97 protein-coding genes (2 of these 97 cut by a window edge) are annotated in these 115,111 nt (G+C 71.0%); 56 read left to right on the top strand and 41 right to left on the bottom strand.

What is annotated here, in order from left to right; genetic code table 11:
* The 3 genes in view from BLR68_RS13955 to BLR68_RS13945 are tightly spaced (each overlapping or abutting the next) and all read right to left on the bottom strand, a layout consistent with a single transcriptional unit that may run on beyond the window.
* On the bottom strand, positions 1-287 hold the 5' end (the start) of the coding sequence (locus BLR68_RS13955) for a glycosyltransferase (protein WP_018185686.1). Its footprint begins 703 nt before the window's first position; 287 of the gene's 990 nt are visible here — the first part of the coding sequence; the start codon lies at positions 285-287; its stop codon lies beyond the left edge, outside the window.
* Entirely contained in the window at positions 284-1,390 is a 1,107-nt protein-coding gene (locus tag BLR68_RS13950) for a glycosyltransferase (protein ID WP_018185685.1), read from the bottom strand. Before BLR68_RS13950 ends, BLR68_RS13955 begins: the two co-directional genes overlap by 4 nt.
* Positions 1,387-2,526, bottom strand: coding sequence for a glycosyltransferase family protein (locus BLR68_RS13945; protein WP_018185684.1), 1,140 nt, complete (start codon positions 2,524-2,526; stop codon positions 1,387-1,389). Before BLR68_RS13945 ends, BLR68_RS13950 begins: the two co-directional genes overlap by 4 nt.
* A 128-nt stretch (positions 2,527-2,654) precedes the next feature.
* Here BLR68_RS13945 and BLR68_RS13940 point away from each other — a divergent pair, with 128 nt between their 5' ends.
* The 4 genes from BLR68_RS13940 to BLR68_RS13920 all read left to right on the top strand — a co-directional run bounded on the left by BLR68_RS13940 (position 2,655) and on the right by BLR68_RS13920 (position 7,777).
* Positions 2,655-3,692, top strand: coding sequence for a hypothetical protein (locus BLR68_RS13940; protein ID WP_018185683.1), 1,038 nt, complete (start codon positions 2,655-2,657; stop codon positions 3,690-3,692).
* A complete protein-coding gene (locus BLR68_RS13935) occupies positions 3,689-4,945 on the top strand; it encodes a glycosyltransferase family 2 protein (protein WP_256335400.1) in 1,257 nt (418 codons plus the stop codon). Before BLR68_RS13940 ends, BLR68_RS13935 begins: the two co-directional genes overlap by 4 nt.
* Positions 4,946-5,470: 525 nt before the next feature.
* Positions 5,471-6,535 carry a Gfo/Idh/MocA family protein gene (locus tag BLR68_RS13925; protein WP_026302764.1) on the top strand — a complete coding sequence of 355 codons (1,065 nt, stop codon included), beginning with the start codon at positions 5,471-5,473 and terminating at the stop codon, positions 6,533-6,535.
* A 63-nt stretch (positions 6,536-6,598) separates the two neighbouring features.
* Positions 6,599-7,777 (top strand): DegT/DnrJ/EryC1/StrS family aminotransferase, encoded by a 1,179-nt coding sequence (locus tag BLR68_RS13920; RefSeq protein ID WP_018185680.1) that lies wholly within the window; start codon positions 6,599-6,601, stop codon positions 7,775-7,777.
* Between the two features lie 156 nt (positions 7,778-7,933).
* Here the strand turns inward: BLR68_RS13920 and BLR68_RS13915 are convergent, their stop codons facing one another.
* Positions 7,934-8,773, bottom strand: a complete 840-nt coding sequence (locus BLR68_RS13915; protein WP_040570450.1) for a WecB/TagA/CpsF family glycosyltransferase — start codon at positions 8,771-8,773, stop codon at positions 7,934-7,936.
* A 654-nt stretch (positions 8,774-9,427) separates the two neighbouring features.
* On the opposite strand from BLR68_RS13915, the gene BLR68_RS13910 reads away from it, so the two are divergent.
* The gene (locus BLR68_RS13910) at positions 9,428-10,162 is read left to right on the top strand and encodes an LPXTG cell wall anchor domain-containing protein (protein ID WP_018185678.1); all 735 of its coding nucleotides are present in this window, start codon (positions 9,428-9,430) and stop codon (positions 10,160-10,162) included.
* A complete protein-coding gene (locus BLR68_RS13905) occupies positions 10,159-11,907 on the top strand; it encodes a DUF4012 domain-containing protein (RefSeq protein WP_018185677.1) in 1,749 nt (582 codons plus the stop codon). The genes BLR68_RS13910 and BLR68_RS13905 overlap by 4 nt, the downstream gene beginning before the upstream one ends.
* A 230-nt stretch (positions 11,908-12,137) precedes the next feature.
* Here the strand turns inward: BLR68_RS13905 and BLR68_RS13900 are convergent, their stop codons facing one another.
* A complete protein-coding gene (locus BLR68_RS13900; RefSeq protein WP_018185676.1) occupies positions 12,138-14,600 on the bottom strand; it encodes a helix-turn-helix transcriptional regulator in 2,463 nt (820 codons plus the stop codon).
* 350 nt (positions 14,601-14,950) lie between these two features.
* Here BLR68_RS13900 and BLR68_RS13895 point away from each other — a divergent pair, with 350 nt between their 5' ends.
* Together BLR68_RS13895 and BLR68_RS13890 are read left to right on the top strand one after the other, a co-directional pair.
* Positions 14,951-15,253 carry a DUF1540 domain-containing protein gene (locus BLR68_RS13895; protein WP_018185675.1) on the top strand — a complete coding sequence of 101 codons (303 nt, stop codon included), beginning with the start codon at positions 14,951-14,953 and terminating at the stop codon, positions 15,251-15,253.
* A 122-nt stretch (positions 15,254-15,375) separates the two neighbouring features.
* On the top strand, positions 15,376-16,197 hold the full coding sequence (locus BLR68_RS13890; RefSeq protein WP_018185673.1) for a methyltransferase family protein: 822 nt from the start codon (positions 15,376-15,378) through the stop codon (positions 16,195-16,197).
* Here the strand turns inward: BLR68_RS13890 and BLR68_RS13885 are convergent.
* Together BLR68_RS13885 and BLR68_RS13880 are read right to left on the bottom strand one after the other, a co-directional pair.
* Complete coding sequence (locus BLR68_RS13885; RefSeq protein WP_026302763.1) at positions 16,158-16,976, bottom strand: hypothetical protein; 819 nt, start codon at positions 16,974-16,976, stop codon at positions 16,158-16,160. The genes BLR68_RS13890 and BLR68_RS13885 overlap by 40 nt on opposite strands.
* Entirely contained in the window at positions 16,976-17,347 is a 372-nt protein-coding gene (locus BLR68_RS13880) for a hypothetical protein (RefSeq protein ID WP_018185672.1), read from the bottom strand. The genes BLR68_RS13885 and BLR68_RS13880 overlap by 1 nt, the downstream gene beginning before the upstream one ends.
* An 86-nt stretch (positions 17,348-17,433) precedes the next feature.
* Between BLR68_RS13880 and BLR68_RS13875 the strand changes: the two genes are divergently transcribed.
* The 4 genes from BLR68_RS13875 (at position 17,434) to BLR68_RS13860 (ending at position 20,764) form a co-directional block, all read left to right on the top strand.
* On the top strand, positions 17,434-17,973 hold the full coding sequence (locus BLR68_RS13875; RefSeq protein WP_018185671.1) for a YaeQ family protein: 540 nt from the start codon (positions 17,434-17,436) through the stop codon (positions 17,971-17,973).
* A 73-nt stretch (positions 17,974-18,046) separates the two neighbouring features.
* A complete protein-coding gene (locus BLR68_RS13870; RefSeq protein ID WP_018185670.1) occupies positions 18,047-18,523 on the top strand; it encodes a transporter substrate-binding domain-containing protein in 477 nt (158 codons plus the stop codon).
* A complete protein-coding gene (locus BLR68_RS13865) occupies positions 18,520-19,500 on the top strand; it encodes a cation diffusion facilitator family transporter (protein ID WP_018185669.1) in 981 nt (326 codons plus the stop codon). Before BLR68_RS13870 ends, BLR68_RS13865 begins: the two co-directional genes overlap by 4 nt.
* Positions 19,501-19,561: 61 nt before the next feature.
* Positions 19,562-20,764, top strand: coding sequence for a fatty acid desaturase family protein (locus tag BLR68_RS13860; protein WP_018185668.1), 1,203 nt, complete (start codon positions 19,562-19,564; stop codon positions 20,762-20,764).
* A 3-nt stretch (positions 20,765-20,767) separates the two neighbouring features.
* Here the strand turns inward: BLR68_RS13860 and BLR68_RS13855 are convergent, their stop codons facing one another.
* A complete protein-coding gene (locus BLR68_RS13855) occupies positions 20,768-21,358 on the bottom strand; it encodes a nitroreductase family protein (protein WP_018185667.1) in 591 nt (196 codons plus the stop codon).
* Between the two features lie 58 nt (positions 21,359-21,416).
* On the opposite strand from BLR68_RS13855, the gene BLR68_RS13850 reads away from it, so the two are divergent.
* From BLR68_RS13850 to BLR68_RS13815, 8 genes are all read left to right on the top strand, one after another.
* A complete protein-coding gene (locus BLR68_RS13850; RefSeq protein WP_018185666.1) occupies positions 21,417-21,812 on the top strand; it encodes an SRPBCC family protein in 396 nt (131 codons plus the stop codon).
* Between the two features lie 90 nt (positions 21,813-21,902).
* Complete coding sequence (locus BLR68_RS13845) at positions 21,903-23,465, top strand: carboxyl transferase domain-containing protein (protein WP_018185665.1); 1,563 nt, start codon at positions 21,903-21,905, stop codon at positions 23,463-23,465.
* Entirely contained in the window at positions 23,465-25,429 is a 1,965-nt protein-coding gene (locus tag BLR68_RS13840) for an acetyl/propionyl/methylcrotonyl-CoA carboxylase subunit alpha (RefSeq protein ID WP_018185664.1), read from the top strand. Before BLR68_RS13845 ends, BLR68_RS13840 begins: the two co-directional genes overlap by 1 nt.
* Complete coding sequence (locus tag BLR68_RS13835; RefSeq protein WP_018185663.1) at positions 25,426-25,917, top strand: MaoC family dehydratase; 492 nt, start codon at positions 25,426-25,428, stop codon at positions 25,915-25,917. Before BLR68_RS13840 ends, BLR68_RS13835 begins: the two co-directional genes overlap by 4 nt.
* Entirely contained in the window at positions 25,914-26,705 is a 792-nt protein-coding gene (locus BLR68_RS13830; RefSeq protein ID WP_018185662.1) for an HpcH/HpaI aldolase/citrate lyase family protein, read from the top strand. The genes BLR68_RS13835 and BLR68_RS13830 overlap by 4 nt, the downstream gene beginning before the upstream one ends.
* Complete coding sequence (locus BLR68_RS13825; RefSeq protein ID WP_018185661.1) at positions 26,702-27,277, top strand: TetR/AcrR family transcriptional regulator; 576 nt, start codon at positions 26,702-26,704, stop codon at positions 27,275-27,277. The genes BLR68_RS13830 and BLR68_RS13825 overlap by 4 nt, the downstream gene beginning before the upstream one ends.
* A 27-nt stretch (positions 27,278-27,304) precedes the next feature.
* Positions 27,305-28,000, top strand: coding sequence for an SDR family oxidoreductase (locus tag BLR68_RS13820; protein ID WP_018185660.1), 696 nt, complete (start codon positions 27,305-27,307; stop codon positions 27,998-28,000).
* A gap of 2 nt (positions 28,001-28,002) precedes the next feature.
* The gene (locus BLR68_RS13815) at positions 28,003-28,449 is read left to right on the top strand and encodes a GNAT family N-acetyltransferase (RefSeq protein WP_018185659.1); all 447 of its coding nucleotides are present in this window, start codon (positions 28,003-28,005) and stop codon (positions 28,447-28,449) included.
* Between the two features lie 250 nt (positions 28,450-28,699).
* On the opposite strand, the gene BLR68_RS13810 is transcribed toward BLR68_RS13815, so the two are convergent.
* Positions 28,700-29,881: an ROK family transcriptional regulator gene (locus BLR68_RS13810; RefSeq protein ID WP_018185658.1), complete on the bottom strand. Its 1,182-nt coding sequence runs from the start codon at positions 29,879-29,881 to the stop codon at positions 28,700-28,702.
* 87 nt (positions 29,882-29,968) lie between these two features.
* On the opposite strand from BLR68_RS13810, the gene xylA reads away from it, so the two are divergent.
* The 7 genes from xylA to BLR68_RS13775 all read left to right on the top strand — a co-directional run bounded on the left by xylA (position 29,969) and on the right by BLR68_RS13775 (position 38,264).
* Complete coding sequence (xylA, locus tag BLR68_RS13805; RefSeq protein ID WP_018185657.1) at positions 29,969-31,156, top strand: xylose isomerase; 1,188 nt, start codon at positions 29,969-29,971, stop codon at positions 31,154-31,156.
* Position 31,157: 1 nt separating this feature from the next.
* Entirely contained in the window at positions 31,158-32,558 is a 1,401-nt protein-coding gene (locus tag BLR68_RS13800; RefSeq protein WP_026302761.1) for an FGGY family carbohydrate kinase, read from the top strand.
* Positions 32,555-33,253: a ThuA domain-containing protein gene (locus BLR68_RS13795; RefSeq protein ID WP_018185655.1), complete on the top strand. Its 699-nt coding sequence runs from the start codon at positions 32,555-32,557 to the stop codon at positions 33,251-33,253. The genes BLR68_RS13800 and BLR68_RS13795 overlap by 4 nt, the downstream gene beginning before the upstream one ends.
* Positions 33,232-34,335: a Gfo/Idh/MocA family protein gene (locus BLR68_RS13790; RefSeq protein ID WP_018185654.1), complete on the top strand. Its 1,104-nt coding sequence runs from the start codon at positions 33,232-33,234 to the stop codon at positions 34,333-34,335. The genes BLR68_RS13795 and BLR68_RS13790 overlap by 22 nt, the downstream gene beginning before the upstream one ends.
* Positions 34,336-34,538: 203 nt before the next feature.
* Positions 34,539-35,522, top strand: a complete 984-nt coding sequence (locus tag BLR68_RS13785) for an ABC transporter permease (RefSeq protein WP_018185653.1) — start codon at positions 34,539-34,541, stop codon at positions 35,520-35,522.
* A gap of 17 nt (positions 35,523-35,539) precedes the next feature.
* Positions 35,540-36,475: a carbohydrate ABC transporter permease gene (locus tag BLR68_RS13780; protein WP_018185652.1), complete on the top strand. Its 936-nt coding sequence runs from the start codon at positions 35,540-35,542 to the stop codon at positions 36,473-36,475.
* A 37-nt stretch (positions 36,476-36,512) separates the two neighbouring features.
* Positions 36,513-38,264: a type 2 periplasmic-binding domain-containing protein gene (locus BLR68_RS13775; RefSeq protein WP_018185651.1), complete on the top strand. Its 1,752-nt coding sequence runs from the start codon at positions 36,513-36,515 to the stop codon at positions 38,262-38,264.
* A gap of 58 nt (positions 38,265-38,322) precedes the next feature.
* Here the strand turns inward: BLR68_RS13775 and BLR68_RS13770 are convergent, their stop codons facing one another.
* Positions 38,323-38,937 (bottom strand): YesL family protein, encoded by a 615-nt coding sequence (locus tag BLR68_RS13770; RefSeq protein WP_018185650.1) that lies wholly within the window; start codon positions 38,935-38,937, stop codon positions 38,323-38,325.
* 2 nt (positions 38,938-38,939) lie between these two features.
* Positions 38,940-39,932 carry a LacI family DNA-binding transcriptional regulator gene (locus BLR68_RS13765; protein ID WP_018185649.1) on the bottom strand — a complete coding sequence of 331 codons (993 nt, stop codon included), beginning with the start codon at positions 39,930-39,932 and terminating at the stop codon, positions 38,940-38,942.
* Between the two features lie 181 nt (positions 39,933-40,113).
* On the opposite strand from BLR68_RS13765, the gene BLR68_RS13760 reads away from it, so the two are divergent.
* From BLR68_RS13760 to BLR68_RS13750, 3 genes are read left to right on the top strand one after another with little or no spacing between them, the layout of a single operon-like run.
* Positions 40,114-42,123, top strand: coding sequence for a beta-galactosidase (locus tag BLR68_RS13760; protein ID WP_018185648.1), 2,010 nt, complete (start codon positions 40,114-40,116; stop codon positions 42,121-42,123).
* On the top strand, positions 42,120-44,408 hold the full coding sequence (yicI, locus tag BLR68_RS13755; protein ID WP_018185647.1) for an alpha-xylosidase: 2,289 nt from the start codon (positions 42,120-42,122) through the stop codon (positions 44,406-44,408). Before BLR68_RS13760 ends, yicI begins: the two co-directional genes overlap by 4 nt.
* Positions 44,405-46,858 carry a glycoside hydrolase family 3 C-terminal domain-containing protein gene (locus BLR68_RS13750; protein ID WP_018185646.1) on the top strand — a complete coding sequence of 818 codons (2,454 nt, stop codon included), beginning with the start codon at positions 44,405-44,407 and terminating at the stop codon, positions 46,856-46,858. The genes yicI and BLR68_RS13750 overlap by 4 nt, the downstream gene beginning before the upstream one ends.
* On the opposite strand, the gene BLR68_RS13745 is transcribed toward BLR68_RS13750, so the two are convergent.
* Genes BLR68_RS13745 through BLR68_RS13730 form a run of 4 tightly spaced genes read right to left on the bottom strand, consistent with a single transcriptional unit; the run spans position 46,842 to position 52,318 of the window.
* Positions 46,842-49,145, bottom strand: coding sequence for a beta-xylosidase/alpha-l-arabinosidase (locus BLR68_RS13745; protein ID WP_018185645.1), 2,304 nt, complete (start codon positions 49,143-49,145; stop codon positions 46,842-46,844). The two genes, BLR68_RS13750 and BLR68_RS13745, sit on opposite strands and share 17 nt — an antisense overlap.
* A 1-nt stretch (position 49,146) precedes the next feature.
* Positions 49,147-50,022, bottom strand: coding sequence for a carbohydrate ABC transporter permease (locus BLR68_RS13740; RefSeq protein ID WP_020097872.1), 876 nt, complete (start codon positions 50,020-50,022; stop codon positions 49,147-49,149).
* An 8-nt stretch (positions 50,023-50,030) separates the two neighbouring features.
* Positions 50,031-51,044 (bottom strand): carbohydrate ABC transporter permease, encoded by a 1,014-nt coding sequence (locus tag BLR68_RS13735; protein ID WP_020097873.1) that lies wholly within the window; start codon positions 51,042-51,044, stop codon positions 50,031-50,033.
* A 2-nt stretch (positions 51,045-51,046) separates the two neighbouring features.
* Positions 51,047-52,318, bottom strand: coding sequence for an ABC transporter substrate-binding protein (locus BLR68_RS13730; RefSeq protein WP_018185642.1), 1,272 nt, complete (start codon positions 52,316-52,318; stop codon positions 51,047-51,049).
* Positions 52,319-52,434: 116 nt separating this feature from the next.
* Between BLR68_RS13730 and BLR68_RS13725 the strand changes: the two genes are divergently transcribed.
* The 6 genes from BLR68_RS13725 (at position 52,435) to treZ (ending at position 61,046) form a co-directional block, all read left to right on the top strand.
* Complete coding sequence (locus tag BLR68_RS13725) at positions 52,435-53,496, top strand: LacI family DNA-binding transcriptional regulator (RefSeq protein ID WP_256335399.1); 1,062 nt, start codon at positions 52,435-52,437, stop codon at positions 53,494-53,496.
* Positions 53,497-53,543: 47 nt separating this feature from the next.
* Positions 53,544-54,227 (top strand): GTP pyrophosphokinase, encoded by a 684-nt coding sequence (locus tag BLR68_RS13720; protein WP_018185640.1) that lies wholly within the window; start codon positions 53,544-53,546, stop codon positions 54,225-54,227.
* Positions 54,228-54,229: 2 nt separating this feature from the next.
* Positions 54,230-54,703 carry a hypothetical protein gene (locus BLR68_RS13715; protein WP_018185639.1) on the top strand — a complete coding sequence of 158 codons (474 nt, stop codon included), beginning with the start codon at positions 54,230-54,232 and terminating at the stop codon, positions 54,701-54,703.
* Between the two features lie 69 nt (positions 54,704-54,772).
* A complete protein-coding gene (glgX, locus tag BLR68_RS13710; RefSeq protein ID WP_018185638.1) occupies positions 54,773-56,983 on the top strand; it encodes a glycogen debranching protein GlgX in 2,211 nt (736 codons plus the stop codon).
* Positions 56,983-59,331 (top strand): malto-oligosyltrehalose synthase, encoded by a 2,349-nt coding sequence (gene treY, locus BLR68_RS13705; protein WP_018185637.1) that lies wholly within the window; start codon positions 56,983-56,985, stop codon positions 59,329-59,331. Before glgX ends, treY begins: the two co-directional genes overlap by 1 nt.
* Positions 59,328-61,046: a malto-oligosyltrehalose trehalohydrolase gene (gene treZ, locus BLR68_RS13700; protein WP_018185636.1), complete on the top strand. Its 1,719-nt coding sequence runs from the start codon at positions 59,328-59,330 to the stop codon at positions 61,044-61,046. The genes treY and treZ overlap by 4 nt, the downstream gene beginning before the upstream one ends.
* A 171-nt stretch (positions 61,047-61,217) precedes the next feature.
* Here treZ and BLR68_RS13695 read toward each other — a convergent pair whose 3' ends face one another.
* The gene (locus BLR68_RS13695) at positions 61,218-62,534 is read right to left on the bottom strand and encodes an HNH endonuclease signature motif containing protein (RefSeq protein ID WP_091362307.1); all 1,317 of its coding nucleotides are present in this window, start codon (positions 62,532-62,534) and stop codon (positions 61,218-61,220) included.
* A 199-nt stretch (positions 62,535-62,733) separates the two neighbouring features.
* Between BLR68_RS13695 and BLR68_RS13690 the strand changes: the two genes are divergently transcribed.
* A complete protein-coding gene (locus BLR68_RS13690; RefSeq protein WP_040570460.1) occupies positions 62,734-63,552 on the top strand; it encodes a hypothetical protein in 819 nt (272 codons plus the stop codon).
* 4 nt (positions 63,553-63,556) lie between these two features.
* Here the strand turns inward: BLR68_RS13690 and BLR68_RS13685 are convergent, their stop codons facing one another.
* The 4 genes from BLR68_RS13685 to BLR68_RS13670 all read right to left on the bottom strand — a co-directional run bounded on the left by BLR68_RS13685 (position 63,557) and on the right by BLR68_RS13670 (position 66,117).
* Positions 63,557-64,282, bottom strand: a complete 726-nt coding sequence (locus BLR68_RS13685) for a glutamine amidotransferase-related protein (RefSeq protein ID WP_018185633.1) — start codon at positions 64,280-64,282, stop codon at positions 63,557-63,559.
* A gap of 42 nt (positions 64,283-64,324) precedes the next feature.
* Positions 64,325-65,059, bottom strand: a complete 735-nt coding sequence (locus tag BLR68_RS13680; RefSeq protein WP_018185632.1) for a LysR family substrate-binding domain-containing protein — start codon at positions 65,057-65,059, stop codon at positions 64,325-64,327.
* Positions 65,060-65,118: 59 nt separating this feature from the next.
* Positions 65,119-65,631: a thermonuclease family protein gene (locus tag BLR68_RS13675; protein WP_018185631.1), complete on the bottom strand. Its 513-nt coding sequence runs from the start codon at positions 65,629-65,631 to the stop codon at positions 65,119-65,121.
* A 78-nt stretch (positions 65,632-65,709) separates the two neighbouring features.
* Positions 65,710-66,117 carry a UDP-3-O-(3-hydroxymyristoyl)glucosamine N-acyltransferase gene (locus BLR68_RS13670; protein ID WP_018185630.1) on the bottom strand — a complete coding sequence of 136 codons (408 nt, stop codon included), beginning with the start codon at positions 66,115-66,117 and terminating at the stop codon, positions 65,710-65,712.
* Between the two features lie 114 nt (positions 66,118-66,231).
* Here BLR68_RS13670 and BLR68_RS13665 point away from each other — a divergent pair, with 114 nt between their 5' ends.
* Both BLR68_RS13665 and BLR68_RS13660 read left to right on the top strand, forming a co-directional pair.
* The gene (locus tag BLR68_RS13665) at positions 66,232-66,879 is read left to right on the top strand and encodes a YitT family protein (protein WP_018185629.1); all 648 of its coding nucleotides are present in this window, start codon (positions 66,232-66,234) and stop codon (positions 66,877-66,879) included.
* Entirely contained in the window at positions 66,879-67,178 is a 300-nt protein-coding gene (locus BLR68_RS13660) for a putative quinol monooxygenase (RefSeq protein ID WP_231370926.1), read from the top strand. The genes BLR68_RS13665 and BLR68_RS13660 overlap by 1 nt, the downstream gene beginning before the upstream one ends.
* Positions 67,179-67,190: 12 nt before the next feature.
* On the opposite strand, the gene BLR68_RS13655 is transcribed toward BLR68_RS13660, so the two are convergent.
* From BLR68_RS13655 to codB, 5 genes are all read right to left on the bottom strand, one after another.
* Positions 67,191-67,964, bottom strand: coding sequence for a DNA-formamidopyrimidine glycosylase family protein (locus BLR68_RS13655; RefSeq protein ID WP_018185627.1), 774 nt, complete (start codon positions 67,962-67,964; stop codon positions 67,191-67,193).
* On the bottom strand, positions 67,957-72,672 hold the full coding sequence (locus BLR68_RS13650) for an ATP-dependent helicase (protein WP_018185626.1): 4,716 nt from the start codon (positions 72,670-72,672) through the stop codon (positions 67,957-67,959). The genes BLR68_RS13655 and BLR68_RS13650 overlap by 8 nt, the downstream gene beginning before the upstream one ends.
* A 59-nt stretch (positions 72,673-72,731) precedes the next feature.
* Positions 72,732-74,408 (bottom strand): ABC-F family ATP-binding cassette domain-containing protein, encoded by a 1,677-nt coding sequence (locus tag BLR68_RS13645; RefSeq protein WP_018185625.1) that lies wholly within the window; start codon positions 74,406-74,408, stop codon positions 72,732-72,734.
* Between the two features lie 305 nt (positions 74,409-74,713).
* A complete protein-coding gene (locus BLR68_RS13640) occupies positions 74,714-76,249 on the bottom strand; it encodes an amidohydrolase family protein (RefSeq protein WP_018185624.1) in 1,536 nt (511 codons plus the stop codon).
* A complete protein-coding gene (gene codB, locus BLR68_RS13635; protein WP_040570459.1) occupies positions 76,246-77,589 on the bottom strand; it encodes a cytosine permease in 1,344 nt (447 codons plus the stop codon). The genes BLR68_RS13640 and codB overlap by 4 nt, the downstream gene beginning before the upstream one ends.
* Before the next feature lie 172 nt (positions 77,590-77,761).
* Here codB and BLR68_RS13630 point away from each other — a divergent pair, with 172 nt between their 5' ends.
* Entirely contained in the window at positions 77,762-78,847 is a 1,086-nt protein-coding gene (locus BLR68_RS13630; protein WP_018185622.1) for a PucR family transcriptional regulator, read from the top strand.
* A gap of 3 nt (positions 78,848-78,850) precedes the next feature.
* Here BLR68_RS13630 and BLR68_RS13625 read toward each other — a convergent pair whose 3' ends face one another.
* The gene (locus BLR68_RS13625; RefSeq protein WP_018185621.1) at positions 78,851-79,510 is read right to left on the bottom strand and encodes an alpha/beta hydrolase; all 660 of its coding nucleotides are present in this window, start codon (positions 79,508-79,510) and stop codon (positions 78,851-78,853) included.
* Positions 79,511-79,594: 84 nt separating this feature from the next.
* On the opposite strand from BLR68_RS13625, the gene BLR68_RS13620 reads away from it, so the two are divergent.
* Positions 79,595-80,221: an NUDIX hydrolase family protein gene (locus tag BLR68_RS13620; RefSeq protein WP_018185620.1), complete on the top strand. Its 627-nt coding sequence runs from the start codon at positions 79,595-79,597 to the stop codon at positions 80,219-80,221.
* Positions 80,222-80,239: 18 nt separating this feature from the next.
* On the opposite strand, the gene BLR68_RS13615 is transcribed toward BLR68_RS13620, so the two are convergent.
* The gene (locus BLR68_RS13615) at positions 80,240-81,307 is read right to left on the bottom strand and encodes a threonine aldolase family protein (RefSeq protein ID WP_018185619.1); all 1,068 of its coding nucleotides are present in this window, start codon (positions 81,305-81,307) and stop codon (positions 80,240-80,242) included.
* Positions 81,308-81,372: 65 nt separating this feature from the next.
* Here BLR68_RS13615 and BLR68_RS13610 point away from each other — a divergent pair, with 65 nt between their 5' ends.
* Positions 81,373-82,794: an MFS transporter gene (locus BLR68_RS13610; RefSeq protein WP_026302757.1), complete on the top strand. Its 1,422-nt coding sequence runs from the start codon at positions 81,373-81,375 to the stop codon at positions 82,792-82,794.
* A 68-nt stretch (positions 82,795-82,862) separates the two neighbouring features.
* Here the strand turns inward: BLR68_RS13610 and BLR68_RS13605 are convergent, their stop codons facing one another.
* Positions 82,863-84,275, bottom strand: a complete 1,413-nt coding sequence (locus tag BLR68_RS13605) for a DUF6421 family protein (protein ID WP_018185617.1) — start codon at positions 84,273-84,275, stop codon at positions 82,863-82,865.
* A 129-nt stretch (positions 84,276-84,404) separates the two neighbouring features.
* Here BLR68_RS13605 and BLR68_RS13600 point away from each other — a divergent pair, with 129 nt between their 5' ends.
* The 6 genes from BLR68_RS13600 to BLR68_RS13575 all read left to right on the top strand — a co-directional run bounded on the left by BLR68_RS13600 (position 84,405) and on the right by BLR68_RS13575 (position 90,101).
* A complete protein-coding gene (locus tag BLR68_RS13600) occupies positions 84,405-84,863 on the top strand; it encodes an Lrp/AsnC family transcriptional regulator (protein WP_018185616.1) in 459 nt (152 codons plus the stop codon).
* Between the two features lie 83 nt (positions 84,864-84,946).
* Complete coding sequence (locus BLR68_RS13595; RefSeq protein ID WP_018185615.1) at positions 84,947-85,888, top strand: diacylglycerol/lipid kinase family protein; 942 nt, start codon at positions 84,947-84,949, stop codon at positions 85,886-85,888.
* Positions 85,889-85,946: 58 nt separating this feature from the next.
* A complete protein-coding gene (locus tag BLR68_RS13590; protein WP_018185614.1) occupies positions 85,947-87,149 on the top strand; it encodes a sensor histidine kinase in 1,203 nt (400 codons plus the stop codon).
* Positions 87,146-87,787, top strand: coding sequence for a response regulator (locus tag BLR68_RS13585; protein ID WP_018185613.1), 642 nt, complete (start codon positions 87,146-87,148; stop codon positions 87,785-87,787). Before BLR68_RS13590 ends, BLR68_RS13585 begins: the two co-directional genes overlap by 4 nt.
* An 89-nt stretch (positions 87,788-87,876) precedes the next feature.
* Positions 87,877-88,638, top strand: a complete 762-nt coding sequence (locus tag BLR68_RS13580; RefSeq protein ID WP_018185612.1) for an ABC transporter ATP-binding protein — start codon at positions 87,877-87,879, stop codon at positions 88,636-88,638.
* Complete coding sequence (locus BLR68_RS13575) at positions 88,635-90,101, top strand: ABC transporter permease (RefSeq protein ID WP_018185611.1); 1,467 nt, start codon at positions 88,635-88,637, stop codon at positions 90,099-90,101. The genes BLR68_RS13580 and BLR68_RS13575 overlap by 4 nt, the downstream gene beginning before the upstream one ends.
* Positions 90,102-90,155: 54 nt before the next feature.
* Here BLR68_RS13575 and BLR68_RS13570 read toward each other — a convergent pair whose 3' ends face one another.
* Positions 90,156-90,662: a hypothetical protein gene (locus BLR68_RS13570; protein ID WP_018185610.1), complete on the bottom strand. Its 507-nt coding sequence runs from the start codon at positions 90,660-90,662 to the stop codon at positions 90,156-90,158.
* A gap of 91 nt (positions 90,663-90,753) precedes the next feature.
* Between BLR68_RS13570 and BLR68_RS13565 the strand changes: the two genes are divergently transcribed.
* Both BLR68_RS13565 and BLR68_RS13560 read left to right on the top strand, forming a co-directional pair.
* Positions 90,754-93,213 carry a glycoside hydrolase family 3 protein gene (locus BLR68_RS13565; RefSeq protein WP_018185609.1) on the top strand — a complete coding sequence of 820 codons (2,460 nt, stop codon included), beginning with the start codon at positions 90,754-90,756 and terminating at the stop codon, positions 93,211-93,213.
* On the top strand, positions 93,210-93,869 hold the full coding sequence (locus tag BLR68_RS13560) for a 2-phosphosulfolactate phosphatase (RefSeq protein WP_018185608.1): 660 nt from the start codon (positions 93,210-93,212) through the stop codon (positions 93,867-93,869). The genes BLR68_RS13565 and BLR68_RS13560 overlap by 4 nt, the downstream gene beginning before the upstream one ends.
* On the opposite strand, the gene BLR68_RS13555 is transcribed toward BLR68_RS13560, so the two are convergent.
* The 3 genes from BLR68_RS13555 to BLR68_RS13545 all read right to left on the bottom strand — a co-directional run bounded on the left by BLR68_RS13555 (position 93,856) and on the right by BLR68_RS13545 (position 95,867).
* On the bottom strand, positions 93,856-94,344 hold the full coding sequence (locus BLR68_RS13555; protein ID WP_018185607.1) for a SprT-like domain-containing protein: 489 nt from the start codon (positions 94,342-94,344) through the stop codon (positions 93,856-93,858). The genes BLR68_RS13560 and BLR68_RS13555 overlap by 14 nt on opposite strands.
* 43 nt (positions 94,345-94,387) lie before the next feature.
* Positions 94,388-94,915, bottom strand: a complete 528-nt coding sequence (locus BLR68_RS13550) for a hypothetical protein (RefSeq protein WP_018185606.1) — start codon at positions 94,913-94,915, stop codon at positions 94,388-94,390.
* 88 nt (positions 94,916-95,003) lie between these two features.
* On the bottom strand, positions 95,004-95,867 hold the full coding sequence (locus BLR68_RS13545) for a spermidine synthase (RefSeq protein ID WP_018185605.1): 864 nt from the start codon (positions 95,865-95,867) through the stop codon (positions 95,004-95,006).
* A 148-nt stretch (positions 95,868-96,015) separates the two neighbouring features.
* On the opposite strand from BLR68_RS13545, the gene BLR68_RS13540 reads away from it, so the two are divergent.
* The 3 genes from BLR68_RS13540 to BLR68_RS13530 all read left to right on the top strand — a co-directional run bounded on the left by BLR68_RS13540 (position 96,016) and on the right by BLR68_RS13530 (position 99,732).
* Complete coding sequence (locus BLR68_RS13540; protein WP_026302756.1) at positions 96,016-97,686, top strand: ABC transporter substrate-binding protein; 1,671 nt, start codon at positions 96,016-96,018, stop codon at positions 97,684-97,686.
* Positions 97,687-97,771: 85 nt separating this feature from the next.
* Positions 97,772-98,776 (top strand): ABC transporter permease, encoded by a 1,005-nt coding sequence (locus tag BLR68_RS13535; protein WP_018185603.1) that lies wholly within the window; start codon positions 97,772-97,774, stop codon positions 98,774-98,776.
* Positions 98,773-99,732 carry an ABC transporter permease gene (locus BLR68_RS13530; RefSeq protein ID WP_018185602.1) on the top strand — a complete coding sequence of 320 codons (960 nt, stop codon included), beginning with the start codon at positions 98,773-98,775 and terminating at the stop codon, positions 99,730-99,732. Before BLR68_RS13535 ends, BLR68_RS13530 begins: the two co-directional genes overlap by 4 nt.
* 251 nt (positions 99,733-99,983) lie before the next feature.
* Here BLR68_RS13530 and BLR68_RS13525 read toward each other — a convergent pair whose 3' ends face one another.
* From BLR68_RS13525 to galT, 3 genes are all read right to left on the bottom strand, one after another.
* Positions 99,984-101,645, bottom strand: coding sequence for an ABC transporter ATP-binding protein (locus tag BLR68_RS13525; protein WP_018185600.1), 1,662 nt, complete (start codon positions 101,643-101,645; stop codon positions 99,984-99,986).
* Positions 101,646-101,725: 80 nt separating this feature from the next.
* A complete protein-coding gene (galK, locus tag BLR68_RS13520) occupies positions 101,726-102,904 on the bottom strand; it encodes a galactokinase (RefSeq protein ID WP_018185599.1) in 1,179 nt (392 codons plus the stop codon).
* Complete coding sequence (gene galT, locus BLR68_RS13515) at positions 102,901-104,091, bottom strand: galactose-1-phosphate uridylyltransferase (RefSeq protein ID WP_018185598.1); 1,191 nt, start codon at positions 104,089-104,091, stop codon at positions 102,901-102,903. The genes galK and galT overlap by 4 nt, the downstream gene beginning before the upstream one ends.
* Before the next feature lie 121 nt (positions 104,092-104,212).
* On the opposite strand from galT, the gene BLR68_RS13510 reads away from it, so the two are divergent.
* On the top strand, positions 104,213-105,151 hold the full coding sequence (locus BLR68_RS13510; RefSeq protein WP_018185597.1) for a LacI family DNA-binding transcriptional regulator: 939 nt from the start codon (positions 104,213-104,215) through the stop codon (positions 105,149-105,151).
* A gap of 19 nt (positions 105,152-105,170) precedes the next feature.
* Here BLR68_RS13510 and galE read toward each other — a convergent pair whose 3' ends face one another.
* The 3 genes from galE to BLR68_RS13495 form a co-directional block, all read right to left on the bottom strand.
* Positions 105,171-106,148, bottom strand: a complete 978-nt coding sequence (gene galE / locus BLR68_RS13505) for a UDP-glucose 4-epimerase GalE (RefSeq protein WP_018185596.1) — start codon at positions 106,146-106,148, stop codon at positions 105,171-105,173.
* 62 nt (positions 106,149-106,210) lie between these two features.
* Complete coding sequence (gene pgm, locus BLR68_RS13500; protein ID WP_026302755.1) at positions 106,211-107,851, bottom strand: phosphoglucomutase (alpha-D-glucose-1,6-bisphosphate-dependent); 1,641 nt, start codon at positions 107,849-107,851, stop codon at positions 106,211-106,213.
* A gap of 62 nt (positions 107,852-107,913) precedes the next feature.
* Positions 107,914-108,849 (bottom strand): LysR family transcriptional regulator, encoded by a 936-nt coding sequence (locus BLR68_RS13495; RefSeq protein WP_018185594.1) that lies wholly within the window; start codon positions 108,847-108,849, stop codon positions 107,914-107,916.
* A 73-nt stretch (positions 108,850-108,922) separates the two neighbouring features.
* On the opposite strand from BLR68_RS13495, the gene BLR68_RS13490 reads away from it, so the two are divergent.
* Both BLR68_RS13490 and pheA read left to right on the top strand, forming a co-directional pair.
* On the top strand, positions 108,923-109,846 hold the full coding sequence (locus BLR68_RS13490) for an EamA family transporter (protein ID WP_018185593.1): 924 nt from the start codon (positions 108,923-108,925) through the stop codon (positions 109,844-109,846).
* Entirely contained in the window at positions 109,843-110,805 is a 963-nt protein-coding gene (gene pheA / locus BLR68_RS13485) for a prephenate dehydratase (protein WP_018185592.1), read from the top strand. Before BLR68_RS13490 ends, pheA begins: the two co-directional genes overlap by 4 nt.
* A 25-nt stretch (positions 110,806-110,830) precedes the next feature.
* Here the strand turns inward: pheA and BLR68_RS13480 are convergent, their stop codons facing one another.
* The 3 genes from BLR68_RS13480 to BLR68_RS13470 all read right to left on the bottom strand — a co-directional run.
* Positions 110,831-111,874, bottom strand: coding sequence for an LLM class flavin-dependent oxidoreductase (locus BLR68_RS13480; RefSeq protein WP_018185591.1), 1,044 nt, complete (start codon positions 111,872-111,874; stop codon positions 110,831-110,833).
* A 52-nt stretch (positions 111,875-111,926) separates the two neighbouring features.
* Positions 111,927-114,410, bottom strand: a complete 2,484-nt coding sequence (locus BLR68_RS13475) for an alpha/beta hydrolase-fold protein (protein WP_051082768.1) — start codon at positions 114,408-114,410, stop codon at positions 111,927-111,929.
* Between the two features lie 165 nt (positions 114,411-114,575).
* Positions 114,576-115,111, bottom strand: the 3' portion of a protein-coding gene (locus BLR68_RS13470) for a LacI family DNA-binding transcriptional regulator (protein WP_018185590.1). It continues 499 nt past the right edge of the window; 536 of the gene's 1,035 nt are visible here — the last part of the coding sequence; its start codon lies off the right edge, out of view; its stop codon occupies positions 114,576-114,578.

The raw sequence follows: 115,111 nt of genomic DNA, 5'->3' as shown, positions 1-115,111 counted from the left end.
CATCGGCGCTCCGCCGCGGTGGCCGCGATGGTCGCGAGCCGGCCGCGGTGGCCGACGTGCCCGATCGGAGCCCAGTGCAGCATCCCGCCGACGGTCGGGTCGACCGGTTCGCCGCCGTCGTCGTCGCGGTCGAGCACCGTCCAGGTCCAGCCGGAGGGCAGAGCGCGGGGAGCGGGGAGGCTGCTGACGCAATCGACCTCGGCCGTCAGATGGGGGGCGATCGCGAGCAGGCGCGTGACGTGCCCGCGTCCGTGGTGATGGACGTACCACCCGAGGCGGGGGATCACGCGGCGCTCTCCGTCTCGAGCAGTCGCGCGAAGCTCGCCTCGAGCGCGTCGATGCGGATGTCGAGCGAGAAGCGGCGCTCGGCGGTCTCGCGGACGACGGCGCGGAACGCGGCATCCTTCCCGCTTGGGAGCATCGCCGCGGCGCGTTCCGTCATCGCGTCGACGTCGTCGGCGGCGACCAGCTGCATGCCCATCGTCGCCGCGGCGATCTCGGGCACGCCGCCGACGGCGAACCCGACGACGGGCGTCCCGCACATGAGCGCCTCGGGGCCGACGAGCCCGAACGGTTCGGCCCACGCCGGCGTCGCGAGGGCGAGTCCGCTGCGACCCACGAGGTTCGCCAGCGGCTCAGGGGCGAGTTCGCCCGCATACTCGACACCGCCGCCCAGCCGGGGGAACATCACGTCGCGGGCGTACTCCTCGTCGCCGATCCGCCCCGCGATCACGAGGCGCCGACCGAGACGCCGGGCCACCTCGACGGCGACGTGGGGTGCCTTCTCGGGGACGATCCGCCCGAACCAGACGAGGTCGTCACCGCCGGGCCCGAGAGCCCACGCCCGGGGATCGACGCCGTTCGGCAGAAGCGTCGAGGGGACACCGGCGGCATCCCACTGCACCTTCGTGTGCGTGCTGACCGAGAGGAACTGCGACCCGTCGCCCGCCGCGGCGACGTGCGCCTCGACGGCGTCGAGGTCGACGGGCGTGTGGAGGGTCGTCACCATCGGGATCCCGAGCTGCGCGGCCCGTTGCAGCGGAAGGGGGTCGAGGCAGTGGTTCGAGACGACGTCGTAGCGCTCCGGGTGCGCCGCGACCGCGTCGAGGGCGAGGCCGAGGGCCGGCAGGCTCACGCGGCGGTAGCTCGAGGGCCAGGTCGTATCGGTCGGCTGCGCGCCCTCGGGCCACACCACCGGCGGTAGCCGGAACTCGTGCGCGTCGGGGAGGAAGTCCGAGCCCTCCGGCGCGATGAAGGTCACCTCGTGGCCGCGACGTCTGAGGGCGTCGACCTCTGCCCAGACGGCGGATTCGAGACCGCCCGCGTGCGGGCGCCGGATGGGGAACCGCAGCGGGGCGATCACGACGATGCGGAGCGGGCGGGCGCTCACGCGGTGCGGCCTTCGAGCGGGTGCGTGCCGTCGAGCAGGCGCTGGTAGAGCTCGGCGTGACGCTCGGCGATCGCGGCATCCATCACGGACCGCGTTCCGCGTCGCTGCTCGACGAGCGCGTCGCGCGCAGGACTCGCGGGGCGCGACGCGGGCGCACTCCACAGCGTCCCGAGCGCGGTGGCGAGCTCGTCGGGGTCCGTCCGTGAGAACGAGGCGACCGTACCGTCGTCGTGCTGCTCGGCGAAGAACCCCACCCGCGGGGCCGCGACCGGGACGCCCAGATCCCAGCACAGCTCGAGCCACCCCGAGTGCGTTCCGTGCCGGTACGGCAGGACGCACGCGTCGAGCCGCGCGAGCGCGGCGAAGAGCTCATCGTCCGCGAGGCGCTCGTGCTCGACGAGGTCGAGGGCATCGGATGCCGCGCACAGCTCGCGGACCTCGGCGGCGGCATCCGCGTCGCGCACCCGGTGGTGCAGGCGCACCTCGCCGCGGACGTCATGGCCCGCATCGCGCAGTGCCCGGAGCGCTGCGCCCATGACTCGGACGGTGCCCGGCCCATCGACACCCGGACGCAGGTCCTTCAGGTGCACGCCGACGACGCGTCCCGAGCCGAGGGCCGGTTCGATCGCGGCCGATCGGGGGAGCACGGACGTGTGCGGGATGACGGTGGCATGACGCCCCCAGCGCTCCCGCACCGTGCGGGCGGCGCCCACCGTCAGCGTCGTGACGGCGTCGGCGCCGACCATCAGCTCGTCGAGCTGAGCGAGATATGCGGAGCTGTCGCCGAGCTGGGGGTGCTCGAGGTCGTGGAGCGTGAAGACGACCGGCCAGCCGACGGCGTGGGCGGCGTCCAGGCATGCGGTGAGGTGCCCGGGTGGGAACGACTCCGTGCCGAAGTGGATGTGGAGGAGCGACGCCTCGTCCGCGTACGCGCGGATCCACGCCGGGTCGAGAGCCGCCGGCGGCCACCAGACGGCGGGATCCGTCCCCGGAGCGACGGGATCGGCGAGCACGGTGACGCGGGGATCGGCCGTCGCACGCTGCACGTACGGATGCCCCGCCGGGATCGACACGATCGTGATCGGGGCGGCGGACTCCGCATCCGTCGTGGTGCCGATGCGCATGGTCGTGTCCACAGATCTCCTTCTGACGCCGTCGCGCCGACCAGGGGAGTGGGTGCGTCTTGACGCCCCGACCGTACGCAACGAATCGTCCGAGGCGAGGGGGGCTTGACCCCGTGCTCACCGCCGGATAACCATGCGAGGTGATCTCCGCTCCTCCGCTCCTGCTCGTCCTCGGTCCCGAAGGGCACGGCGTCACCCGGTACGGCCGGGATGTCGCCGACGCGGTCCTCGCCCGCGACGCCGGTGCGAGGGTGGTGCAGGTCGCCGACGTCGCGGCCGGCGATCGGGTGCTCGCCGAGGTGGATGCCGGCGCGCGCGTCCACCTCCACACGACGGATCGGCTCTTCGGCGCCACGCCGGAGGACGCCGCCGACGTCGTCGAGCGCTGGGCGCGGCTCAGCCGTCTCACGCTGACGCTGCACGATGTGCCGCAGCCCTCCGACGGCACCATGTTCGAGCGTCGCCGCACCGCGTACGCCCGCATGATCACCGCCGCCGAGCGGGTCGCCGTCAACAGTCGCCACGAGCAGCAGCTCATGGCGGAGTTCCTTCCCGGCACGGCTCCGGCCCACGCCGTCGCCCTGGGCACGCGAACCGATGTCGCGCGCGTCTCGTCGGTCGGCGCCGACCGCGACCTCCGCGTCCTCATCGCCGGTTTCGTCTACCCCGGCAAGGGGCACCGACCCGCGGTGGTCGCCGCCGCACGCGCCGCCGAGACGCTGAGGTCCCGCGGCGAGGACGTGGGCGAGGTCGCCGTCCGCGCGATCGGCGCCCCCTCGCGCGGCCACGAGGACGACGTCCTCCGGCTCCGCGACGAAGCGGCCCGCCTCGGCGTCGCATTCGAGGTGACCGGGTTCCTGGACGACGCCGCGTTCGGCCGCGAACTGGTCGCCCCCGGCATCCCCCTCGCCGCGCATGAACACGTGTCGGCGTCCCGGTCGATGCTCGACTGGGTTGAGGCCGGTCGGCGCCCGCTCGTCGTCGACTCCCGCTACGCCGCCGAGATGGACGAGCTGCGTCCCGGGACCATCGCGCGCTACACCGCCGATGAGCTCGCGCCGCGGCTCGCCGACGCGTGGCTCGATCCGGCCTTCACCCGACTGGCTGAGGGGACGTCGCTCGCCCCGACGCTCGAGGACGTCGCGACGTCCTACCTCGCCTGGTGGGCGAGCGCGTGACGCCGCGGGGGATCGCCCTGCCCGGCAACCGCTGGGACCTCCTGGACGGACGTCGACCGGATGCCGCGCCCACCGTCTCGGTCGTCGTGGCGCACTACGAGCAGCCCGAGCAGCTCGCGCGCTGCCTCGCCGCTCTCGGCGGCCAGGATCACCCCCGCGACCGTCTCGAGGTGATCGTCGCCGACGACGGCTCCACCGAGCCGCCCCGGGTGCCCGAGGGCGTCCGGCTGGTGCGTCAGGCCGACGAGGGCTTCCGCCTTGCTGCCGCCCGGAACCTGGGGGCATCCCACGCGACCGGTGACGTCCTCGTCTTCCTCGACGCCGACACGGTCCCCGAACCCGGGTTCATCCGGGAGCTGACACGGATGCCGGGGCTCGCCCCAGACGTGGTCGTCGTCGGCAGGCGGCGCCACGCCGATCTCACCGGTGCCGCCGTCGTCGCCGACGTCCGTGCGGTCGTCGACGGGCGGGAGCTGCCCGAACCGGCGTGGCTGACCGACGCCTATCGGCGTTCGCGCAACCTGCTCGAGGCGGACGACCGCAGCTATCGGCACACGATCGGCGCCGTCCTCGCGTGTAGTCGCATCATCTTCGACGCGACCGGCGGCTTCGACGAATCCTTTCGCTCCTACGGCGGTGAGGACTGGGAGTGGACCTACCGGGCCTGGCTGAAGGGTGCGCTCCTGGCCCATGTTCCGCAGGCGGTCGCCTGGCACGACGGCCCGGATGCCGGGGCCCGAGACGAGCACGACCGCGTCCGTCGCAACGCCGAGGCCGTCCTCCTCGCCGATCTCATCCCCGTGCCCGGCTCGCGGCCGCACGGTCGGCCGACCGACCGCGTCGACATCGCGGTGACGGCACCGCCCGGAGCGTCCGAGGGCGCCGCCTTCGTGAGCGTCGACTCGGTCCTCGCGGCCATCCCGGGGTCGGAGTGGGTGGATGCCGCCGCCCTCGCCGAGGCCCGAGGGCGCCTGGACCGCGTGCGTGTGCACGTCGAGATCGTCCGGCCCGTGCGCGTCGATCGGATTCTCGGCGACCTCGTCGACAGCATCGCCCGAGACGGGCTGGGCGTCGTCACCGTTCGCGCCGACGACGGCGCTGTGCTCCTCCGCATCCGCTCGTCGCGTGCCGCCGCCCGGGAGGCGCGGTGGGGTCGGGATGACCTGTTCCCCCGCGCGTCGGAGCGCGTCGACGGGGTCCGGCTCCTGGGCGGCGAGCCCGACGTCGCCGCCTACCTCGGCGGGTGGGGCTGAGTCGCGGAGGTCCTTCCACATCGCGTGTCGACGGGGGGCTTCGGCATCCGTGTGACGGATCGTGTTGTGCCCACGGCCCGGGTCTGGTTTCATATCGACGGGGACACCGGTCGTGCCCGCCTGGGGAGGCGTGCACACCGGCGACGAATGGGATTGTCGCCGGGGCCGGTCTAACGCACACATCTCTCGCTCGGGGTGTGCGCGACTGGGGAAGAGCATGGGGACAGTGGGGACAGTCGTCGCATCGACGACGAGCCGTGGGCGCATCGACGCGCCGGCCGGCCGCGCCGTCGCGCGCGCCCTCGTTCCCATCCGATCGGCGGGCGGCTCCGAAAAGCCGCTGTCGGCGGCCGGACCTGATGCGACGCGCGCGCCGGCGCACGACTCCGCAGTGAGTGCCCGACGGCGCGCTGCGACACGACATCGAGACGGCACCGGCGACGGCGCCGTCCGGGCGGCGGCGTGAGTCGCCGCGGGACGCTCTTGGGGAGCGTGTACGACATGGGGAAATGTGGGGGGACACACGTGAGCAGAAGATTGAACATCGCCGTCATCGGCGCGGGGTACTGGGGGCCGCAGCTGGCGCGCAATCTGCGCGCGAGCCGGGAGTGGAACCTTGCGGCCATCTGCGACGTCGACATCGACCGCGCCCGCCGGGTGGCTGATGCGGTGGGAGGGGCGCCGGTCACGGCGGAGATCGAGTCGGTGCTCGCCGACCCGCTCATCGACGCGATCGCCATCGCGACGCCGGCCGCCACGCACCATGTCATCGCCATGGCGGCTCTCGACGCCGGCAAGCACGTCATGGTCGAGAAGCCCCTGGCAGACACGCAGAAACGCGGCACCGAGATGGTGCGCCGGGCATCCGAGCGAGGTCTCGTCCTCATGGTCGACCACACGCAGTGCTACACGCCGGCGGTGATGAAGATGCGTGAGCTGATCGCCGGAGGTGAGCTCGGCGACATCCTGTTCGTCGACAGCGTCCGCATCAACTTCGGCCTCACGCAGCCCGACGTCGACGTGTTCTGGGACCTCGCGCCTCACGAACTGTCGATCATGGACTTCATCCTGCCGGACGGCCTGCAGGCGACATCGGTGGCGGCGCACGGCTCCGACCCGATGAACACCGGCAAATCGTGCATCGGCCATCTCACGATGCCGCTCGACGGGGGAGCGATGGCGCACGTCCACGTCAACTGGCTGAGCCCCACCCGCACGCGTCGCATGGTGATCGGCGGAACGCGCCACACCCTCGTGTGGGACGACCTCGACCCGCAGCAGCGCCTCAGCGTCTACGACCCGGGTGTCGATGTCTCGTCGATCTCTCGAGCCACCGCGCAGGATCGTCGCGCCGCGACCAGCTTCCGCATCGGAGGCATCCGCGCACAGGCCGTCGAGGAGCGCGAGGCCCTCGGGACGGTGGTCTCGGAGTTCGCCGCCGCCATCCGCGAGAAGCGAACGCCGCGCACGAGCGGCGCGGCGGGGCTGCGGGTGCTGTCGATCCTCGACGCGGCCGCCGGCAGCCTCGCAGCGTACGGCGTCCCGCAGCCTCTGCGGCATGCGCGCCGCTCGGCCGGAGTCGCCGCGTGACGACCTCACCGGCGGCCGGCATCCCGCTCGCCGACCGGGCTCGGGGAATGAGTCCGGTGCGGGATGCGGCCGACCGTGGCTGAGTCCAGGATCGAGGTTCTGGTCCCCTGCCTCGGCCCGCAGGAGGCCGAGGCGGTGGCCCGCGTCGTCGCCGCAGGGTGGATCGCGGAGGGACGGGCGGTCGCCCGGTTCGAGGAGGAGTTCGCCCGCGTCATGCGGGCGCCCTACGCTGCGGCCGTCTCGAGCGGGAGCGCCGCGCTGCAGCTGGCGCTGGTCGTGGCCGGCGTGCGGCCCGGCGATGACGTGGTCGTCCCGTCGCTGGCGTTCATCGCCACGGTGAACGCCGTCCGGCACGTCGGAGCGACCCCCGTGTTCGCCGATGTCGACCCGTACACCGGCACTGTCACGGGGGCGACTGTCGACCGCGTGCTCACCCCGACGACGACGGCGGTGGTCGTCGTCGACCATGCGGGCGTACCCGTCGACCTGGACGACATCCGCTCCGTGACGGATCCCTTCGGAATCGTCGTGATCGAGGACGCCGCGTGCGCGGCGGGCTCGACGTACCGCGCGCAGCCGGTCGGCGCGACGGCAGAGCTCACGGCGTGGTCGTTCAGCGACCGATCCATCCTCACCACCGGCGAGGGCGGCATGCTCACGACCACGCACGCCCGGTGGGCCGCGCGGGCGAAGCGCCTCCGCGAACACGCCGCCGACGCGGCGTCCGGGGGCGACGGTCTGCTGCTGCCGCGGGCCGAGGAGTATGCGGAGGTGGGCTGGGACTTTCGGATGACCGATCTGCAGGCCGCCGTGGGTCTCGTACAGCTCGCCAGGCTGCCCGAGATCCTCCGCCGGCGGCGCGAGATCGCCGACCGTTACCGGCGGGAGCTCGCGGGCGTCGCCGGACTTCGCCTCGTCGCCGATCCTGCGTGGGGCGAAGGCAACGCGCATGACCTCTGGGTCGAGGTCGGAGGAGAGTACCCGCTTGACCGCGACCGGGTGATCGAGGCGCTCCGTAAGGCGGGGGTGTCCGCTCGACGCGGCACCCGGGCCGCGCACCGTCAGGCGCCGTACCGATCGCTGACTCCTCCGGAGGGCCTGCCCGGAACGGCTCGGCTGACCGACGGCACGCTCGTCCTCCCCGTCCATCACGCGCTCACGGATGCCGAGCAGGGCCGCATCATCGCGACCCTGGTCCAGGCTCAGCGTGCGGTCGTGACGGCGGCGGAGATCGGTCGCTGATCGGCGGCATCCTCCGCTGAGGAGTCGAGCCCCGGCGTCGCGTGATCGCGACCGGGGTGCCGGCTCACGCCCGAGTCGGACGTATCGTCATCGATCCATCAGGCGGGCACGGACGGACGGGGGGAGGTCCGGCCGTGCCCGCGTGCGGGTGACGGTTCATGCATCGTGGTGAGCCGAGGATCGGCGGTCGGCCAGAGAGGCCTGCGGTCCCTCGATGAGGTCTCGCGTCGCTGATCGCTTCGGCTCGAGCATGAGCCACCACATCTTTTCGAGTCCGGCTCGCCCGACCCACCGGGGGGCGTGCGCGGCTCGACCTGTCAGAAAATCCATCACGGTGTCGGCAGCCAGGAGCACACGCGCACCCGTGGCCTGCCCGTAGGTGTCGATCCACTCTGCCTGGGTGGCCCTGTCGACGCAGACGATCACGAGATCCGTGTCGGTGTACCGGAGCTGTTCCGCGATCTCCGCGGACGCGTCCGGTGACGAGACCTGTTCCCGCGTCGGCGTCCAGTGGCCGATGAGTGCGACGCCGGGCCATTCGGCCATCACTCGTCGGTGGAGCGTCTCGCGCTCGTCCGCCGACCCGCCCACCACTGCGACGCGCCACCGCTCGGCGCTCGCCCGGTTCAGGACGTCACCGATCAGATCACCGCCGGCCAGCCGCGGCCACTCCGCGCCGGTCACGCGCCTGGCCCGCGCGGCGACGCGTCCGTCCTCGATCAGGGTCAGATGTCGGATGCCGCCGGCGTCCGGCGCCTCGTGGTGCGGGTGGCCGAGCGTCGCCGGGACGACCGCGAGCGGCGAGAGCCGACGGTCATGGATGGTGTCGGCGATCACCTCGCACGCGCCCTGCGCATCGGTGAGGTGGACGTCGGTGCCCGCGATGCGGACGGTCGGCGGCCCCATCGGCGAGGGTCGCGGTACGACCTTCTGGGCGGCGAGCGACCCGCGCAGGCGAAGGGTGCGTATCGGCGACGTCACCGCGCGCATGGCCATCAGTCGGCCCGCCGCGTGCGCCGCGCCGACACGCGTGTCGAGCAGTGCTGTCCTGCATCGACGGCGCGACGCAGCCGGCGCGCAGTCGTGTTCCGTTCTGTCCCCATGAACGTTCCGTCCCCCCAAACATCGACCAGGTCCCAGACCTGTGCCCCCAATGCGGATCCGATCCGCTGTCCCCGTTACCGACGCCGGTCCCCGTCGGCGTCTGCGCGGTGAGCCGAACCCCTCGGTCACCGCACTCTCTCCCCCTGGTCGCTCAGCGACCGACCACGCGTCGCCCCTCACGACGCGTGGAATGTGGGCCCTTCGTACGTGTTCGTTGCGCGAACGAAGGCGTACGAAGAGCCCAGGCAGACATGGTTACGGCCCCCAAGCTCGCCCCCACTTCCTCTGCTGCCGCCTTGTGCCGTGTCAACTCCCCAAAGCCTCTACGGCGGCGATATCGGAACGCTACAGCCGAGTCGCCCGTCCACCAATAGGGGGACAAACCTAATCTGTTGTCCCCCAAACGGGGGACAACTAGGGGATCTGATTAGGGGTTCGTGGAGGCAAACACGGGAGGTCTGTCGACCGGATCGGAGATAACGTGACGGCTGTACATCGAGCGCGCCCACCTGAGGCGCGGGCTCGAATGCCTTTGGGGAGGCTGTTATGTGGGGGAACATCTGGCGTGCCACGATCGTGGTCGCCGTCATCGCAGGGTCCGGCTCGACGCCGGCGTTCGCCGCGGACGGATCGTACGTCCCGAGCAGTCCGCCGGACGGCGGGCTCGACGGATCGGTCGTGCAGGCGCTGTGCGTCGATGAGGCGCCCACGATCGACTACTCGATCGTGCGCGTCGCCGCGACGGCGAGTGCGCGCAGCCTCTCGACCGGGCCGGTGACGGTGTCGACCGCTCTGGCCGCGTCGTCGACGGTGCGGGTCGCCGTTGCGACGGCTGCGGCCTCGACACCGACCGCCGAGCTCGTGATCCGGGGGGATGGGCAGGAGATCGCCGTCCCGCTGCGGGTGGATGCCGCGGGTGAAGGCTCCGGCAGCATCCTGTGGCCCGGCGTCGAGGTCTCTGGCGACGGCACCGTCGAGGCTCTGCCCGGCTGGGTGCGTTCCGGCGACCAGTGGGAGCCCCGCAACGACGCCGCCGCGTGGACCACGGGCGACGTGACGGCTCAGCTGCGGGTCGGGGGCGAGCGTATCGATGTTCCGCTCGCCTACCCGGGCTACTCCGACGACTGCGCGACGCCGGTCGGCGTCGCGTCGGGAAGCGTCTCCCGCGGGTTGGCGCAGACGGGCGGACAGTGGCCCGTCGCCGCGGCCGTGGGCGGAGCCGCTGCCGTGGTCGCCGGTGTCCTCCTCGTCGCGCGTCGTCGCCGCCGGGTCGAGTCGTGAGAAGGCGCCGTCGACTGATCCTGGTCGCCGGCGCCCTCCTCCTCATCGGGACCGCTGCCGCGGCCGCGCACGTCGGTCGCTCGGCATGGGATCTCAAGGAGGCGCTCGATGTTGCGGGGGACGACGCGGCCATCGCGGTGAAGGCCGTCGGCTCGGGTGACATCGACGGCGCGAAGGCCGCGGCCGACCGACTCGTCGACGGTATCTCGCACGAGATCCCGGACGACCCGGTCTGGTACGCGGCGGAGGCACTCCCCGGAATCGGACCGAACCTCTCCGCGGCGCGACGCGCGGCCACCGCGGTCGTCGACGTGGCGGATGACGTCGCTCCCGCCGTCCTCGACACGGCACGCGGCCTCGAGGGCGCCGACGCCGCGGGAGCGGTCCGCGTCCTGCGACACGCAGCTCCGGCCCTCACCCGCGCGGCGGCGGCGCGCGACGACGTCGCGGAGGATCTCGCCGACATCGACCGGAACGCCCTCGTCCCGCAGCTGGCGAACGGTGTCGGCCGTGTCGTCGACGCCGTCGACGACATCCAGCCGCTGACGGACGGTGCGGCTCAGGCGGCCGACCTGGTGCCGACGATTCTCGGTGCCGAGGGCGACCGGCGCATCCTGGTCGTCCTGCAGAACACCGCGGAACTGCGTACCGGGGGCGGCATCACGGGGACATTCCTCGAGCTCCGGGCCCACGACGGCATCCTCACGCTCGGCGCGCAGCGCGATTCGTCGCAGTTCTCGCCGGCGGCATCCCCGCTGACGGCGGTGCCCGCCGCGGAGGTGCGATCCCTGGGTGACGGGATCGGCCGCTACGTGCAGAACACGTCGATGACCGCGGACTTCCGGGTGACGGCTCAGCTCGCGTCGGCGTGGTGGCAGAAGTCGGGCGAGACGGCACCGGACGTCGTCGTCTCGATGGACCCCGTCGTCCTCTCCGCGATCCTCGGCGCCATCGGTCCGGTCGAGACGTCTGCCGGCGTTCTCAACCAGAAGAACGTCATCGACAGACTGCTCGTCGAGCCCTACCGGACGCTCGACCAGGATGCCCAGGGGCGTCTGTTCTCGGATGCCGCGGCCGCCGTGTTCACGGCCCTCACCGAACGGGCCCGTCCCGCCGCGATGATCCCCGGCCTCGTGGGAGCGGTCGAGGAGGGGCGGATCTCGGTCTGGAGTCGTCACCCCGACGAGCAGAAGGTCCTCGCCCGAACCGCGCTGGCCGGCCCGCTCGCGAGGCAGGATGCCGCCGGCCCGAACGCCTTCGCCGCCTACTTCAACGACGCGACGGGCGGCAAGCTCACCCCGTACCTGACGGTGGGACTCGCGACGCGCTCGGGGGTGTGTCGCGCCGACGGTCTCCGCGAGGTGGAGGTGGAGGTGTCCCTCGGCAGCACGCTGACGAAACGGGATGCCGAGACGTTGCCCGTCAGCGTCACCGGAGGTGGGTTCTACGGTGCTGCGGCAGGCGACATCGCGCCGACGGTCACGGTCGTCACGCCGCCGGGATGGTTCGCGGGTGGGGTGACGCTCGACGGCGCAGCCGCGGCATCCGTCGATGCCGGGGAGGACGGCCGTGTCCTCGTCACCCGTCGGGTCGACCTCGCACCGGGGGGATCGCACGTCCTGACGTTCCGATTCATCGCCGGACCGGAGGTCCCGTCCGGCGCGGCGACACCCGAGCTCCTCCACACTCCGTTGCTGAAGCGGGTCGACGTCGCCTCGTCGGATATCGGGTGTCCCGCCGCTTGAGGTGAGGCCGCTCACCTCAAGATCTCGCGAATGTCTATTCGGGAAGAGAGCTTTCCTCTAGCATTGAAGCGCCATCCCCCTACGGTTGCCGGGCCGTTCCCCAAGCGGTCTTGACGCGCATTGTCCCCAAACGTGTCCGTCTCTGGCATCCCGGATGGCTTCGCGGACCCCCTCCCGCCGCAGTCCCCACTGAACTGGCCCGAGGGGGTCCGCCCTTTCATGGGCGTTCGTCAGCGGCTTTCAGCGTTGTCCGTGCCGCCGTCCTCGGCGCCGACGATCGCTTGGAGTTTGGCGATCAGGTCGGTACGCGAGGTGGCGCCGATCCGGCGCCGGATGCGTGCGATGTGGTGCTCGGCAGTGCGCGGCGAGATGAAGATGGCCTCGCCGATCTCGGCGTAGGTCATGCCGCGAAGGACGAGGCCCGCCACCTCGCGCTCGCGCGCGCTCAGCAGGCCGCTGTCGCCGAGAGCCACATCGTTGGTCGCGCTCCCTGGCGCCGCGCTCGGGTGGAGCGTCCGAGCGAACGCAGCGAGTCGGATCCCCGTCCGGCGATCGCGCGAGCGCTCCGAAAGGGTGATGGCCAGGCGCGCGCCCTCCCACCCGAGGCCCATCTCAGCCATGCGCGACGCGACCTCTTCGATGCGTTCCGCGGCGCCCTCGTCGACCCGGTTCCGCGACCACTCGGTGGCGGCGGCCGACAGGGCCCCCGCAAGTCGCGACCCGCGCGCGACGGCGGAGAGCGTCCGCACCGTCTGCGCCTGCCCGTGCGGGTCCCGCGCGAGCATCGCTCGCTGGAAAGAGGACCACGTCAGCGGAACCGACCACATCAGCGGGTCACCGAGGCCGTGGAGGATCCCGTTCAGCGCCTCGAGTGCGGGGGCCACCCGCTCGGAGTCGTCGAACACCGGAGCGGTCTCGATGAACTCGCGCAGGGGGTGGAGGAGGAAGAGGTCCGGTTCGACGTGACGGACATCGTCCCGCACCCGCATCCACAGGGCACGCAGCTCGTCGAGCGAACCGTACCGTCGTACGTGGGCGAGCATGACGGCGTCGCGGACGAGGATCTCGCGACTGCTCAAGGGGAGGAACGAGGCATCCACATCCGCCAACCGGGCGGCCGACTCCTCGGGATGCTGCCGGTGCACGGCGACCCACGCGGCCCAGAGCAGCAGCCGCGAGCGCGCCCACGGGCCGCCGTGGTCGTCCATGAGCGCATCGCCGAGGATGTTCGCGGCGGTCTGCAGTTCGCCGAGGTTGATGGCGCCGATCGCGGCGATGACCGCCGGCAGTTCGGGGACCGGACCGTTCTCACCGGAGTCCCCGTAGGTCTCGCTGGCGCGGACGAGTTCGTCGAACGCGCCGCCCGCAGGCCAAGTGAGCGAAGCCGCCAGGCCCCTCATCAGCTTGGCGTGGGCCACCCTCAGCGTCGTCGGGACTCCTCCGGTACCCGCGTTCAGTCGCTCGACCGCGTCGAGCAGAGGCGCGCGGTCTCCCGTGCCGAACGAGGCGAGGGCGCCCTGCGCGTAGAGGAGGAAGTCGTGATCGGGCTGCGCGCGGTAGGTCATGGCGCTCGCGCGGAGGAATCCGCGCGCACTCCACGCCGAGCCGAGGATGCGGAGCGCTTCGCTGTGATCGTCGCCCTCCGCCGACAGGGCGACGGCGTCGACGAGGGAGGCGGCCTCGTCGATGTCGCCTCGGTCCCACGCCATGCGCGCCTTCCTGAGCGCGATGCGGTTCGGATCCGCCCCGGCGGCGAGCGCCGCGTCGTAGAGTTCCGTGGCCCGGGCGAAGTCGTAGGTCGCGGACTGGTCCGCGTGAGCCTGGAGGACCCGGGCCAGACGCGCGTCGACGTGGCCGCCGAGCGACGATGCCACCTCGGCATCCAGCGACGGGATCGACGACGTGTCGAGCAGGTCGATCAGCTGGGCGACAGGCGTCGTCCGGGTGACGGTCGTCCGGACGATCGGCACGGGGCGACCTCCGCGAAGCAGGAGTCCTTCGGCATGCCCGACGGCGAGCGCGGCCGCCACTGCGTCGTCTGTCGCTGCCGGCAGATCTTCGTCGCCGCCGAGGCTCGCGCGGCGGACGACGGCGGCGACGGGGGGCTCGAGCGTGTCGAGGCGCAGCGCGATCACCTCTCCGACGGCACGGATGACGCGCTCGTGCGAAGGGTCGCGGCAGTAGCCGTCACCGTGCGCGGCGAGTGCCTGCTTGACGAGCCAGGTCACGGATGCCGCCATCCGGACGATCGCTCCGATGCACCCCGGGTCGATCGACCGACCGGCCTGCTCGACGGCGCGGACGACGTCTTCGGTGTCGACCTGCCCCACAGCCAGAGCCGGTCGGGACTGCTCTATGCGTCGGATCAATGCCGTCAGCGCCGGCGTCCACGGCCAGGGGCGGCAGCTGACGACGAGTCCCGCGCCCGGGTCGTCGAGGTGCCGGTCGAGGACGCGGATCTGGTCATCGGTCAGGAGGTGCGCATCGTCGACGAAGAGAGTGTCCTCAACGTGCGAGACCCGTCGGGATATCTCGTCGAGGAGGGGGCTCTTGTCGGAACCCGCGGGGCCGACCACCACGAGACGGGCCGGGCGGTTCTCCGAGCTCAGTTCCTCTTCGACGTGGGTCAAGGCGAGTTGCGGCCACAGGAGGAGAGAGGGCGGAAGACCGGCGGACATCGCAGCCAGTGCCATCGCGTTCCCCTTCCCCTGGACGGAACGAGCAGACACCCGTCGACGATGCTCCGGCGTCACACCGCTCACCTGCACCCGAGCCCAGATTCGGGTCCGACCCGGGGTTTCCCGCCTGCGGCGAGGTTGTGCGAAATCTACCACCGCCCCCACTCCGCGCGGGGCGGAATGTGAAAACAGTGGAGTGTGTGGTATCAGGGTCGCCGAGTGGAAGGCTCGCGGCGCCGTGTGTAGGTCAGGCTCACCTAACCCGATTTTCTTCACCTGACCGGGGAGAAAAGGCGGAACTTAGGCTGTCCGAACCGCGGGGGTCAGCGCGTACTCTCGAGCCACGACCACTGAAGGAGGCTCTCATGAGCACCACTCTCGACGACCTGCCCCGCGTGTCCGAGTGCAATGCCCTCGGCTGCTCGTACAACGACCACTCGCACTGCCACGCCGCCGCGGTGACCATCGGTGGGACGCCCGGTGACGCCGAGTGCGCCACGTTCATCCCCCTCGGCACGAAGGGCGGCCTCGACAAGGTCGTCAGTCACGTCGGCGCCTGCCAGCGCGCCGAGTGCGTCTTCAACTCGTCGCTCGAGTGCACCGCCGCGACGGTGCGCGTGGGACCCGGAGCGGAGTCGGCCGACTGCCTCACGTACCAGGCCGCCTGACACCCGCCCTCGCGCGCGCCTACTTCGCGGTCCAAGCGGCGGGCGGCGCGCTCTGGTGGGTCGCCGTCTTCACGGTCCCCGTCGTCCGTGAAGCCACGCTGGGGAGCATCGATCCCTTCGTGATGGCGAGCCTCGACATCCCTCTCTTCGTGATCGCCTCGGCGCTCGCGGCGACGGGGATCCGCGCCGCAGCCGTCATCGCCACGGGCTGGACGCTGCTCGTCACCGTCTTCCTCGCGCTCTTCGCGGTGGCGACGACGGAGGCGGGATGGGGTGCCGTCCTCATGACCGCGGCGGCCGCGGCATCCGTTCTCGCCGCCACCGTCATCGTGCACGGGTCCCTTCCCACGCACTGGCTCATGGTGGGGCCCTTCCGGATCCGCCCTGCGTCGCCGGGAGCGGCGGTGCGTAGCCATGTCGGAGCGACGGCTCTTCAGATCGTCGTGTTCTGGGGCCTGGCGCTCGGAGTCGTTCCTGCGGTCATCGTCTGGGTCGAGACGAGATGGATGCTGCACGTGCCGGTACCTGCCGGGGCGCGTGGCGCCGGTGTCGCCCTGTTCATCGTTGCGAGTGCCGTCGGGTTGTGGTCCGGCGCCGTGATGTCGACGCAGGGTGAGGGCACGCCGCTGCCGATCGCGACGGCGCGGCGCCTCGTGATCCGCGGCCCCTACCGTTTCGTCCGCAACCCGATGGCGGTCGCGGGCATCGCACAGGGCGTCGCGGTCGGGATGATGCTCTCGTCGTGGCTGGTGGTTCTCTACGCCGCCTGCGGCTCCGTCGTGTGGAACGCGGCGATCCGCCCGCACGAGGAGCGCGACCTCGAGGCGCGGTTCGGAGATGAGTTTCTGCGGTACCGGGAGCGGGTGCGGTGCTGGGTGCCGCGTCTGACGCCCGTCGCGGTCGATCAGCCCGCGGCTTCTCCGGCGGGAGCCTCGGCCGAGTAGACCTCGACGGCGTCGTCGGCCAGCACGAACTGCAGGCGGGTGCCGATGGCGAACTTCTCGCGCAGGGCGGCCGGCGTGGTGCTCGACACCACCAGGCTCGATGCCGGCGCGAAGGGCTCTGCTGCGCAGCTCGTGTACCAGGCTCCCGACCACCCGTCCTCGGGGGAGGCGCTCCAGGCTTCGTCCGGCAGGATCTGCAGGCACCGCGCCTTGACGCCGTCGCCGGTGTCGTAGTGGGCGACGATCGGTGTCATGCCCGCGAGTGCGCGGTAGATGCGGCCGTCCTCGGGTGGAGCGCTCAGGACCTCGGGCCAGGCCCGTTCCGCGTCGAGGGGGAGCGACGTGACGTGGGTGACCTCGACGTCGGCAGGGCTCGTGGCCCCCGCCGTCAGGGTGGGGGAGCTCGCCGCCGCGGTGATGCCGACCGAGAGGGTGGCGACCGCCGCGAGGGATCCCGCCCACGCGAGGCCCGCCAGCAGGCGTCGCCGACGCGCGTCGGCGCCGGTGGTCGCTCGTGCAGCGCGGAGGTCGGCGGCCACGGCGGCCGGTACCGTCGGCGCGGGAGGCGCCGGCGGTCGGGGTGTCTGCTGTTGGGGTGTCTGCTGTCGGGGCGCGTCTGGAACTCCGTCGACCACGGGCGGGCGGTGTCTCTCGTCGCGGGCGCGCGTCTCGAGCTCGGCGAGCCGGCGTCGCGCGGGGGGATCGTCGTCCAGGCCGCCGCCGGGCCCGTACGCTCTGGCCTGCAGCGCGCGCAGCTCTGCGCTCAGGCCGTCGTCCATCAGAGCCCGAGAGTCTCGGGGGCGATGGATCCCGCCTCGGCCTCGACCTCGGCCAGCGACTTGGTCTGCAGGAAGGTGCACAGCATCGACACCATCGCGAGCTCGCCCGAGAGCTCCAGTGTGCGACTGGCGTTGAGCTTGAGGTCCAGCTCGCGCGCCTCGAAGGTGATGCCCCAGTGGATCGAACCGAGAGGCTCGGGCTGGATGTAGGTGAGCGTCATCGAGTCGAGGAGGTTGAGCGCGATGAGGCCCGTGTCGAGCCCGTCGGTCCCGTCCTGCGGGATGACCTTGACCCGGTCGCTGATGGGATACCCCAGCGCGGCGAACTCCCCGAGCCAACGCTCGAGCATCTCCTTGCTGTGGAACGGCATGAGCAGTCTCCTGGAGGAACGCCGGATGGGACGCGACCATTATCACCCGTGCGACCTGCGAAGGGCATCCCGCCTAGGCTCGACGGATGGCCATCGGATCCACGATGCACACGTTCACCGTGCACCTCGCCGACGTCGATCGCGGCGTCTACGACGAACTGTCGCTGCGCATCGCGCGGCATCCGTCCGAGACGGCGGCGAACGTCCTCCTCCGCGTGCTCGCGTACGCCCTCGAGTATGAAGACGGGATCGCCTTCAGCGAGGGCATCTCGGCGACCGCCGAGCCGGCGGTCCTGATCCGCGATGCGACGGGTCGGATGACGGCCTGGATCGATGTCGGTGCTCCGGATGCCGCGCGTCTGCACTCGGCCAGTAAGGCGGCCGACCGGGTCGCGGTGTACACCCACCGCGAGCCGAACCGTCTGGCGCAGGCGTGGGCGGGCAAGACGATCCACCGCGCGGCCGACATCCCGGTCTACAGCTTCGATCGCGACTTCGTGGACGATGCCGCTTCCGCTCTGGAGCGGCGCAGCACACTCACCGTGTCGGTCACCGAGCGGCAGCTCTATCTCGACGTCAACGGCCGGTCCACCTCGTCGGCCATCGCGGAGCAGCGGGTCGGCTGACGCGACCGGCGCACGCTGTCAACCCCGATGGGGGAGGTTTCGCGCCGCTCGTAGTGTGCCGACGGAGGTTCCCATGCCACGTCGTGCGCGTGCGGCCGCGGCCGCATCTCTCATCGTCGGATTCGTTCTGGCCGGCTGCGGGGTCCGCCCCGCCGATGCCGACAGCACCCTCGAACGCATTTCGGAGGGCGGTGTCTTGCGGGCGGGAGTGACCGCGAATCCGCCCTGGACCGAGCTCGGAAACGAGCCGTCGGGCACGGAGGTCGCGCTGGTCGAGGCGTACGCGGCCGGGCACGGCGCCGAGGTCCGCTGGCGCGAGGGGGCGGAGGAGGTCCTCGTCGACGCGCTGCACGCGGGTGAGCTCGACATCGTCGTCGGCGGCCTCACCGACACGACCCCGTGGGCCGACGAGGCCGCCGTGACCGACGTGTACCGCGAAGAGACGAGCGCGTCGGGCGAGACCGAGAAGCACGTCATGCTCGCTCGTGCGGGCGAGAACGGGTTCCTCATGGATCTCGAGGTCTTCCTGCGCGAGGAGGGCCGGGAATGACGCAGACGGCTTTGCAACGGGGACTCGACGACGCCGGCCGGAAGGCGCTCCGCCGAGCCGTGCGGATGGAGTGGGCGACGATCGCCTTCCTCGCTGTCACCATCCCGGTCGTCGGCATCGTCACCGGCAGTTCGCAGGCGATGCGGGCGGCCTGGGTCGAGGACATGCTTTCGCTCGCACCGCCGATCGCGTTTCTCGTGGCGGTACGGGTGATGTCGCGCGCAGCGAATCCGAGGTACCCGTACGGCTATTTCCGGTCCGTCGGCATTGCGCACCTCGTGGCGGGTGTCGCTTTGTTCACCATGGGGGCCTTCCTGCTCGTCGAATCGGCGCTCACCCTCGTCCGCGGCGAGCGTCCGCCCATCGGCTCGGTCGAGGTCTTCGGGCAGTCGGTGTGGCTCGGGTGGTTCATGATGGCCGTCATGGCGGCGACTATTCCGTTGCCGATCTGGTTCGGGCGCGTGAAGATGCGTCTCGCCCGCCAGCTGCACAACAAGGTCCTCTACGCCGACGCGGACATGAACAAGGCCGACTGGATGACAGCGGTCGGCTCGATCGTGGGAGTCGGCGGCATCGGGCTCGGGCTCTGGTGGGCGGATGCCGCGGCGGCCGTCTTCATCGCCGGCAGCATCCTGTGGGACGGGGTGAAGAACACGAAGGCCGCGATCACGGACCTGATGGACACCCGGGCTACGACCTTCGACGACGCGAAGCCGCATCCCGACATCGATCGGATCCACGATCATCTCTCCTCGTTGCACTGGGTCGACGAGGTGCGCACCCGCACCCGTGACCAGGGCCAGTTCTTCCACGTCGAGGCTTTCGTCAAGCCGCGAAGGGGTCGCCTCCCACGCCTCGGCGAGCTCGAGCGCGCCCAGACGGAATGCCGGTCCTTGGACTGGAAGATGCACGACGTCGTCATCATCCCGGTGCAGGAGTTCCCCGAGACGGCGTCCGCGCGATCGGGCGAAAGCTAGGTCCGAGCCTGTGCAGCCCCTGGCAGTCCCGTGGGGATCGCCGATGCATGCCGCAACGGCGATGCGCCTCCCCGTAGCGTGGCCCTCACGTGGTCGGCATCCGCTGATCGTTTCTCCCTCCGCCCCGGCGGACACCCGATCTCGAGCAGGTGCTTTCATCGCTTCAACCGTCACCGAGTCGCGTCTCGGTCCCGTCCGCCAGACATACGCCGGAACAGCGGAGTTCCCCCCGATGGCGAAAGCGTTCACCGACGTCTCGCGCATCGTGCGCGAAACGGGGTTGCTGCACCGGACCCACGCCTTCTACGTCATGGTCGGCATCGCGCTGACGCTCGCCTTCGGCGGAGCAGTGACGGGATTCATCCTGCTCGGTGACAGCTGGTTCCAGCTGCTTATCGCCGGGGCCCTCGGCATCATCTTCACTCAGGTGGCCTTCCTCGCCCACGAGGCGGCGCACCGGCAGATCCTGAGCTCCGGTCCCGCCAACGATCGCCTCGCGCGCATCCTCGCGGCCGGTGTCGTCGGCATCAGCTACGCCTGGTGGACCGGCAAGCACACGCGTCACCACGCGAACCCGAACCGCGTCGGCAAGGACCCCGACATCGAGATCGACACGCTCTCGTTCATCGAGGCGGATGCCGCATCGGCTCGCGGCCTGCGCCGCGCGATCACGAAGCGTCAGGGCTGGCTGTTCTTCCCCCTCCTCACCCTCGAGGGCCTCAACCTGCACTTCCTCGGCCTGAAGTTCCTCTTCACCGAGAAGGACGTGAAGGCGCGCTGGCTGGAGATCGGCATGATCGTCCTGCGTCTGGCCGTCGTCCTCGTCCCGGTGTTCCTGCTCCTGCCCCTCGGCATGGCGTTCGCCTTCGTCGGTGTGCAGCTCGCCGTCTTCGGCGTGTACATGGGCGCGTCGTTCGCCCCGAACCACAAGGGGATGCCGGTCATCGCCCCCGACGCGAAGCTCGACTTCTTCAGCAAGCAGGTGCGCACCTCCCGCAACATCCGCGGCGGCTGGTGGGCCACCTGGCTCATGGGCGGTCTGAACTACCAGGTGGAGCACCACCTGTTCCCGAACATGCCCCGCCCGCACCTGTCGAAGGCTCGCGAGATCGTGCGCGAGCACTGCGCGACCCTCGGGGTTCCGTACACGGAGACGAGCCTCGGCCGGTCGTACGCGATCGTCATCGACTACCTGAACCGCGTGGGCCTCGCCGCCCGCGACCCGTTCGATTGCCCGATGACGGCGGAGTTCCGCCGGGGCTGAGCCTCAGACGGGACCCGCGTCAGCGGGAAGAGCGCCGAGGAACGGTTCGGGATCGAGCCGCTTCCTCGGCGCTTCGTCGATTCTGGCGCGGAGGTCGGCGTCGACACTCCCGACGTAGAGCCAGCCCATCAACAGTTCGTGGTCGGCGAGACCGTGGAGCGCGCGCACCTCGGGGGAGTTGACCGCGAGGCCCGTTCGCCACATGACGCCCCATCCGGCCCGCCAGAGCGCGAGCTCGAGCAGGTGCGCGGCGCCCGCGGCGGTGGCGTGCTGCTCCCAGACGGGCACGGCCGGGTGCGCCTTCGGGCTCGCGACGACCGCGATCAGCAGGTCGGCGCGGAACGGCTTCATGTTCCGATCCCCGGGCTCACGGGTGGTGCCGGCGGCGGCGTCGAGCGCGTCGCCGAGGCGGGCGCGGTCATCGCCGCGCAGCGCGAGCAGGCGCCAGGGGCGGAGGGCCTTGTGGTCCGCGACGGGGGTGACGGCGGCGAGCAGCTCGCGCAGCTCGTCGTCGGTCGGAGCACCCGGCCCCACTTTCGCGAGCGACCGCCGCGTCGCCATCGCCTCGAGGACCGGATCGTCGAACGTCGCCATCCCTCCATCCTCGTCGCTTCCGAGGCGGGTGTCGCCGAGGCGGGGTAGCGTCCCCGTCATGACCTGGCCCGCCCATCACCTCTCCCGCACGATCGAGCGCCCACCGCGCGAGGTGATCGCGTTCGCCGGTGACCCCGCGAACCTGCCGCGGTGGGCGGCGGGGCTGAGCTCCGGCATCCGGAACGATGGCGGCCACTGGCTCGCGGACTCGCCCCTGGGGGACATCGAGGTCGCGTTCGTCGGGCCGGTCGAGGCGGGCGTGCTCGATCACGACGTCCGTCTTCCGGACGGCACGGTCGTGCACAACCCGCTGCGGGTGCTGCGCAACGACGCCGGCAGCGAGGTGGTCTTCACGCTGTTCCGCCGTGACGGCGTCACGGATGCGGAGTTCGCTGAGGATGCCGCGGCGATCGAGGCCGACCTCGAGACGCTCCGGGCGGTGATGGAGAGCTGACCGGGCCTTCCCGTGCCGCGGCCTCGGTGGTAGCGTTCGACTGAGTTATCGATCGATAACTGAAGCACTCTCCCGGAGGAGCCGTCGACGATGACAGCCCCCACGACGTATCCCGACCTGGTCGCCGAGCTCGAGCGGCGTCGCGCCGAGGCCGCTCGCGGCGGTCCCGAGCGGGCGCGCGAGCGGCACACCGCCCGCGGCAAGCTGCTCGCCCGCGACCGCATCGACACCCTGCTCGACGTCGGCAGCCCCTTCCTGGAGGTCGGTGCGCTCGCCGGTCTCGACCTGTACGACGACGAATGCCCCTCCGGAGGCGTCGTCGCCGGCGTCGGACTGATCCACGGCCGGCACATCATGGTTGTCGCGAACGACGCGACGGTGAAGGGCGGCACGTACTACCCGATCACCGTCAAGAAGCACCTGCGAGCACAGGAGATCGCCGCCGAGAACCGCCTGCCGTGCGTCTACCTCGTCGACTCCGGTGGCGCGTTCCTGCCCATGCAGGACGAGGTGTTCCCCGACCGCGACCACTTCGGGCGCATCTTCTACAACCAGGCGCGGATGTCGCGGGACGGCATCCCGCAGATCGCGGCGGTCCTCGGGTCGTCCACCGCCGGCGGCGCCTACGTGCCGGCGATGAGCGACGAGACGGTCATCGTCCGGAACCAGGGGACGATCTTCCTCGGCGGACCGCCGCTCGTGAAGGCCGCAACCGGCGAGGTCGTGTCGGCGGAGGATCTCGGCGGCGGCGACCTCCACACGAAGGTCTCGGGCGTCACCGACCACCTCGCCGAGAACGATGAGCACGCGCTGCAGATCGTCCGTGACATCGTCGCGACGATCCCCGCCCCGGCACCGCTGCGCGAGCAGCCCGAGCCCGTGGTCCCTCCCGCCGCCGATCCAGCCACCCTCGTCGACGTCGTGCCGGTCGAACTCACCACGCCGTACGACGCCCACGAGATCGTCCACCGCCTCATCGACGGCGGTACGTGGCACGAGTTCAAGCGCGAGTACGGCGAAACCCTCGTCACCGGCTTCGCCCGCCTGCACGGACACCGTGTCGGCATCCTCGCGAACAACGGTGTCCTCTTCGGGGAGTCGGCGCTGAAGGGCGCCCACTTCATCGAGCTGTGCGACCAGCGCGGTATCCCGCTCGTGTTCCTGCAGAACATCACCGGGTTCATGGTCGGCCGCGAGTACGAATCGGCCGGCATCGCCAAGCACGGCGCGAAGATGGTGAACGCCGTCGCGTGCGCGTCGGTGCCCAAGCTCACCGTCGTCGTCGGCGGCTCGTTCGGCGCCGGCACCTATTCGATGTGCGGCCGCGCCTACTCGCCGCGGTTCCTGTGGCTCTGGCCCGGTGCGCGGGTGTCGGTCATGGGCGGGCCGCAGGCGGCATCCGTCCTCTCGACCGTCCGCCGCGAGCAGATCGAGGCGCGCGGCGAGGAGTGGTCGGCGGAGGACGAGGCGGCGTTCCAGGCGCCGATCCGTGCGCAGTACGAGGAGCAGGGGAGCCCGTACTACTCGACGGCCCGCCTGTGGGACGACGGCATCCTGGCCCCCGCCGAGACCCGCGACGCGCTCGGTCTCGCCCTCGACGTCTGCCTCCAAGCCCCCTTCGACGCGCCGGGCTACGGCGTCTTCCGGATGTGATGCGCATGTTCTCGACAGTCCTCATCGCGAACCGTGGCGAGATCGCGTGCCGCGTCATCCGCACGCTGCGGGAGCTCGGCGTCCGCTCGGTCGCGGTCTACAGCGACGCGGATGCCGGTGCCCGCCACGTCGCGCTCGCCGACGAGGCCGTGCGACTCGGGCCCGCGCCCGCCGCGCAGAGCTACCTCGACGTCGACGCGGTGATCGCCGCGGCCCGCGCCACGGGGGCGGAGGCGATCCACCCCGGGTACGGGTTCCTCTCCGAGAACACCGCGTTCGCCGCGGCGTGCGAGCAGGCGGGGATCGTCTTCATCGGGCCGAGCGCCGACGCCATCCGCACGATGGGCGACAAGATCGCCGCGAAGCACGCCGTCGACGCCCGCGGCGTGCCGACCGTTCCCGGTGTCGCTCGCGCCGGCATGACCGACGACGAGCTGATCGCGGCCGCTCCCGAGGTGGGCTATCCGCTGCTGATCAAGCCTTCCGCGGGCGGTGGCGGCAAGGGCATGCACGTCGTGACGGATGCCGGGGGCCTTCCCGCGGCGCTCGCCGCGGCGCGACGCGAGGCGGGCGCGAGCTTCGGCGACGACACGCTGTTCCTCGAGCGCTACGTCGACACCCCGCGGCACATCGAGGTGCAGGTCCTCGCCGACGCCCAGGGGACCGTCGTGCACCTGGGGGAGCGGGAGTGCTCGCTGCAGCGCCGCCACCAGAAGGTGATCGAGGAGGCGCCGTCGCCGCTTCTCGACGAGACGACTCGGGCCCGCATCGGGCAGGCGGCGTGCGAGACGGCGCGGAGTGTCGACTACCGGGGCGCGGGGACGGTCGAGTTCATCGTCGCCGCCGACCGCCCCGACGAGTTCTTCTTCATGGAGATGAACACCCGCCTGCAGGTGGAGCACCCCGTCACCGAGGAAATCACCGGTGTCGACCTCGTCGCCGCGCAGTTGCGGATCGCGGCGGGGGAGCCGCTCGGCTTCGGGCAGGACGACGTGACACTCACGGGTCACAGCATCGAGGCGCGCGTCTACGCCGAGGATCCGGCCGCCGGCTTCCTGCCGACGGGTGGGCAGGTGGTGGCCGTGCGACACCCGGCGGGCCCCGGCATCCGGGTCGACAGCGCGCTCGCCGACGGACTCGACGTCTCGGTCGACTACGACCCCATGCTCGCGAAGGTCATCGCGACGGGCGCCACCCGTGACGAGGCGCGGCGCCGGCTCGTCGCGGCGCTGGGCGACACGGCCGTGCTCGGCTTCGAGACGAACGTGCCGTTCCTCCGGGCGCTGCTCGAGCTGCCCGCCGTCGCCGCCGGCGACCTCGACACAGGGCTCATCGCGCGGGAGCTCGACGGGCTCCTCGCCTCGGACGATCCCGCCGACGTGCTCACCGAGGCGGCGCTGCTGATCGATGCCGCGGCGCCGCGCGCCGGCGATCCGTGGCGGCGCGCGGACGGCTGGCGCCTGGGCTCGCCCGCACCGCGACGGTACCGGCTCGCGTCCGGCGGCGAGGAGCGGATCGTGGAGCTGGTCGGCGACGGGGTGATCGTCGACGGCGCGGCGGTCGCGGCATCCGTCCATCCCATCGGCGACCGGGTCGTCGTGCGCATCGGGGATCGGAGCGTCTCGCTCGTCGCGGCGGTCGACGGCGACGTCGTCTGGCTCTCGGCGGGCGGACGCGCGCACGAGGTGCGGCGCGTGCGGCTCGACCATCGCCGCGACGCGGATGCGTCGGCCGTGCCCGAACTCGTCTCGCCCATGCCCGGGGTGGTCGTGATGACCTCGGTCGCCGACGGGGCAGAGGTCGCCGCCGGCGACGCGGTGGTGGTCGTCGAAGCGATGAAGATGGAACATGTGGTGAGAGCGGAGATCGCGGGCACCGTGGCGTTGCGCGTCTCGACCGGCGACAGCGTCGGCCGCGGGCAGACCCTGGCCGTCGTGACCCCGACCCCGGAGGAGGACGCATGAGCGAGGAGACCCCGCGGCGCATCGTGCAGCGCGGACTGTACTTCGACGAGCTCGAGGAGGGCGCCGTCTACGTCCACAGCCCCGGCCGCACCGTGACCGAGGCCGACAACGTGCTGTTCACGACCCTCACCATGAACACGCAGTCGCTGCACCTGGATGCCGCGTGGTCGGAGCAGACCGAGTTCGGCGACCGGCTGGTCAACAGCATGTTCACCCTCTCGACCCTCGTCGGGCTGTCGGTCGCGCAGCTCACGCAGGGGACGATCGTCGCGAACCTCGGGTTCTCGGAGGTGAACTTCCCGGCGCCCGTCCGCCACGGCGACACGCTCTACGCCGAGACCGTCGTCGCCTCGAAGCGGGAGTCGCGCTCGCGGCCGGGCCAGGGCGTCGTCGAGTTCGTGCACACGATGCGCAACCAGCACGACCAGGTCGTCGCGACCGCGCGTCGATCGACCCTGATGCGGATGTCGCCGGGGACGCCCGCATGAGCCTCGGTCCTGCGCTGCTGTTCTGTCCCGCCGACCGGCCCGAACGGTACGCGAAGGCGCTCGCCGCCGCCGATGCCGTGATCCTCGACCTCGAGGACGCCGTCGCGCCGGCCGATAAAGCCAGTGCCCGCGAGGCGCTCGTGGCGGTGGACGTCGACGCCGCGCGCGTGATCGTGCGCGTGAACCCTTCCCCGACCCCGGAGCTGGCGCACGACCTCGACGCGCTGCGCGGCACTCCGTTCCGGCGGCTGATGCTCGCGAAGGCCGAGGAGACCGCCGAGGTCGACGCGCTCGACGGGTACCGCGTCATCGCCCTGTGCGAGACGCCGCGCGGGGTCGAGAACGCGGGCGCGCTCGCGCGGCATCCGCTCGTCGACGGACTCATGTGGGGGGCTGAAGACCTCGTCGCGGGGATCGGCGGGCGCTCCAGCCGCACGGGCGACGGCCGGTACCGCGACGTCGCGCGGTACGCCCGTTCGCGCGTGCTGATCGCAGCGGCCGCCGCCGGGATCGATGCCATCGACGCGGTCCACCTCGACATCGCCGACACCGCCGGGCTCGAGGACGAGGCGCGGGATGCCGCGGCCTCGGGGTTCGCGGCGACCGCCTGCATCCATCCGTCCCAGGTCGAGGTCATCCGGCGTGCCTACGCGGCGACCCCCGACGAGCTCGAGTGGGCCGAGGCGGTGCTCGACGAGGCGACGCGGCAGCCCGGGGTGTTCCGGTTCCGCGGACGGATGATCGACGAGCCGGTGCTGCGGCAGGCGCGTCGGGCGCTGTCGCGATGACCACCTGGCGGGCCACGCAGAAGGCGAACCGCCGCGCGGAGCTCATGACCTCGGCCGCGCGGCTGTTCGCCGAGCGCGGGTTCGCGGCGGTGTCGACCGGCGACCTCGGCGACGCCGTCGGTATGAGCGGGCCGGCCCTCTACCGCCACTTCGCGAGCAAGGAGGCGCTCCTGTGCGACCTGCTGCTCGATGCGAGTGAACGACTGCTCGAGGGCGGTCGCGCGCTGACGGCCTCGGGAGGTGCGGCGCGCGAGGTCTTCGAGGCGCTCATCGCCTTCCACCTCGACTTCGCCACGAGCGACGCGGACGTCATCCGGGTCCAGGATCGCGAGCTCGCGAACCTGCCGGTGGACGTCAACCAGCGGGTGCGGCGGCTGCAGCGCGAGTATGTCCAGGAGTGGGATCGCCCGCTCGCCGCGCTCCGGCCGGACCTCGACGACGCCGAGCGCGAGACCAGGCTGCTCGCCGCGTTCGGGCTGTTGAACTCGACCCCGCACTCGGCCGCGCCGAGCGGTGAGCGGGCGGGCGGCATCCTGGCCGGAATGGCCCGTCGCGCGCTGCTCGACGACTGACGCGGGCGGCGATGACAGGATGAGGGGATGCCGCACACCATCGTCCTCACCGGTGCCGGATCGGGCATCGGACGGCTCCTCGCCGATCGTCTGACCGAGCGCGGAGACCGGCTCGTCCTCGTCGCGCGCGATGCCTCGCGGGCCGCCGACCTGCAGTCCCGGCACCCGGGCGCCGGCGCGATCGTCGTCGACCTCGCGCGGCCCGAATCGCTCGCGGCGGCGGTCGCGGCATCCGATCTCCCCGATCGGATCGACGCGATCGTGCACGCGGCGGGCATCGTCGACCTCGGGCACGTCGCCGACCTCACGGTGCAGTCGTGGCAGGACCAGCTCGCCGTCAACCTCGTCGCCCCCGCCGAACTCACGCGACTGCTGCTGCCGCGCGTGCGCGCGGCGCGCGGGCAGGTGCTGTTCGTGAACTCCGGCGCCGGGCTCGCGGCCCACCCGCAGTGGGCGGCATACGCCGCGTCCAAGCACGGGCTCAAGGCGCTCGCCGACGCGCTCCGCGGCGAAGAGGCGGAGCACGGCGTGCGCGTCACCACCGTCTACCCCGGTCGGACGGCTACGCCGATGCAGGCGCAGGTCCACGCGCAGGAGGGCAGGGATTACGACGCGGATGCCTGGATCCAGCCGGCATCCGTCGTCACCGCCGTCCTCACCGCCCTCGACCTGCCCCGCGACGCCGTCATCACCGACCTGTCGGTCAAGCCCGGCCCGCGCTGACGATGCTTCGGGCGGCGACCGTCGAGGATGCCGCGGCGATCGCCGCGATCCATGTCGCCTCGCGCGCCGCGTACTACGGCGAGCACCTCGATCCGGCGGACGCGGCGCGCGATCGCGAGCCGATGTGGCGCCGACTCGTCGCTGAGGACGGGCGGGTCACCGTCGTCGCCGAGGACGAAGGGCTGACGGGGTTCCTGCACGTGCGGCTCGGGGAGACCCTCGAACTGGTGAGCCTGTACGTCCTGCCGGAGCTGTTCGGTCGCGGGGTCGGGTCGGCCCTCCACGAGCGATTCGACGAGATCCGCGACGGTCGCCCGGCCGAGCTCGAGGTCTGGGACGGCAACGCGCGCGCCAAGGCCTTCTACGCCGCGCGCGGCTGGCGGGCGACCGACCGCACGCGCGACGGCGTCACTGGCATCCCGTTCGTCACCTGGCGGCTCGGCGGCTGACGCGCCGGCCCCGGAGACGAGACCCGGACGACGTTCCGTATTCAGTCCGAGACGCAAGCTGCGGGCGACCCCGCGCCGTCGTTCCGGGAGTCCGGAGCCCGCAGCACCACTCGGGACTGAGTATCGAACGGGCTCCGCCCGGCAGGCCGGTGATGTGCCGAGTGCAGGTCGAGTGCCCGATCCGGGTGGGGCGGTGACGCCTCCGCGGCCTCTCGTCCTGTGCTCGTCACGCGCGGCGAGAACCGGCGGGTCAGGAGACCGGCTGCGGGTTCGCCAGAACGCCTTCGAAGACGGCCTCGGCGGCGCCGATGAGCAGGCGGTGCTCGGCCAGGGCGGCCGGCAGGATCTGCAGATCCTCGCCGCAGGCCGGCATCGCCTGAGCGCGGACGGCGTGCAGGAGCGCATCGACGTCGAGGTCCGCGAGCACCGCGAGGAACCCGCCCAGCACGATCGCCGAGGGGTTCAGGACGTTGACCGCGTTCGCCAGCGCGGTGGCGAGGATGCGGCGCTGCCGATCGACCTCTCCCGCGACCGACGGGGTGTCGATCCGCGCCGCGAGAGCCTCGCCGAGGTCGCGGTCGTCGCCGCGGCCGAGGCCCACGACCGACAGGAGGCGTGCGCGGCTGACCTCGTCCTCAAGCACCCCGTCGCGGGCGCGGCGGTCGGCGAGGGTCGCGATGCCGGGGCGGTTCTGTCCGATCTCGCCGGCGTAGCCGCCGGCGCCGACCACCGGCATCCCGTTCACGATGATCCCGCCGCCGATGCCGCTCGCACCGCCGTTGAGGTAGAACGCGTGGTCGATGCCGCGCGCGGCGCCGAACAGATGCTCGGCGATGGTGCCGAGGGTCGCATCGTTGCCGACGACGACCGGGATGCCGGTGGCCGCCGCGACGAGGTCCCGGAGCGGCACGTCGACCCAGCCCAGGTGGGGTGCGTCGCGGACGAGCCCGTCCTCGATGCGGACGAGCCCCGGGACGGCGAGGCCGACGCCCAGGATGCGGGAGCCCGCGAGCTCGCCGCGGCGCCAGGTCGCGACCTGCTCCGCGACGAGGTCGGCGGTCGCCTGCGGGGTGAGGAGGTGGTCCTGCGGCAGGACGACGACGGCGCGGATGTCGCGGTCGAGGCCGACGGCGGCGATCTCGAGCGCATCGACCTCGGGGTTGACGGCGATCGCGACGACGGCGGGGTCCACCGCGACGACGGGGGAGGGCCGGCCGACCCGGCGCGACGGGTCGGGAGCGCGCTCGGCGACGAGGCCGAAGGACACGAGCGAGCCGACGAGATCGGCGACGGTCGACCGGTTGAGCCCGGTCGACTCGGTGAGGGCGGCGCGCGACTGCGGGCCCTCGCGGTGCACGATGCGGAGGATGCTGCCCAGGTTCGCGCGCCGCACGGATTCGACGGTTCGCCCCTGATCGGTCACGAACCCCACGATAGCCACCGGAAGGGGTTTGTCGCGGCGGCGCGCCTGGTATACGTTGCTGACAACAACATTTTGTCCGGCTCGCGAAGGAGCGTCATGGTCACCCCCACCCCCGCAGACAAGTTCAGCTTCGGCCTGTGGACCGTCGGCTACAACGGCACCGACCCGTTCGGCGGCCCGACCCGTCACCCGCTCGACGTCGTCCACGCGGTCGAGAAGCTCGCCGAGCTCGGCGCGTACGGTCTCACCTTCCACGACGACGACCTGTTCGCCTTCGGATCGAGCGACGCCGAGCGCCAGCGTGAGATCGACCGCCTCAAGGGCGCCCTCGACTCGACCGGCATGATCGTCCCGATGGTTACGACCAACCTCTTCAGCGCCCCGGTCTTCAAGGACGGCGGCTTCACCGCGAACGACCGCGACGTGCGCCGGTTCGCGCTGCGCAAGGTCTTCCGGCAGCTCGACCTCGGTGCCGAGCTCGGCGCCAAGACGTTCGTCATGTGGGGCGGCCGCGAGGGCGCGGAGTACGACTCCGCCAAGGACGTCCGTCAGGCGCTCGAGCGCTACCGCGAGGCCGTCAACCTCCTCGGCGACTACGTCACCGACAGGGGCTACGACATCCGCTTCGCGATCGAGCCGAAGCCGAACGAGCCGCGCGGCGACATCCTGCTGCCCACGCTCGGTCACGCGATCGCGTTCATCGACTCGCTCGAGCGTTCCGAGCTGTTCGGCGTGAACCCCGAGGTCGGCCACGAGCAGATGGCGGGGCTCAACTTCACCGCCGGCATCGCCCAGGCGCTGTACCACGGCAAGCTCTTCCACATCGACCTCAACGGCCAGCGCGGCATCAAGTACGACCAGGACCTCGTGTTCGGCCACGGCGACCTGCACAACGCGTTCTCGCTCGTCGACCTGCTCGAGAACGGCGGCCCCGGCGGCGTCCCGGCCTACGACGGCCCGCGTCACTTCGACTACAAGCCGAGCCGCACCGAGGACGAGACCGGCGTCTGGGAGTCGGCTGCCGCCAACATGCGCACCTACCTCCTCCTCAAGGAGCGCGCGCAGGCGTTCCGCGCCGACCCCGAGGTTCAGGAGGCGCTCGCCGCCGCGAAGGTCGACGACCTGTCGACCCCGACGCTGAACCCGGGCGAGAGCTACGACGACTTCCTCGCCGACCGCTCGGCCTACGAGGACTTCGACCCGAGCGTCTACCTCGGCGGCAAGGGCGCCGGCTTCGTCCGCCTGCAGCAGCTGGCGACCGAGCACCTGCTGGGCGCGCGCTGACGTGACCCTCGTGATGGGCGTCGACTCGTCGACGCAATCCTGCAAGGTCGTCATCGTCGACGTCACGACCGGAGCGATCGTCCGCTCCGGTCGTGCGTCGCACCCCGACGGCACCTCCGTCGATCCCGAGGCGTGGTGGTCGGCGCTGCAGAGCGCGATCGCGGATGCCGGGGGCCTCGACGACATCGCGGCGTGGTCGATCGGGGGCCAGCAGCACGGCATGGTCGCGCTCGACGCATCGGGCGCGGTGGTGCGCGACGCGCTGCTGTGGAACGACACGCGCTCGGGGCAGGCGGCATCCGATCTCACGATCGAGTTCGGCGCCGACGAGCTCGCCCAGCGCACGGGGCTCGTGCCGGTCGCGTCCTTCACGATCACCAAGCTGCGATGGCTGCGCGACGCGGAGCCCGACAACGCCGCCCGGGTGGCCGCGGTCGCGCTGCCGCACGACTGGCTGACGTGGCGCCTGCGCGGCTACGGCCCGGGGAACCCGGCGCTCGACGAGCTCGTCACCGACCGCTCCGACGCGTCCGGTACCGGCTACTGGGACCCCGCGTCGGGTGGGTACGATCGCGAGCTGCTGGCCGCGGCGCTCGGCCACGACGCGATCCTGCCGCGGGTGCTCGGTCCCCTCGAGTGGGTGACGGATCCGGGCGGACGTCGCGTCGGCCCCGGCGCCGGTGACAACGCGGGGGCCGCCCTCGGGGTCGGGGCGACGGCGGGCGACGTCGTCGTGTCGATCGGCACGTCGGGCACGGTCTTCGCCGTCAGCGGCACAAGGACGATCGATCCGACCGGCACGGCGGCGGGCTTCGCGGACGCCACGGGACGGTTCCTGCCGCTCGTTGCGACCCTCAACGCCGCGCGGGTGCTCGATGCGACCGCGCGTCTGCTGGGGGTGGACCACGACGGTCTCACCGAGCTCGCCGCGGCGGCCGAACCCGGCGCCGGCGGCGTCGTGCTCGTGCCCTGGTTCGAGGGGGAGCGCACGCCCAACCTGCCGACCGCGCGCGCGTCGATCGACGGGCTCTCGCTGGTCAACACGACGCGGGAGAACCTCGCCCGCGCCGCGATCGAGGGCATGCTCGCGGGGCTCGCGACCGGTCTCGATGCGATCCGGGGTCTCGGAGTCACCGCCGAGCGCGTGCTGCTCGTCGGCGGTGCGGCGCGGAACGCGGCGGTCGCCGCGGTCGCCGCGCAGGTGTTCGACGTCCCGGTGGCGGTCCCCGCACCGGGTGAGTACGTCGCGCAGGGCGCCGCGCGGCAGGCGGCGGCGGTGCTGACCGGTGCGTGGCCGGACTGGGCCGTCGAGATGGACCGGGAGGCGGCATCCGACCCCCGTCCGGAGGTCCGCGAGCGCTACGACACCGTGGCCGCACGGCGGGCGGAGGAGGCCCGGTGACCCGTCGCGCGCTCATCGTCCGCGGCGGGTGGGACGGGCACCACCCGATCGCCGCGACGGACATGTTCGTCCCGTTCCTCGAGCAGAACGGCTTCGAGGTCGCGATCGAGGAGACGAACGAGGTCTACGCCGACGCCGAACGGATGGCGGGGGTCGATCTCGTCGTGCAGGCGGTGACGATGTCGTCCATTTCGGACGACGCGCTCCGGGGGCTCCGAGCGGCCGTCGAGGCGGGGACGGGGCTGGCCGGCTGGCACGGCGGCATCGCGGATTCGTATCGCAGCAGCTCCGACTACCTGCAGCTCGTCGGAGGCCAGTTCGCGACCCATCCGGGGCGTCACCCCGACGACCGCCCGGGCGACGAGCGCGACAACTACCTCGATCACACGGTCGGGATCACCGAGCTGGGCCGCGGCCACGAGATCACGGCCGGCATCGACGACTTCACGCTGCACACCGAGCAGTACTGGGTGCTCCACGACGACCTGATCGACGTCCTCGCGACGACGACGCATCCGACGCAGGAGTACCACCCCTGGCACCGGCCGGTCGTGAGTCCCGCCGTCTGGACCCGGCTATGGGGCAGGGGTCGCGTCTTCGTCGCGACGCCCGGCCACACGCCCGAGATCCTCGCCGATCAGAACGTCCGCACCATCGTCGAAAGGGGACTGCTGTGGGCAGCCCGCACGCCGTAGGGATCGTCGGTCTCGGCGTCATTTCGACTCAGTACCTGGACCTTTTCGCACAGAGTCCCTCGATCCGGATCGCCGCGGTGGCCGACCTGCGGCCGGACCGTACGGCGGAGGTCGCCGCGGGCATCCCGGGCGCGCGGGCGCTGACGGTCGACGAGATGATGGCCGACCCCGAGGTGCAGACGGTCCTCAACCTCACCGTCCCCGCCGCGCACGCGGAGGTCGCGCACGCCGCGATCGCCGCCGGCAAGTCGGTCCACGGCGAGAAGCCGCTGGCGCTGACGGTCGCCGAGGGACGTGCGGTGATGGATGCCGCCGCCGCGGCCGGCGTGCACGTCTCGGCGGCGCCCGACACGGTGCTCGGCACCGGCATCCAGACCGCTCGTCGCCTCGTCGACGACGGGGCGATCGGGCGGCCGGTCGCGGCGAGCGCGACGTGGGTGTCGCCGGGTCACGAGCTGTGGCATCCGGCTCCCGGGTTCTATTACGCACCCGGCGGGGGACCGCTGTTCGACATGGGGCCGTACTACCTGACGAGCCTCGTCCACCTGCTGGGGCCGGTCGTCGCCGTCACCGGGGCCGCTCGCCGGGCTCGTGCGGAGCGCACGATCGCCACGGGCCCGCACGCCGGCGAGCGGATCGAGGTCGAGGTCGACACGCACGTGAGCGGGCTGCTCGAGCACGCGGGCGGGGCGGTGTCGACCGTCGTCACGAGCTTCGACGCCGTCCGGACGGCCGCCCCGCCGATCGAGGTGCACGGTGAGCGGGGGTCGCTGTCGGTGCCCGATCCGAACATGTTCGACGGCGAGGTCCGCCTCGCGGCGCTCGGTGAGGACGGTTGGCGGTCGGTCCCGGCGTCGGCCGGCTACGAGGGCTCCGGTCGGGGCATCGGGTTGATCGACGCCGTCGCCTCCGGCGGGGCGGGTCGAGCCGGCGGAGCGCTCGCGCTGCACGTGCTCGACGTCATGGAGAGTCTCCTCCGCTCCTCCGCAGAGGGGCGACGGCTCGAGGTCGGCACGACGGTGGAGCGGCCGACCCTCGTCCCACTCACCGCTGCCGTGGACTGGACGCGCATCGCCGGCTGATCACCGCTCTGCGCCCTGACGACGCCGCCCCGCCTTCCGGCCGGGGCGGCGTCGTCGCGTGACCGGAACGTGATGTTTGACGGGTCCGCCGTCGAGCGTTATCTTCATATCGAAGCGGTTCGACGGCCATTCGCGGAAGCGCTTCGATCACGAAGGAGTGAGATGACCCGGCACATGTCCGAGCGCCCAGAGCGGCGCGACCGATGACGCAGCAGGCGATCGTCACCGAGGTCGCTGCCACGACGATCGAAGAGAAGACGCCGTCCCGCCCCGCGCGGCGGGTGTCGAAGAACCGTCGCTCATTCCGGATGTTCCTGTGCATCGTCCCGTTCCTGGTGCTGGTCTTCCTCTTCTCGTACTTCCCGCTCTACGGCTGGATCTACGCGCTCTTCGACTACCGTCCCGCCCTCGGCCTCGCCGGCAGCGACTTCGTCGGGCTGCAGTGGTTCCAGCTGCTCGTGAGCTCGCCGACCCAGGTCGCGCAGGTCGGCCAGGTGCTCGCCAACACGCTCGCGATCAGCTTCCTCGGCATCGCGACCTCGGTCCTGCCGCTCGCATTCGCGATCTTCCTCAACGAGATCCGCGCCCCCTGGTTCCGCAACGCCGTCCAGACGCTGACGACCCTCCCTAACTTCATCTCGTGGGTGCTCGTCTACATGATCGCCTTCTCGCTCTTCTCGAGCTCGGGACTCGTCAACGGCGTCCTGTCGGATGCCGGATTGATCACCACGCCGGTGAAGTTCCTCGACACCGACCAGAACGTCTGGCTGACGATGACCCTCTGGTCGGTCTGGAAGGGCCTCGGCTGGGGAGCGATCATCTACCTCGCCGCGATCGCCGGAATCGATCAGTCGCTGTACGAGTCGGCGGAGATCGACGGCGCAGGGCGATTCCAGAAGATGTGGTACATCACGGTGCCGCAGCTCATGCCGACCTACCTCGTCCTGCTGCTGCTGTCGATCGCGAACCTGCTCAACAACGGCATGGAGCAGTACTTCGTCTTCCAGAACGCCTTCAACAAGGAGTACATCCAGGTCCTCGACCTGTACGTCTACAACATCGGCATGACGGGCAACAACCTGTCGATGGCGACGGCGATCGGCATGTTGAAGAGCCTCATCTCCGTGATCCTCCTGTTCGCCGTCAACGGCATCGCCAAGCGCGTGCGCGGCGAATCCATCGTCTGAGTCAGGAGCCCCCGATCATGGTCACCACGACTCCCACCCGCCGCCGCGTCGTCCGGCGCGACGCCGATCTCTCCGGCCGCGTCGTCTTCGCGATCGTCAACTACTCGGTGTTCCTGGCGCTCGCGTTCGTCTGCGCCTACCCGTTCTACTACCTGATCATCAACTCGGTCAGCTCGAACGACCTCGCCGCACTCGGCCAGGTCCGGTGGCTGCCCACCGGCATCCACCTCTCCAACTACGAGCAGGTCTTCCAGCTCGGCGGACTCACGCAGGCCGCGATCGTCTCCGTCGGCCGCACCGTCCTCGGTACGGTCGCCGCGGTGCTCGCCTCGGCCTTCCTCGGCTTCATGTTCACGCAGGGTCGCATGTGGGGACGCCGGTTCTGGTACCGCTTCGTCATCATCACGATGTACTTCAGCGCGGGCCTCATCCCGGTGTTCATCGTCATCCGGAACCTCGGGCTGACCAACAACTTCTGGGTCTACGTGCTGCCGTTCGTCGTGCAGCCGTTCTTCATCATCCTCGTGAAGACCTACGTCGAGGCGATGCCCACCGAACTGCAGGAAGCCGCCGAGATGGACGGCGCGAACATCCTGCAGGTCTTCTTCCGGGTGTACCTGCCGAACATGACGCCGATCCTCGCGACCGTGGCCATCTTCTCGGCCGTGGCGCAGTGGAACAGCTTCCAGGACACCTTGATCTACATCACCGACCAGAGCCTCTACACGCTGCAGTACCTGCTCTACATGTTCATCAACCAGGCCAACAGCCTGGCTCAGGCCATGCAGAACGGCGGCAACATCAGCTCGATCGTCGACGCGGCCACGAGTCAGACGCCGACCTCGATCCGGATGACGATCTCGGTCATCGTCATCCTGCCCATCATCTTCGTTTACCCGCTGTTCCAGCGCTTCTTCGTCAAGGGCATCATGCTCGGCGCGGTCAAGGGCTGAACCCGACCATCACGGTCACACCACCGAGAGGAAAGCAATGAAGCTATCACGCAAGGCCATCGGCGCCGTCGCCGCTCTGGCGACGGTCGGGCTGCTGAGCGCCTGCACGGGCCCCGCGCCCACCGAGAAACGCGAGGAGATCACCGCGTTCCCGACCTCGTGGGACGAGCCCCTCACGATCGACGTCTTCGACGGCCTCGCCAACTACATGGGGATGCAGGAGGGGTGGTTCGGCGACCTCGTCGAGAAGAAGTTCAACATGAAGCTGAACATCATCGCCCCCAACGTCGCGGGCGGCGGCGACACCCTCTTCAACACCCGCGTCACGGCGGGAGACCTCGGCGACCTCATCATCACCGACAAGGGCCAGCGGCTCGAGGAGCTCCGCGAGGGCGGTCTGCTCCTCGACTCGGCGAGCTTCTACCCGGCCATGAAGAACGTCGGTCGGTTCGACGCCGCCGTCGACAAGATCAACGAGGGCGCCGACGGCACGTACGCCTTCCCGTCGCAGGTCTCCTCGCTGAAGCCCACCGAGCCCTCCGAGGGCCTCGACCCGACGTTCGGTCCCTACCTGCGCTGGGACCTCTACAAGCAGGCCGGCTACCCCGAGATCAGCACGCTCGAAGACCTCCTCCCGGTGCTGAAGAAGATGCAGGATGCCGAGCCCACCGCTCCCAACGGGCAGAAGACCTACGCGGTCTCGCTGTTCAAGGACTGGGACGGCAACATGCTGAACAACGCCAAGCAGCCGACCACCTACTACGGCTTCGACGAGGTCGGCTTCGCCCTCGCCAAGGGCGACGGGTCCGAGTTCCAGGGCATCCTCGACGAGGACGGGCAGTACGTGCGCGCGCTGCGCTTCTTCCACGAGGCGAACGAGCTCGGCATCCTCGACCCCGACTCGACCACGCAGAACTACGACACCCTCTGGAACAAGTACCAGAACGGCCAGGTGCTCTTCTCGTTCTGGCCGTGGCTCGGACAGGCCGCCTACAACACCGACAAGAACGTCGATGCGGGCCGCGGCTTCATGATGGCGCCGATGGACGACATGGACATCTTCTCGTACGGCGCCGAGGCGTACGGCGGCAAGCAGGTGTTCGCGATCGGCTCGAAGGCCGAGGACCCCGAGCGCATCGCGGCGTTCGTCGACTGGCTCTTCTCGCCCGAGGGCGCTCTGGCCAACAACAGCCAGACGCAGGGTGCCGCCGGCCCTGAGGGGCTCACATGGGAGCTCAACGCCGACAAGGAGCCCGCGCTCACCGAGCTCGGTCACAAGATCTTCTTCGAGGGTGACGCCGAGGTCCCGGCCGAGTGGGGTGGCGGCAGCTACATCGACGGTGCATCGCAGCTGAACATCAGCGCCGTGCTGCCGATCGACACCGACCCGAACACCGGCTTCCCGTACAGCTACAAGATGTGGCCGAGCTACCAGGCCGAGACCAGCAATTCGCTCACCGACGACTGGGCGGCCAAGATGGGCGCTCCGACGACGATGGACTACCTGCAGGGCAACGATCAGCTCATGGTCGGCGCCGGCGCCAGCTTCACCGCGCCGACCGACTCGTCCGAGATCGAGACGCTCCGCAACCAGGTCAAGGCGACGATCGTCCAGACCTCGTGGCAGATGGTCTTCGCCGAGAGCGATGCGCAGTTCGACTCGCTGCTGTCCTCGATGCAGGAGACCGCGAAGGGCCTCGGCTACGACAAGGTCCTCGAGGTCGACATGGCCAACGCCGAATCGCAGGATGCCGCCCGCAAGGCGGTCTCGGCGGAGTTCGGCGGCTGACCGCCCCGCACGCAGGAAAGGCCCCGTCGATGATCCGGCGGGGCCTTTCCCTTGCGACTCAGGCGGCGGTTCCGGAGCGGCGGCGGTAGATGCTCCGGAAGAGGAACGCGCAGCCGTAGGCACCGACGGAGAATCCGATCGTGGCCACGAGGAACATCGTGGGAGGGAAGACGATGACGAGGCATACGACGGTCACGGGGATCACGAGGAGCGCGAGGGTCCGCAGCGGCTCCGCTGCCGGGAGGAGCACGGCGTTCTTGAGCGTCTGGCGGAAGGGGGCGCGGTACGCGGCGACGAGACCCATCGCGTGGACGAACGCGGCGACGGCGTATGCCGCTCCGGCGAACGCCAGGGCGGCGAGGCCCGTGAGGAGCGGCTCGGGTGCCGACAGCCAGAACACGCCGCTGAAGGCGAGCGCGACGCTCGCCGTCAACAGGATGAGGCTGAGCCCGGTCGCGGGCAGGAAGTTCCGCGCCAGCGCGGGCAGGAAGTCCCGCAGCGGGCGACCGCCCTCCTCGTCGGCGTAGCGTCGGGTCACCTCCAGCAGGGCGCTCGTGGCCGCGCCGATCGTGACGAGGGGTGCGCAGCAGAGCAGGAACAGGATGTTGAGGGCGACGAACTCGAGGAACGACGACAGGCCCTGGACGGCGCGGTTCTCGGGGTCGATCTTCATGATCAGACCGTCGCGGGTTCCGCCGGCGAGTGGGCGAAGCGCGGGGCGAGGAGTTCCGGCCCGGGCGACCGTTCACCGCGGATCGCGGCGAGCAGCGTGCGGGCACCCGCCGCGCCGAGCTCTTCGGCGGGAAGGTCGATGACGTCCGACACGCCCGGAACATGGAGGGCGAGCTCGGCCGGGCTCAGGGCGACGATCTCGATGGGCGCCGCGGAGGCCGAGGCCAAGAGGCGGGCGGCGATGAAGGGAAGGGCTGCCTCGTTGTGGACGAAGAGCGCGGTGGTCTCGGGGGATCCGGCGAGCAGCGCATCGACGACCTCGGTCGCGCCGGGACCCGCGGGGCAGGGGAGCACGGTCGCGGTGAGTCCCACCTCACGGCTGCGGGAGAGGAACCCGCGGGTGAGGCGGTCCGAGTACGAGGTGTGTCGTGCCTGCACCTGGGGCGGAGCGCCGAGGAGGGTGACGGTGCGGTGGCCGCGCTCGGCGAGACGCTCGGCGGCGAGGCGTCCGGCGGCTTCGAAGTCGAAGTCGACGCAGATCAGCTGGTCGGCCGTGTCGGGGAGGCCGATGAGGACGCTCGGGATGCTGAGGTCGGCGAGCGAACCCACGCGGGGGTCGCTCGTCTCGACGTCGAGGATCAGCACCCCGTCGACCATCCCCGCCCGCGCCGCGCGTTCGACACCGGCGGCGTCGTCGCTCGTGAGCAGCAGGATGTCGTGGTGGTGCAGGCGCGCCTCTTTGAGGGCTCCCGCGACGATCTGCATGACGACGTGGACGTCGACGCCGGCGCGGATGGGGGCTTGCAACCCCAGAATGCTCGTCGACCGCGAGGCGAGGGAGCGCGCGCTCGCCTGCGGGCTGTAGGAGAGGTCGGCCATCGCCTGCTCGACGCGTTCCCGCGTCTCCTGCGAGATGGTGCGTTTGCCGCTCATCACGTATGAGACCGTCGAGATCGAGACTCCCGCGGCCTGGGCCACGTCGGCGATCGTGGTCATGGACCCTCCTTCTCCGACGGCATCGGCTTCGACGCGCGGATGGATCGAGCGTATCGGCTCGTCTGACGCCTCGAACGCTGCCCTGCCGACCGATGGACACGGTCGTGATCGCTAGTATAGGTTGAGATCGTTGAAGCGCTTCGACACTGTCGTCCACATTCGCTGAAAGGCCCGTCCGGTCATGACCTCTGCCTCATCCTCGGCCTTCGCGATGCTGTCGGCCGAGCGCGGCATCCTCTTCGGTGGGGACTACAACCCCGAGCAGTGGTCGCCCGAGGTCTGGCGCGAGGACATCGCCCTCATGCAGCGCGCGGGGGTGAACCTCGTCACCGTCGGCGTCTTCAGCTGGGCGGAGCTCGAGCCGACCCCCGGGGCGCGCGAGTTCGCGTGGCTCGACGAGGTCCTGGACCTGCTCCACGACGGCGGGATCGCCGTCGACCTCGCGACCCCGGTGGCCTCACCGCCGCCGTGGCTCGGGATCCGGCATCCCGAGACCCTGCCGGTCGACCGCGACGGCGTGCGCCTCGTCGCCGGATCGCGCAACCAGTTCTCACCGTCCTCGCGCGTCTACCGCGAGGCGGCGCGCGCGATCACGGCGGACCTCGCGGCGCGGTACGCGCGGCATCCCGCCGTCCGGATGTGGCACGTCGGCAACGAGTACGGCCAGATCGATCACGGCGACGAGGCGGCGCGCGCCTTCCGGGAGTGGCTGCTGCGCCGGTACGGATCGATCGAGGAGATCAACCGGGCGTGGGGCACCGCGTTCTGGGCGCAGCGGTACTCGGACGTCGCCGAGATCCTGCCGCCCCGGCGCGCGCCGTACCTCATCAACCCGACGCAGTCGCTGGACTTCCGCCGGTTCACCTCCGATGAGCTGCGCGACTGCTACCGCGAGCTCCGCGACACCATCCGGGGCGCCGGCGCCACCCAGCCTGTCACGACGAATTTCATGGGCGCCTTCGCGCACGTGGACTACTGGTCGTGGGTGGCCGACGTCGACGTCGTGAGCGACGATCAGTACCCGGACCCCGCCGACCCCGACAGCCCGCTCGACATGGCCTTCGTGCAGGACCTCATGCGCGGACTCGGCGACGGCCGGCCGTGGGTGCTGATGGAGCAGGCGATCAGCGCCGTCCAGTGGCGTCCGCACAACCTCCCGAAGACGCCCGCGCGGGCGCGCCTCGACACGCTGCAGGCCGTCGCGCGCGGTGCCGACGGAATCTGCTTCTTCCAGTGGCGGCAGTCCACGGCCGGCGCCGAACGCTTCCACTCCGCGATGCTGCCCCATGCCGGTGCCGACACCGAGGTCTTCGAGGGCGTCTGCCGCCAGGGACGCGAGCTGCAGAGACTCCGGCCCGTCGTGGGCGGCCGCGTCGCCGCGCGCACCGCGGTGCTCTTCGACTGGCCGTCGTGGTGGGCGTCGGACGAACCCGCGCGCCCGACGGCCCGCTTCGACGGTCTCGAGCAGATGCGTCGCTGGTACCGCCCGCTGTGGCGGCGCGGCATCCCCGTCGACGTCGTGCCCTTCGGCGCCGATCTCAGCGCCTACGACGTCGTGCTCCTGCCGCACGGGTACGTCCTGCGACCGGACGACGCCGCGCGCCTGACCGACGCCGCCTCGCGCGGTGCGCAGGTCGTGGTCGGGCCGTTCAGCGGCGTCGCCGACGAGCGCGGGCACATCCTCACGGGCCGCTCGCCCGTGCTGATCCGCGACATGCTCGGGGTCAGCGGCGAGGAGTGGGTCGGGCTCCCCGACGACGGCGTCGCCGTCGCGTCGGCTGACGGGCGGTGGGCGGCATCCGTCGCCCACACCCTCGGCGAGAAGCTCCGCACCGACGGCGCCGAGGTCGTGGCGACGTTCGCGTCGGGCAACCTCGCGGGGCGCCCGGTCGTGACGCGGAACGGGACGGCCTGGTACGTCGGCGCCGTCCTCGCGGACGACCTGCTCGACGCGGTCCTCGGTGACGCGCTGGATGCCGCGGGCGTCGCCGGTGCCATCGGCGTGCCGCCCGCGGAGGTCGAGGTCGTGCGGCGCGGCGACGCGCTCTTCCTGCTGAACCGCGGCGACGACGACGTGACGATCCCGCTCTCCGGAGCCTGGACCGACCTGCTGACAAATGACGAGATCGACGACCACGTGACGGTTCCGAGGGGGGACGCGCGAGTCGTGACAGAAAGGCGAAGGACATGAAGTTCACCGACGGCTACTGGCTCATGAGGCCGGGGGTGACCGGTCTGTACGCGAGCGCCGTGGACGACATGCGTGCCGACGCCGAGGCCGGCAGCCTCACCGTCTTCGCGCCGACCGCCGCCATCCGCCACCGGGGCGACACGCTCAACCGGCCGATGATCACGACGACGTTCTCTGCGCCGGCCCCCGGGGTCATCAAGGTGCGGGTGCAGCGGCACGCCGGCGGGCGTCACCGCGGTCCCGACTTCGCCGTGACGGGGGAGGAGGGCTACACGCCGACCGTGACGGTCGACGACGCCGAGGGCGTGCTGGATGCCGGTGACCTCCGCGTCCGTGTGTCGCGCGAGGGGGCGTGGCGCGTCGCGTTCGAGCAGGGTGACCGTGTGCTGACGACCGCGCTGCCGCGCTCGATCGGCCACATGACGGGTCCGGATGGCACGTGGGTGCACCAGCAGCTCTCGATCGAGCCGGGCGAGCGCATCTACGGGTTCGGCGAACGCTTCGGCGCCTTCACGAAGAACGGCCAGTCGATCGACACGTGGAATGCGGACGGCGGCACGTCGAGCGAGCAGGCGTACAAGTCGGTGCCGTTCTACCTGACGAGTCGCGGGTACGGCGTCTTCGTCGACAGCCCCGACGCGGTGTCGTTCGAGGTCGGGTCCGAGATCAATTCGCGCGTGCAGTTCTCGGTGCCGGGCGAGACGCTCGACTACTACGTGATCGCCGGGCCCGAGCCCAAGGACGTGCTGCGGCGCTACACGGCGCTCACGGGGCGTCCTGCCCGCGTGCCGGCGTGGTCGTTCGGGCTGTGGCTGACGACGTCGTTCACCGCCGCGTACGACGAGGCCAGTGTGACCGAGTTCGTCGACGGGATGGCCGCGCGCGACCTGCCGCTGTCGGTGTTCCACTTCGACTGCTTCTGGATGCGGGAGTTCCAGTGGACCGACTTCACGTGGGATCCGCGCATGTTCCCCGACCCCGACGGCCAGCTCGCGAGGCTGCGCGAGCGCGGCCTCAGGGTCTCGCTGTGGATCAATCCCTACATCGCGCAGCGTTCCGCCATCTTCGCCGAGGCCGCGGAGCGCGGGTTCCTGCTGAAGACGACGGAGGGCGACGTCTGGCAGTGGGACATGTGGCAGGCCGGGATGGCGATCGTGGACTTCACCAACCCCGAGGCGGCCGAGTGGTACGCCGAGCACCTGCGCCGTCTCGTGCGGCAGGGCGCCGACAGCTTCAAGACCGACTTCGGCGAGCGGATCCCGGTCGACGGCGTCGTCTGGCACGACGGGTCCGACCCGCAGCGGATGCACAACTACTACCCGCAGCTCTACAACGAGATCGTCTTCCGGGTGCTCGAGGAGGAGCGCGGCGTCGGCGAGGCGGTCCTCTACGCCCGCTCGGCGACGGCGGGCGGCCAGCAGTTCCCCGTGCACTGGGGTGGCGACAACGACTCGACGCTCCTGTCGATGGCCGAGACCCTGCGCGGCGGCCTGTCGCTCGCGATGAGCGGGTTCGGATACTGGAGTCACGACATCGGCGGCTTCGAGGGAACACCGGATGCCGGTGTCTTCAAGCGCTGGCTCGCGTTCGGACTGCTCTCCTCGCACTCCCGCCTGCACGGTTCGGGCTCGGTGCGGGTGCCGTGGGCGTTCGACGACGAGGCGGTCGAGGTGACGCGCCGGTTCACGACGCTGAAGCTGCGCCTCATGCCGTACCTCGCCCGGATCGCGGAGGAGGCGCACACCGCCGGCATCCCGATGATGCGCCCGCTCGTGCTCGAGTTCCCGGGCGACCGGTCGACGCACGACGCCGACGTCCAGTACATGCTGGGCGACTCCCTCATGGTCGCCCCCGTCTTCACCGAGGACGGGAGCGTCGAGTACTACCTGCCCGAGGGACGGTGGACCTCGCTCCTGACCGGTGACGCGGTGGACGGCCGCACGTGGCAGACCGAGCGTCACGGCTACGAGTCCGTCCCGCTGCGGGTGCGACCGGGCACGGTGCTGCCGTGGGGAGCGCGCGAGGACCGGCCGGACTACGACTGGGCCGACGGCGTGACGCTGCGCTGCTTCGAGCTGCCCGACGGGTACGACGGCGAGACGGTCGTCCCGGGGCACGACGGGGCTGCCGCGACGGTGTTCCGGGTGCGTCGCGAGGGCGGGCGGATCACCGCCGAGTCGTCGGACGCGCGTGCACCGTGGAGCCTGCAGGTCGGCGACCGGACGGCGTCGGTCGTCGGTGCCGGGGCGGTCTCGCTCGAGGCCGAGGTGGAGGTCGCCGGATGACGGTCGACGCCTTCCGCCGGATCGATGTGCCGCTGGCCGAGCGCTCCCGCGACCTGCTCGAGCGGCTGACCCCGGAGGAGCGCGTCGCGATGCTCCACCAGGCCATGCCGGCGGTGGAGCGCCTCGGCATCCGCCCGTTCCACACCGGGTGCGAGGCCCTTCACGGGCTCGCGTGGGTGGGTGTGGCCACGGTCTTCCCGCAGCCCGTCGGCCTCGCGGCGACGTGGGATCCCGAGCTGGTGAGGCGCGTGGGCGACCTCGTCGCGACCGAGGTCCGCGCCAAGCGCGCGTCGGGGGCGGACGTCGACCTCAACGTGTGGGCGCCGGTCGTCAACACCCTCCGGCATCCGGCCTGGGGGCGCAACGAGGAGGGGTACTCCGAGGACCCGCACTACACGGGCCAGCTCGGTGCGGCCTACAGCCGCGGGCTCCGCGGCGACCACCCGCGGGTCTGGAAGACGGTGCCCTCGCTCAAGCACTTCCTCGCTTACAGCAACGAGACCGACCGGTCCGCGACGTCGTCCGAGATGTCGCCGCGCACACTCCACGAAGAGGAGCTGCCGGCGTTCCGTCCGGCGATCGAGCAGAAGGTCGCCGGCAGCATGATGCTCGCCTACAACCGGGTGAACGGGGTGCCTGCGCACACGCAACCCGAGCTGGTGGCCGAGGCTCGCAGCTGGAGCGACGAGTCCATTGCGGTCGTGTCGGATGCCGGGGCGCCGAGCTTCCTCGTCTCGATCCAGCGCGCGCAGCCCGACAAAGTGCACGCCGCCGCCGCCCTCGTGCGCAGCGGCATGGACTCGTTCACCGACGACGGCCCCGACCCGGCGCCGAGCCTCGAGGCCGTCCGCGGCGCGCTCGCGCAGGGTCTGCTGACGGACGAGGACGTGGATGCCGCTGTCCTGCGACTGCTCGAGATGCGCCTCCGCACCGGCGAGTTCGACGGCGACGACGACCCGTACGTCGCCATGGGCGCGGACGAGATCGATACCGCCGCCGCCCGCGAGCTCGCCCGCGAGGCGGTCGCCCGTCAGGTCGTCCTGCTGCGGAATGACGACGGGGTGCTGCCGTTCGGCGAGCCCGCGTCGGTCGCCGTCGTGGGGCCGATGGCGGATGTCGTCCTCACCGACTGGTACTCCGGCACGCCGCCCTACGCGGTCGGCATCGCCCAGGGCGTGCGCGACCGCTATTCGACGGCGGCGGTCGAGGTCGTGACCGGCGCCGACACCGTCGCCCTGCGTGCTCCGTCCGGTTACGTCGCCGCAGGGGCGGACGGTACCGTCGACGCGATCCTCGACGCTCGGACCGACGCGAGCCTGTTCGACGTCACGGACTGGGGCGACGGCATCCTCACCCTCCGTTCCCATGCGAGCGGGCGCCTGCTGACGGGCGGCGTCTGGCCGATGCGGGCCGATGCCGAGCGCGTCGGCGGCTGGGTCGTGCAAGAAAGCTTCCGCCGGCACGTGCACGAGGACGGCTCGTGGTCGCTGCTGCACCTCGGCTCGGGCCGGTGGGTGCGCGTCGTCCGCGACGTGGGTCTGCTCGTGGCCGAGGGCGTCACCCTCGACGACGCCGCGCGCTTCGAGGTCGAGACGGTGACGCGCGGTCTGGACGAGGTGGCGCGCGCCGCCGCGGCGGCCGACGTCGTCCTCGTCGCCGTCGGCAACGATCCGCACCTGTCGGGTCGCGAGACCGCCGACCGCCCTCACCTGCTGCTGCCGACCGCGGCGACGGACCTCTGGCGGGCCGCGCACTCCGCCAACCCGCGCTCTGTGCTGACGATCGTCTCGAGCTTCCCGTACGTCCTCGCGGATGCCGCCGACGCGGCGACCGTCGTCTGGTCGAGCCACGCGGGGCAGGAGCTCGGCCACGGTCTGCTCGACGTCCTGAGCGGCGACCGCGAGCCCACCGGGCGTCTCGCGCAGTCGTGGCCGGCGCACCCGGACCAGGCGGGCGACCTCTTCGACTACGACACCCGACGCCAGCAGGCGACGTATAGGCACCAGCCGGCCCCGTACGCCTTCGCGTTCGGACACGGGCTCGGCTACGGCGACGTCGTCTACGAGGCCGTCGAGGTGGATGCCGGAACGGTGACGGCGCCCGCGCTCACCCGGCGGCATCCCGCCCTCGACCCTCGGGACGACGAGCAGGTCGTCACGGCGAGCGTCCGGGTCGCGAACCGGTCGGAGCGCGCGGTGGAGGAGCTCGTGCAGCTCTACGCCGTCGCGCCGGAGCTGCCGATCGCGGCACCGCGCCGGCTCCTGCTCGGGTACGCCCGCGTGCGCACCGAGCCGGGCGAGGCGCGGACGGCAAAGGTGCGCTTCACGGTCGAGCGCCTCGCCGTCTGGGACGGCGAGGCGCTGCGGGTGCAATCGGGGGACTACCGCCTCGCGGCGGGACCGTCGGCCGACGCCCTCGACGTGAGCACGACCCTCACCGTCCGGGACTGACGAGCTCGGCGTCCGCCACGACGCGCACCGGCACGATCCGGGCGTCGTCGGGCGTGACGACGTGCTCGCCGGCCACCTCGATGGCGGTGACGCTCTCACGGTCCTCGCACGACGAGCCGACCCAGAGGTCGATCCGTCCCGGCTCGACGATGCGGCGACCGTCGCGCCCCGTGAACGCGAAGCGCGCCGTCGGCAGCGAGAACACGACGCGCGCGCTCTCACCCGGGCCGAGGTCGACCCGGTGGTAGGCCATCAACTGCGCGACGGGGCGCGTGAGGCTCGCGACCGGGTCGTGCGCGTAGAGCTGGACGACATCGGCACCGGCGCGCTCGCCGGTGTTGCGGACGACGACCGAGACCTCGAGGGTGTCGCCCGCCGCGACCGACGCGGAGGCCTGCAGGTCCTCGTGGGCGAACGTCGTGTAGGTCAGCCCGTGCCCGAAGGGACGCACCGGGGTCGGGTCGGCGCTCGTCACGTCGATCGGTCCGCCGAGCCGCGGGTGCAGGTAGCTGTAGGGCTGCGCGCCGGCCGACCGCGGCAGGGTCACGGGGAGCCTGCCCGAGGGCGAGAGGCGTCCCGAGACGATGCCGGCGATCGGGTCCGCGCCCTCTTCGCCGGGGAAGAACGACTGCAGGGTGGCGGCGACGCGGCGCTCGCCGTCGAGCGCCCACCCGATCGCGTACGGACGGCCCGAGAGGATCACGAGGACGACGGGAGTGCCCGTCGCGACGACGCGTTCGATGAGCTGCCGCTGCAGGCCGGGCAGTTCGAGGTCGTCGACGTCGTTGCCCTCGCCGACGGTGCCGCGTCCGAAGAGGCCGGCGCGGTCGCCGACGACCACGACGGCGAGCTCGGCTGCCGCCGCCGCGTCCACGGCATCGCCGATAGCCGAGTCGTCGTCGTCCTCCACACCGCAACCGCGGGCGTAGGCGATCTCGGCGTCGGGGTACTCGGCGACGAAGGCGTCGCGGACGGTCGGCAGGTCGATCCCGTGCGGCGTCCCCGGGTGGTGCGCGAGCACGTGGTTGACGAACGAGTAGCAGCCCATGAGCGCCTCCGCCGAGTCGGCGTTCGGCCCGATGAGGGCGATGCGACGAGCGGATGCCGCCGGCAGCGTCCCGTCGTTGCTCACGAGCACCACCGACTCGGCCGCGAGCCTGCGCGCCAGATCGCGGTGGCGGGCGCCGTCGAGGTCGACCGCGGCCGGCGGCGTCTCGAACGTCTCGTCGAGCAGGCCGAGGCGCTCCTTCTGTGCGAGGACGCGGAGCACGGCGGCATCCAGAAGCGCGGCATCCATCTCACCTGAGCGGATGCGCTCGAGCATCGGCGCGGCGAACGCGTCACCCGTCGGCAGCTCGACGTCGATGCCGGCGCGGAGGGCGAGCTCGGCCGCTTCGCCGAGGTCGCCGGCGACCCCGTGGGTGGTCTGTAGGAAGGCGACCGAGAAGTAGTCCGACACGACCGGGCCCGAGAATCCGAGCCGGCCGCGCAGCACCTCGTCGAGGTAGTGCGCGCTCGCCGCGACGGGTTCGCCGTCGATCTCGGCGTACGAGTTCATGACGGATGCCGCGCCGCCGTCGCGGATCGCCATCTCGAACGGCGGCAGCAGGACGTCGGCGACCTCGCGGGGGCCGGCGTGCACGGGGGCGTGGTTGCGCGCCGCCTGCGATGCGGAGTACCCGACGAAGTGCTTGAGGGTGGCATCGACCCCCGCCGACTGGACGCCTCGCACATAGGCCGTCCCCACGGTCCCGACGAGGTACGGGTCTTCGCCGATGCACTCGTCGACGCGTCCCCAGCGGGGGTCGCGGATGACGTCGAGCACGGGGGCGAGCCCCTGATGGATGCCCAGTTCGCGCATCGAGTCGCCGATCGCGGCGCCCATCTCGGCGACCAGTTCCGGATCGAACGACGCGCCCCACGCGAGCGGCGTCGGATACGTCGCCGCCTTCCACGCGGCGAGTCCGGTCAGGCACTCCTCGTGGACGATCGCGGGTATCCCGAGCCGGGTCTCGGCGCGCAGCCGCCGCTGCTCCTCCCAGAGCCAGGCCGCCCGCTCGACCGGGTCGACGGGACGCGTGCCGTAGACACGGGTGAGATGGCCGAGGCCGTGAGCCGTGGCATCCGCGTACTTCGTCGTCGTCACCATCTCGTCGGCCAGGGGAGCGACGACCTCGCCGCCCTGGTCGACCCAGTAGCCGACGAGCTGCGCGGCCTTCTCTTCGAGGGTCATCTGCGCGAGCAGATCGTGCACGCGGGCCGAGGCCTGCGGGTGGGGAACGGTCATGTCAGCCCTTCACGGCTCCGGTGAGACCGCCGACGATGCGCCGCTCGAACAGGCTGAAGAACAGCAGTGCGGGGAGCATCGACAGCGAGGTGAACGCGAGCACGCGCGCCGTGTCGACGGAGTACTGCGACGAGAACGCCTGCACGCCCAGCGGGAGGGTGAACTGCGACTCGTTGTTGAGGATGAACAGGGGCAGGAGGTACGCGTTCCAGCTGCCGATGAAGGCGAGGATGCCGACGGTGATCACACCCGGCACGGCGAGCGGCAGCACCATGCGCCAGAAGAACCCGAGGCGGCTGCAGCCGTCGATCGACGCGGCCTCCTGGATCTCGTCGGGGATCGCCCGCAGGAACGGGACGAGGATGATGATCGTCGTCGGCAGGGCGAACGCGATCTGCGGGAGGATGATGCCCGGCAGGGTGTTCATGAGCCCGAGCGAGCGGATCACGATGTACAGCGGCGTGATCGCGACGGTGATGGGGAACATGAGGCCCGAGGCGAACAGGGCGTAGAGGAACCCGCGTCCCTTGAAGCTGTACCGGGCGATCACGTAGCTGGCGGCGATGCCGAGGGCGACCGCGCCGATCGTGGTGGCGAGGGCCACGAAGGTCGAGTTGCCGACCTGGCCCCAGAACTGGCCGCTCGTGATGACGCCGACGTAGTTGTCGATGTTCCACGGGTCGGGGAACCCGGCCGGGTCGACCGTGATCGCGGAGTTCGAGCGGAACCCGCCGATGATGATGTAGATCACCGGGCCGAGCATGAGCGCGATGACCGCGAGAGCGACGAAGTAGACGACGGGCGAACCCCACGGCAGCTTCGGCTTGGGCGCGCGGCGGAGGCGCGGCTCGGCCGGCGGTGCCGTGACGAGGGTCATGGTGGCGCTCACTGCACGCCCCTCTCTGTGATGGCGCCCGCCGTGTCACGGCGGAGCACGAAGCGCTGGTAGAACAGCGCGACGATGAGCGAGATGACGAAGATGACGACGGCGACCGCGTTGCCGTAGCCGAAGTTCCCGGCGTTGCGGCCGGTGACGACCATGTAGATCGCCATCGTGTTGGTGCCGGCGACCGACGAGACGTACTGGCCCCAGATGATGTAGACGAGGTCGAACAGTTGCAGGGCGCCGATGATCGACAGGAACGCCCAGATGCGCAGGGTCGGTGCGAGAAGCGGCAGAGCGATCTGACGCTGGATCTGCCAGTAGGACGCGCCGTCGATGGCGGCCGCCTCGTACAGCTCTTCGGGGATGCCCTGGAGGCCCGCGAGGAAGAGGATGACGGCGAAGCCGACGTACTTCCACGTGAGGATCGCCATGAGCGTCCAGATCGCGATCGACGGGTCGGCGAGCCAGTCCTGGGTCAGGCCGCCCAGGCCGAGCTTGTCCAGCATCCCGTTGGCGGCGCCGTTGGTCGACAGCAGCAGGCTGAACCCGGTGCCGACGACCACCTCGGCGATGACGTACGGCACGAAGATGAGGATGCGGATGACGGACTGCCCCCGCATCTTGCGGTTGAGCAGGAGCGCCAAGAGGATCGCGATGGGTCCCTGCAGCACCAGCGACATGACGACGATGAAGGCGTTGTGCAGCAGTGCGCTCTGGAAGTTGGGGTCGCTGAAGATCGTGATGTAGTTCTTCAGCCCGACGAAGTCGGTGGCGGGCCCGAAGCCCGACCAGCGGAAGAAGCCGTAATAGGCGGCCATCAGGACCGGCAGGATGACGAACCCGACGAAGAAGATGACGGCGGGTCCGGCGAGGAGGAGGACCTCCAGTCGCCCCGACCAGCCGAGGCCCCGCCGGCGGCGGGACCGCGGCCGAGCCGGGGGCGGCGTGTCGCCACCCCCGGCGTGCGCCGCGAGACCGGTGGCGTCCGAGACGGACATCTCGCGAACGGTCATGGTCAGCCCTGCGCGCCTGCGGCGTTGACGGCTGCGATGAACTTCTGCGGGTCGCTGCCACCGGCGAGCATGTCGACGACGGCGACGTTCAGCGCGTTGCCGACGTTCTGGCCGAGGACGGTGTCGAGCCACTGCGAGACGAACGGGGCGCTGTTGTACGCCTCGAGGATCTGCTGCAGGTAGGGCTCGGTCACCGACTTCTGCGCGACCGAGTTGACCGGCGGCGACTGGAACGCCTCGTAGTACTTCGTCTGCTGCTCCGAGCCGGCGATGAAGTTGAGGAAGTCGGCGCACTCCTTCGGGGCCTGCGCGGAGCACGAGTAACCGTCGACGCCACCCATCATCGATCCGGGCTCACCGTCGCCGCCCGAGATCTCGGGGAAGGGGAACCAGGCCAGGTCGGGGAGGGGCTTCTCGTCCGGCGTCAGCGAGGCGATCACACCCGGGTCCCATGCGCCCATGAGCTCCATCGCGGCCTTGCGGTTCGCGACGAGGCCGGCCGAGCTGCCGGCGCCCTGCTGGGCGGCGGTGGTGAGGAACCCCTCGTTGAACGGCTTGATCGCGGCGAAGTCGGTGAGGTCCTCGGCGGCGCGGGTCCAGCAGTCGTCGCTGAAGTCCTTCGAGTCGCCCGTCTCCTCGATCACCTTCGGGCTGCACTCGCGGATGGCGAAGAAGTAGTACCAGTGCGCAGCGGGCCACGCGTCCTTCGCGCCGAGGGCGATGGGCGCGATGCCGGTGCCCTTCAGTGACTCGACGTCGCTCTTGAGGTCTTCGATCGTCGTGGGGGTGTCGGAGATGCCCGCCTTGTCGAAGGCGTCCTGGCTGTAGAAGAAGCCGCCCGGGAGCACCGAGAGCGGCATCGCCCAGACCTTGTCCTGGTAGGTCTCAGCCGCGAAGGAGCCTTCGGAGATCTCGCCGCGGACATCATCGGAGATGCGGTCCGTCAGGTCCATCAGCTGGCCGGCGTTGACCATCGCGGTCATCTTGCCGCCGCCGCGCTGGAGGAAGATGTCGGGCGGGTCGCCCGCGTTGAGAGCGGTCTGCAGCTTGCCGTCCATGTCCTCGTTCTGGACGGACTGCATCTTGATCGTGACGCCGGTGTTCTCCTTCTCGAAGGCCGCGATCGCGTCCTTCCAGAACTGCTGACCGGGGCCGGTGGTCGAGTTCTGCCACAGCGTCATCTCGACGGTGCCGTCCCCACTGCCGCCGCCGTTGTCGCCCGAACAGGCGCTGAGCGCGAGAGTCGCCGCGGCCACCGCCGCGAGCCCCGCCATGATCCTTCTGGTCCTCATGTGATCACCAATCTCCTCATTGAGTGCACGCTCGGTCCTCGAGGTGCGGGTGGTCCCGGCGGTGCGTGCCGGGGGTTCGGTCCCCAGTGTCGGAATTGTTGCCGCCCACGTCAAACGTTTTCGAAAATGTTTTCCATGGGGCTACGCTTCGACGCATGCGAAGCCGCGCCACGATCCACGACGTCGCCGCCGCGGCCGGTGTCTCGGTCGCGACGGTCTCCAAGGCGGTGAACGGACGGTACGGCGTCGCCCCCGCGACCGTGCAGCGTGTCCTCACCGCCGTCGAGCAGCTGGGCTACGAATCGAGCCTCGTCGCGAGCAGCATGCGCGCACGGCAGACCGGTGTGGTCGGCGTCCTCGTCGCGGACTTCGAGCCGTTCTCCGCCGAGGTGCTCAAAGGAGTCGGCGCGGCTCTGCGCGACTCGCGGCTGGATCTCCTCGCCTACAGCGGATCGCGGGCCGTGTCGAGCGAAGGCTGGGAGCGGCGCTCGCTGAGCCGGTTGAGCGGCACGCTCGTCGACGGGGTGATCATGGTCACCCCCACGGTCGTGAACGTCACGGCGGAGGTCCCCGTCGTCGCGATCGACCCGCACACGGGGCCGGCCGACCTCCCCACCGTCGAGTCCGACAGCTTCGCCGGCGCCCGTCACGCCGTCGCCTACCTCGTCTCGCTCGGACACCGCCGCATCGGGTTCGTCGCGGGTCGCCCCGACCTCCGCTCCTCGATGCTGCGCGAGGGCGGCTACCGGCGGGCGCTCGAAGACGCCCGCATCCCGTTCGACCCCGACCTCGTCGGTGTCGGGCGCTACGTGGAGGACATCGCGCGCGAAGCGGCCACCCGGCTGCTGCGACGGGCCGACCGTCCCACGGCGGTGTTCGCCGCCAACGACATCTCGGCGCTGACCGTCATCCGCGTCGCGCACGAGCACGGCCTGTCCGTGCCCGACGACCTCTCGGTGATCGGGTTCGACGACGTCCCGGATGCCTCGCAGTCGGTGCCCGCGCTGTCGACCGTCCGCCAGCCGATGCAGCGCCTGGGCGCCGAGGCCGTGACGATGCTGCTGGAGTTCATGGGCGGCGGCATCCCCGCAGCGACGCACCTGCGCCTGCCGACGGCGCTCGTCCCCCGGGCGACCACGGCGCCGCCCCGAGCGGACTGAGGCATCCTTCCCAGCGCGCTCGGAGTGGTTCCCGATAGCGTCGCCTCATGTCCACTCCGCTCGATGAGCAGCAGATCACGGTGTCCGCCTCCTCTCTTCGGAGCATGCGCGATGAGTTCCAGCGCTTCCTCATGGAGTACCGGTTCGGCCTGCAGGAGATCGAGACGAAGATCTCGATCCTCCGCGAGGAGTTCCACGAGATGCACGACTACAACCCGATCGAGCACGTCTCGAGCCGCGTGAAGTCGCCCGATAGCATCGTCGAGAAGATCCAGCGCCGCGGCATCGACCCTGATTTCGAGTCCGTGCGCGCACACATCACCGACGTCGCCGGCATCCGCATCACCTGCAGTTTCGTGAACGACGTGTATCGCCTGTTCGACCTGCTGACCGCGCAGGACGACATCACCGTCCGCGAGGTCGAGGACTACATCGCGACCCCGAAGGGGAACGGCTACAAGAGCCTGCACGCGATCCTCGAGGTGCCCGTCTACCTCTCGACGGGACGCGTCGACGTGCCCGTCGAGGTGCAGTTCCGGACGATCGCCATGGACTTCTGGGCGAGCCTCGAGCACAAGATCTACTACAAGTACGAACGCCAGGTGCCCGATCACCTGCTGGGGCAGTTGAAGGATGCCGCGGACGCCGCCGCCGAGCTGGACGCCCGGATGACGCGCCTCCACCAGCAGATCCGCGGCGCCGGATCCTCCGCACCGACGCACCTCGTCTGACGGTGGCGGCGCACACGACCGGCGGTCTGCTGCAGGCGGCGCGCGAGCGCCTCGAAGGGTCGCCGCGGGAGCGGCTGGGGGAGTGGACGACAAACCGCCGCATCCTGGGCATCGGACGGGCCCCGCGGATCGTCCCGGTGACGGATGCCTGGCACATCGGGGCGCTCCTGATCGGCGAGGACCGCGTCTTCGCGACCGGCGAGGTGCTGCGCGCGCGGCACGACGCGATCCGCGGGTACACCGCCGAGGCGCAGCGCGCGCGGTCGGAGCGGGCCGCGGCCGCGTTCCGGGGCGGGTTCGCCGAGGGCGAGGTACTCCACCTGGGGTGGACCGAGATGGATGCCGCCGCCGTCGACCGCGGCGAGGGCTCCGGCATCCTGTCGCTGCAGGGCGGCGTGCCGCACGTCGCGTGGAGCCACACGGGTCCGCCGAGACCCCTCGCGGACTATCTCGACGACATGCTGTCCCTGCGCTGACCTGTCAAGGGCCCGGGGTCGGAAATACTGCCTGGGTACTGTGGCATTCCACCTATCACAGGAGTCCGCATGCAGGTTTGGCCCGGTTCCGCTTACCCTCTGGGAGCGACCTTCGACGGTAATGGGACGAACTTCGCCCTGTTCAGCGAGTGCGCCGAGAAGGTCGAGCTCTGCCTGTTCGACGAGAGCGGCGAGGAGACGCGCGTCGAACTCATCGACGTCGACGCATTCGTCTGGCACGCCTACCTGCCGTCGGTGCAGCCCGGTCAGCGCTACGGCTACCGCGTGCACGGCCCGTACGACCCCGAGAACGGGCAGCGCTTCAACCCGAACAAGCTGCTCCTCGACCCCTACGCGAAGGCCGTCGACGGCCAGATCGAGTGGGACCAGTCCGTCTTCAGCTATACCTTCGGCGACCCCGATTCGACGAACGACGACGATTCGGCCGGCGCCATGATGAAGGGCGTCGTCGTGAACCCCTACTTCGACTGGCAGGGCGACCGCCAGCCGAAGACGCCGTACGCCGAGAGCGTCATCTACGAAGCCCACGTGAAGGGCCTCACGATGACGCACCCCGACATCCCCGAGGACATCCGCGGAACCTACAGCGCGATCGCGCACCCGGTGGTCATCGAACACCTCAAGAAGATCGGCGTCACGGCGCTCGAGCTCATGCCGGTGCACCAGTTCGTGAACGACTCGACCCTCCAGGAGAAGGAACTCTCCAACTACTGGGGCTACAACACGATCGCCTTCTTCGCGCCGCAGAACACGTACTCCGCGGCCGGTGGCGTCGGCCAGCAGGTGCAGGAGTTCAAGGCGATGGTGCGCGCGCTCCACGCCGCGGGCATCGAGGTCATCCTCGACGTCGTCTACAACCACACCGCCGAGGGCAACCACATGGGCCCGACGCTCTCGATGCGCGGCATCGACAACCTCGCCTACTACCGGCTCGAGGACGACGACAAGCGGTACTACACGGACTACACCGGCACGGGCAACAGCCTCAACGTCGGCAACCCGCACACGCTGCAGCTCATCATGGACTCGCTGCGCTACTGGGTGCTCGAGATGCACGTCGACGGCTTCCGCTTCGACCTCGCTTCGACCCTCGCCCGCGAGTTCTACGACGTCGACCGCCTGTCGGCCTTCTTCGAGCTCGTGCAGCAGGACCCGATCGTCAGCCAGGTGAAGCTGATCGCCGAGCCGTGGGATATCGGCCCCGGCGGGTACCAGGTCGGCAACTTCCCGCCCCAGTGGACCGAGTGGAACGGCAAGTACCGTGACACCGTCCGCGACTTCTGGCGCGGCGAGCCGTCGACGCTCGGCGAGTTCGCGCTGCGCCTCACGGGCTCGGCCGACCTGTACGAGCAGGACGGGCGGTGGCCGGTGGCATCCATCAACTTCGTCACCGCGCACGACGGGTTCACCCTGCGCGACCTCGTCTCGTACAACGAGAAGCACAACGAGGCCAACGGCGAGGACAACAACGACGGCGAATCGCACAACCGCTCGTACAATCACGGTGTCGAAGGCCCCACGGACGACCCCGACATCCTGCGGGTGCGCGCACGTCAGCAGCGGAACTTCCTCGCGACGATGCTGCTGAGCCAGGGCGTGCCGATGATCTCGCACGGCGACGAGCTCGGCCGCACGCAGAACGGCAACAACAACGGGTACGCGCAGGACAACGAGCTCACCTGGATCGACTGGACGTCCATCGACCAGCCGCTCATCGAGTTCACGTCGGTGCTCGCCCGCCTGCGTCGCGATCACCCCACGTTCCGACGTCGCCGGTTCTTCGACGGACGCCCGGTGCGTCGCGAAGAGGGCGCACCACTCCCCGACATCGCGTGGATCCGTCCCGACGGCTCCGAGATGCAGCCCGAGGACTGGGACTCCGGCTTCGGCCGTGCGGTCGGCGTCTTCCTCAACGGCGACGGCATCCGCGAGCGCGACCGCCGCGGCGAGGAGATCCACGACCGCCACTTCTTCGTCTTCTTCAACGCGGGTGACGAGACGGTCGACTTCACGGTGCCGACCGCGTCGGCGAGCCCGGCCTGGGAGATCATCGTCGACACGGCCGGCGGGGCCGCGGATTCGCCGGTGGTCGAGCAGGGCGGGAGCGTGAGCGTCGGGGCGCGGGCTCTCGTCGTCCTCCGCGACCACGAGGCGGAGGCGGTCGAGTCCGACCCGTCGGTGGCGGCGTCGCTCGCCGCGATGACGGGCACGATCGACGTCATCCCCGCGCAGGCGCCGCAGAGCGAGCTTCCCCGCTGATGACCGGTCCCGAGAAGGCGCCGCGCTCGACGTATCGGCTGCAGATCCGGGCCGGATTCGATCTGGATGCCGCAGCCGAGCTGACCGACTATCTGCGTGATCTGGGCGTGGACTGGGCCTACCTGTCGCCGATCCTGGCCGCGACGAGCGGATCGGACCACGGGTACGACGTCGTGGACCCGACGGTCGTCGACCCCGAGCGCGGCGGCCCCGAGGGGCTGTCGCGGTTCGCCGCCGCGGCGCGCGCGGCGGGCCTCGGCATCCTGATCGACATCGTTCCGAACCACCAGGGCGTCGCGGACCCGCGGCAGAACCCGTGGTGGTGGGACGTCCTGCGCCAGGGACAGGCGTCGCCCCACGCGGCGGCGTTCGACGTGAACTGGGCGCTCGGCGGACGGCTGCGGCTGCCCGTGCTCGGGTCGGAGCTCGATGCCGCCGTCGAGGCGGGCGAGATCACGATCGACGCCGAGGCGGGCGTCGTCCGGTACTTCGACCACGAGTTCCCGCTCGCGGACGGCACCGGCGAGGGTGACGTCCGCGACGTCCTCGCGGCGCAGCACTACGAGCTGCTGTTCTGGCGCCGCGGTGACGCGGAACTCAACTACCGTCGCTTCTTCGCCGTGACGACGCTCGCGGGCGTCCGCGTCGAGGACCCGGCCGTGTTCGATGCGAGCCACATCGAGATCGTGCGGTGGATCGACGAGGGTCTCGCCGACGGTCTGCGGGTCGACCACCCGGACGGCCTCGCCGACCCGGGCGGGTACCTCGACCTGTTGGCGGATGCCACGGATTGTGCGTACGTGCTGGTGGAGAAGATCCTCGAGCACGGCGAGGACCTGCCGTCGTGGTGGGCGACCGAGGGCACGACCGGATACGACGCGATGGCGGTCCTCGACCGGGTGCTCGTCGACCCGTCCGGCGAGCAGGGCCTCACCTCGCTCGACACGCAGCTGCGAGACGGTGCGGCAGCCGACTACGCCGACATGATGCACGAGGCCAAGCTCGCATGGGCGACCGACGGCTTGCACGCCGAGGTGCTGCGGCTCGCGGCTCTCATCCCCGCCGGTGAGCGGAACGGCGCGTCCGACGAGCAGTGGCTCGACGCGCTCGCCGAGCTGCTCGCGGCGTTCCCGGTGTACCGCGCCTACCTTCCCGCCGGCGTCGAAGAGGTCGATGAGGCGGTCGCGCTGGCCTCGTCGCGCCGTCCCGAGCTGGGCGACGCGTTCGAGACGATCGCGGCGCGCCTGACGGCCGGCCCCGACAGCGAGTTCACGAGGCGGTTCATGCAGTCGACCGGTCCCGTCATGGCGAAGGGCGTCGAGGACACGACGTTCTACCGCTGGACCCGGCTCGGCACGCTCACCGAGGTGGGCGGCGACCCGACCGAGTTCGCGGTCGACGTCGACGGGTTCCATGCGGCATCCGCTCGTCGTCAGGCTTCGTGGCCGGCGGCGATGACGTCGCTGTCGACGCACGACACGAAGCGCAGCGAGGACGTCCGGACGCGCCTGTCCGTGCTGGCCGAGATGCCGGAGCGGTGGGCCGAGGTCCTCGGCGAGCTGCGCCAGGTCGCCTCGACCGGTGACGGCCCGTTCGACAACCTGCTCTGGCAGGCGATCGTCGGCGCGTGGCCCGCATCGCGAGAGCGTCTGCACGCGTACGCCGAGAAGGCGTCGCGCGAAGCGGGGAACAGCACGACCTGGTCGGACCCTGATGAGGCCTTCGAAGAGAAGATGCACGACCTCGTCGATGCCGCCTTCGGCGATGCGCGGGCGATCGTCGAGGGTTTCGTGGACGAGATCACGCCGCTCGGCCGGTCGAACTCGCTCTCGCTGAAGCTGCTGCAGCTGGCCGGCCCGGGCGTCCCGGACGTCTACCAGGGCACCGAGCTGTGGGACCACTCGCTCGTCGACCCCGACAACCGTCGCGAGGTCGACTTCGCGGAACGCCGGCGCCTGCTCGCACGTCTCGACGAGGGGTGGATGCCGCCGGTCGACGCGTCGGGCGCGGCGAAGCTGCTCGTGGTGTCGCGTGCGCTGCGGCTGAAGCGCGACCATCCGGAGCTGTTCACGCGGTACACGCCGATGACGGTCACGGGGGAGGCCGCGGACCACGCGGTCGCCTTCGACCGCGGCGGCGTCGTGGCGGTGGCGACGCGGCTGCCGGCCGGGCTCGCCGCTCGCGGCGGCTGGGGTGACACCGAGGTGCTGACGCACGTCGGCCCGACGGTCGACGTGCTGACCGGGCGCCGGTTCGAGGGCGGCCGTGTGCGGCTCGCCGACCTGCTGGACACCTACCCCGTCGCGCTGCTCGCGCCGACGGACGTCATCGAAGGGGACGCATCGTGATCGAGGTCTGGGCTCCGCGGGCCGAGCGGGTGCGGCTGCGCCGTCCCGGTGCGGACGACGTCGCGCTGACCGCCGCCGGTGACGGCTGGTGGCGCACCGACGTCGCGCTGGCGGACGGCGACGAGTACGGCTTCGTCCTCGGTGACGGCGACGACCTCCGTCCCGACCCGCGGTCGCGGCGGCAGCCGCGAGGCGTCCACGACGCGTCGGCGTGGGTGGACCCGGCATCCTTCTCGTGGACGGATGAGGCGTGGACCGGCCGTCAGCTCGCCGGCGGGCTGATCTACGAGCTGCACCTCGGGACGTTCACGCCCGAAGGGACGCTGGATGCCGCGATCGCCCGGTTCGACCACCTGATCGACATCGGCGTGACGCACATCGAGCTGCTGCCGGTGAACGCCTTCAACGGCACCCACAACTGGGGCTACGACGGCGTGCTCTGGTACGCCGTGCAGGAGACGTACGGCGGTCCGGCCGCGTATCAGCGCTTCGTGGATGCCGCGCACGCGGCGGGCCTCGCGGTGATCCAGGACGTCGTCTACAACCACCTGGGGCCGAGCGGGAACTACCTGCCCGAGTACGGTCCGTACCTGCGCGACGGGTCGCGGAATACATGGGGCGACAGCCTCAACCTCGACGAGGCGGCCGTGCGGTCGTTCATCGTCGACAACGCGCTGATGTGGATGCGGGACTTCCACGTCGACGGTCTGCGGCTGGACGCCGTGCACGCGCTGCACGAGTCCGGGGAGCAGCCGGTGCACATCCTGCAGGAGATCGCGGAGCGGACCGACGCGCTGAGCGCGCACGTCGGGCGGCCGCTCACGCTCATCGCCGAGAGCGACCTGAACGATCCGGTGATGTTCCTGCCGCGCGAGGCCGGCGGGTACGGCCTGACGGCGCAGTGGTCGGATGACTGGCATCACGCCGTGCACGTCGCACTGACCGGCGAGGCGGTCGGCTACTACGAGGACTTCGCCGACCCCGAGGCGCTGCCGAAGGTGTGGACGGAGGGCTTCTTCCACAACGGCACCTACTCGTCGTTCCGCGAGCGGGATCACGGCAAGCCCGTGCCCGACGACGCGGCATCCTGGCGACTGGTGACCTACGCGCAGGATCACGATCAGATCGGCAACCGCGCGGCGGGAGACCGGTTGACGGCGACGCTGTCGGCCGATCGGCTCGCGGTCGCCGCCGTGCTGACGCTGACCGCGCCCGGGACGCCGATGCTGTTCATGGGCGAGGAGTGGGGTGCGTCGACGCCGTGGCAGTTCTTCACCTCGCACCCCGAGCCGGAACTCGCCGAGGCGACGGCGAAGGGCCGGATCGCGGAGTTCGTGAAGATGGGCTGGGACGAGAGCATCGTGCCGCACCCCAACGACCCCGCGACGTTCGAGCGGTCGAAGCTGGACTGGTCCGAGGTGTCGCAGGGCGATCACGCGCGGCTGCTGGATCTCTACCGGCAGTTGGCCGATCTGCGGCGCTCGCGGCCCGAGCTGACCCACCCGGGTCCCGGTGGGCGGGATGCCGAGGTGCAGACCACCTCGACGGGTCCCCGGTACGTGCTGCACCGCGGCGCGGCGCGGGTTCTCGTGAACCTGTCGTCCGAGCCGTGGGAGGTCGCCGGCGGCGACGTCTGGATCGCGTCCGTCGAGCCGACGTCGGCCGGCGAGCGGCTTGTCGTGGCCCCGGAGTCCGCGGTCGTCGTCGGGGCGTAGTCCGCGTTCCCCTGTCGCGACGCGCCGTGCGCGCTCGCCGTCCGCGACAGGGGAAGTGGGATGCCGGGGGTCGCTCACCGGCTGTGGCTGTGGCTGTGGCTGTGGCTGTGGCGCGGTGTTCTGCGTGGCGCAGCGCGCGCAGGATCGGCCCCAGTTCAGGCCTGTGTCGGGTCAGAAGGGTGCCGGGTCTCCGGGATGTGTGGCGGCAGGGGTGAAGGCGACGGCCGGTGTGGGTGCGTCTTCGCGGTAGATCCTGCCGAGGGGTGAGGTCCATTCCAGGACTCCACCCCTCAGTTGTCGCACTTTCCAGGCGGTGAATTGCTTCATCGAATGGTGCCGTTGGCACAGGTGGGCGAGGTTGGACAGTTCCGTCCGCCCGCCGAGCGCGTGGTCGTGGGTGTGGTCGACTTCACACCGGATCGCAGCGACGCGGCATCCGGGGAACCGGCAGTGCTGGTCCCGGGCTTGCAGGAACCTGCGCATCCCGGATGGGACACGGTACGAGTCGGTGGCGACGGTGACTCCGGTGGTGGGGTCGTGAAACAGGCGCTCCCACACGTGCGTCGCACCGGCGAGTGTGCGGGCGGTCGCCGGATCGATAGGCGAGCGGCCGGTCAGGTCGCACGGGCCATCGTCGGCACCGGTCAGAGTCGCTGCGGGAATCAGCACCTGCACGCGCGCGCGGATCGCGCCCAGTGGCCCGGCGGTCGTGTCGCGCGTGTCATCAAGCGACGGCGCGCCGGCGAGGAGCAGGTCGGCGAGCACGTCGGCGCGGACCTGATCGGTCGATCTCCCGTCGGTCGCGATCACATCTAAGGTCGCCGAGCGCTCCTCGCGGGTGTCGACAATCGCCCGCGCCTGCTGTGTGAGCCGGTCGTGGATCCCCTCCGCAATCACGGTCGGCAGGGTCGCGATCAAATCCGACATCCCGTCCCGGCCCGGGATCAACCTGACGCACCGCCGCGCCGCAGCTTCCTCATGCCGCTCGGCGAACGATCGCGGATGCATCCGGTGCGCCAGGATCTCCAGCTCACCCCGCACTCGGTTCGGGGTCTCGCCTTCGCATCGCTCGATCGCAATGGCTTCGAACTCAGCCCACATCTCTGCGGGTAGGTTCAGCCCGGTCTCGACGATCGCCTTCACGTGCCCGCGGACGATCCGTCCGGCCTCCCAGGCCGCCACCGCGGCCGGGAACCCTTCGATCGTCACCCGGGCTTCCCCGATCCGGCGTTGCACCGTCCGGTCGGTGGTGCGCATCGCCCCACCGAGCTCTGCTGCAATCGACCGCAGCACCATGTCGTGGAGGGTCACTTTCGCGTTCGGGTGCGCGCCCTGTTCCTCGGCCAGTCGTCCCGCCGCGGCGAGCGTACGGAGCTGCGCGATCTGCACCGCGGCCATCCGCCGCTCCACGTCCTCGACGTCCGCAACGATGCCCGCAATGGCGGCGAGATACGCATCGCCACCGGGGGTTTCCATCGCTTCTGTCATACCTGAACTATCGCACCAGCCTCCGACATCGAGACCCCGAAAACTGCGGAACTCAGGCGCCGCGAACAGATCCAAAATGAGGAACCTCTCACTCGCGAATCGACACCCGACGCACCCGACCTTCACCCCCCTCAAGCCCCGCTCGAAGCCTGTCAAGAGGTCGCCGCCGCGCGCCACGGGGACGTACCGTGACGGCATGATGAGCTCCACCGCATCCCGTTCGTCGGACCTCACCCGCCAGATCGTCGTGATCTCGGCGGTGACGTTCATGCTGATCGCCGCCCTGTTCGGGGCCGGCGTCCTCGGCGGGACTCCGGTTCAGGACCTGCAGAACGGCGCGCTCTCGGCGACCTCCACGGTGCTCGCTCCCGCGGCCCAGGCCTTCTCGATCTGGAGCGTCATCTACCTGTTCATGATCGCGTACACGATCTGGCAGGCACTCCCGTCGCAGCGCGGCAGTGACCGCCAGCGCAAGGTCGGCTACCCGATCGCCCTCACGGCCGTCCTCAACGGGCTCTGGCTGCTGGCCGCCCAGTACACGACGCTCCTCGTCACCGTCCTGACGATCGTCGCCCTGCTCGTCGCGCTGGGCTGGACGATCCGCATCCTGGTGCTCAATCCGCCGCGCACGTTCGCCGAGACGTTCTTCACCGACGTCACCGTCGGACTGCACCTGGGCTGGGTCACGCTCGCCACCGTCGCGAACACGACCGCTTGGCTGACCGCTGAGGTCGCGCCGACGTCGTGGGGCGACGCCGCCACCGCGTGGGGGATCGCCGTCATCATCGTGGTCGTCCTGATCGCCGCCGCGAGCGCGATCCGCACCGGCGGACGCCTCGCACCGGCTCTCGCCTCCGCGTGGGGACTGCTGTGGATCGGCATCGGCCGGTTCGCGACGGAACCTCAGTCCACCCCGATCGCGATCACGGCGTGGATCGCCGCCGCGATCGTCGTGATCGTCCCTCTCGTGCTCTGGGCACGCGGACGTCGCGGGGAACTCTCGCTCGCGCGCAGCTGAGCGGTCAGAAGATCTCGGCGAATCGGCGCAGCAGCCGCTGCGGCTCGTCGAGATCGGCCGCGAGCACGACCGCGGCTACGGTGTCGTACTCGTCCGCGTCGAAGTAGCCGTGGTTGCGGTAGATCGTCATCCGCTCGGTGAACGCGACCCCCGTCGGCTCGGGGTGGAACTGCGTCGCGTACAGCCGGTCGCCGATCCGGAACGCCTGCACGGGGCACTCGTCGTTCGTCGCGAGGAGCACGGCGCCCTCGGGCAGCCGCTCGATGGCCTCTTTGTGCGCCGTCAAGGCGGTGAACTCGGCCTCCAGCCCGCCGAACAGGGGATCCTGCCGACCCGCCTCGGTGAGACGGATGCCGGTGGGCCCCGTGCCCTCCGGGTATTCCCGCGTCACCTCGCCGCCGAGGGCGCGTGAGGCGACACCGATCCCGAAGCACGTGAACAGCGCGGTGGTCCGCCCCGCCACGGCAGCCTGTGCCACGGCCTGCAGCCCCGCCTCGATCCGCACCTGCTCCGCGGACTTGGTGTCGTCGGCATCCGTCGTGTTGAACGGGCTGCCGCCGACCACGAAGCCGCGCCAGCGTTCGAACGCGTCGGCGGGCAGGTCGTCGTCGACGAGGTTCCAGCGCTCGAGGCCGGACTCGCCGACACCCATCGCCTGGTGGAACGACGCGTACTCGCCGTCCGCGGCATCCACCTGCGGGCGAACGCACAGATAGACGAGCGGAGCCATTCCTCGAGTCTAAATGCCCGGTCCGGGGCCGAACGCCGTGCGTCAGCGCGAGGAGTTCGAGGTGCGCCCCCGGACGATCCCCACGAACGTGTCGACCAGCTCGGTCGCCCCCTCGGCGGGCCAGGCGAGTGCGACGGCGGATGCCGGGGCCTCCGCGAGCGGCCGGAACGTCACGTCCTTGCGGTGGTGCAGTCGGGCGAGCGACATGGGCACGAGGACGATCGCGACGCCGGTGGCCACGATCTCGACCGCCTCGCCCGTCGTGGCCGGCGCCGCGAATCGCGGCTCCGCGGTCCCCGCGACATCGAAGGACAGGACGTCGTCGCCCGGCACGATGCGGACCTCGCCGAGAAGGTCTTCCGCGGTCAGCTCGTCCGCCGCCGTCAGAGCGGAGTCGGCAGCGCACACCACGACCGTCGTCTCCTCGTAGAGCGGGATGACGTTCAGACCGTCGCGGTCGATCGGCAGCCGGACGATCGCCGCATCCATGTCGCCCCGCGCGAACGCCGCGTGTTGCTCCGCGACCGTGAGGGGGACGAGCTCGAGCGGGTTGCGCGGCATCCGGGTCTTCCAGATGTCGATCCACTTGCCCGGCGTCGCCCCCGGGATCGCGCCGAGGCGGAACGGGCCGGGCGGCGGTGCGGGTACCGGCGCGGCCTGCGTGGGTGCCGGCTTCCGCTTCGCCGTGGGCTTCGGAGTCGGCTTGGCGCCCCCCGCGCGGCCTTTCCCCGGCGTTGGACGGCCGCCCTTGCGCTGGGGTCCGCCGCGTGTCGCCATGCCTGCCAGCGTAGCCGCGCGCCTCGGGACGCTTCGGGATGCCACGGGGATGCCGCGGCTCAGCAGGTGCCCCACCGTCCGGCGCCCTGGGACCGAGCGGCGGATTCGGCAGCGGCCAACCGCTCCGCGTACCGGGTGTTCGGTGCGATGCGGAGCGTCGCAGCGTGGCCCTCCGCCACGAGCGCCTCGTTGACGAACGTCCCGTCCGCGGTCCACAGGTAGCGGAGTTCGCGGTCGTACCGGTCGAGGTCCTCCCGGTCGGCGACGGCCCGGAGGCGGGCGCCCTCGGGCGCGAGCTCGCGCAGCCGGGCGGTCGCGGCATCCGCTCCGCATTCCGGTTCGGGATGCGCCTCGGGAGCGTCGATGCCGATCAGACGGACTCGAGTACCGTCCGCAGTCACGAGGGTGTCGCCGTCGACCACGCGCTGCACCGTGATCACGTCGGCTCCCGCCGGCATCCCCTCACCCGTCGACCCGCGCAGAGCGGATGCCGCGACCCAGATCCCCGCCAGCAGGAGCGCACCGACGAACCCCGCAACGACGGCGCGGGTCGAGCGGCGCGGGGTGGTCATGCGCCGAGGCTAGCCCCAGCCACAGACGAAGGCCCGACCCCTGGAGGGATCGGGCCTTGCAGACGTGTGAGGGGGCGGTCAGGCCGCCAAGCGGAGGCCGCGACGGTCGGTCGCGACGCGCTCGCCTTCGGGGATGCTCTCGTCGTCGCCGATGAGGGACTCCGGTGCGACCCGCGCTCCGGCGCCGACGAAGCAGCGGACGCCGATCTTCGCGCCGGCACCGATGGCTGCTCCGGGTCCGATGTGCGCGTGGGGTGCGATCTCTGCGTTCGGGCCGATGACGGCCTCCGGTTCGATCCACACTCCGCGTCCGATGCGGGCGCCTGCGGCGATCTGCGCCCCGGGTTCGACGTAGCTTCCTGCTTCGACGATCGCACTCGGGTGCACCTTGGCTCCGTTCGCGATCAAGCCACGTCCGTTGGCGTGCTTGCGGTAGCGCAGCGTCTCGCCTCGGTCGTTCTCGATGTCGATGTAGTTCTTGCCCACGGGTCCTCCTTGACGGATACAACGTCCCACAGGGCATTTCATTCCCGAATGGCACCCGAAATCACGGGGTTGACCGCGGCTGGGTAACCTGATTCGGTGACAGCGCACGAAGAGATGGCCGACCCCGCCGCCCCCGAGACGGGCCCGTCGCTCGTCTTCGAGGAGAAGGCCGCTCCGCACACCTGGCTCGACGACATCGTCGGACTCGCGACCGGAACGTTCACCGTTTCCCTGGGATTGTTCCTGCTGCACATGAGCATGGCCGTCACCGGCGGCACCGCGGGCCTGTCCCTGCTGCTGAACTATGCGCTCGACTGGCCGTTCGCGGCACTGTTCGCCGTCGTCAACCTGCCCTTCGGCGTCCTGGCGGTCTGGAAGCGCGGGTGGAACTTCGCCCTCCGCACCCTGGTGTGCATCGGGGCGGTCTCCGGATTCTCCGTCCTCATCGAGCACCTGTTCCTCATCGAGAGGATCGACCCGGTCTTCGGGACCATCGCCGGCAACCTCCTCGCCGGGATCGGCCTGCTGATCGTCTTCCGGCACGGCGCGAGCCTCGGTGGGATCAACGTCGTCGCCCTCGTGATCCAGGATGCGACCGGAATCCGCGTGGGGTGGACCATGATGGTCTTCGATGTCCTCGTCATCCTGCTCGCCCTCCTGGTCGTCCCCTGGCAGTTCGTTCTGCTCAGCGCGGCGGGGGCCGTCGTGCTGAACCTCGTCCTCGCTCTGAACCACCGGCCCGGCCGGTACATCGGTCACTGATGGTCGACATCGGAGGAGTACGCCTGTCGGGCAGGATGATCTGCGCGACGAAGGACGAAGCGGATGCCGTGCGGCGCCACCTCGACGCGCACATCGAGCGCACGCGGGCCGAGGACGGCTGCCTGCTGTTCGAGATCACACCGCTCGGCGGCGGTCGTGCGTGGTCGGTCGAGGAGCTCTGGACCGATGCGTCCACGTTCCGGGAGCACCAGCGACGCGCCGCGGACAGCGAATGGGGGCGCGCGACGGCGGGGATCGAACGCCGTTACCGCGTCGAGGGACTCACGCCGGACGAATGACCGGTCGGCCGGTCACGGCTGGCAGACGGGGCACCAGAACACGATCCGCTCGCTCGTCGCACGCGCCCCGAGCTCCGATCCCTCGATGAGCGTGCCGCAGCGTCGGCACGGCTTGCCGCCGCGTCCGTAGACCCACGTCTGCTTCCCCGGGCGGTTGTCGCCCGTGAACGTGCGCCCCTGTCGATCCCGGTTCGCGCGGATCATCCGCACACCCGTGTCGATGAGACCCGCGACGTCGACCTCCTTCGCGAGTGCGGTGGGACGGATGCCGCGCACGAACAGCGACTCGTTCGCGTACTCGTTGCCGAACCCCGCGACGTTCCGCTGGTCGAGGAGCGCCACGTGGATCGCACGCTCGTCGGCTGCGACGTTCGCCACCGCCTGCGCCGCGTCCCAGTCGGCGGAGAGCGGATCGGGCCCGAGGTGCCCGACCACGCGGTCCTCATCGGCGGTCGGCAGGACCTCGACCATCGCGAGCTCGAAGCCGACGGCATCCGCCGGTCTCGTGCCGACGATCGCGCGGGCCTGGAAGGCGGGGGCGCGCCACTTCTGGCCCGGCCTGTAGACGTGCCAGCGGCCCTCCATCTTGAGGTGGGAGTGCAGGGTCTGCGCCCCGATGCGCATGAGCAGGTGCTTGCCGCGCGGCACGACCTCGCGCACCGTCTCACCGCGCAGGTCGACCGTGGCGCTCCGCGGAACACGCACCTCGAATCGCGTGACCTCGTGGCCCGCGAGCGCCTCGTGCAGCTTCCGCGCGGCACGGAAGACGGTGTCGCCCTCAGGCACGCTGAGGCTCCCGAGAGCCGCGTCGCAGGGTGAGGCCCTTGGGCGACTCGACGAAACCGGCGTCGCGGAGGGCGCGGCCGGCGGCGGTCGTGTAGACGAACGCGCCGCTCACCTGCTCGATCGTGAGGGTGTCGAGGCCACGGGCGCGCGAGGTCTCGACGAGGCTGCGCGCGGCGGCGACCAGGATGTCCTCGTCGTCGGTGAAGGCGAGCGCGGTGCGCCCGCCGCGCTCGAGGTAGAGCACGAGGGTGCCGTCGACCAGCACGACCAGTCCGCCCGCCTTGCGGCCGGGGCGGTGGTTCACTCCCTCGATCGACGGCCAGTTCAGCGCCGCGCCGTAGGGGTTGGCGGGATCGGTGGCGGCGAGCGTCCGCGCGGTGAGCGGTGTGGGCTCGGGCACCGACGCGAACTCGCGGAGCCGGTCGACGGTCGCCGAGGTCGCGAACTGGGCGGCCCCCAGCTTCTCGACGAAGTAGCCGCGGCGGCAGTGCCCGGCATCCTCGAATCCCGCCAGGATCCGGTAGACCTGCGCGAAGCCGCCCGGGACCCCCTCGGCCTGAACCGAGCCGCGGGTGACGACGCCGTAGCGCTCGAGGAGCATGCCCGCCGTCGCGGTCGCCCGCAGGGTCGCATCGTCATCGGGGACGGGCAGCAGCGACCAGCGGCCGCCGACCATGGCCGGGCGCTGCGGTGCGGGCCGCGCCGCGGCGGCGATCGGCGTGCCGCGGAACATGCGGGTGCGGGGTGTCCGCCGCGTCACCCGATGCGCTTGCGATCCGCCGGCGAGGAGCCCGCGGACGGGCGCGAACGTGTCGTTCGTGACGCGCCCCGACCAGGTCAGGTTCCAGAGCGCGTCGATGACGGACTGCTCGTTCGGCGCCTCGACCATGCCGACCAGCTGACCGGCGAAGTAAGCGCCGCCGGCGCCGAGCGCGTCGAGGAGCGACTGCTCGAACGGCGTCACCTCGTCTTCGGGGATCTGCAGCGTGAGCGTCGCGGCATCCGCGGGGTGCAGCGCGATCCAGCCGTCGCGTCCGGGCAGAGAACCGTGACCCGACCAGAGCACCTCGCCGGTCGCTGTCAGTTCGTCGAGCAGGGCGGGGGAGTAGTTCCGCACGCGCGACGGCAGGATGAGCGATTCCCACGCGCTTGCGGGGAGCGGGACGCCGGCGAGCTGCTCGACCACGGCGAGCACCCCGTCGACCCCCTCGAGCGGACGCGTCAGGTGCTGCCAGACGGGCAGGAAGCGCCCCAGCGCCTCGGGCTCGACGGGTTCGACGCTGCCGCGGATCGCGGCGAGCGAACGCATCCGGATGCGGCGCAGCACCTCGCTGTCGCACCACTCGAGGTCGTCCGGGTGTGCGGAGTCCGCGGGCAGGAAGAACCCGCTCGCGAGCCGGCCCTGCGCTTCGAGCCGCTGCAGCGTCTGACGGGCGACGGCGCCGCCCACGCCGAGGCGCGTCGCGACGTCGGAGGTCCGGAACGGTCCGTGCGTGCGGGCGTACCGCGCGACGAGGTCGGCGAGCGGATCGGCGACGGGTTCGAGGAAGGCCGTCGGGATGCCGACAGGCAGCGCCGCGCCGAGGGCATCGCGCAGGCGGCCCGCATCCTCGATGCCGGCGACGCGCGCGACGCCGCCGAACGTGACGCGGATGGCGCGGCGGGTGTCGACGAGGTCGTCGAGCAGAGCCGCGGAATCGGCTTCGGTCGCTGCCAGCGCCGGCGCGTCCGGGTCCGTCGCGGCACCCTCGAGGCGTTCTGCCACCTCGGCTACCGAGAGCGGCCCGAGCAGCCGCAGGAGGTCGGCGACACCCTCGACGCCGCGTACGCGCCTCGTCGGATCGAGTCGCTGGAGTTCGCGTTCGTACTGTTCGATGACGCCGGGGTCGAGCAGCTCGCGCATCTCGATCTTGCCGAGCAGCTCGCTCAGCAGGGCAGGATCGACCGACAGCGCTGCCGCTCGGCGCTCGGCGAGGGGCGAGTCGCCCTCGTACATGAACGCGCCGACATATCCGAAGAGCAGGTCGCGCGCGTACGGCGACGGAGAACTTGTCGTCGTCTCGACGAGACGGATGCGGCGGTCCGCGATGCTCCGTGCGATCCGCAGCAGGGCCGGGAGGTCGTAGACGTCCTGCAGGACCTCGCGGAGGGTCTCGAGGATGATCGGGAAGGTCGGGTGCTCCTTGGCGACCTCGAGCAGTTGCGCGGAACGCTGGCGCTGTTGCCACAGGGGCGATCGCTTGTTCGGGTTGAGGCGGGGGAGCAGGAGTGCCCGGGCCGCGCACTCGCGGAACCGCGAGGCGAACAGTGCGGACCCGCCGACCTCCGAGGTGACGAGCTGTTCGAGCTCGTCCGCGTCGAAGACGAACAGCTCGGCTCCGGGCGGCTCGGCATCCGTGTCGGGCACGCGGGCGATGATCCCGTCGTCGCTCGCGACCGCGGCACCCTCGACGCCGAGACGCTCGCGGATCCGCGCGTTGACGGCCAGCGCCCACGGTGCGTGCACATGCATGCCGTACGGGGAATGCAGGATGACGCGCCAGTCGCCGACTTCGTCACGGGAGCGCTCGACGGTCAGGGTCTTGTCGGTCGGAAGGCTGCCCGTCGCCTCGCGCTGCTCGCCGATGTAGGCGAGCAGGTTGCCGATCGCGTTGTCGTCGAGGCCGGATTCCCGCAGCCGCGCAATCGCCTTCTCGGGCTTCGCCGTCGAGAGCTCACGGGAGAACTTGCCGAGGGCCTCGCCGAGCTCGGCGGGTCTACCGAGACCGTCGCCGTGCCAGAACGGAAGCTTGCCCGGTTGCCCGTAGGCGGGGAGGACGTTCACCCGGTCGTGGGTGATCTCGACGATGCGCCAACTCGTCGTGCCGAGGGTGAACACGTCACCCACGCGGGACTCGTAGACCATCTCCTCGTCGAGCTCGCCGACACGGGCGTTGCGCGCCTCACCCGAGATGAAGACGCCGAACAGTCCCCGGTCGGGGATCGTGCCGCCGCTGGTGACCGCGATGCGCTGCGCACCCGGCCGGCCGGTGATGGTCCCGGCATCCCGATCCCAGACGACGCGGGGACGCAGTTCGGCGAAGGCATCGGACGGGTAGCGGCCGGCGAGCAGGTCGAGTGTCGCTTCGTAGGCCGAGCGGGGGAGGGAGCGGAACGGGGCCGAGCGTTTGACGGTCTCGAACCAGCCCTCGACGTCGAGCACGGCCACGGCGGAGGCGGCGATCGTGTGCTGGGCGAGGATGTCGAGTGGATTCTGCGGCACCGAGATCGCCTCGATCTGCCCCGCGAGCATCCGCTCGGTCACGACGGCCGTGTGCAGCACGTCGCCGCGGTGCTTGGGGAAGAGCGCGGCGCGGCTGACCTCGCCGACCTGGTGACCGGCGCGACCGACGCGCTGCAGACCGGATGCCGCCGAGGGCGGCGCCTCGACCTGGATCACGAGGTCGACGGCACCCATGTCAATGCCGAGCTCGAGGCTGCTCGTCGCGACGACGCAGCGGAGCGCCCCGGACTTCAGCTCGTCCTCGACCTGCGCGCGCTGCTCCTTCGACACCGAGCCGTGGTGCGCCTTCGCGAGGATCGCCTCGACCCCGGCTGACGCGCCCGCCTGCGCCATCATGGCGGCTGGCACGGTCGGATCCGGCACGTCGATGCCGACCCTCTCGGCGTAGATCTCGTTGAGCCGTCCCGTCAGACGCTCCGCGAGGCGGCGCGAGTTCGAGAAGACGATGGTGGACCGGTGGGCGAGGATGCGGTCGACGATCGCCTCCTCGACATGCGGCCAGACCGACCCGGTCATCTCCGACGACTGCGGCGGCGTGTACCAATTGCCCCCGTCCCCGTCCCCATCCCCGTCGTCGTCCGGATCGACGGCGACCGGCTCCTCCTCCTCGGGTGCACCGGGAGGGGGCGGCGGGTTCGTGAGGTCGTCGATCGGCACGACGACGGACAGGTCGAACGCCTTCGTCGCCTTGGGCGCCACGATGTCGACCGGAGCCGCTCCGCCGAGGAACCGGGCCACCTCATCGATCGGGCGGACCGTCGCCGAGAGGCCGATGCGCTGCGCCGGGGTCTCGAGCAGGGCGTCGAGGCGTTCGAGGCTCACGGCGAGGTGGGCGCCGCGCTTGGTCGCCGCGACGGCGTGGACCTCGTCGACGATGACGGTGTGGATGCCGCGGAGCGTCTCGGCCGCCTGCGAGGTCAGCATCAGATACAGCGACTCGGGCGTCGTGATGAGGATGTCCGGCGGATCGGCGAGGAGGCGCCGACGGTCCCCGGAAGGCGTGTCGCCGGAGCGGACACCCACGGTCACGTCGGGCGCGGGCATGCCGAGACGCCGGGCCGACTGCCCAATGCCCACCAGCGGGGAGCGGAGGTTGCGCTCGACGTCGACGCCGAGCGCCTTGAGCGGCGAGACGTAGAGGACGCGCGTGCGGGGAGGCGCGGCATCCGCGCGCTTCTTCCTGCCTCGGGCGGGCTTCTCGTCGTCGGCCGCGGGCTTCTCGGCCACACGGTCGCGGAAGATGCGGTCGAGCGCCCAGAGGAACGCCGACAGCGTCTTGCCTGAGCCGGTCGGGGCGACCACGAGCGCGTGCTTGCCGGCGGAGATCGCCTGCCAGGCGCCGGCCTGCGCGGCCGTGGGCGCGTGGAAGGCGCTGCGGAACCAGTCCTGCGTCGCAGGGCTGAACCGCTCGAGGACGTCCGCCATGGTTCCATCATCGCGCGGACCACCGACACCGGGCCGGGGCTTGCGCCCCGGCCCGGTCGTCAGACCTCCGTCATCCGACCCTCCCGGAGTTCCAGCGTCAGGTCGGCGCCGACCCGGCTGAGGAACGCGTCGTCGTGACTGACCACGAGAACCGCTCCCCGGTAGGCCGACAGAGCCTCGACGAGCTGTTCGACCGTGTCGAGGTCGAGGTTGTTCGTCGGCTCGTCGAGCACCAGCAGGTGCGGCGGCGGGTCGGCGAGCAGCAGACGGGCCAGAGCCACCCGGAACCGCTCGCCGCCCGAGAGCGCCGAGACGGGCCGGTGCACCGTATCGCCGCGGATGAGGAACCGAGCGAGGCGGTTCCTCAGCTCGACGTCACCGACCCCGGGTGCCGCGGCGCGGATGTTCGCCAGCACCGCGGCATCCTCCTCGAGCCCGTCCACCCGCTGCGACAGGTAGCCGATCCGGTCGGTGTGCGCCTCGGCGCGGGCGTCCGACGGTGCCGAGTGCAGGGCGGATGCGGCATCCGACCCCGGTTTCGGCCCGCCGCCGTCAGCTGAACCTGCACTCGGCACATGAGGCGCCGCCCCGGCCGACGCGACGAGCCGTTCGAGCAGCGTCGTCTTGCCCGCGCCGTTCGGCCCGATGAGCGCCACTCGCTCCGGTCCCTGGATGATCCAGGAGCGCTCGCCGTCGCCGATCGTCGCGATGCGGCGGCCCGTGCCGACGTCCGGATCGGGCAGGTCGATGCGGACCGTGTCGTCGTCGCGCACGCGGCGCCCGGCGGTGTCGACCGCGGCACGCGCGGCATCCACCTTCTCATTCGCCTCGACGCGGAGCTTGCCCGCCGTCACCTGCGCGGAGCGTTTCATGGCGCCCAGCACGATCTTCGGTGCCGCCTTCCGCGCGGCGAGCTTCTTGCCGTGCGCATCGCGCGTGGCGATCGCCGATTCGATCTGCTGCCTGTCTCGCTTCTCCCGCTTCAGTACCTGCCGGGCCGTCGTCTCGGCCTGGGCGGCGGCGGACTGCTCGGTGTCGAGCCACGCCTTCCAGGCCGAATACGGTCCGCCGAACACCGACAGCTCCGAGCCGTAGAGCTCGGCGGTGTCGTCGAGCTCCTCGAGCAGCGCCGTGTCGTGGCTCACCACGATGAGCGTGCCGCGCCAGGTCCGCACGAGATCGTGCACGCGGGCTCGCGCGTCGCGGTCGAGGTTGTTCGTCGGCTCGTCGAGCAGGGCGATCTCGGCCCCGCGGAGCCGGACGCCGACGAGGGCCGCCAGGACCGCCTCGCCGCCCGAGAGCTCACCGATCGCTCGGTCGAGGGCGCCTTCCGGCAGCCCGACCTCGGCGAGGGCAGCGGTCGCCCGCGCCTCGACGTCCCAGTCGTCGCCGACCGTGTCGAAGTGGCGCTCGTCGACGTCGCCGCGCTCGATCGCCCGCACGGCGCCCAGGACCTCGCCGATCCCGAGCAGGTCCGCGACGCGGCGTCCGGTGTCGAGCGTCAGCTGTTGCGGCAGCAGGTCGACCCGCCCCGCTGTGGTGATCGAGCCGGATGCCGGTGCGAGGGTCCCGGCGATCAGTTTCAGCAGCGTGGACTTGCCGGATCCGTTCCGGCCGACGAGGCCGGTGCGGCCGCCGCCGAAGGCCCCGGTGACCTCGCTGAGCGCGACGGTGCCGTCGGGCCAGGCGAAGGTGACGCGGTCGAGGGTGACCGCTGAGGTGAGTGTGGTGGGCATGAGGCGCCTCCCTGTGAGGGGTGCGCGGACGTCTGCGTCGACGGACCGGTCCGCAGCGCTCGGTGCGGCCGGGCAGCACGGTGTGCTGCGGTCGAAGGATGACGGTCCGCGCCGGTCGGTGAATCGATCACCGGGCGGACCGTCGAATCGTCCTCGGGGAGGGTCGACGGGTCAGCGCGGGATCACAGCGCGATCGCGTCGATAGCCTTCAACGGCTCTTCCTCACACTCGGGACAGGACGTCGACCATCGTAGCCACGTCGGTGAGCGGATGCCAGAGCCCGGCATCCGCTCACCGGTACGGGGTCACACGGTCTGGCGCACCCAGGTCCGCTCATCGCCCGTCCACCGGTTGACGGCGGTCGGACGACCGGCTGCCTCCTCGTACATCCGCGAGAAGGCCGGGGCGAACGCGTCGTTCACGCGATCGAGACGGTCCTGCTCCTCGCGGATGCCGGGCATTTCGGCGCGGAACGCCGCGATCACAGCGTCCTCGTCGACGAGCGTGAGCCGGCCGTTCTCGACGGTGGTGACCCCGTCGACCATCACGCGGACGATGGAGGAGCCGTTCTCGCTGTAGACGAGGTGGTTCTCGAGCTTGTTCGTCGGCAGGAAAGCGAGCGTCTCGGTGTCGAACATCACGAGGTCCGCGCGCTTGCCGACTTCGATCGACCCGACGGATTGGTCGAGGACGGCGCTTCGCGCACCGCCGATCGTCGCGGCGCGGAGGACCTCGTCGACGGTCGACCAGCGGGCGATGTCGGGCTCGGTCACCTTGTGCAGGAGGGCCGCGGTCTTCATGACCTCCATGAGCCGCGGGGTATCGCTCGAGGAGCAGCCGTCGGTGCCGAGACCGAGGTTCACGCCGGCGTCGTGGTACCGCCGCCAGGGCAGCACGCCCGAGCCGAGCTTCAGGTTCGAGATCGCGTTGTGCGAGACGGACGTCCCACGCCGCGCGATGCGCTCGATGTCGTCGTCGGTCACCCAGATGCCGTGGGCGAACGTCGTCCGCTCGCTCATCGCGCCGATCCCGTCGAGGTGCTCGACGAGGGTCTGACCGCCGTAGAGCTCGTCGCCCGTCACCGCCTGGGTCTTCGTCTCGAGGACGTGGATGTGCACCTCGGCGTCGAACTCCGCTGCCAGCTCGGTGGCGCCGACGAGCAGGTCGTCCGTGCATCGCTGCGGACCGGAGGGGGCCAACATGTAGCGGATCCGTCCGCCGGCCGTCCCGTGGTGGCGCTCGAACGCGGTCCGCGAATAGTCGAGGTACTCGTCCGCTGTCAGCACCGGCTGCGCCCGCACCTGCCGGACGAGGTCGTCCGGCAGCCAGTCGGTCACGAAGGGGAGCGTGTCCACGAAGGGGCGGTTGATGACGTGTCCCGACACGTTGGCCCGGATGCCGATGCTCTCGTACGCCCCCGCGACGGCGGCGAGCTGGTCGAGGTCCTGGCCCGGGGTCTCGAGCACATCGTCGACGAGGGTCGTGACGCCGTTCTTCATCGACTCCATCGCGAACATGAGGGTCCGCAGGCGCACGATGTCGGGACTCGTCGGCGTCCCGCCCAGGATCGGATACGCGTAGAGCATCCAGAGCTCGAGCGGCATGTTGTCGTAGCGGCCCTTGTAGAGGTACTCCCACGAGTGCGTGTGGGCGTTCACGAACCCGGGGGTGACGAGCAGCCCGGCGGCGTCGATCACCTCGTCCCCGGGACGTGCCTCGAGCTCGAAGCCGATCTCGGCGAACACGCCGTCCTCGATCCGAAGGTCGCGTGCGACCGGGGTGGAGCCCGTCGCGGGGTCCATCGTGATGACCTGGGCGCCGCGGATGAGCGTGCCGGTCATGCGTCGACCTCGCTCGCGGTGGGGGCGGATGCCTCGTCCGGGCGCCCGGCATCCGTCGGTGTGGTCCCGGAGCGGCGCGCGAGGGCGTGGCAGACGGGCGCGGCGACGATCGCCACGATGATCCCCTGCACGGCGGGGCTGCCGATGCCGGTGAACGCGCCGAACGCGGCGGCCGCCGTACCGAGCAGGTAGGCGATGACACCGGGCCAGACGAACGCGCCCACACGGGTCACATCGGTGCCGGGGTCGCGGCGACGCCAGACGAAGAGGTAGGTGCCGATGATGACGCCGCCCAGCGGAGGGATGACGGTGCCGAGGGTGACGAGGAATCCGGTCAGCGCGTTCGCGACACCGGTGACGGCGAGGGCGATGCCGACGATCACGCCGATCACGATGAACGGCCTCTTGTCGTTGCGGTTCGCGAGCTCGGCGCCGGCGACGCCGAAGGCGTACGCGGTGTTGTCGTTCGTGGTCCAGAGGTTGAAGGTCAGGAGCAGCACGCCCATGAGAGCGAGCCCCATGGTGAACAACAGGGCGGTGAAGTCGGATTCGCCGAAGGCGATCGCGCCGATGCCCCCGAAGACGAGCATGGCCGTCTCGATGACGAGGAGGACACCGAGGCAGATGAGGAACGCCGTGCGCGGGCTCTTCGCGAAGCGGGTCCAGTTGCCCACCTGGGTGCCGCCGGAGATGAACGTGCCGATCATCATCGTGAGGGCCAGACCCGGCGAGAGCGAGCCGTCACCGGTCGTCGCGAACATCTCGGTCCACCCGCCCACCTCGTCGACGGAGACGACGGTGATCCAGATGCAGAGCGCGAACATGAGGGGGACCGAGACCCATGACAGGATCTCGATGCCCTTAAAGCCCCAGTACGCGGTGGTGGCCATCAGCAGGCCGCCGAAGATCGCCAGCGGCCACGAGACATCCCATCCCACCGCCGAGGCGAGCAGGTCGGCGAAGATCCCGACCGTGATGCCGTACCAGCCGACCTGGGTGCCGCCGAGGACGATCGAGGCCCACTTGCCGCCCACGCGGCCGAGCGCCAGACGGGCGAGGAGGACCGTCGAGAGTCCCGTCGCGGCGCTCGTGGCGCCGAGCGTGGCGATGTAGAGGGCGAGCACCACCGAGGCGACGGCGGCGAGGCCGACGAAGGCGGCGAAGCCGAACGCACCGGCGACCTGGCCGCCGGTGACCATCGTGGGGGTGAAGAAGATGAAGCCGGCGACGACGACGAGGATGGCGAACCATCCCTGCCGGGCGCTCTGGGGGACGCGGCCGAGCGGGTAGTCGCGGTCGACGCGCTCCGGGGCGGCGGATGCCGCTGTGGTCGAGGTCATGAGCACTCCTTTCCGAGTGGTCACATCGAACGCGCTCCGTGTTTCGGCACCGTTGCGCGGCCCCGAAGAGTGGACCCGGTGACAGGGGGGCGGGGCCGTCGGTGTGGGAATCTCCACCTGCCCGAAATCGCCATGTCATCGCAGGGAAACGGGCCGGTCGTAGCGTGACGGCGTGCCCACCGCCGACCCGCGCCTCACCTCCGCGGACGTCGACGTCCTGCGGGTGTCCGACCTCATCCACTGGGGACAGCCGCGGGTGGACCTCGTCGGCGAGCCGGTGGGGCTGGACCGCACGGTTCGGTGGGGGCTCCCGACCGATCTGCTCGACCCCTCGCCGTACCTGCGCGGCGGCGAGCTCGTGCTGACGTCAGGCATCTCGATGCGGGATGCCGCGGCGCAGCGCGCGTTCGTCGCGTCGGTGCGGCGCACGCGCCCCGCCGCGATCGGGTACGCGCTCGGTGTGGTGGAGTCCACCGTCCCCCCGGCTCTCATCGAGGCGGCGAACGAGGCGGGGCTCGCCGTGCTCTCCGTGCCCCCGGACGTCCCCTTCCTCGAGATCACCCGCCGCATCGCGCACGAGCAGCAGCGTCACGATGCCGAGGAACTCGCCCGCGAGTCGGTGGGGGCGATCTTCGACATGGTCCGCCGTGGCCACGCGAGCTCGATCGTCCTCCGCGAACCCCTCGAGGGGGCGCTGGGCAAGGTGCCCGGCGTCTGGATCCTCGCCGCCCGCGGACGCGTCCTCCGCCCCGGCGGGCGGTCCCTCGTCGGGACGACGGGCGGACATTCGATCGCGATCGTCCCGGCGACCCAGCCGGGACCGCCGCCCGCGGACCTGCTGGGTGACGACGTCGGCTGGAGCGGACCCGCCGAGCTCGGCGCGCTCGCCGGTGCGCTCCGCGAAGCGGTGGCCGCGGCATCCCTCGCGTCCCGTCACGGTGCTCCGCGCGGTCCGAGGGATCTCGCGACGTGGGACGGGCTGATCGAACGCCTCACGCCCGAGCAGCTCGCGCCGTTCCGCGACCGGCTGCTCGCGCCCGTCGTCGATTACGACGCGCGACACCGCACCGGACTCGTCGAGACCCTCGAGCGTCTCTGCCATCACGACGGCTCGGTGCAGTCGACCGCCGAAGAGCTGTTCATCCACGTGAACACCGTGCGAAAGCGCGTCGGTCGCATCGAGGCGCTCACGGGCATGAGCCCCCTCGACACGCGCGGTCGTGCGGCCTTCCTCGTCGCGCTCGCCGCGCAGAGCTGAGTCTCAGCTCTGCGCGGCGGCCAGCTGCTTTTCGAGGAACACCCGCACGTCGCCGAGCTCCTCTGCTGACACGCTGTGCGCGAGGTCGGGGTAGACGCGCCCGCTGAGGTCGACGTGCCCCGGCAGCCACTGCGCGGTGTGGTCGACGAAACGCGGCGGGATGACCTCGTCGCGCGCGCCGCGTCCCCAGAACACCGGCGGGCGCACCTCGGCCAGCTCGGCATCTCCGTCCGCGGGTTCGGGGAACGCGTAGCCGGCGAGGTTCACGGCGAATGCCGCACCCTGCGGCCGCATCCGCATCATCTGCAGCGCGATGACGCCGCCCTGCGAGAAGCCGAGAAGACCGACGGATGCCGCATCCCCCCGCACACCGTCGACCCAGTCCCAGACGGCACGGGTCGAGCCGACGACCTCGTCGTGGTCGCGGCTCTCGACGCCGTCGATCGTGAACCACGAGTACCCGGGCATCGGGAAGCGGGGGGCGAGCGGAGCGCGCACGGCGGCGACCACGAACTCCCCGGGCAGGTGCGGCGTGAGGCCGAAGAGGTCCGCCTCGTTCGACCCGTAGCCGTGCAGAAGCACTAGCAGCGGCCGATCGCCGCGCTCCTCGACAGGCGCGGACCACAGGACGGCGTCGGGATCGAGCGGGGAGGCGGCCACCATGTGTCCATCCTGCCCCAGGCCCCTGACACGGGTGACACGTCCGACACGGGGCGCCGCGGCATCCGCTCGGGTATACATGGAGGCATGGCCGTCCGCACTCCCGACCCCGACCCGAACGAGCGTGACGACGAGGAAAGCGGGAGCGATCCGCTTCGCGGGCTCGGCTCATCGATGGGCCGTCCGGGTTCCGCGGGCAACCCCGCGTGGCTGAGCGACGTCGAGCTCGCCGAGGCGCGACGCCGGCTGCCGATGCTCTACGTCGAGGCCGTCCCGGTGCGTCTGGACGGTATGGGCGCGGTGACCGAGGTCGGCATCCTGCTGCGGGCGACGCCGATGGGCGAGATCTCCCGCACCATCGTGTCGGGCCGCGTCCGCTACGGCGAGACCGTGCGCGATGCGCTGTTCCGCCACCTCGAGAACGACCTGGGGCCGATGGCGTTCCCGATGCTGCCGCCGCAGCCGGCGCCGTTCACCGTGGCCGAGTACTTCCCGATACCCGGCGTGAGCGCCTTCCACGACGACCGGCAGCATGCCGTCTCGCTCGCGTTCGTCGTGCCCGTGACCGGGACGTGCGAGCCGCGTCAGGACGCGCTCGAGGTCACCTGGATGTCGCCCGAAGAGGCCTCGTCCGACGCGCTCGCGGCCGAGATGGAGGGCGGCCGCTCGACGCTCGTGCGGCAGGCCCTCGCCTCGGTCGGCGCCCTGCGCTGACCCGCGCTTCCCGCGACCTCAGCCGCGGGTCAGGCGCGCCAGCGCTGCGACGAAGGCGTCGACGTCGGACTCCGTCGTGTCGAACGAGCACATCCAGCGGACCTCGTTCTTCGAGGCATCCCAGTCGTAGAAGCGGAACGACTCACGGAGCTTCTCGGCGACGCCGTCGGGAAGGATCGCGAAGACGCCGTTCGCCTGCGTCGGCTGGCTGAAGCGCACGCCGTCGATCGATCCCTCGGCCAGCCCCGCCTCGACGGCCGCGCGCAGTCGCGCCGCCATGGCATTGGCGTGGCGGGCGTTCCGCAGGTACAGGTCGCCTTCGTACAGCGCGATCAGCTGGGCCGAGACGAAGCGCATCTTCGACGAGAGCTGCATGTTGAGCTTGCGCAGGTAGGGGAGGCCCTGGGAGGCCGCCGGGTCGAGCACGACGATCGCTTCAGCCGCGAGCGCGCCGTTCTTCGTGCCGCCGGCGCTGACGAGGTCGACACCGGCATCCTTCGTGAAGGCGCGGATCGGCAGGTCGAGCGCCGCAGCGGCGTTCGACAGTCGTGCGCCGTCGAGGTGCAGACGCATGCCGCGCGAGTGGGCGTGGTCGGCGAGGGCGCGGATCTCGTCGGGCGTGTAGAGGGTGCCGAGCTCGGTGGACTGCGTGATCGAGACGACGAGCGGCTGCGCGCGGTGCTCGTCGCCCCAGCCCCAGGCCTCCATGTCGACGAGCTCGGGGGTGAGCTTGCCGTCGTCGGTCGGCACGTTCAGGATCTTGATGCCGGCGACCTTCTCGGGAGCGCCGCCCTCGTCGACGTTGATGTGGGCGGTGGATGCCGCGACCACAGCGCCCCAGCGGGGGAGCATCGACTGCAGTCCCGTCACGTTCGCGCCGGTGCCGTTGAAGACGGGGAACGCCTGCGACCCCTCGCCGAAGTGGTGCGCGAAGACCTCCTGCAGACGCGCGGTGTACACGTCCTCGCCGTAGGCGATCTGATGGCCGTCGTTGGCGGCGGCGATGGCCGCGAGAACCTCGGGGTGGACCCCCGAGTAGTTGTCGCTGGCGAAGGAGCGGATCATCGGGTCGTGGAGCGTCGTCACCCCCTCAGCCTAGGTCGCGCGGAGGTGCTCTTCCCCGTGTCCGACCCCGGCGATACCCTCACCGCATGAGTGAAGCGACGCCGTCGCCGCGTACCGTTCCTCCGGGCGGGATGCGCACGTTCCTGCACGTCCTGGTGAACACGGCCATCGCGAACGTCACGACGAGCTTCCTGTGGTTCGCCCTCACCTTCTGGGTGTACCTGGAGACCGAGTCGGTGCTCGCCACGGGCATCATCGGCGGCGCCTACATGCTGCTGCTGGCGATCTTCGGCATGGTGTTCGGCACGCTCGTCGACCGGTTCCGCAAGCACGCCGTCATGGTCTTCTCGGGGGTGTTCACCCTCGTCGCGTTCCTCGCGGCAGGCGCGATCTACGTGTCGCAGCCCGAGTCGGCGATCCTCGACCTCCGCGGACCGTGGTTCTGGCTGTTCTCGGGCATCATCCTGGCCGGCGCCGTCGTCGAGAATCTGCGCAACATCGCCCTGTCGACGACGGTGACCCTGCTCGTCCCGACCGAGCGCCACGCGAATGCCAACGGCCTCGTCGGGACGGTCCAGGGCATCGCCTTCATCGTGACGAGCGCGCTGTCGGGCCTCGCGATCGGACTGGTGGGCATGGGGTGGACGCTCGCCGTCGCGATCGCCTTCACCGCCGTGCCGCTCATCCACCTGCTGTTCGTGCGCATCCCCGAGGACGCACCGACTCCCGATCCCGGGTCGAAGATCCTCGACATCCGCGGCGCGGCCGCCGCGATCCGCGCCGTCCCGGGACTCTTCGCCCTCATCCTCTTCTCGACGTTCAACAACCTCATCGGCGGCCTCTACATGGCGCTGATGGATCCCTACGGGCTCGAGCTCTTCGACGTGAAGATCTGGGGTGTCGTCCTCGCGGTCACCGCGACCGGGTTCCTCATCGGCGGTGGCATCGTCGCCGCGAAGGGGCTCGGCAAGAACCCCATCCGCACGCTCCTGCTCGCCGTGGCGGTGATGGGTCTGCTCGGTGCGGTCTTCACGCTGCGCGAATGGTGGTGGCTCTACGCGGTCGGCATCTGGGCCTACATGACCCTCGTGCCCGTGATCGAGTCCGCCGAACAGACGGTCATCCAGAAGGTCGTCCCCTTCGAGCGCCAGGGCCGGGTCTTCGGCGCGGCGACCGCGCTGGAGGTCTCGACCGGCCCGATCACCTCGTTCGCGATCGCCCCGATCGCGGAGTTCTGGATCATCCCGTACTTCCGCACCGACGAGGGTGAGCGGGCGTGGTCCTGGCTTCTCGGCGAGGGCGAGATGCGGGGCATCGCGCTCATCTTCCTCGTCGGCGGACTCATCATGGTCGCCGCCTCGCTCGCCGCGTTCCTCACCCGGTCGTACCGGACGCTGTCGGCCGAGTACCGCGAGGCACCCGAGACGGCCGAAGCGGATGCGGCGCCCCTGGCACCCGGCATCCCGTCGTCGTCGCGCGAAGCGGCAGGAGGCGTCGCGGGCGACTGACGGCGCCGGAAACGGCTTCGGCGCCCGAGCCCCCCAGAGAGCCCAGGCGCCGAAGTGGCGTTCCGACGTCAGGCGTCGGTGGCGCGGATGCCGGCGACGCCGGAGATGACGGGGCGCATCTTCTTCTCGAGCGCCTCGAAGAACATCGACAGCGGGAACTCGTCGTCGAGGACCGCGTCGGTGTACCCCTTCGGCGGGCCGGCGAGGATCTCGTCGGACAGTCCGCGGGCCCACTGCGACGCGGGGTGGGGCGTGACGGTCTGACGGACCAGGTCGTAGGCGGCGAGCCAGTGCGCGACCTTGGGGCGGTCGATCGACTCCCAGTAGAGCCGGTCGATCGCGTCGCTCAGAGCGATGACGGCGTCGGCGACGCGGTCCCACTCGAACGCGAGCGACGTGTCGGTCCAGTGCAGGACGCCGCGCTGGTGCAGCCAGGCGAACAGCAGCTGCCCGCCCAGGCCGTCGTAGTTGCGGACCCGGGTGCCGGTGATCGCGAAGCGGAAGATGCGGTCGAACAGCACGGCGTACTGCACGAGGCCGGCGTGCTCGAGCATCTCGCCTTCGGCATCCGTCAGCTGTGCCTTCGCCGACAGGTCCTTCTCGATCGCCACGCACTCGCGGAAGGCGGTCAGGTCGCAGCGGAGCTCTTCGAGCGAGTACAGGAAGAACGGCATCCGCTGCTTGATCATGAACGGATCGAACGGCAGGTCACCGCGCATGTGGGTGCGGTCGTGGATGAGGTCCCACATGACGAACGTCTTCTCGGCCAGGCGCTGGTCGTCGAGCAGGCGAGCGGCGGCCTCGGGCAGGTCGAGACGGGTGATCTCGGATGCCGCGCGCACGACGCGCCGGTAGCGTGCGGCCTCGCGGTCCTGGAAGATCGCGCCCCACGTGAAGGTCGGGACCTCGCGCATGGCGACCGTCTCGGGGAAGAGGACGGCCGAATTCGTGTCGTACCCGGGCGTGAAGTCCAGCAGGCGGAAGGAGACGAACAGACGGTTCGTGTACGTCTGCTCGAGTTCGGCGATGAACTCCGGCCAGATCGTCTCGACGAGGACGGCCTCGACCTTGCGGTCGCGGGTGCCGTTCTGCGTGTACATCGGGAACACGACGAGGTGTCGGAGGCCGTCGATGCGGTTCTCCTGCGGCTGGAACGCCATGAGCGAATCGAGGAAGTCCGGGACGCCGAAGCCCTCCGAGACCCAGCGGTCGAAGTCCGCGACGCTCGCCTCGAGATAGGCGGCATCGTGCGGGAAGGCGGGGGAGAGGGCGCGGATGCCGGCCGTGATCGCCTCGACGTGCGCGCGGGCGGCGTCGTGGTCGGCGGCGTCGGGCACCGACCCGTCGGTGATCTGCAGATCTTGGAGGGCGGTCGCGGCATCCCGCAGCAGCGCCCAGGCGGCGGAGGTCTCGGCCCGGCGGGCGTCCTCGACGACCTCGGGCATTCCGATGATCGTCGACGCGGTGGTGACGGTGCTCATGGTGGACCTCCTATCGGTTCCTCACGGCTTCCTCGCGCAATGGCGGGAAGAATTCCTGTGTTTCTAGCCTAAGGCCGTAAGGATCGCGTGTGCAAGGCGGCTACGGTACCGCTGCGGTACCGTCGAGGCGTGCCCGCAGACGAGACAGACCCCGCCGATTCCGCGATCATCGCCGCGCTGTCGGGCAACGCCCGCGCGACGCTCGCAGAACTCTCCGCCGTCGCGGGGCTGTCGGTGTCTGCCACGCAGGCGCGCGTCCGCCGGCTCGAGGCACGCGGCCTGATCTCCGGCTACCGCGCGGTCATCGACCCCGAGGTGGCCGGCAAGCCGCTCGCCGCCTTCGTCGAGATCACGCCGCTCGATCCCGCTCAGCCCGACAACGCGCCCGAGCTCATCGCGCACCTCGACGAGATCGAGGCGTGCCACTCGATCGCGGGCGACGCCGCCTACATGCTGTTCGTGCGCGTCGCGACGCCGCGCGACCTCGAGCGGTTGATCCGCGACATCCGCGCCGCAGCCTCGGTGAACACCCGCACGACCGTCGTCCTGCAGACCTTCTTCGAGCACCGCCCGATCTCGCCCGTCTGAGCGCCCGCGCCCGAGGGACGTGACAGCCCGAGGTATGTGTCAAGGGGAGGCGGCCCCGCCTCGCCCTGCATACCGTGGGAGGCATGACCGACACCCCCATCGGCGGCGAGGTCCTCGTCGTCGCTAACAGCCGCTCCGGCGCCTCGCTCGGCCGTCCCGACCGCGTCCCCGACGTCCGCAGGCGGATGCCGGGTGCGACCGTGCGCGAACTCGGCGAGAGCGAGACCCTCGACGACGTCGTGGCCGCCGCGATGGCCGGCGAGAACCCGCCGAGCGTGCTGGCGATCCTCGGCGGTGACGGTTCGGTCTCTCGGGCGGCGCACCTCGCGCGCCGCCACGACCTGACCCTCCTCGTCCTCCCTAACGGCACCTTCAACCACTTCGCGCGGTCGGTCGGCATCCCCGACGTCGACGCCGGGCTCGACGCCTACGCCGCGGCGAATGTCCGACCCGTCGCCGTCGCCGAGGCCTCGGTGGACGACGGAGAACCGATCACGGTGCTGAACGCCGTCTCGCTCGGGGCGTACCCCGAGTTCCTGGCCGAGCGCGAACGCCGCACCAGCCTCGGCAAATGGTGGGGCGGTGCCGTCGCCGCCTGGCGCGAGATGCACGGCGCCCACGCGGTGGACGTCGTGAGGGGCGGCAGACGCGCCTCGGTCTGGTCGGTTTTCGCCGGCGTCGGCCCCAACGACCCCGACCGCATCGCCACGATGCAGCGCGCCACGCTCGACGAGCCGGTCATCGACGTCCGCGTGCACCACGCCCGTGGCACGCGCGCCCGCGCCATCGCCTCGCTCGCGTTCGGCGAGAAGACCGTCGCGGTCCTCCGTGCGCTCCGGGTGATGCCCCCGGCATCCGACATCGAACGGATCCTCGACGAGGACTTCGAGATCGAGGTCCGCGCCGGCAGCGCCCCCGACATCTGGGTGCACGACGGCGAGCTCGAAGAGGTCGGAGAGGACGGCTTCCGTCTGCGAGTACGCGCCGTCGGCGACGGACTCCGGGTCTACCTGCCCGCCCGGTAGGGCCGGATACATCCCGAGACGGATGCCCCGTCCCACCCCGACCGCGTAGCGTTCAAGGGTGTTCCGTCCGCTCCGCCCCTACCAGGCTGCTGTCGACGCGGCCATCGCGGTGCTCTTCGCGCTGATGGCGCTGCCGTTCGAGCTCGGTGCGGCCGCCGGATCCGACGCCGGAAACCTCGGTGCGTGGAGCGCGATCCCCGTCGTGTTCCTCCTGGCGGCGGCGCTCGGTCTCCGCCGGTACTCGCCCGGCCTCGCGCTCGGCGTCGCGTGGGTCGGCGCCGTCGTGCAGATGAGTTTCGGTCGGGGCCCCGGGTTCGCCGACATCGCCATCTTCGCCGTGCTCTACGCGACGGCCGCGTACGGCACGAGGCTTGTTTTCTGGCTCGGTTTCACCTCGGTCATCGTCGGCTCGGGCACGATCACGATCTACCTCTTCCGGTGGGCCTTCGTCGGGAGCGGTGCGCTCTCCGACGTCCCGACGCTGATCTTCGTCCTGCTCGCGGCACTGTTCGCACTGGGGCTCTCGTGGACGGCCGGCGCGCTCGTCCGCACGGCGATGCGCGCCCGCGCCAACCGTGCCGCGCAGTCACGCGCCGAGGAGCAGACGGTCGCCGAGCAGGAGCGCACGCGCATCGCCCGCGACATGCACGACATCGTCGCCCACTCGCTCGCGGTCATCATCGCGCAGTCGGACGGCGCGCGGTACGCCGCGGCATCCGATCCCAAGGCCCAGGCCGCGGCGCTCGGCACGATCTCGTCGACGGCGCGCTCAGCCCTCTCGGACGTGCGCCTGCTCCTCACGCAGCTCCGCCACTCCCAGGCGGAGGGCCCGCAGCCGACGCTCGCCGACCTCGAGCAGCTCTACGCCCAGGTGCGAGCGGCAGGCGTCGAGCTGCGCGTGGACGTCGACCCCGCGCCGCGCGGCGAGGTCGCGGCATCCGTGCAGCTGTCGGTCTACCGCATCCTGCAGGAGGCGCTCACGAACGCCCTCCGCCACGGCACCCCCACCGGTGTGGACGTCTCGCTGGCGTGGCACCCCGACCGCGTCGACCTGCGCGTCCGCAACGACGTCGCTCCCGTCCCCGACGGAGCGGAACGCCGCACCGGCGGACACGGTCTGATCGGCATGCGCGAGCGCGCGCAGCTGATCGGCGGTCGATTGGATGCCGCGGCCGCAGACGGCGTCTTCACCGTCGAGGCGTCCCTGCCGACCGGAGCCGCGTCCGAGAACCCCGACCCCCTCGAGAGGAGCGCTCGGTGAGCGTCATCCGCGTCGTCCTCGTCGACGATCAGTCCCTGTTCCGCGCCGGCATCCGGATGGTCGTCGCCTCGCAACCCGACCTCGAGGTCGTGGGGGAGGCCTCCGACGGTGCGCAGGCGATCGAGGTCGTCCGCCAGACCCGCCCCGACGTCGTCCTCATGGACATCCGGATGCCGGTGATGGACGGGCTCGCCGCGACCGAAGCCCTGCTCGCCGACGCCGATCCGCCCAAGGTGGTCATGCTGACGACGTTCGACCTCGACGAGGCCGCGGCCCGCGCCATCCAGCGCGGAGCGAGCGGGTTCCTCCTGAAGGACGCCGATCCCGAGTTCCTGCTCGCCGCCATCCGCACGGTGCACGCGGGCTCGTCGGTCATCGCGGCCGCCGCGACCCGGGAGCTCTTCGCGCAGCTGAATGAACCCGTCCGCGCCGTCCCGGCGACGTTCGGCGAGCTCACCGACCGCGAGCGCGAGATCTTCGCGCTCGCCGCCCGGGGGCTCTCGAACGCCGAGATCGCCGCGCGTGAGTTCCTCTCGGAGGCGACCGTGAAGACCCACGTCTCGCGCATCCTCGCGAAGCTGTCGCTCCGCGACCGCGTGCAGCTGGTGGTCTTCGCCTTCGAGCACGGCCTCGCCTGATCGGCACACGAGCCGTCATCCTTCCGATGTAGGCGATCGCGACGAGCGGCCGACGCGGCGCCCCGGGGGCGCTCCGTAGCGTCGGAGACATGCAGATCACGACCACCGAGATGGGCCTCGCCGCCCGCGTCCAGAACCTCACGAAGACCTACGGCGGCGGCGAGAACGCCGTCCGCGCGCTCGACGACGTCACCGTCGGCATCCGTCGTGGCGAGTTCACCGCCATCATGGGCCCGTCGGGCTCGGGCAAGTCGACGCTCATGCACATGATGGCCGGCCTCGATGCGCCGGCCTCCGGCTCGGTCTGGATCGGCGACACCGAGATCACCGGCCTCTCGGACGTCGAGCTGACCATCCTCCGCCGCCGGCGGGTCGGCTTCGTCTTCCAGTCGTTCAACCTCGTCCCGACCCTCGATGCGATCGGCAACATCCTGCTGCCCTTCGACCTCGACGGCCGGCGTCCCACGTCCCAGGAGAGGACGCGCATCGACGGCCTCGTCGCGACCCTCGGCCTCGGGCCGCGCCTGCGCCACCGTCCGCACCAGCTCTCGGGCGGCCAGCAGCAGCGCGTCGCGATCGCCCGCGCCCTCGCGACGGCGCCCGACCTCGTCTTCGCCGACGAGCCCACCGGCAACCTCGACTCGCGGTCGGGCCGCGAGGTGCTGTCCCTCCTCGCCGCCGCCAGTCGCGAGCACGGTCAGTCGATCGCCATGGTCACCCACGACCCCGTGGCCGCGTCGTACGCCGACCGCGTGCTGTTCCTCGGCGACGGGCGCATCGTCGCCGACAAGCCCCGTCAGAGCGCCGAGCAGATCTCCGCTCACATGCTGAGCACCGAGGTGTCCGCGTGACCGCCCTCGCCCCGTCCGCCGTGCACACGATCGTCCCCGAACCCGCGCGGACGTCCCGAAGCGCCTGGCTGCGCGAGCGCGGCATGGGCGCGACGATCCTCGTCTCGGCCATCTCGACGGCCTTCGGTGTCGCGCTTTTGTCGGCGACGGGGTACCTCTCCGTGGTGCTCGCCTCGAACCCGACGTACGGCTCGTCCGACACCTTGACGATCGTCCTGATGCTGCTGAGCGGCATCCTGCTCGCCGTCGCGGTCTACGTCGCCGCGATCGTCACCGCGAATACGTTCTCGACGATCATCGCGGGGCGCACCCGCATGATCGCTCTCATGCGTCTGATCGGCGCGACCGCGCGCTCGCAGCGCAGCGAAGTCGCGACGCAGGGACTCGTCGTCGGCGCGATCGGCGCGGTCCTCGGGCTGGTGGCGACGACGCTCGCCATGGTCGCGGCGGTGCCGCTGCTCGATCGCGCACTCGGGGTGGCCACGGACTGGTCTCCGGTCCAGGCCGCCCTCCTTCTGCCTGCGGTCGCGGTGGCGCTCACGACCTGGATCGCGGCATGGTCGGGGTCGCGTCGGGTTCTCACGGTCACGCCGCTCGAGGCCCTCGGCGGCTCGGTAGAGCGATCCCGCGAGGAGGTCGCCGAGAAGCGCGGCCGGCGGGCGGGCGCCGTGGTCCTCGGTGTGATCGGTGCCGTGCTGCTGGGCGGTGGACTCCTCCTCGGTCTCGTGAGCCCCGCCGGCGTGCTCGTCGCGTTCTTTGGCGGTCTCTTCTCCTTCACCGCCGTCTCGATCAGTGCGGTCTCGATCATGCCGCCGCTCCTGAAAGCCACCGGGCGGCTGTTCGGAAAGTCCGTGACCGCACGCCTGGCCGCAGAGAACGCGGTCCGCTACCCGGAGCGCTCGAGCCGCATGGCGATCGGCGTGGTCATGGGGGTCGCGCTCGTCGTGATGTTCGCGGTGGCCGCCGAGTCGGCCAAGTCCCTTGTGACCGCATCGAGCGGCGGCGAGCCCGACCCCGCGTTCAATCAGATGATGGACAGCTTCTCGACGGTCATGATGTGTCTCGTCGCCGTGAGCGCCGTGATCGCCGCCGTCGGCCTCGTGAACCTCCTCACGATCGGCATCGTCCAGCGAAAGCGGGAGTTGGGTCTCCTGCGCGCTCTCGGCCTCACTGCCGGACAAATCCGTCGGATGGTCCTCATCGAGGCAGCGCACGTCACCGTCACCGCGTTGCTGTTCGGACTGACCCTCGGCGTCCTTTACGGCTGGGTCGCGGCGCAGTCCCTCCTCGGCTCCGTTGCGATGCCGCCGCTGTGGATGTCGCCGACGTTCGTCGCCCCCGCTATCCCGCTGCTCCCGGTGGTGATCGTGATCGTCGCGACCGCGGTGCTCACCCTCGGTGCGGCGGTCGCACCGACGCGGATCGCCACGCGATCGGCGCCCGTCGAGGCCCTGTCGGAGTAACGCCCTGCCGCCCCTTCACGCCCTCGATGGAGGGCGAAGGGGCGGTATCCGTCATCAGTGGTCCTCGGCGGCGGGCGGCTCGTACGACCACGTCGGCGCCAGTGCGCGCAGACGCATGCCGCGGTACTGCCACGCGGCCCACAGGACGGGCCACAGCGGCAGGGCCGCGGCTCCGCCGATCGTGAGGCGGTCGCGCCAGAGCGTCCGCGCGGGATCACCCGGCAGCGGGCTCACCGCCATCTGGTGGTCCCAGACGTCGAGGGCGGCGAGTGCACCGGTCAGCGGGATGCCGCTGTCGCGGAAGATCCGCACCGGACCGTTCGTGTCCTCGGTGTACCGGTCGCTCGCGTGGATGAGCTGCTGGCCGGCGGGGATGATCCCGAGGGCGCGGATCTCGACCGGCACGTCGGTCCCCGGCTCGAACGAGGTCGGGAGCTCGCCGGCCATCGGCGCCATCGCGAGCAGCGGGCCGTAGAGCTCGGTGACCGCACGAGGCGAGTGAAGGGCTCGCCAGGCGGCATCCGCGGTGCAGTCGAGTTCGAGCTTCAAGAGGATCCGCATCGGACCACTCTCGCATTCCTCCGCGGCACTCGATACGTTGGGAGCGCTCCCACTCTCTCGGCGTCATCGTCGACCCCTCGGAAAGACCGCTATGCCCCTCGAACCCGCCATCGAATCCGGCGACCGCTCGCACACCCTGGCCCCCGTCGAGTCGGTCGCGCAGATCTCCTCGATGCTGCTCGACACCGATCCGACGCTCGATCCGGCCCTCGCCGAGAAGGCCCGGGTCGCCGCCGCCGAAGGCGTCGTCCTCCTGACGAACGACGGCACGCTTCCGCTGGGGAAGCGCCCGGTCGCCGTCTTCGGCCGTGTTCAGATCGACTGGTTCGCCGTCGGCTACGGCTCGGGCGGCGACGTGAAGGTCCCCTACATCTGGAACCTGCTGGCCGGTCTCCGCGACGCCGGTGTCCGCGTCGACGACGAGCTCGCGACGCGGTACTCGACGTGGTCCGCCGCGAATCGCCCCGCCTTCGCCGCCACGTGGGGCGAGTGGCCGCACCACTTCCCCGAGATGGCGATCGACGCGGCGGATGTCGCAGCCGCGGCATCCCGGGCGGACACGGCCGTCGTCGCGATCGGTCGCGCCGCCGGCGAAGCGCGCGACAGCATCCTCGAGCCCGGCAGCTACTACCTCACCGCCGACGAGAGGACGCTCCTCGACACCGTCACGGCGCACTTCTCGCGGACCGTCGTCGTCGTCGACGCAGGCAACGTCATGGACCTGTCGTGGGTCGCGGACTACGGCGACCGGATCGGCGCGGTCCTGTTCGCGTGGCAGGGCGGCATGGAGGGCGCTCGCGCCGTCGCCGGTGTGCTCGCGGGTGAGCAGGCGCCGAGCGGCAAGCTCACCGACACGATCGCACGCAGCTACGAGGACTACCCGAGCGCACCCAACTTCGGCCATCTCGACGTCAACGTCTACGCCGAGGACGTCTTCGTCGGCTACCGCTACTTCGAGACCTTCGCCCCCGACCGGGTGCTGTTCCCCTTCGGCCACGGGCTGTCGTACACGACGTTCGAGCTGACGACCGAGGCGACGACGGATGCCGCGGCCCTCCGCCTCGAGGTCGTCGTCACCAACACCGGCGCCCGAGCCGGCAAGGAGGTCGTGCAGGTCTACACCGGGGCGCCCGACGGTGCCCTCGGCAAGCCGGCACGTCACCTTGCGGCCTTCGCCAAGACGCGTCTGCTCGCTCCCGGCGAGAGCGAGACGGTGCGCCTCGAGGTGCACCTCGACGACCTCGCGTCGTACGACGACGGCGGGGCGACAGGGCACCGGAGCGCGTGGGTCCTCGAGGCCGGTGCGTATCCCGTCTTCGTCGGGACCGACGTCCGCCATGCGGCGGAGGTCGCCGCGTTCGAGGTGCCCGAGACGCAGGTCGTGCGGCACGCCACCGAGGTCGCCGCGCCCGCCCACGCGTTCGATCGGCTCGTCCAGCGTCGCGGCGACGACGGCTCCGCCGTCGCCGCGCGCGAGCCCGTCCCTACGCGCACCGTCGCGCGCGCCGAGCGGGTGCTCGGATCGCTGCCGTCCGAGCTCGCGCCGACCGGGGACCGGGGCATCGACCTCGCCGACGTCGCACGCGGCGGGGCATCCCTCGACGACTTCGTCGCCCAGCTCACCGACGAGGAGCTCTCGCTCCTCGCCCGCGGTGACGTCACGATGGACAGCCCGCTGGGTGCTCCCGGCAACGCGGGCGTGCTCGGCGGGGTCTCGGCGTCGCTGCGCGCGAAGGGCGTGTCGCCCGTCACGACGACCGACGGGCCGAGCGGCATCCGTCTGTCGGCGTACGCGTCGCTGCTCCCCTCGGGAACGGCGCTCGCGTCGACGTGGAACACGGTCCTCATCGAGGAGCTCGCCGCATTGCACGGGCAGGAGATGCTCCGGAAGGGCTCCGACGTCCTGCTGAGCCCGGGCATGAACATCCACCGCGACCCGCTGTGCGGCCGCAACTTCGAGTACTTCAGCGAGGACCCGGTCGTCACCGGACGGATCGCCGCGGCGGTCGTGCGCGGGGTGCAGAGCACGGGACTGTCGGCGTGCCCCAAGCACTTCGCCGCGAACAACCAGGAGACCAACCGCACCCGCAACGACTCGCGCGTCTCCGAGCGGGCGCTCCGCGAGATCTATCTGCGCGGGTTCGAGATCTGCGTCCGCGAGGCCGCTCCCCGCACGATCATGACGTCCTACAACCAGATCAACGGCGTCTGGGCGCACTACCACCACGACCTCGCGACGGTCGTCCTCCGGGACGAGTGGGGCTACGAGGGGGTCGTCATCACCGACTGGTGGATCGAGAACGCCGTCGACCCCGACTTTCCCGCCCTCGAGGACAACGCCTACCGCGTCCGTGCGCAGGTCGACGTCCTCATGCCGGGCGGTGTGAAACGGGATGCCGCGCCTCAGGCGCAGGCCGACACGACGATCCTCGACTCCCTCGCCCGTGAGGGCGGGATCACCCGCGGTGAACTCCAGCGGACGGCCCGGAACGTCCTCAGTCTCGTCATCTCGCTGAAGCCGATCGTCGACGCTCGTACGCTGGAGGGATGACCGCGAGCCCGTTCGATCAGTCCCGCTACCAGCTGCGCTTCGACTGGGGGCGGGACGGGCTGACCCGTCTCGCGCCCGCGGACGTCGTCGTCGTCGTCGACGTGCTGAGGTTCTCGTCGACGGTGTCGTCGCGGGTCGCTGGCGGCGAGACGGTGGCCCACGACGAGGCCGCCCACGCCGTGTCGCGCAACGGCGCGGCCGTCGCCTCGGCTGCCGCGGCGACGGGCGCCGTCGTGTTCCTCGGGAGCCTGCGCAATGCCACCGCCGTCGCGCAGGCGGTGCTCGCCGAGCAGAACCGCCGCGCGGCCCGCACGAGCGTGAGCATCATCGCCGCCGGCGAGCTGAACGGGCCGGGGGATGCCGCGGTCCTGCGCTTCTCCGTCGAGGATCAGCTCGGTGCCGGGGCGGTCTTCGCGGCGCTCGAGGCGATCGGCCTCGACCACTCCTCGCCGGAGGCCGCAGCGGCATCCGAGGCGTTCCGGGGTCTGCGATCCGCGGTCCGCCACCTCCTCACGGCGAGCGGCTCGGGACAGGAGCTCCTTGACGCCGGTCGTCGCGACGAGGTGCTCGCCGCCGCGGTCCACGACGCCGATGAGACGGTCCCCGTCCTCCGTGACGGCGTGTGGCGCGCCTACGAGGCGATCAACGCGGAGTGAGGGCCTCGCGCCGGGTCGCGGCGGTGATCTCGCGCCGTCGCCAGGTGATCAGGTGGCGCTCATCGAACGTCGGCGCGCACCGCGCGCACGAGGTCGCCCGTGTCGCCTTGCGGTGACGGTACGCGACGTGTCCGGCGGGACACACGCCGACCCAGGGCGCGAGCTCCGTGGCCGTCTCGCCGCGGTGGGTGACGCCACCCGTGTAGCCGAGCGACCGCGCGACGCGCTTCCACTCCGCGCCGTGCCCCGCGGCCGAGCCCGCGATCGCGTGGGCGATCTCGTGCAGGATCGTCTGCCGGTTCGTCTCGGCGTCGTACCGGGCGGCGAGATAGCGCGAGAGCGTGATGCGCTTGCGCAGATAGTCGCACGCGCCGGCACGGCGTTTGGCGTTGTCGTACGCGAAGCTCCACGAGTCGTCGAGCAGCTGCCGCAGCAGTGACTCCGCCTCGCGGCGCACGTCGATGAGGTCGCTCATGCCAGCACGATAGGACGCAGGTACGACACTCGGGCAGAAGGCCTCAGCCGGCGACCGTCGTGCTGTTGCGACGTCGGTCGACGGCGTCGATGGCGAGCAGCGTCGACTCGAGCTGATCCTCGGGAGCACCCGCCTCTTGCCGCAGGAAGAGCGCCTTCTTGAAGTCGGCGCGCGCCGCGGCGTCGTCGTGCGCGTCGAAGTGGACCTTGCCGCGGTGCTGGCAGCCGAAAGCGGCGACCGCCGACCACCCCTGCCCCTCGGCCTCCTCGACGCACGTGTTCAACTCGTGGATCGCCGCGGCGTATGCGCCGCGGAACTGCTGGACGGTGGCGTGCAGCATCCGGGCGCGCAGCAGGTCCTTGCGGGTGCCCGCCATCCGGGCGAGGCGCACCGACTCCTCCGAGACGACGAGCGCCTCGTCGAGGCGGCCCAGCACCTTCAGCAGCCAGACCTTCTCGAGCATGGCGGCCAGACTCCGCTGGTCGCCGAGCTCGGTGAGCCGGGTCTGGCATTCGTCGAGGTCGACGATCTCTCGGAGAGTCTCCGGGTCGTATCCCTTGATGAAGCCCACAGCTGTTCCTTCCGACCCCGCGACGTGTGTCTCCAGTGTCGCCGCGCCTGGCCCGGAATGGGCTGAGGGCGCGCCGTGCGTCGTGCGCTCAGCGATCGAAGACGGATGCCGCGGGCGCCGGCGACGGGGTCGAATCGGCATCCGTCATGATCCGCGCATCGCGCGCGAACGCCTCGAGCTCGGCGCCGTGGGCGACCTTCGCGGGGTGGGGACCCGCTGCCATCAGACGCGGCAGCCACTCCATCGGCAGCTCGGAGGGCGACGCCGCGATGACGATGTTCCCGAACCGGCCGCTCTTGAGCGTTCCCACCTCGGCGAGGATTACGACGTGCTCGAGGACCGAGCGCACGGTCGCGACCTGACGGCGGGCGAAGGCGAGGCCGCTGCCATCGGCGATGTTGACGAGCAGGATGCCGGTCGGTGCGAGCAGCCCCGCGAGGATCCGGTAGTACTCGACGCTCGTGATGTGAGCGGGCGTCTGAGCCCCCGCGAACACGTCCGAGACGACGAGGTCCACCTTGCCGACGATGCCCGGGGGGAGGCGTCCCGCGACGTCGCGGGCGTCGCCGATCCGCACGCGCAGCTGGCCGGTGCGCGGCAGCGGCAGGTGCGCGCGCACGAGGTCGACGAGCGCCTGTTCGAGTTCGATGACCTGCTGCCGCGACCCCGGTCGGGTGTGCTCGACGTAGCGGGGGAGGGTCATGGCGCCCGCGCCGAGGTGCACCGCGGTGAGGGGTTCCCCCGGCATCCCGATCTGGTCGATCACGGCGCCCATGCGGGCGACGTACTCGAAGTGGAGGTGCGACGGATCGTCGAGATCGACGTGCGACTGCGGGGTGGTCTCGACGACGAGCTCCCAGCCGCCCGCGAACCGGCCGGGGATGATGCGCGCCTGCCTCCCGTCGGACAGTCTGGCGACAGGCGGGTCGAGGGGGGCGCGGGAACGGGCCATCCGACTACGGTAGCCCGCAGGAAGAAACACGATCGAGATACAGCTGTAACCGCTTACCGGCAGTGTGGACGGTAGCGTCAGCCGCATCCCTTCGGCAGCGCCGCCTCCTCGCGCGCCGCCGACGAGCCCCATCGGAAGGTGCACAGCAATGCTCCCCATTTCCCGGAAGCGGGTGTTCGCGGCCGCCGCGACGCTCGCCATCGGTGCGCTCGCGCTCAGCGCGTGCGCCAGCCAGCGCGGCGGCGACGACAACGCGGAAGGACCCGCGGACGTCGACGGCACGTTCGTCTTCGCGGCGTCATCGGATCCCGCGAGCCTCGACCCCGCCTTCGCCCAGGACGGCGAGACGTTCCGCGTCTCGCGCCAGATCTTCGAGGGCCTCGTGGGCACCAAGCCCGGCACGGCCGACCCCGCCCCGCTCCTCGCCGAGTCGTGGGAGACGTCGGACGACGCCCTGAGCTACACGTTCGCGCTCAAGAAGGACGTCACGTTCCAGGACGGCACCCCGTTCAACGCCGAGGCCGTCTGCTACAACTTCGACCGCTGGTACAACTGGGAGGGCCTGGCAGCGAGCGAGGCGCTCGGCTACTACTACAACAAGCTCTTCAAGGGGTACGCATCGAGCCCCGACGCGGCCGTGTACGACTCGTGCGCACCCGACGGTGACTCCTCGGTCACCGTGAAGCTCAAGAAGCCCTTCGCCGGGTTCGTCGCCGCGCTGTCGCTGCCCGCGTTCGGGATGCAGTCGCCGAAGGCGCTCGCGGAGTTCAAGGCCGATGAGGTCGGCGGCACCGCCGAGGCTCCGACCCTGAGCGAGTACGCCACCGGCCACCCGGTCGGCACCGGCCCCTACAAGTTCGACGAGTGGTCGCGCGGTGAGCAGGTCACCCTGAGCTCCTACGCCGACTACTGGGGCGACAAGGGCCAGATCGACAAGATCATCTTCCGCACGATCGACGACCCGACCGCGCGCCGCCAGGCCCTCGAGTCCGGCTCGATCGACGGTTACGACCTCGTCGGACCCGCCGATACCGGCGCGCTCGATGACGCCGGCTTCACGATGGTCTCGCGCCCGCCCTTCACGATCCTGTACCTCGCCTTCAACCAGGCGGTCAAGGAACTGCAGGACCCCAAGGTCCGTGAGGCGCTCTCGTACGCCGTCGACAAGGACGCGCTCATCTCCCAGGTCCTTCCCGAGGGCACCGAGAAGGCGACGCAGTTCATGCCGCCCAGTGTGAACGGCTGGAACGCCGACGTCACGACGTACGACTACGACCCCGAGAAGGCCAAGGCGCTCCTCGCCGAGGCCGGCTACACCGAGGCCAACCCGCTGAAGCTGACCTTCAACTACCCGGTCAACGTCTCGCGTCCCTACATGCCGGACCCCGAGCAGATCTTCACGGTCCTGTCGTCGCAGCTGAAGGCCGTCGGAGTCGAGGCCACGCCGAAGTCGAACGAGTGGGGCGAGTACCTCGACCTCATCACGGGCGGCACGGATCACGGCATCCACCTGCTCGGCTGGACCGGTGACTACAACGACACCGACAACTTCCTGGGCGTCTTCTTCGGTCAGAAGTCGGCGGAGTGGGGCTTCGACAACCCCCAGCTCTTCAAGGACCTCACCGATGCCCGCGGCATCGCGGACCTCGACGAGCAGACGAAGCTCTACTCGGAGATCAACGAAGAGGTCGCGAAGTTCATCCCCGGCGTCCCGCTGGCCCACCCGGCTCCCACGCTGGCCTTCGACCCGCGCGTCGAGAGCTACCCGGCGAGCCCCGTGAACGACGAGGTGTTCAACCAGATCGTCCTCACGAAGTAAGCCGATCGAGGCGGCTCCGGCCGTCTGACCGGTGCGGGGCGGGATGACCTCCCGCCCCGCACCGACCTCCACGAAAGCGACACCCGTGCTGCGAACCATCGGCAAAAGGCTCCTGCTGCTGATCCCCACCCTCCTCGGTCTGAGCATCCTGCTCTTCTGGTGGGTCCGAACACTTCCCGGCGGTCCCGCCCAGGCACTCCTGGGCGAGAAGGCCACCCCCGAAGCCGTCGCTCGGATCAACGAGCTCTACGGCTTCAACCGTCCTCTGATCGAGCAGTACTTCACCTGGATCGGGCGACTGCTCTCGGGCGACTTCGGCACCTCGCTGCGCACCAGCCAGCCGGTGCTCGACGAGTTCCTCCGCCGGTTCCCGGCGACGATCGAACTCTCGGTCGCGGCGCTCATCATCGCCGTCGGCGTCGGTGTGCCCCTCGGCTACTGGGCCGCGCGGCGTCACGGCAAGGCCGCCGACAGCACCGCCGTCGTCTTCAGCCTTCTGGGGATCGTCGTGCCGGTGTTCTTCCTGGCCTTCATCCTCAAGTACGTGTTCGCGGTCCAGCTCGGCTGGCTCCCGTCCGACGGCCGCCAGGACCCCCGCATCGAAGCCACCCACTACACGAACTTCTACGTGCTCGACGGGCTGATCACCGGCGAATTCGACGCCGCGTGGGACGCGATCCTGCACCTGATCCTGCCGGCCATCGCGCTCGGCACGATCCCTCTCGCGATCATCGTGCGCATCACCCGGGCATCCGTCCTCGAGGTGCAGAACGCAGACTACGTCCGCACCGGAAAAGCGAAGGGCGTGCCGGGCTCGCTGCTGCGCAATCGGTTCATCCTGCGGAACGCCATGCTCCCCGTCATCACGACGATCGGCCTGCAGGCGGGCCTGCTGCTCTCGGGCGCGATCCTCACTGAGACCGTCTTCGCGTTCCCCGGGATCGGATCGTTCCTCTCCGGCGCGATCTTCAACCGCGACTTCGCCGTCCTGCAGGGCTTCATCATCTTCATCGCGATCGTCTACGCGCTCATCAACCTGCTCGTCGACGTCTCGTACAGCCTGATCGACCCGAGAGTGAGGGTCTCATGAGCACCGTCCTTCCCCCCGCAGCCGGCGGCAGCGCCGCCGAGGACTCCACCGTCGCCGTGCTCACCGCGGGCACCGGCGGCGCCCCGCGCGGCGGTTTCTGGCACGACGTCTTCCGCCGCCTGCGACGAAGCCCCACCGCGTGGGTGGGCCTCGCGATCGTCCTGCTGTTCGTCCTGGTCGCGCTCCTCGCTCCCATGCTCGCGCCGTACCCCGAGACCGACCTCCCCGGCGCTCGGGACATCACCCCGACGTACATCCCCGGACCCGGTGAGATCGCCGCGTTCCCGCTCGGCCTCGACCGCTTCGGCGGCGACGTGGTGTCGAAGCTCATCTGGGGAGCCCAGGCATCCCTCCTCATCGGCGTCGTGTCGACGGCCTACGGCCTCATCGGCGGCATGCTGCTGGGCCTCGTCGCCGGCACGTTCGGCGGCTGGGTCGACAACGTCATCATGCGCCTCGTTGACATCCTGCTGTCGGTGCCGAGCCTGCTGCTGGCGGTCTCGATTGCCGCGATCCTCGGCCAGAACCAGAACTCGGTCATGATCGCCATCGGTGTCGCGCAGGTGCCGATCTTCGCGCGCCTGCTGCGCGCCTCGATGCTGCAGCAGCGCTCGGCCGACTACGTCCTCTCGGCGCAGACCCTCGGCCTCGGCCGCGGACGCATCACCATGACTCACGTCCTTCCGAACGCGGTCGGGCCGGTCATCGTTCAGGGCACGCTGTCGCTCGCGACGGCCGTCATCGACGCGGCGGCGCTGTCGTTCCTCGGCCTCGGCGGCGGGCGCCCCGAGACCGCGGAGTGGGGACGCATGCTCACCTACGCGCAGGCCGAACTCGCCATCGCACCGTGGCTCGCGTTCCTGCCCGGCATCTGCATCGCCATCACCGCGCTCGGCTTCACACTGTTCGGCGAGGCCTTGCGCGAGGCCATGGACCCGCGGACCCGCGGGCGCTGACCATGAGCCGGCGGGTGCTCCTCGTCGTGATGGTGCTGCTCGTCGTCGTGGTCGTCGCGCTGGTCGCGGGATACGCGGCGGGTTGGTTGGGCAACGCCGCCGTTCCGTGAGCGGGGCGGGCGGGACGGTGTGCCGTATTCAGTCCCTACGACGAGCCACCGGGGGGCCCACTGCGCGATTCCGGGTCTGCGGCTGGCGCGCGGTGGTGCGGGGACTGAATACGGAACGTGGACGGGCCCCGCCTCGGCGGGTCAGACGGCGATGTCGAGCTCGTTGCCGGGGATCGAGGAGAGCAGGTTGCGCGTGTACGGGTCGCGCGGGTTGGTGAAGATCTCTTCGCTCGAGGCAGCCTCGACGAGTGCGCCGTCCTTCATGACGCAGACGTAGTCGCTGATCAGCCGCACGACGGCGAGGTCGTGCGAGATGAAGAGGTAGCTGAGGCCGTACTCGGTCTGCAGATCGCGCAGCAGCGTCAGGATCTGGTCCTGCACGAGCACGTCGAGCGCCGAGACCGGCTCGTCGCAGACGATGAGCTCGGGCGAGAGCGCGAGGGCGCGCGCGATCGCGACGCGCTGACGCTGACCGCCCGAGAGCTCCGACGGGTACCGACGCAGCGCCGATTCGGGCAGGGCGACGTCGTCGAGGAGCTTCCGCACCCGGGCCGCACGGTCCTTCGCCGACCCCCGGTGGTAAAAGTCGAGCGGCTCCTGGACGATGCGCTCGATCGTGAACATGGGGTTCAGCGACGAGTACGGGTCCTGGAAGATCGGCTGCACCTTCTGACGGAACTCGCGCAGCTGACGTCCCTTGAGGGATGCCACGTCCGTGCCGTCGTAGCGGATGACACCCTCCGTGGGGTCCACGACCTTCAGCAGCATCCGCGCCGTCGTCGTCTTGCCCGAGCCCGACTCGCCGACGATCGCGACGGTCTCGCCGCGCGGGATCGAGAACGACACGTCCTTGACCGCGGCGAAGTCCTCTTTCTGACCGCGGACGTTGTAGAGCTTGGTGAGCCCCTCGACCTCGACGATGTTGTCGACCGGCTTGGGTGCGGCATCCGGAGTCGGCGCGGTGAAGGCCTCGGGGCGCAACCGCGCGACGGCGACCGATGGCGCCGCCTGGACGAGGGACTGCGTGTAGGGATGCTGCGGGTCCTCGAGGATCTGCCTGGCCGGACCCTGCTCGACGATGCGTCCGCGGTGCATGACGACGACGCGGGCGGCGCGCTCGGCAGCCAGCCCGAGATCGTGCGTGATGAGGAGGACCGACGTGCCGAGCTCGGTGGTCATGCGTCCGAGCTGGTCGAGGATGGTCTTCTGAACCGTCACGTCGAGCGCGCTCGTGGGCTCGTCGGCGATGAGCAGGCGCGGGTTGCAGGCGAGGCCGATCGCGATGAGTGCGCGCTGGCGCATGCCGCCCGAGAACTCGTGCGGGTACTGCTTCGCGCGGTCCTCGGCGTTCGGGAGGCCCGCGGCGGCGAGGGTCTCGACGACCTTGCGGTCGACGTCCTTCTTCGTGGCCAGACCGTGGGCGAGCAGCGTCTCGGCGACCTGCGTGCCGATCCTCGACGTCGGGTTGAGGTTCGACATCGGGTCCTGCGGAACGAGCCCGATCTGGGCGCCGCGGACGCCGCGCATCGTCGACTCGGAAGCGCCGACGAGCTCCTGGCCGTCGAGACGGATGCTGCCCTGCGCGACGCGGCCGTTGCCGGCGAGCAGCCCGATCACGGCCATCGCCGTCGTCGACTTGCCCGAGCCGGACTCGCCGACGATCGCGACGGTCTCACCGGCGGCGAGGTCGAGGTCGACGCCCTCGACCGCCCGCACGGAACCGTCGATGGTCTGGAACTCGACGGCGAGGTCGCGGACCTGCAGGAGGGGCGCGCCGGCGGCGGGGGAGGTCTGGAAGGGCATTCCCCCATCCTGCCCTCCGCCCGCCGCCTGCGCACGGGTGGATCGCCCGGCTTTACCCAGCCGTAACGACCCGGGGGTGTTCAGCCGTCGTGGCGTGCGCCCTCGGAGGGCCGGACCGTGAAGACGTGCGGCTCGACGTGGCCCGCGGCGGCGAAGGCCGCCAGCATCGCCTCGCGCACCGTGGGCACAGCATCACGGTCGATGAGGGCGATCGCCGAGCCGCCGAATCCGCCGCCGGTCATGCGGGCGCCGACGGCACCGTTCTCGCGTGCGGTCTCGACGGCGAGGTCGAGCTCGGGCACCGAGATCTCGAAGTCGTCGCGCATCGAGGCGTGCGAGGCGTAGAGCAGGTCGCCGATCGCGCGCGGTCCCTGCTCGCGCAGGGTGCGGACGGTGTCGAGCACGCGCTGGTTCTCGGTGACGACGTGGCGCACGCGGCGGTAGGTCTTCTCGTCGACGAGCTCCTCGACGCGGGGCAGCTGGTCGACGCGCACGTCGCGGAGGGCGGGCACGTTCATCGCCTCGGCGCCGCGCTCGCACGCCGCGCGCCGCTCACCGTAGCCGCCGGTCGAGTGGGCGTGGGCGACGCGGGTGTCGATCACCATGAGCTCGAGTCCGGCGGCGTCGAAGCCGAGTTCGACCACCTGGGCGTCGAGGCTCCGGCAGTCGAGGAAGGTGCCGGCATCCGTCTCACCGAGCATCGACGCCATCTGGTCCATGATCCCGGTCGGCGCGCCGACGGCTTCGTTCTCGGCGCGGCGTCCCGCCTGCGCGAGGGCGATGCGGTCGAGGCCGAGCTCCCACACGTCGTTCAGGGCCGAACCCGTCGCGCCCTCGATGGCCGCGGACGACGAGAGTCCGGCGCCGACGGGGACGTCCGAGGCGAACGCGAGGTCGACACCGGTGACGGATGCCGCATCCGTTCCGGTCGCCTGCAGCAGGGCCCACGCGACTCCGAGCGGATAGCGGGCCCACTCGACGACCTCGTCGCGGCGCGCGGGGAAGAGGGCGTCGAGATCGGCGAGGTCGACCTCGACCGGCGTCTCGTCGAAGGTCGACACGACGCGGATGCGGGTGTCCGTGCGACGGCCGAGCGCGACGTGCGTGCGGTGCGGCGTCGCGAACGGGAAGACGAAGCCGTCGTTGTAGTCGGTGTGCTCGCCGATGAGGTTGACGCGACCCGGGGCCGACCAGAGGCCGACCGGCTCGGCGCCGGTGAGAGTGGAGAAGAGGCCCTGGGCCTCGTCGGCAGCGGTCACAGGGTGACTCCTTCGATGGCGGTGCGGAGGCGCGCGGCGGCGTCCTCCGGGGGGACGTCGCCGATCCAGGCGCCCATGGCGGCCTCGGATCCGGCGAGGAACTTGAGCTTGTCGGCGGCGCGACGCGGGCTCGTCAGCTGCAGGCTGAGGCGCACGGTGTCACGGCCGACGTGGACGGGCGCCTGGTGCCAGGCGGCGATGTACGGCGTCTCGGACTCGTAGAGCGCGTCGACTCCGCGCAGCAGGCGCAGGTACAGCGGGGCGAGTTCGTCCTTCTCTTCGCCGGTCAGGCCGGCGAAGTCGGCGACGTGGCGGTGCGGGAGCATGTGGATCTCGAGCGGCCAGCGGGCGGCGAACGGCACGAACGCGGTCCAGTGCTCGCCGCGGAGGAGGACGCGGGGCCCGGCCTGCTCGAACTCGAGGATGCGCTGGAACAGATCGGGGGCGGTCCGATCGATCGAGTCGAGCAGGCGGGTCGTCCGGGGCGTGACGTAGGGGTACGCGTAGATCTGCCCGTGCGGGTGCTGCAGGGTCACGCCGATCGCCTCGCCGCGGTTCTCGAACGGGAAGACCTGCTCGATGCCGGGAAGGGCCGAGAGGGCCGCGGTGCGGTCGGCCCACGCCTCGATGACGGTGCGAGCACGCGTCACGGACTGGGTGCCGAACGAGCCGGTGCGCTCGGGCGAGAAGCAGACGACCTCGGTGCGGCCGACGCTCGTACGGGTGCGGCCGAGGCCGAGGTGCGTGAGGTCGTCGAGGCCGCGCGGCGGGTCGATCGCCGCCGGCACGTCGTCCGTGGCCTCGGCAAGGGCGGGGCCGAACGACGGCGACTTGTTCTCGAAGACGGCGACGTCGTACACCGAGGGGATCTCGGAAGGGTTCGTGTCGGTCTGCGGCGCGAGCGGGTCGAGCTCGGCGGGCGGCAGGAACGCGCGGTTCTGCCGGTTCGCGGCGACCGAGACCCAGTCGCCGGTGAGGATGTCCTGCCGCATCGTGGCGGTCTCGGGCCGCCCACCCAGGTCGCGGGTGTCGACGGCGCGGTCGGCACCGAGGGTCGTCCCGGGATCGTCGAAGTAGATCAGCTCGCGGCCGTCGGCCAGGCGGGTGCTGCGCTTGACGACGCCGGCGCCGAGGTCACTCGTCTCGGCAGGGGCGTGCGTCGGCGTGCCGTTCTCCGGTGTGTTCACGTCAACACGGTAGCCGAACGACTATGTTATCGTCAACATCACACGAGCCTCCGGAGTTCAGCACGCATTCGCGGGGGCGAGATCCGGGGCGGGAGGGGATGCCGTGCAGCGACGCGTCTCTATGGCCGACGTGGCCGCGGCTGCCGGCGTCTCGGGGCAGACCGTCTCACGCGTCGTCAACGGCAGCCCGCGCGTCGACCCCGAGACCCGCACCCGCGTCGAGGCCGCGATGGCGGACCTCGGCTATCGACCCCACCGCGCCGCGCGGACCCTGCGCACGGGGCGCTCGGGCACGATCGGCGTGATCGTGGCGACCCTCGCGACCGTCGGCAACTCGCGGATGCTCGAGGCCGTGGCATCCGCCGCCGCCCGTCGCGAACTCGCGGTCACCCTCGTCGCCCTCACCGGGCCCGCCGACATCGCCGCCGCGTTCGACCGCCTGCACGATCTCGGCGTCGACGGCGCGATCGTGCTCAACGAGGCGACGGCGATCGCCGAGGGCGTCACGCGGCCCGAGGGTCTCGCGCTCGTCGCGGTCGACTCGCCCGGCGGAGGGTTCGCGACGGTCCAGTCCGATCACGCGGGAGGCGCCGAGGCGGCCACCCGACGGTTGCGGGATGCCGGGCGCCGGACGATCGCGCACGTCGCCGGCCCCGCGGGCTCCTTCGCGGCGGACGAACGCGAGCGCGGCTGGCGCGCGGCGCACGACGGTGCGCGCGTGCCCGAACCGCTGCGGGGGGACTGGGGCGCGGCATCCGGTCACGCGGCGGGCCGGGCGCTCGCGGCGGATCCTGCCGTGGACGGCGTCTTCGCCGCGAACGACCAGATGGCGCTCGGCGTGCTGCGCGCGCTCGCGGAGGCCGGTCGCGACGACGTCGCCGTCGTCGGGTTCGACGATGTGGCGGACGCCGCCGACTATCGCCCGCCGCTGACGACCGTCCGCCAGGACTTCGACGCCCTCGGTGAGGCCGCCGTCGCCGCACTGGCGGCGACGCTGGACGGCGCGCCCGCGACGCGGACCGTCGTCCCGACCATGCTCATCGCCCGCGCATCGGGCTGACGCGGGCGACCGGGAGCGGTCAGCCGGCGTTGCGGCGGGCTTCCCAGCCGCTCTGCACCATCTCGTCGAGGGTGTAGCGCATCTGCCAGTCCAGGTCGCGGGCGGCGAGCTCGCCGGTGGCGACGATGCGGTCGGGGTCGCCGGCGCGGCGGGGGGCGATCTCGGGTGTGAAGTCGATGCCGGTGACGCGGGCGACGGCATCCATGATCTCGCGGACCGACAGACCGTTCTGCGACCCCAGGTTGTAGGCGGGCTCGACCGGCTCGCCGGCGCTCAGGCGCTGAGCGGCGACGACGTGCGCTGCGGCGATGTCCGACACGTGCACGTAGTCGCGGACGTTCGTGCCGTCGGGGGTGTCGTAGTCGTCGCCGTTGATGCGCGGCGTCTTCCCCTCGATGAGCATCTCGAACACGATCGGGAACAGGTTGTGCGGGCTCATGTCGTACACGGACGGGTCTCCCGAGCCGACGACGTTGAAGTACCGCAGTGCCGTGTGGCGCAGGGGCGAATCGGATGCCGCCGTGGCGACGCCCTGCGCGGCGAGGAGCCACTCGCCGATGAGCTTCGACTCCCCGTAGGGCGAGGCGGGACGCTTGGGCAGATCCTCGGTCACGAGCGCCACGTCGGGGGTGCCGTACACGGCGGCGCTGGAGGAGAACACGATGTTCGAGACACCGGCATCCGCCATCGCCGCGAGGACGACGCGCGTGCCCTCGACGTTCTGCTCGTAGGTGTGGAGGGGGCGCTGCACCGAGACGCCCGCGTACTTGAAGCCGGCGACGTGGATGACACCCTCGGCGCCGTGCTCGCGCAGGGTGTTCGCGACGAGCTCGCGGTCGAGGATCGTGCCCTGGACGAAGGGCACTCCCTCGGGGACGAACGAGGCGTCCCCGCTCGAGAGGTCGTCGAGGACGACCGGGTCGAGACCCGCCTCGGCGAGAGCGCGGACGATGTGCGCGCCGATGTACCCGGCGCCTCCGGTGACGAGCCAACTCATGATGCCGAGCCTACTGGCGCGGGACCGACCGGCCGGACGTCAGGAGCCCAGCGCTGCGGGCCTCAGGAACCCAGCGCCGCCGCGACGACCTTCCGGGCCTCCTCCTGCACCTGCGCGAGGTGCTCGGGGCCCTTCAGGCTCTCGGCGTAGAGCTTGTACACGTCCTCGGTGCCTGAGGGGCGCGCGGCGAACCAGGCGAACTCGGTCTGCACCTTGAGGCCGCCGATCGCGGCACCGTTGCCCGGGGCGTGCGACAGCTTCGCCGTCACCGGGTCGCCGGCGAGTTCGCTCGCCGACACGGCGTCGCCCGACAGCTTCGACAGTGCAGCCTTCTGCTCGGGAGAGGCGGGGGCGTCGACGCGCTGATAAGCGGATGCCCCGAACTCGGCCTCGAGCTCGGCGTAGCGCTGCGAGGGGGTCTTGCCCGTGACTGCGAGGATCTCGGCGGCGAGCAGGCACAGCAGGATGCCGTCCTTGTCGGTCGTCCAGACCGTGCCGTCCTTGCGGAGGAACGAGGCGCCGGCCGACTCCTCGCCGCCGAAGGCGACGGAGCCGTCGAGGAGCCCCGGGACGAACCACTTGAACCCGACGGGGACTTCGAGAAGGGTCCGACCGAGGGACGCGGCGACGCGGTCGATGATCATCGAGGAGACGAGGGTCTTGCCGATCGCGGCATCCTGCGGCCATCCCTCGCGGTGCGCGTACAGGTAGTCGATCGCGACGGCGAGGAAGTGGTTCGGGTTCATGAGGCCGGCGTCGGGCGTGACGATGCCGTGGCGGTCGGCGTCGGCGTCGTTGCCCGTCAGGATGTCGAACTCGTCGCGGCGGGCGACGAGGGAGGCCATCGCCGAGGGCGAGGACGGATCCATGCGGATCTTCTCGTCCCAGTCGAGCGTCATGAACTTCCACGTCGGGTCGACCTCGGGGTTCACGACCGTCAGGTCGAGGCCGTAGCGCTCGCCGATGAGGGCCCAGTACTCGACCGAGGCGCCGCCGAGCGGGTCGGCGCCGATCCGGACGCCCGCGCGGGCGATCGCCTCGACGTCGATGATCGAGGCGAGGTCGGCGACGTAGCCCTCGCGGAAGTCGTACTCGCCGAGGGTCGAGTCGTCGATGTCCGCGTGGCGGACCCGCTTGACGCCCTCGAGGCCCGCCTCGATGAGCTCGTTCGCGCGGTCGGCGATCCAGCCGGTCGCGTCGGTGTCGGCCGGGCCGCCGTGCGGAGGGTTGTACTTGAACCCGCCGTCGCGCGGCGGGTTGTGCGAGGGGGTGACGACGATGCCGTCGGCACGACCGGCATCCGCCTCGTCCCGTCCCCGGTTGTAGGTGAGGATCGCGTGGCTGAGGGCCGGCGTCGGCACCCAGGAGTCGCGGCTGTCGACGCGCACGTCGACGCCGTTCGCGACGAGGACCTCGATCGCGGTGTGCTCCGCGGGCAGCGAGAGTCCGTGCGTGTCGCGACCGAGGAAGAGAGGACCGGAGATGCCCTGCGCGGCGCGGTAGTCGACGATGGCCTGCGTCGTGGCGAGGATGTGGACCTCGTTGAAGCTGCGCGACAGTGAGGAGCCGCGGTGGCCGCTCGTGCCGAACGCGACCCGTTGGGCGGCGACGGCGGGGTCGGGCTTCAGGTCGTAGTACGCGTTGATCAGCGCGTCCACATCGATGAGATCAGAGGATTCGGCGGGCTGTCCTGCGCGGCTCATCCGCCCAGTCTGCCAGGGAACGCGGCGACGGTGCCTGCGTGTCGCGGATCCGCACCGGCTGTTCAGGCTGGCAGGCGTCCCGAGTCGGTCGTCATCCCCGCTGCGTGCTCGGCCAGTTCGTCGAGCACCGTCCGGAGGGCCGGCGAGTCCGCCATCGTCCGCCGGTGGATCGCCGACACCTCGCGGATCGACTCGGGCGAGACGGTGGGGATCGCGACGAGGTCCGGCCCGAGCGGCGGGCGCCCCAGTCGCGGGACGAGCGCGACGGCGATGCCCGCGCGGGCGATCTCGAGGTGGTTCTCGAACTCCATCGACTCGTGCACGATCCTCGGCGCTCCACCCACGCCGTCGAACAGGCGGCGCAGCCACTGACGGCAGATGGTCGACTCGAACGTCGCGACCCACGGTTCGCCGCCGATCTCCTCGGGCCGCAGTTCGGCACGGGCCGCGAGCGGGTGGTCGCGGTGAAGGATCACATCGGCGACGTCGGTGAACAGTGGAACCTCGACGAGGTGGTCGGGGATCGCGAGAGCCACATTCCCCCAGCGGTGCACGATGCCGAGGTCCCGCTGGCCCGACGCGACGAGGGCGACCGTCTCCCAGGGCTCACTCTCGCGCAGGGGCAGGCGCAGGTCGGGATGCCGCCGGCCGAGGTCCGCCAGCAGAGGCACCATGACGCCGCGCACGACCGTCGAGAAGGCCCCGATACGGATCTCGCCGGCGACCCGGTCGGGTTCACCGGCGCCGTGGAGGTCGGCGCGCACCCGCTCGAGGTCGGCGAGGATCGGCGTCGCCGAGACGACGAGACGCGTCGCGGACTCGGTGAGGACGACGCCGCGGCCGACGCGCTCGAGTAGCGGAACACCGGTGTCGCGTTCGAGCCGCTTGATCTGCTGCGAGACCGCCGACGGGGTGAAGCCGAGCGCCGCGGCCGCGGCGGCGACGCTGCCCTCGGTCGCCACGGCGCGCAGCGAGACGACGGCCTCCAGATCGATCATGAAGCGATGCTACCGATTCTGGTCGCGGAATGATCGCTTGTCCTTCATGGATACCGTGCGGTCGACTGGTCCCGTGACCCGCCGTGACATGCTCCTCGCCGCCCTCGTCGCCTCGCTGTGGGGGCTCAACTTCGTCGTCATCGACTGGGGGATGAGCGGCATCCCGCCCCTGCTGTTCGCCGCGATCCGGTTCGCCGTCGTCGCGCTCGCCGTCCTCGTGGTGCCGAGGCCGCAGACGGGGTGGCGCGTGATCGTCGGGGTCGGCCTGTTCATGAGCCTCGGCCAGTTCGCCCTGCTCTACACGTCGCTCGCGCTCGGGCTGAGCCCCGGGCTCGCTGCGCTCCTCATGCAGGCGCAGGCCGTCTTCACCATCGTGATCGCCGCGATCGCCCTGCGTGAGCGCCCCTCCGTCATGCAGGTCGTCGGCGTGGGTCTCGGCGTCGTCGGCCTCGCGATCGTAGCTCTCTTCCGCGGGGGCGACGCCCCCGTCCTCGCCGTCTGCCTCGCGCTCGCCGCTGCGCTGTCGTGGGCCGTCGGCAATGTCATCTCGCGACGCGCCGGCGTCGTCACCGGTGTCGGCCGCGGCGGCACGCTGTCGCTGACGGTGTGGTCGTCGCTCGTCGTGCCGGTCCCCGCGCTCGCCCTGTCGTTCGTCATCGACGGGCCCGCCGCGATCGGCGCGGGGCTCGCCGCCATCGGCCCGCAGGCCGTGATCTCCACGCTCTACACGGCAGGTCTCTGCACCCTGTTCGCCTACGCGGTGTTCAACGGGCTGCTCGGACGCAACCCGTCGGCGGCCGTCGTGCCGTGGATCCTGCTCGCCCCCGTCGTCGCGATGGCCGCCGCCGCGCTGCTTCTGGGCGAAGCGCCGAGCATCGGGGAGGTGGTGGGCGGAGCCCTGCTCGTCGCAGGCGTGCTGGTCAGCGGCATCCGTCGTCGCCAGGGTCAGCCGCGGGCGGTCGTGCCCATGGGGGTGCCCACTAGGCTGTCCGCGTGACATCCGAGCCCCCGGCCGCCCCCACCCGTCGCACGTACAGCTTCCTCGGCCCCGCCGGAACCTTCACCGAGGCCGCCCTCGCGCAGGTCCCCGAAGCCCGCGACCAGAACTGGCGTCCCGTCCGCAACGTCGGCGAAGCACTCGCCGATGTCATCGACGGGCGATCGGATGCCGCGATGATCGCCATCGAGAACTCGGTCGACGGCGGCGTCTCGACGACGCAGGACGCCCTTGCGACGGTTCCGGGCCTGCGGATCGTGGGGGAGTACCTCGTCCCCGTCGAGTTCGTGCTGGTCGCGAAGCCCGGCGTCCGGCTCGAGGACGTGTCGGTCATCGCCGCCCACCCGGTCGCCTACGCGCAGTGCCTTACGTGGCTGACGGGGACCCTTCCCGAACACTCGCACATCCCGGCTGCCAGCAACGTCGCAGCGGCCGTCGGCGTCGTCGAGGGCACGATTACCGCGGATGCCGCGATCGCTCCTCCCGGCATCCTGAAGCTCCACGACCTCGAGCTGCTGGCCGACAAGATCGGCGACAACGCCCACGCCGTCACGCGGTTCGTGCTCGTGAGCCGCACCGCGCCGCCGCCCGCGCCGACCGGTGCCGACAAGACGTCGCTCATCGTCGAGCTGCCGGAGGACCACCCGGGTGCCCTGCTCGAGCTTCTCGAGCAGTTCGCGACGCGGGGGATCAACCTGTCGCTGCTCGCGTCGCGCCCCATCGGGGACGAGCTCGGTCGCTACCGATTCGTCATCGACGCCGACGGGCACATCGAGGACGAGCGCATGGCCGATGCCCTCCTCGGGCTCCGGCGCTTCTCGCCCCGCGTGCTGTACCTCGGCTCGTATCCCCGCGCCGACCGCGCGATCGTCCGCTACCCCGAGCGGTACTCCGACGAGGTGTTCGTCGAGGCCCGCGACTGGCTGCGCGGCCTCGTCTCGGGCGAGCCCGGGGCCTGACCCCGCCCCGCCCGCGGCGAGAGGCTCAAGCGGCGAGGAGCTCCAGGGTCCGGATGCGGGACGGCGCGGCGTCCATCGGCTCGGCGTCGGTCGCACCGGCGACGGGCGACACCATGACCTCGTCGACGCCGTGGCGGGCGGCGAACTCGGCGAGGCGCGCACGCACGTCCTGGCCGGTTCCGACGAACCAGCGCGACATCATCGCGTCGAAGACGGGTGCGGCCAGGCCGTCGGATGCCTCAGCCGATGCGGCCTGCTCGACGGTCTCGAGCGCCGTGAGCGGCTTGCCGCCGCGCAGGCGTGCCATCATGCGGGCCTGCGGCAGGGCCGCGGCGCGGGCCTGCTCGTCGGTGTCGGCGACGACGGCATTGGCCGTGACGAAGGTCCGGGGCGCCGACAGTGTCTCGGACGGCTGGAACTGGCCCCGGTACAGGTCGAGCGCGCGCTCGAGCCCGTCGCCCGAGAAGTGGTTGGCGAAGACGTACGGCAGGCCCATCCCGGCCGCCAGCTGCGCGGAGTAGTCGCTCGATCCGAGCAGCCACACCTCGGGCGCGCTCGTCGAGGCGGGCGTCGCGTGCACGTCGTAGGTCCCACCAGAGGTGAACCGCAGCGTCGCACCCTCGGACGAGACGAGCGAGCGGATGTCGGTGACGTGGTTCGGGAAGCGCTCGACGTCGCTCGTGGTGCCCGACTGGCGCAGCAGCTGCGTGATCACCGGGTCGGAGCCGGGCGCCCGTCCGATGCCGAGGTCGATGCGTCCCGGTGCGAGGGCTTCGAGCGCCGCGAACTGCTCGGCGACGACGAGGGGGGAGTGGTTGGGGAGCATGACGCCGCCCGACCCGACCCGGATGCGGCGCGTGCGGGCAGCGGTCGCGGCGATGAGCACGGGCGGCGTCGTCGACGCGACGGCCGGCATGTTGTGGTGCTCCGCGAACCAGTAGCGCTGATAGCCGAGGTCGTCGGCGCGCTGCGCCAGCGCGATCGAGGCGGTGATCGCCTGGCTGCTGGTCTGTCCCGTGCGGACGGGGACGAGGTCGAGAACGGAAAGGGCCGGGGTCGCAGTGCTCATATCGAGAACTGCAACCCCGGCCGGGGGCGGCGCATTCCGCGCCGCGGTGGACTCAGCGGGCGATCCGCACCGTCTTCGACGTGCGGGTCGACGATTCGTATCCGCCGAGGCTGCCGGTCACCCGCACCGAGATCGCGTGGCCGCGGTCGGCGGAGGTCACTCGGTAGGTCGCCGCCGTCGCCCCGCGGATCACCGTGCCGTCGTTCAGCCACTGGAACGACAGGCGCGTCCCCTCGGTCCAGGTGCCGGCGCGCGCCGTCAGCGTCGCGCCGACCTTCGCGGCGCCGGTGATCGTCGGGGTCGCCGCCCGCAGAGTGCCCGCGGTGACCTTGACGGTCGCGGCCGACGTCTTCGCGGCCGTCGTGTAGCCGGCCAGCGTTCCCGTGACCCGCACCGAGATGCGAGCCCGCAGGTCGGATGCCGTCAGGCGGTGCGTCGCGGTGACGGCGCCCCTGATCGGCGCACCGTCCCGCATCCACTGGTACGAGAAGGCCGTGCCCTTCGTCCACGTGCCCGGCTTCGCGGTGAGGGTGGAGCCCACGGTCGTGGTGCCGCCGATGGTCGGGGTGCCGACCGTCAGGGTGACGGGTGCCACGGTGACGGTTCGGTCGACGCGGGCGCGGTTGCCGGCGGCATCCTTCACCGTGTACTGGAGGGTGTACGTGCCGAGCTTCTTCGTGTCGACCGTGCCGCGGACCTTCAGCGAAGCCGTCAGGTCGCCGTCGACCTCGTCGCGCGCGGTCACGCCGGCGAGGGCGTCGAACGCCGATCCGAAGCGGACGGTGGTGGATGCCGGGGCGCTGATCACGGGCTTCACGTAGTCCTCGCGGAGGCCCGCCTCGCGGAAGTGCGTCGAGTGCATGCCGAACGAGTCCTTCAGGTGCGGCATCCAGCAGGCGTCGTTGTGACGTCCCTCGGGGTAGACGGCCCACGTGTGGGGCACGCCCTTGTCGGTGAGGATCGTGTCCATCGAGCGCGCGGCGTCGTCGAAGCGGTACTCGTCGAACTCGCACGCGTCGAAGTAGAAGTCGAACTTCTTCAGCTGCTTCGTGGTCATGTCGCCGGCCTGCTTCAGCGGCGTGGGCAGAGCCGAGCCCGAGTAGCTCAGCGAGCCGATGTGCGACGCGATGGAGGAGAACATCCCCGGGTTCGAGAGGCCGAGCGACCAGGCGCCGAAGCCACCCATCGAGACGCCGGTGAGGGCGCGGAAATCGCGGCCTTCGAGGGTGCGGTACTCCTTGTCGACGAGGGGCACCATCTCGGTGAGGAACATGCTGCGCCACGGCGTGCCGCCGTTCGGCTGGTCGGAGTACCAGAGCGATTCGCCGTCGGGCATGATGACGATCGATTCGGCGAGACCCTGCTTCCACAGTCCGTCGAGGACGTCGTCGATGTCGCGCGGCTCCCACTCGCGGCTGCCGCCGTTGATGCCGTGCAGCAGGTAGACGACCGGGTATTCGCGGTTCGGCTCGCTCAGGTAGGACGGGGGCAGGTAGGTCGCGAACTCGCGCGGCTGACCCTCGAGGTCGGAATCCACCGTCTCGCGGAAGAACCGGGAATCGTTGCCGGTCTCGCGGAGCGTGGTCCCGTCGATGTGGAGGAACTGCTGGGATGCCGGCTGGAAGGTGTACGGCTCGCCGTCACGCGTGCCCGTGATCGTCCGGTTGGTGTCGACGACGAGGGCGCCGTCCTCGCCGGTGACGACCTCGACCTCGCTGTCGGTGAGGGTGAGGGAGCCCGACTCCTTCATCCAGTCGCGCAGCTCGCGGGCGCGCCGGTCCTTCGACCGGCCGTCGTGGAAGTAGCTCTTGTCGAGCGTCTTCAGGTACGCGTCGACATCGCCGGCCGCGAGAGCGGTCTTCTGCGCCTCGAGGACATCCGCCACGGCGGCCGACTGCGCGGCCGAGGCGCGGGGCCCGGTGATGCCGTAGACGTTCGCGCGGACGGCATCCTTCGAGTAGATCCCGACGGGTCCTTCGTACCAGCCGCCGCCGCCGTTCATGTCGTACAGGCGCACCGCGAGGGTGTTCTCGCCGCCGAAGTTCGGTGCGTCGGCCGGAACGGGGTAGAGACGCTTCTCGAACCACTGGCTGCTGGCAGCCGGCGGCATCGTGCCCGAGCCGCCGATGCGCTGTCCGTTGAGGAAGGCTTCGTCGACGTCGTCGAGGAACCCGAGCGAGGCGACGAGGTTCGTCCCCGAGGCGTCCGCGGGGAGGGTGAAGTCGAGCCGGTACCAGGCGAAGCCGTCGTAGTCGTCGAAGGGCGTGCCGTCGCCGGGGACGGTGATGTCCTGCCAGGACGAGTCGTCGAACTCCGGTGAGGCGTAGGACGGGTCGTCGCCCTTGGCGAACTTCCAGGTGCCGGCGAGGTCGAGCGAGACGGTCGAACCGGCGGAGGCGGGAGCGTCGCTGGCTGCCGCGACGGCGGTCGCCACCGGCGTCGCCGCCGAAGCGGGAACGGCGATGCAGAGGGATGCCGCGGCCGCGGCCACTGCGGTGACGGCGGCCAGGCGCCGCCGCGGAACGTGAGAATGCACGGACTCCTACTTCCTTGTGGGATGCCGGGCGTCTCTGCCCGGCTGTGACTGTGCACGTTCACGGAATCACCGATGAGAATGCTGTGAACGTGCACACAGAGAGTCGCACCGTCACGTCGGCGATGTCAACGCGATGCGCGCCTCATGCGCAAACGTGCACGCCGGTCAGGCTGAGTCGCGCCAGACCACGGGGCAGTCGAGGACACGCCCGCCGTTGCCGGGGTCCTCGCCGCGGAGCTGACGGAGGACGGATTCCGCCGCGGCGCGTCCGAGCTCGTCAGCCGGCTGATGCACGGTGGACAGCGGGGGATCGCAGCGCAACGCCCACGAGCTGTCGTCGAACCCGACGATGCCGACGTCGTCGGGGATGACGCGACCGGCGGCCTGCAGGACGTCCATCGCGCCCGCGGCGACGGCGTCGCTCGAGGCGAAGACGCCGTCGATGTCGGGTGCACGTTCGAGCAGCGCACGCATGCCCGCCTGTCCGTCCGAGTACGAGTACAGCGGCACCGGCTCCACGAGCTGCGGGTCGAAGCGGCTGCCGAGGGCGTCGACGAAACCCGCCAGGCGGTCGGAACCCGAGTCGCGGTCGAGGGCCGACGCGATCATCCCGATCCGCGAACGACCGGTGTCCATCAGTCGGCGCGTGATCTCGCGTGCCGCGCCCCGGTTGTCGATGGCCACGTAGGCCGCGTCGCCGA

The sequence above is a fragment of the Microbacterium sp. 77mftsu3.1 genome (assembly GCF_900100525.1).
GTDB lineage: Bacteria > Actinomycetota > Actinomycetes > Actinomycetales > Microbacteriaceae > Microbacterium > Microbacterium aquilitoris.
Note: the sequence above shows the minus strand (reverse complement) of the source record. Positions and strands in the feature narration are given on the sequence as shown.

What these genes read in the sequence shown, in the direction of transcription:
- BLR68_RS13650 (WP_018185626.1), bottom strand. Translation starts at nt 72,672, where the DNA reads ATGGCGGACGTCCTCGAGCGGTTCAGCCCTGCGACGCAGGACTGGTTC.
- pgm (WP_026302755.1), bottom strand. Translation starts at nt 107,851, where the DNA reads ATGAGCCGCGCAGGACAGCCCGCCGAATCCTCTGATCTCATCGATGTG.
- BLR68_RS13835 (WP_018185663.1), top strand. Translation starts at nt 25,426, where the DNA reads ATGAGCGAGGAGACCCCGCGGCGCATCGTGCAGCGCGGACTGTACTTC.
- BLR68_RS13695 (WP_091362307.1), bottom strand. Translation starts at nt 62,534, where the DNA reads ATGACAGAAGCGATGGAAACCCCCGGTGGCGATGCGTATCTCGCCGCC.
- BLR68_RS13510 (WP_018185597.1), top strand. Translation starts at nt 104,213, where the DNA reads ATGGCCGACGTGGCCGCGGCTGCCGGCGTCTCGGGGCAGACCGTCTCA.
- BLR68_RS13595 (WP_018185615.1), top strand. Translation starts at nt 84,947, where the DNA reads ATGACCGACACCCCCATCGGCGGCGAGGTCCTCGTCGTCGCTAACAGC.
- BLR68_RS13680 (WP_018185632.1), bottom strand. Translation starts at nt 65,059, where the DNA reads ATGGCGACACGCGGCGGACCCCAGCGCAAGGGCGGCCGTCCAACGCCG.
- BLR68_RS13780 (WP_018185652.1), top strand. Translation starts at nt 35,540, where the DNA reads ATGGTCACCACGACTCCCACCCGCCGCCGCGTCGTCCGGCGCGACGCC.
- BLR68_RS13860 (WP_018185668.1), top strand. Translation starts at nt 19,562, where the DNA reads ATGCGCCTCCCCGTAGCGTGGCCCTCACGTGGTCGGCATCCGCTGATC.
- BLR68_RS13620 (WP_018185620.1), top strand. Translation starts at nt 79,595, where the DNA reads ATGGCCGTCCGCACTCCCGACCCCGACCCGAACGAGCGTGACGACGAG.
- BLR68_RS13765 (WP_018185649.1), bottom strand. Translation starts at nt 39,932, where the DNA reads ATGACCACGATCGCCGACGTGGCCCAGGCCGCGGGAGTCTCGATCTCG.
- yicI (WP_018185647.1), top strand. Translation starts at nt 42,120, where the DNA reads ATGAAGTTCACCGACGGCTACTGGCTCATGAGGCCGGGGGTGACCGGT.
- BLR68_RS13640 (WP_018185624.1), bottom strand. Translation starts at nt 76,249, where the DNA reads ATGACCGGCACGCTCATCCGCGGCGCCCAGGTCATCACGATGGACCCC.
- BLR68_RS13570 (WP_018185610.1), bottom strand. Translation starts at nt 90,662, where the DNA reads ATGCGGATCCTCTTGAAGCTCGAACTCGACTGCACCGCGGATGCCGCC.
- BLR68_RS13840 (WP_018185664.1), top strand. Translation starts at nt 23,465, where the DNA reads ATGCGCATGTTCTCGACAGTCCTCATCGCGAACCGTGGCGAGATCGCG.
- BLR68_RS13750 (WP_018185646.1), top strand. Translation starts at nt 44,405, where the DNA reads ATGACGGTCGACGCCTTCCGCCGGATCGATGTGCCGCTGGCCGAGCGC.
- BLR68_RS13560 (WP_018185608.1), top strand. Translation starts at nt 93,210, where the DNA reads ATGACCGCGAGCCCGTTCGATCAGTCCCGCTACCAGCTGCGCTTCGAC.
- BLR68_RS13815 (WP_018185659.1), top strand. Translation starts at nt 28,003, where the DNA reads ATGCTTCGGGCGGCGACCGTCGAGGATGCCGCGGCGATCGCCGCGATC.
- BLR68_RS13820 (WP_018185660.1), top strand. Translation starts at nt 27,305, where the DNA reads ATGCCGCACACCATCGTCCTCACCGGTGCCGGATCGGGCATCGGACGG.
- BLR68_RS13880 (WP_018185672.1), bottom strand. Translation starts at nt 17,347, where the DNA reads ATGCCGTTCCACAGCAAGGAGATGCTCGAGCGTTGGCTCGGGGAGTTC.
- BLR68_RS13660 (WP_231370926.1), top strand. Translation starts at nt 66,879, where the DNA reads ATGGTCGACATCGGAGGAGTACGCCTGTCGGGCAGGATGATCTGCGCG.
- BLR68_RS13890 (WP_018185673.1), top strand. Translation starts at nt 15,376, where the DNA reads ATGGCGAGCCTCGACATCCCTCTCTTCGTGATCGCCTCGGCGCTCGCG.
- BLR68_RS13540 (WP_026302756.1), top strand. Translation starts at nt 96,016, where the DNA reads ATGCTCCCCATTTCCCGGAAGCGGGTGTTCGCGGCCGCCGCGACGCTC.
- BLR68_RS13740 (WP_020097872.1), bottom strand. Translation starts at nt 50,022, where the DNA reads ATGACCCTCGTCACGGCACCGCCGGCCGAGCCGCGCCTCCGCCGCGCG.
- BLR68_RS13645 (WP_018185625.1), bottom strand. Translation starts at nt 74,408, where the DNA reads ATGCCCACCACACTCACCTCAGCGGTCACCCTCGACCGCGTCACCTTC.
- BLR68_RS13915 (WP_040570450.1), bottom strand. Translation starts at nt 8,773, where the DNA reads ATGGCCATGCGCGCGGTGACGTCGCCGATACGCACCCTTCGCCTGCGC.
- BLR68_RS13690 (WP_040570460.1), top strand. Translation starts at nt 62,734, where the DNA reads ATGAGCTCCACCGCATCCCGTTCGTCGGACCTCACCCGCCAGATCGTC.
- BLR68_RS13875 (WP_018185671.1), top strand. Translation starts at nt 17,434, where the DNA reads ATGGCCATCGGATCCACGATGCACACGTTCACCGTGCACCTCGCCGAC.
- BLR68_RS13885 (WP_026302763.1), bottom strand. Translation starts at nt 16,976, where the DNA reads ATGGACGACGGCCTGAGCGCAGAGCTGCGCGCGCTGCAGGCCAGAGCG.
- BLR68_RS13770 (WP_018185650.1), bottom strand. Translation starts at nt 38,937, where the DNA reads ATGAAGATCGACCCCGAGAACCGCGCCGTCCAGGGCCTGTCGTCGTTC.
- BLR68_RS13495 (WP_018185594.1), bottom strand. Translation starts at nt 108,849, where the DNA reads ATGATCGATCTGGAGGCCGTCGTCTCGCTGCGCGCCGTGGCGACCGAG.
- BLR68_RS13545 (WP_018185605.1), bottom strand. Translation starts at nt 95,867, where the DNA reads ATGGCCCGTTCCCGCGCCCCCCTCGACCCGCCTGTCGCCAGACTGTCC.
- BLR68_RS13565 (WP_018185609.1), top strand. Translation starts at nt 90,754, where the DNA reads ATGCCCCTCGAACCCGCCATCGAATCCGGCGACCGCTCGCACACCCTG.
- BLR68_RS13480 (WP_018185591.1), bottom strand. Translation starts at nt 111,874, where the DNA reads ATGAGCACTGCGACCCCGGCCCTTTCCGTTCTCGACCTCGTCCCCGTC.
- BLR68_RS13730 (WP_018185642.1), bottom strand. Translation starts at nt 52,318, where the DNA reads ATGGCGGGGCTCGCGGCGGTGGCCGCGGCGACTCTCGCGCTCAGCGCC.
- BLR68_RS13625 (WP_018185621.1), bottom strand. Translation starts at nt 79,510, where the DNA reads ATGGTGGCCGCCTCCCCGCTCGATCCCGACGCCGTCCTGTGGTCCGCG.
- treY (WP_018185637.1), top strand. Translation starts at nt 56,983, where the DNA reads ATGACCGGTCCCGAGAAGGCGCCGCGCTCGACGTATCGGCTGCAGATC.
- BLR68_RS13525 (WP_018185600.1), bottom strand. Translation starts at nt 101,645, where the DNA reads ATGCCCTTCCAGACCTCCCCCGCCGCCGGCGCGCCCCTCCTGCAGGTC.
- BLR68_RS13665 (WP_018185629.1), top strand. Translation starts at nt 66,232, where the DNA reads ATGGCCGACCCCGCCGCCCCCGAGACGGGCCCGTCGCTCGTCTTCGAG.
- BLR68_RS13720 (WP_018185640.1), top strand. Translation starts at nt 53,544, where the DNA reads ATGTCCACTCCGCTCGATGAGCAGCAGATCACGGTGTCCGCCTCCTCT.
- BLR68_RS13895 (WP_018185675.1), top strand. Translation starts at nt 14,951, where the DNA reads ATGAGCACCACTCTCGACGACCTGCCCCGCGTGTCCGAGTGCAATGCC.
- BLR68_RS13775 (WP_018185651.1), top strand. Translation starts at nt 36,513, where the DNA reads ATGAAGCTATCACGCAAGGCCATCGGCGCCGTCGCCGCTCTGGCGACG.
- BLR68_RS13685 (WP_018185633.1), bottom strand. Translation starts at nt 64,282, where the DNA reads ATGGCTCCGCTCGTCTATCTGTGCGTTCGCCCGCAGGTGGATGCCGCG.
- BLR68_RS13865 (WP_018185669.1), top strand. Translation starts at nt 18,520, where the DNA reads ATGACGCAGACGGCTTTGCAACGGGGACTCGACGACGCCGGCCGGAAG.
- BLR68_RS13605 (WP_018185617.1), bottom strand. Translation starts at nt 84,275, where the DNA reads ATGAGCACCGTCACCACCGCGTCGACGATCATCGGAATGCCCGAGGTC.
- BLR68_RS13745 (WP_018185645.1), bottom strand. Translation starts at nt 49,145, where the DNA reads ATGACCGTTCCCCACCCGCAGGCCTCGGCCCGCGTGCACGATCTGCTC.
- BLR68_RS13785 (WP_018185653.1), top strand. Translation starts at nt 34,539, where the DNA reads ATGACGCAGCAGGCGATCGTCACCGAGGTCGCTGCCACGACGATCGAA.
- BLR68_RS13760 (WP_018185648.1), top strand. Translation starts at nt 40,114, where the DNA reads ATGACCTCTGCCTCATCCTCGGCCTTCGCGATGCTGTCGGCCGAGCGC.
- BLR68_RS13580 (WP_018185612.1), top strand. Translation starts at nt 87,877, where the DNA reads ATGCAGATCACGACCACCGAGATGGGCCTCGCCGCCCGCGTCCAGAAC.
- BLR68_RS13920 (WP_018185680.1), top strand. Translation starts at nt 6,599, where the DNA reads ATGCGGCCGACCGTGGCTGAGTCCAGGATCGAGGTTCTGGTCCCCTGC.
- xylA (WP_018185657.1), top strand. Translation starts at nt 29,969, where the DNA reads ATGGTCACCCCCACCCCCGCAGACAAGTTCAGCTTCGGCCTGTGGACC.
- BLR68_RS13675 (WP_018185631.1), bottom strand. Translation starts at nt 65,631, where the DNA reads ATGACCACCCCGCGCCGCTCGACCCGCGCCGTCGTTGCGGGGTTCGTC.
- BLR68_RS13530 (WP_018185602.1), top strand. Translation starts at nt 98,773, where the DNA reads ATGAGCACCGTCCTTCCCCCCGCAGCCGGCGGCAGCGCCGCCGAGGAC.
- codB (WP_040570459.1), bottom strand. Translation starts at nt 77,589, where the DNA reads ATGACCTCGACCACAGCGGCATCCGCCGCCCCGGAGCGCGTCGACCGC.
- BLR68_RS13555 (WP_018185607.1), bottom strand. Translation starts at nt 94,344, where the DNA reads ATGAGCGACCTCATCGACGTGCGCCGCGAGGCGGAGTCACTGCTGCGG.
- galE (WP_018185596.1), bottom strand. Translation starts at nt 106,148, where the DNA reads ATGAGTTGGCTCGTCACCGGAGGCGCCGGGTACATCGGCGCGCACATC.
- BLR68_RS13610 (WP_026302757.1), top strand. Translation starts at nt 81,373, where the DNA reads ATGAGTGAAGCGACGCCGTCGCCGCGTACCGTTCCTCCGGGCGGGATG.
- BLR68_RS13900 (WP_018185676.1), bottom strand. Translation starts at nt 14,600, where the DNA reads ATGGCACTGGCTGCGATGTCCGCCGGTCTTCCGCCCTCTCTCCTCCTG.
- BLR68_RS13850 (WP_018185666.1), top strand. Translation starts at nt 21,417, where the DNA reads ATGACCTGGCCCGCCCATCACCTCTCCCGCACGATCGAGCGCCCACCG.
- BLR68_RS13830 (WP_018185662.1), top strand. Translation starts at nt 25,914, where the DNA reads ATGAGCCTCGGTCCTGCGCTGCTGTTCTGTCCCGCCGACCGGCCCGAA.
- BLR68_RS13910 (WP_018185678.1), top strand. Translation starts at nt 9,428, where the DNA reads ATGTGGGGGAACATCTGGCGTGCCACGATCGTGGTCGCCGTCATCGCA.
- BLR68_RS13825 (WP_018185661.1), top strand. Translation starts at nt 26,702, where the DNA reads ATGACCACCTGGCGGGCCACGCAGAAGGCGAACCGCCGCGCGGAGCTC.
- BLR68_RS13870 (WP_018185670.1), top strand. Translation starts at nt 18,047, where the DNA reads ATGCCACGTCGTGCGCGTGCGGCCGCGGCCGCATCTCTCATCGTCGGA.
- BLR68_RS13845 (WP_018185665.1), top strand. Translation starts at nt 21,903, where the DNA reads ATGACAGCCCCCACGACGTATCCCGACCTGGTCGCCGAGCTCGAGCGG.
- BLR68_RS13855 (WP_018185667.1), bottom strand. Translation starts at nt 21,358, where the DNA reads ATGGCGACGTTCGACGATCCGGTCCTCGAGGCGATGGCGACGCGGCGG.
- glgX (WP_018185638.1), top strand. Translation starts at nt 54,773, where the DNA reads ATGCAGGTTTGGCCCGGTTCCGCTTACCCTCTGGGAGCGACCTTCGAC.
- BLR68_RS13735 (WP_020097873.1), bottom strand. Translation starts at nt 51,044, where the DNA reads ATGACCGTTCGCGAGATGTCCGTCTCGGACGCCACCGGTCTCGCGGCG.